At 63.2% G+C, this 112,555-nt stretch carries 102 protein-coding genes and 9 pseudogenes (1 of these 111 running past the window's edge); 63 read left to right on the forward strand and 48 right to left on the reverse strand.

Annotation, left to right across the window (positions count from 1 at the left end; translation table 11 throughout):
- Together P6U28_RS21330 and P6U28_RS21335 are read right to left on the reverse strand one after the other, a co-directional pair.
- A protein-coding gene (locus P6U28_RS21330; RefSeq protein WP_174221566.1) for an L-fuculose-phosphate aldolase crosses the window boundary here: on the reverse strand, positions 1 to 129 show its 5' end (the start). Its footprint begins 525 nt before the window's first position; 129 of the gene's 654 nt are visible here — the first part of the coding sequence; its start codon is at positions 127 to 129; the stop codon falls past the left edge of the window.
- 164 nt (positions 130 to 293) lie between these two features.
- The gene (locus P6U28_RS21335; RefSeq protein WP_407119788.1) at positions 294 to 920 is read right to left on the reverse strand and encodes a MarC family protein; all 627 of its coding nucleotides are present in this window, start codon (positions 918 to 920) and stop codon (positions 294 to 296) included.
- An 89-nt stretch (positions 921 to 1,009) separates the two neighbouring features.
- On the opposite strand from P6U28_RS21335, the gene P6U28_RS21340 reads away from it, so the two are divergent.
- The 5 genes from P6U28_RS21340 to P6U28_RS21360 all read left to right on the forward strand — a co-directional run bounded on the left by P6U28_RS21340 (position 1,010) and on the right by P6U28_RS21360 (position 4,977).
- Positions 1,010 to 1,216: a hypothetical protein gene (locus tag P6U28_RS21340; RefSeq protein ID WP_122402209.1), complete on the forward strand. Its 207-nt coding sequence runs from the start codon at positions 1,010 to 1,012 to the stop codon at positions 1,214 to 1,216.
- 110 nt (positions 1,217 to 1,326) lie between these two features.
- Positions 1,327 to 1,893 carry a ferritin-like domain-containing protein gene (locus P6U28_RS21345; protein ID WP_129144488.1) on the forward strand — a complete coding sequence of 189 codons (567 nt, stop codon included), beginning with the start codon at positions 1,327 to 1,329 and terminating at the stop codon, positions 1,891 to 1,893.
- A gap of 152 nt (positions 1,894 to 2,045) precedes the next feature.
- Positions 2,046 to 2,429 (forward strand): Hsp20/alpha crystallin family protein, encoded by a 384-nt coding sequence (locus P6U28_RS21350; protein WP_027574581.1) that lies wholly within the window; start codon positions 2,046 to 2,048, stop codon positions 2,427 to 2,429.
- A gap of 8 nt (positions 2,430 to 2,437) precedes the next feature.
- Positions 2,438 to 4,816 carry an endopeptidase La gene (gene lon, locus P6U28_RS21355; protein ID WP_407119789.1) on the forward strand — a complete coding sequence of 793 codons (2,379 nt, stop codon included), beginning with the start codon at positions 2,438 to 2,440 and terminating at the stop codon, positions 4,814 to 4,816.
- Positions 4,813 to 4,977 (forward strand): hypothetical protein, encoded by a 165-nt coding sequence (locus P6U28_RS21360; RefSeq protein WP_160118809.1) that lies wholly within the window; start codon positions 4,813 to 4,815, stop codon positions 4,975 to 4,977. Before lon ends, P6U28_RS21360 begins: the two co-directional genes overlap by 4 nt.
- A 70-nt stretch (positions 4,978 to 5,047) precedes the next feature.
- Here P6U28_RS21360 and P6U28_RS21365 read toward each other — a convergent pair whose 3' ends face one another.
- From P6U28_RS21365 to P6U28_RS21385, 5 genes are all read right to left on the reverse strand, one after another.
- Complete coding sequence (locus P6U28_RS21365) at positions 5,048 to 5,350, reverse strand: HU family DNA-binding protein (protein WP_027574583.1); 303 nt, start codon at positions 5,348 to 5,350, stop codon at positions 5,048 to 5,050.
- A 338-nt stretch (positions 5,351 to 5,688) separates the two neighbouring features.
- A complete protein-coding gene (locus P6U28_RS21370) occupies positions 5,689 to 6,921 on the reverse strand; it encodes an acetyl-CoA C-acetyltransferase (RefSeq protein ID WP_407119790.1) in 1,233 nt (410 codons plus the stop codon).
- 113 nt (positions 6,922 to 7,034) lie between these two features.
- Entirely contained in the window at positions 7,035 to 8,498 is a 1,464-nt protein-coding gene (locus tag P6U28_RS21375) for a GH1 family beta-glucosidase (RefSeq protein ID WP_407119791.1), read from the reverse strand.
- Between the two features lie 150 nt (positions 8,499 to 8,648).
- Positions 8,649 to 9,056, reverse strand: coding sequence for a hypothetical protein (locus P6U28_RS21380; RefSeq protein ID WP_407123092.1), 408 nt, complete (start codon positions 9,054 to 9,056; stop codon positions 8,649 to 8,651).
- Positions 9,057 to 9,116: 60 nt separating this feature from the next.
- A complete protein-coding gene (locus P6U28_RS21385) occupies positions 9,117 to 9,284 on the reverse strand; it encodes a hypothetical protein (protein ID WP_164937028.1) in 168 nt (55 codons plus the stop codon).
- Between the two features lie 125 nt (positions 9,285 to 9,409).
- Here P6U28_RS21385 and P6U28_RS21390 point away from each other — a divergent pair, with 125 nt between their 5' ends.
- On the forward strand, positions 9,410 to 9,619 hold the full coding sequence (locus P6U28_RS21390) for an SDR family oxidoreductase (RefSeq protein ID WP_407119792.1): 210 nt from the start codon (positions 9,410 to 9,412) through the stop codon (positions 9,617 to 9,619).
- Positions 9,620 to 9,712: 93 nt separating this feature from the next.
- Here the strand turns inward: P6U28_RS21390 and P6U28_RS21395 are convergent, their stop codons facing one another.
- The 4 genes and pseudogenes from P6U28_RS21395 to P6U28_RS21410 form a co-directional block, all read right to left on the reverse strand.
- Positions 9,713 to 11,005 carry an IS701 family transposase gene (locus tag P6U28_RS21395; RefSeq protein ID WP_407119793.1) on the reverse strand — a complete coding sequence of 431 codons (1,293 nt, stop codon included), beginning with the start codon at positions 11,003 to 11,005 and terminating at the stop codon, positions 9,713 to 9,715.
- A 74-nt stretch (positions 11,006 to 11,079) separates the two neighbouring features.
- Positions 11,080 to 11,839 (reverse strand): annotated as a pseudogene (locus P6U28_RS21400) (IS5 family transposase).
- A 178-nt stretch (positions 11,840 to 12,017) separates the two neighbouring features.
- Positions 12,018 to 14,474 carry a TonB-dependent receptor gene (locus tag P6U28_RS21405; RefSeq protein WP_407119794.1) on the reverse strand — a complete coding sequence of 819 codons (2,457 nt, stop codon included), beginning with the start codon at positions 14,472 to 14,474 and terminating at the stop codon, positions 12,018 to 12,020.
- Between the two features lie 163 nt (positions 14,475 to 14,637).
- The gene (locus P6U28_RS21410) at positions 14,638 to 15,990 is read right to left on the reverse strand and encodes a histidine kinase (RefSeq protein ID WP_122402200.1); all 1,353 of its coding nucleotides are present in this window, start codon (positions 15,988 to 15,990) and stop codon (positions 14,638 to 14,640) included.
- 207 nt (positions 15,991 to 16,197) lie between these two features.
- On the opposite strand from P6U28_RS21410, the gene P6U28_RS21415 reads away from it, so the two are divergent.
- Entirely contained in the window at positions 16,198 to 16,818 is a 621-nt protein-coding gene (locus P6U28_RS21415; RefSeq protein ID WP_407119795.1) for a response regulator, read from the forward strand.
- A 76-nt stretch (positions 16,819 to 16,894) separates the two neighbouring features.
- Positions 16,895 to 17,740, forward strand: a complete 846-nt coding sequence (gene fghA / locus P6U28_RS21420) for an S-formylglutathione hydrolase (RefSeq protein ID WP_407119796.1) — start codon at positions 16,895 to 16,897, stop codon at positions 17,738 to 17,740.
- 42 nt (positions 17,741 to 17,782) lie between these two features.
- Here the strand turns inward: fghA and P6U28_RS21425 are convergent, their stop codons facing one another.
- Complete coding sequence (locus tag P6U28_RS21425) at positions 17,783 to 18,352, reverse strand: DUF3280 domain-containing protein (RefSeq protein WP_407119797.1); 570 nt, start codon at positions 18,350 to 18,352, stop codon at positions 17,783 to 17,785.
- 60 nt (positions 18,353 to 18,412) lie between these two features.
- Here P6U28_RS21425 and P6U28_RS21430 point away from each other — a divergent pair, with 60 nt between their 5' ends.
- From P6U28_RS21430 to P6U28_RS21455, 6 genes are all read left to right on the forward strand, one after another.
- Positions 18,413 to 19,594: an ABC transporter substrate-binding protein gene (locus P6U28_RS21430; RefSeq protein WP_407119798.1), complete on the forward strand. Its 1,182-nt coding sequence runs from the start codon at positions 18,413 to 18,415 to the stop codon at positions 19,592 to 19,594.
- A 136-nt stretch (positions 19,595 to 19,730) separates the two neighbouring features.
- Entirely contained in the window at positions 19,731 to 20,675 is a 945-nt protein-coding gene (locus tag P6U28_RS21435; RefSeq protein WP_164937034.1) for a YVTN family beta-propeller repeat protein, read from the forward strand.
- Positions 20,672 to 21,478: an ABC transporter ATP-binding protein gene (locus tag P6U28_RS21440; protein WP_407119799.1), complete on the forward strand. Its 807-nt coding sequence runs from the start codon at positions 20,672 to 20,674 to the stop codon at positions 21,476 to 21,478. The genes P6U28_RS21435 and P6U28_RS21440 overlap by 4 nt, the downstream gene beginning before the upstream one ends.
- Positions 21,475 to 22,323, forward strand: a complete 849-nt coding sequence (locus P6U28_RS21445) for an ABC transporter permease (RefSeq protein WP_407119800.1) — start codon at positions 21,475 to 21,477, stop codon at positions 22,321 to 22,323. The genes P6U28_RS21440 and P6U28_RS21445 overlap by 4 nt, the downstream gene beginning before the upstream one ends.
- Positions 22,320 to 22,934 carry a hypothetical protein gene (locus P6U28_RS21450; RefSeq protein WP_407119801.1) on the forward strand — a complete coding sequence of 205 codons (615 nt, stop codon included), beginning with the start codon at positions 22,320 to 22,322 and terminating at the stop codon, positions 22,932 to 22,934. Before P6U28_RS21445 ends, P6U28_RS21450 begins: the two co-directional genes overlap by 4 nt.
- A 137-nt stretch (positions 22,935 to 23,071) precedes the next feature.
- Positions 23,072 to 23,377 (forward strand): copper-binding protein, encoded by a 306-nt coding sequence (locus P6U28_RS21455; protein WP_129144501.1) that lies wholly within the window; start codon positions 23,072 to 23,074, stop codon positions 23,375 to 23,377.
- 55 nt (positions 23,378 to 23,432) lie between these two features.
- Here P6U28_RS21455 and P6U28_RS21460 read toward each other — a convergent pair whose 3' ends face one another.
- A complete protein-coding gene (locus P6U28_RS21460; RefSeq protein WP_407119802.1) occupies positions 23,433 to 23,990 on the reverse strand; it encodes a PQQ-dependent catabolism-associated CXXCW motif protein in 558 nt (185 codons plus the stop codon).
- A complete protein-coding gene (locus P6U28_RS21465; RefSeq protein WP_122402190.1) occupies positions 23,987 to 24,871 on the reverse strand; it encodes a substrate-binding domain-containing protein in 885 nt (294 codons plus the stop codon). The genes P6U28_RS21460 and P6U28_RS21465 overlap by 4 nt, the downstream gene beginning before the upstream one ends.
- A gap of 127 nt (positions 24,872 to 24,998) precedes the next feature.
- Between P6U28_RS21465 and P6U28_RS21470 the strand changes: the two genes are divergently transcribed.
- Positions 24,999 to 25,922 (forward strand): quinoprotein relay system zinc metallohydrolase 2, encoded by a 924-nt coding sequence (locus tag P6U28_RS21470; protein WP_407119804.1) that lies wholly within the window; start codon positions 24,999 to 25,001, stop codon positions 25,920 to 25,922.
- Positions 25,923 to 25,972: 50 nt separating this feature from the next.
- Positions 25,973 to 26,791, forward strand: coding sequence for a quinoprotein dehydrogenase-associated SoxYZ-like carrier (locus P6U28_RS21475; protein WP_407119805.1), 819 nt, complete (start codon positions 25,973 to 25,975; stop codon positions 26,789 to 26,791).
- 271 nt (positions 26,792 to 27,062) lie between these two features.
- Here the strand turns inward: P6U28_RS21475 and P6U28_RS21480 are convergent, their stop codons facing one another.
- Positions 27,063 to 27,422, reverse strand: a complete 360-nt coding sequence (locus tag P6U28_RS21480; protein WP_122402187.1) for a hypothetical protein — start codon at positions 27,420 to 27,422, stop codon at positions 27,063 to 27,065.
- Positions 27,423 to 27,509: 87 nt separating this feature from the next.
- Between P6U28_RS21480 and P6U28_RS21485 the strand changes: the two genes are divergently transcribed.
- From P6U28_RS21485 to P6U28_RS21505, 5 genes are read left to right on the forward strand one after another with little or no spacing between them, the layout of a single operon-like run.
- Entirely contained in the window at positions 27,510 to 28,490 is a 981-nt protein-coding gene (locus tag P6U28_RS21485; RefSeq protein ID WP_407123093.1) for an ABC transporter substrate-binding protein, read from the forward strand.
- 1 nt (position 28,491) lies between these two features.
- The gene (locus tag P6U28_RS21490) at positions 28,492 to 29,229 is read left to right on the forward strand and encodes an ABC transporter permease (RefSeq protein ID WP_122402185.1); all 738 of its coding nucleotides are present in this window, start codon (positions 28,492 to 28,494) and stop codon (positions 29,227 to 29,229) included.
- Complete coding sequence (locus tag P6U28_RS21495; RefSeq protein WP_407119806.1) at positions 29,219 to 29,947, forward strand: ABC transporter ATP-binding protein; 729 nt, start codon at positions 29,219 to 29,221, stop codon at positions 29,945 to 29,947. The genes P6U28_RS21490 and P6U28_RS21495 overlap by 11 nt, the downstream gene beginning before the upstream one ends.
- A gap of 48 nt (positions 29,948 to 29,995) precedes the next feature.
- The gene (locus tag P6U28_RS21500; protein ID WP_164937031.1) at positions 29,996 to 30,790 is read left to right on the forward strand and encodes a pentapeptide repeat-containing protein; all 795 of its coding nucleotides are present in this window, start codon (positions 29,996 to 29,998) and stop codon (positions 30,788 to 30,790) included.
- A gap of 26 nt (positions 30,791 to 30,816) precedes the next feature.
- The gene (locus P6U28_RS21505) at positions 30,817 to 31,164 is read left to right on the forward strand and encodes a hypothetical protein (protein ID WP_122406537.1); all 348 of its coding nucleotides are present in this window, start codon (positions 30,817 to 30,819) and stop codon (positions 31,162 to 31,164) included.
- Between the two features lie 9 nt (positions 31,165 to 31,173).
- On the opposite strand, the gene P6U28_RS21510 is transcribed toward P6U28_RS21505, so the two are convergent.
- Positions 31,174 to 31,383, reverse strand: a complete 210-nt coding sequence (locus tag P6U28_RS21510) for a hypothetical protein (protein ID WP_122406536.1) — start codon at positions 31,381 to 31,383, stop codon at positions 31,174 to 31,176.
- 196 nt (positions 31,384 to 31,579) lie between these two features.
- Here P6U28_RS21510 and P6U28_RS21515 point away from each other — a divergent pair, with 196 nt between their 5' ends.
- The 3 genes from P6U28_RS21515 to P6U28_RS21525 are packed head-to-tail and all read left to right on the forward strand — an operon-like array spanning position 31,580 to position 36,013.
- Positions 31,580 to 32,647: an efflux RND transporter periplasmic adaptor subunit gene (locus tag P6U28_RS21515; RefSeq protein ID WP_407119807.1), complete on the forward strand. Its 1,068-nt coding sequence runs from the start codon at positions 31,580 to 31,582 to the stop codon at positions 32,645 to 32,647.
- Positions 32,637 to 35,771 carry an efflux RND transporter permease subunit gene (locus tag P6U28_RS21520; RefSeq protein WP_407119808.1) on the forward strand — a complete coding sequence of 1,045 codons (3,135 nt, stop codon included), beginning with the start codon at positions 32,637 to 32,639 and terminating at the stop codon, positions 35,769 to 35,771. Before P6U28_RS21515 ends, P6U28_RS21520 begins: the two co-directional genes overlap by 11 nt.
- Complete coding sequence (locus P6U28_RS21525) at positions 35,768 to 36,013, forward strand: hypothetical protein (protein WP_407123207.1); 246 nt, start codon at positions 35,768 to 35,770, stop codon at positions 36,011 to 36,013. The genes P6U28_RS21520 and P6U28_RS21525 overlap by 4 nt, the downstream gene beginning before the upstream one ends.
- On the opposite strand, the gene pqqA is transcribed toward P6U28_RS21525, so the two are convergent.
- Positions 35,982 to 36,062: a pyrroloquinoline quinone precursor peptide PqqA gene (gene pqqA, locus P6U28_RS21530; RefSeq protein ID WP_008562446.1), complete on the reverse strand. Its 81-nt coding sequence runs from the start codon at positions 36,060 to 36,062 to the stop codon at positions 35,982 to 35,984. The two genes, P6U28_RS21525 and pqqA, sit on opposite strands and share 32 nt — an antisense overlap.
- A 552-nt stretch (positions 36,063 to 36,614) precedes the next feature.
- Positions 36,615 to 37,007, reverse strand: coding sequence for an EF-hand domain-containing protein (locus tag P6U28_RS21535; RefSeq protein ID WP_122402182.1), 393 nt, complete (start codon positions 37,005 to 37,007; stop codon positions 36,615 to 36,617).
- A 342-nt stretch (positions 37,008 to 37,349) separates the two neighbouring features.
- On the opposite strand from P6U28_RS21535, the gene P6U28_RS21540 reads away from it, so the two are divergent.
- From P6U28_RS21540 to P6U28_RS21555, 4 genes are all read left to right on the forward strand, one after another.
- Complete coding sequence (locus P6U28_RS21540) at positions 37,350 to 39,014, forward strand: methanol/ethanol family PQQ-dependent dehydrogenase (protein WP_407119809.1); 1,665 nt, start codon at positions 37,350 to 37,352, stop codon at positions 39,012 to 39,014.
- A gap of 10 nt (positions 39,015 to 39,024) precedes the next feature.
- Positions 39,025 to 39,381, forward strand: coding sequence for a cytochrome c (locus tag P6U28_RS21545; protein ID WP_122402180.1), 357 nt, complete (start codon positions 39,025 to 39,027; stop codon positions 39,379 to 39,381).
- Complete coding sequence (locus P6U28_RS21550) at positions 39,378 to 40,307, forward strand: substrate-binding periplasmic protein (protein ID WP_407119810.1); 930 nt, start codon at positions 39,378 to 39,380, stop codon at positions 40,305 to 40,307. Before P6U28_RS21545 ends, P6U28_RS21550 begins: the two co-directional genes overlap by 4 nt.
- Before the next feature lie 163 nt (positions 40,308 to 40,470).
- Positions 40,471 to 40,893: a hypothetical protein gene (locus P6U28_RS21555; RefSeq protein ID WP_407119811.1), complete on the forward strand. Its 423-nt coding sequence runs from the start codon at positions 40,471 to 40,473 to the stop codon at positions 40,891 to 40,893.
- Positions 40,894 to 40,920: 27 nt separating this feature from the next.
- Here P6U28_RS21555 and P6U28_RS21560 read toward each other — a convergent pair whose 3' ends face one another.
- Positions 40,921 to 41,889, reverse strand: coding sequence for a helix-turn-helix domain-containing protein (locus P6U28_RS21560; protein WP_122402177.1), 969 nt, complete (start codon positions 41,887 to 41,889; stop codon positions 40,921 to 40,923).
- A gap of 513 nt (positions 41,890 to 42,402) precedes the next feature.
- On the opposite strand from P6U28_RS21560, the gene xoxF5 reads away from it, so the two are divergent.
- The 7 genes from xoxF5 to P6U28_RS21595 all read left to right on the forward strand — a co-directional run bounded on the left by xoxF5 (position 42,403) and on the right by P6U28_RS21595 (position 50,372).
- Complete coding sequence (xoxF5, locus tag P6U28_RS21565) at positions 42,403 to 44,208, forward strand: lanthanide-dependent methanol dehydrogenase XoxF5 (RefSeq protein WP_407119812.1); 1,806 nt, start codon at positions 42,403 to 42,405, stop codon at positions 44,206 to 44,208.
- Positions 44,209 to 44,324: 116 nt separating this feature from the next.
- Positions 44,325 to 44,816, forward strand: coding sequence for a c-type cytochrome, methanol metabolism-related (locus P6U28_RS21570; RefSeq protein ID WP_122406534.1), 492 nt, complete (start codon positions 44,325 to 44,327; stop codon positions 44,814 to 44,816).
- 61 nt (positions 44,817 to 44,877) lie between these two features.
- Complete coding sequence (locus P6U28_RS21575) at positions 44,878 to 45,987, forward strand: S-(hydroxymethyl)glutathione dehydrogenase/class III alcohol dehydrogenase (protein ID WP_209296135.1); 1,110 nt, start codon at positions 44,878 to 44,880, stop codon at positions 45,985 to 45,987.
- Positions 45,988 to 46,020: 33 nt separating this feature from the next.
- Entirely contained in the window at positions 46,021 to 46,584 is a 564-nt protein-coding gene (gene gfa / locus P6U28_RS21580) for an S-(hydroxymethyl)glutathione synthase (RefSeq protein ID WP_122402174.1), read from the forward strand.
- 629 nt (positions 46,585 to 47,213) lie between these two features.
- A complete protein-coding gene (locus tag P6U28_RS21585) occupies positions 47,214 to 47,666 on the forward strand; it encodes a (2Fe-2S)-binding protein (RefSeq protein WP_129144513.1) in 453 nt (150 codons plus the stop codon).
- Between the two features lies 1 nt (position 47,667).
- Complete coding sequence (locus P6U28_RS21590; RefSeq protein WP_407119813.1) at positions 47,668 to 49,980, forward strand: molybdopterin cofactor-binding domain-containing protein; 2,313 nt, start codon at positions 47,668 to 47,670, stop codon at positions 49,978 to 49,980.
- A gap of 134 nt (positions 49,981 to 50,114) precedes the next feature.
- A complete protein-coding gene (locus P6U28_RS21595) occupies positions 50,115 to 50,372 on the forward strand; it encodes a hypothetical protein (RefSeq protein WP_129144514.1) in 258 nt (85 codons plus the stop codon).
- Positions 50,373 to 50,721: 349 nt separating this feature from the next.
- On the opposite strand, the gene P6U28_RS21600 is transcribed toward P6U28_RS21595, so the two are convergent.
- The 4 genes from P6U28_RS21600 to P6U28_RS21615 form a co-directional block, all read right to left on the reverse strand.
- Complete coding sequence (locus P6U28_RS21600; RefSeq protein ID WP_122402170.1) at positions 50,722 to 52,449, reverse strand: methanol/ethanol family PQQ-dependent dehydrogenase; 1,728 nt, start codon at positions 52,447 to 52,449, stop codon at positions 50,722 to 50,724.
- Between the two features lie 115 nt (positions 52,450 to 52,564).
- Positions 52,565 to 53,215, reverse strand: a complete 651-nt coding sequence (locus tag P6U28_RS21605) for a ubiquinol-cytochrome c reductase iron-sulfur subunit (protein ID WP_407119814.1) — start codon at positions 53,213 to 53,215, stop codon at positions 52,565 to 52,567.
- 248 nt (positions 53,216 to 53,463) lie between these two features.
- Entirely contained in the window at positions 53,464 to 53,928 is a 465-nt protein-coding gene (locus tag P6U28_RS21610; RefSeq protein WP_407119815.1) for a group III truncated hemoglobin, read from the reverse strand.
- 133 nt (positions 53,929 to 54,061) lie between these two features.
- Positions 54,062 to 54,913 carry a 3-hydroxybutyryl-CoA dehydrogenase gene (locus P6U28_RS21615; protein ID WP_407119816.1) on the reverse strand — a complete coding sequence of 284 codons (852 nt, stop codon included), beginning with the start codon at positions 54,911 to 54,913 and terminating at the stop codon, positions 54,062 to 54,064.
- Between the two features lie 472 nt (positions 54,914 to 55,385).
- Here P6U28_RS21615 and P6U28_RS21620 point away from each other — a divergent pair, with 472 nt between their 5' ends.
- Positions 55,386 to 56,084, forward strand: coding sequence for an ABC transporter permease (locus tag P6U28_RS21620; RefSeq protein WP_407123094.1), 699 nt, complete (start codon positions 55,386 to 55,388; stop codon positions 56,082 to 56,084).
- Here P6U28_RS21620 and P6U28_RS21625 read toward each other — a convergent pair.
- Complete coding sequence (locus P6U28_RS21625; protein ID WP_129144517.1) at positions 56,058 to 56,867, reverse strand: substrate-binding domain-containing protein; 810 nt, start codon at positions 56,865 to 56,867, stop codon at positions 56,058 to 56,060. The two genes, P6U28_RS21620 and P6U28_RS21625, sit on opposite strands and share 27 nt — an antisense overlap.
- A 300-nt stretch (positions 56,868 to 57,167) precedes the next feature.
- Here P6U28_RS21625 and P6U28_RS21630 point away from each other — a divergent pair, with 300 nt between their 5' ends.
- The 5 genes and pseudogenes from P6U28_RS21630 to P6U28_RS21650 form a co-directional block, all read left to right on the forward strand.
- Positions 57,168 to 58,301: a hypothetical protein gene (locus P6U28_RS21630; RefSeq protein WP_407119817.1), complete on the forward strand. Its 1,134-nt coding sequence runs from the start codon at positions 57,168 to 57,170 to the stop codon at positions 58,299 to 58,301.
- Positions 58,302 to 58,364: 63 nt separating this feature from the next.
- Positions 58,365 to 58,640, forward strand: a pseudogene (locus P6U28_RS21635) (Plug domain-containing protein); the annotation flags it as partial.
- Between the two features lie 152 nt (positions 58,641 to 58,792).
- Positions 58,793 to 59,680: a BJP family subclass B3 metallo-beta-lactamase gene (blaBJP, locus tag P6U28_RS21640; RefSeq protein WP_407119818.1), complete on the forward strand. Its 888-nt coding sequence runs from the start codon at positions 58,793 to 58,795 to the stop codon at positions 59,678 to 59,680.
- Positions 59,681 to 59,987: 307 nt separating this feature from the next.
- Positions 59,988 to 61,997, forward strand: coding sequence for a putative bifunctional diguanylate cyclase/phosphodiesterase (locus tag P6U28_RS21645; protein WP_407119820.1), 2,010 nt, complete (start codon positions 59,988 to 59,990; stop codon positions 61,995 to 61,997).
- Positions 61,998 to 62,047: 50 nt separating this feature from the next.
- Positions 62,048 to 62,170, forward strand: a pseudogene (locus P6U28_RS21650) (TetR/AcrR family transcriptional regulator); the annotation flags it as partial.
- Positions 62,171 to 62,175: 5 nt separating this feature from the next.
- Here the strand turns inward: P6U28_RS21650 and hutU are convergent.
- The 3 genes from hutU to hutI are packed head-to-tail and all read right to left on the reverse strand — an operon-like array spanning position 62,176 to position 66,645.
- Complete coding sequence (gene hutU / locus P6U28_RS21655; RefSeq protein WP_407119821.1) at positions 62,176 to 63,846, reverse strand: urocanate hydratase; 1,671 nt, start codon at positions 63,844 to 63,846, stop codon at positions 62,176 to 62,178.
- 13 nt (positions 63,847 to 63,859) lie between these two features.
- Positions 63,860 to 65,434, reverse strand: a complete 1,575-nt coding sequence (hutH, locus tag P6U28_RS21660) for a histidine ammonia-lyase (protein ID WP_407119822.1) — start codon at positions 65,432 to 65,434, stop codon at positions 63,860 to 63,862.
- The gene (hutI, locus tag P6U28_RS21665) at positions 65,431 to 66,645 is read right to left on the reverse strand and encodes an imidazolonepropionase (RefSeq protein WP_407119823.1); all 1,215 of its coding nucleotides are present in this window, start codon (positions 66,643 to 66,645) and stop codon (positions 65,431 to 65,433) included. The genes hutH and hutI overlap by 4 nt, the downstream gene beginning before the upstream one ends.
- Before the next feature lie 85 nt (positions 66,646 to 66,730).
- Between hutI and P6U28_RS21670 the strand changes: the two genes are divergently transcribed.
- The 8 genes from P6U28_RS21670 to P6U28_RS21705 all read left to right on the forward strand — a co-directional run bounded on the left by P6U28_RS21670 (position 66,731) and on the right by P6U28_RS21705 (position 77,711).
- Positions 66,731 to 68,086 (forward strand): formimidoylglutamate deiminase, encoded by a 1,356-nt coding sequence (locus P6U28_RS21670; RefSeq protein WP_407119824.1) that lies wholly within the window; start codon positions 66,731 to 66,733, stop codon positions 68,084 to 68,086.
- Positions 68,083 to 68,811: a histidine utilization repressor gene (gene hutC, locus P6U28_RS21675; protein WP_407119825.1), complete on the forward strand. Its 729-nt coding sequence runs from the start codon at positions 68,083 to 68,085 to the stop codon at positions 68,809 to 68,811. The genes P6U28_RS21670 and hutC overlap by 4 nt, the downstream gene beginning before the upstream one ends.
- A 105-nt stretch (positions 68,812 to 68,916) precedes the next feature.
- Positions 68,917 to 69,861 carry an ABC transporter substrate-binding protein gene (locus P6U28_RS21680; protein ID WP_122406530.1) on the forward strand — a complete coding sequence of 315 codons (945 nt, stop codon included), beginning with the start codon at positions 68,917 to 68,919 and terminating at the stop codon, positions 69,859 to 69,861.
- Positions 69,862 to 69,924: 63 nt separating this feature from the next.
- Positions 69,925 to 70,698, forward strand: coding sequence for an ABC transporter permease (locus P6U28_RS21685; protein WP_122402158.1), 774 nt, complete (start codon positions 69,925 to 69,927; stop codon positions 70,696 to 70,698).
- Complete coding sequence (locus tag P6U28_RS21690) at positions 70,695 to 71,480, forward strand: ABC transporter ATP-binding protein (protein WP_162500180.1); 786 nt, start codon at positions 70,695 to 70,697, stop codon at positions 71,478 to 71,480. Before P6U28_RS21685 ends, P6U28_RS21690 begins: the two co-directional genes overlap by 4 nt.
- Positions 71,473 to 72,705, forward strand: coding sequence for a Zn-dependent hydrolase (locus P6U28_RS21695; RefSeq protein WP_122402156.1), 1,233 nt, complete (start codon positions 71,473 to 71,475; stop codon positions 72,703 to 72,705). The genes P6U28_RS21690 and P6U28_RS21695 overlap by 8 nt, the downstream gene beginning before the upstream one ends.
- Positions 72,706 to 73,450: 745 nt before the next feature.
- Positions 73,451 to 74,611 carry an MFS transporter gene (locus P6U28_RS21700; protein ID WP_407119826.1) on the forward strand — a complete coding sequence of 387 codons (1,161 nt, stop codon included), beginning with the start codon at positions 73,451 to 73,453 and terminating at the stop codon, positions 74,609 to 74,611.
- Positions 74,612 to 74,867: 256 nt separating this feature from the next.
- Positions 74,868 to 77,711 (forward strand): ATP-binding protein, encoded by a 2,844-nt coding sequence (locus P6U28_RS21705; RefSeq protein ID WP_407119827.1) that lies wholly within the window; start codon positions 74,868 to 74,870, stop codon positions 77,709 to 77,711.
- Positions 77,712 to 77,886: 175 nt separating this feature from the next.
- On the opposite strand, the gene msrA is transcribed toward P6U28_RS21705, so the two are convergent.
- The 4 genes from msrA to P6U28_RS21725 all read right to left on the reverse strand — a co-directional run bounded on the left by msrA (position 77,887) and on the right by P6U28_RS21725 (position 80,481).
- The gene (msrA, locus tag P6U28_RS21710; RefSeq protein WP_407119828.1) at positions 77,887 to 78,402 is read right to left on the reverse strand and encodes a peptide-methionine (S)-S-oxide reductase MsrA; all 516 of its coding nucleotides are present in this window, start codon (positions 78,400 to 78,402) and stop codon (positions 77,887 to 77,889) included.
- Positions 78,403 to 78,539: 137 nt separating this feature from the next.
- Positions 78,540 to 78,962 carry an OsmC family protein gene (locus P6U28_RS21715; RefSeq protein ID WP_129144529.1) on the reverse strand — a complete coding sequence of 141 codons (423 nt, stop codon included), beginning with the start codon at positions 78,960 to 78,962 and terminating at the stop codon, positions 78,540 to 78,542.
- A 126-nt stretch (positions 78,963 to 79,088) separates the two neighbouring features.
- Positions 79,089 to 79,778: a VOC family protein gene (locus tag P6U28_RS21720; protein WP_407119829.1), complete on the reverse strand. Its 690-nt coding sequence runs from the start codon at positions 79,776 to 79,778 to the stop codon at positions 79,089 to 79,091.
- Between the two features lie 34 nt (positions 79,779 to 79,812).
- On the reverse strand, positions 79,813 to 80,481 hold the full coding sequence (locus tag P6U28_RS21725) for a sensor histidine kinase (protein WP_129144544.1): 669 nt from the start codon (positions 80,479 to 80,481) through the stop codon (positions 79,813 to 79,815).
- Between the two features lie 326 nt (positions 80,482 to 80,807).
- Between P6U28_RS21725 and P6U28_RS21730 the strand changes: the two genes are divergently transcribed.
- The 3 genes from P6U28_RS21730 (at position 80,808) to P6U28_RS21740 (ending at position 85,741) form a co-directional block, all read left to right on the forward strand.
- Positions 80,808 to 83,651 (forward strand): ATP-binding protein, encoded by a 2,844-nt coding sequence (locus P6U28_RS21730; RefSeq protein WP_407119830.1) that lies wholly within the window; start codon positions 80,808 to 80,810, stop codon positions 83,649 to 83,651.
- A gap of 118 nt (positions 83,652 to 83,769) precedes the next feature.
- Complete coding sequence (locus tag P6U28_RS21735; protein WP_122402149.1) at positions 83,770 to 84,477, forward strand: hypothetical protein; 708 nt, start codon at positions 83,770 to 83,772, stop codon at positions 84,475 to 84,477.
- Between the two features lie 289 nt (positions 84,478 to 84,766).
- Positions 84,767 to 85,741 (forward strand): helix-turn-helix domain-containing protein, encoded by a 975-nt coding sequence (locus P6U28_RS21740; RefSeq protein WP_122402148.1) that lies wholly within the window; start codon positions 84,767 to 84,769, stop codon positions 85,739 to 85,741.
- Positions 85,742 to 85,793: 52 nt separating this feature from the next.
- On the opposite strand, the gene P6U28_RS21745 is transcribed toward P6U28_RS21740, so the two are convergent.
- The 4 genes from P6U28_RS21745 to P6U28_RS21760 form a co-directional block, all read right to left on the reverse strand.
- Positions 85,794 to 88,115, reverse strand: a complete 2,322-nt coding sequence (locus P6U28_RS21745) for a molybdopterin guanine dinucleotide-containing S/N-oxide reductase (protein ID WP_407119831.1) — start codon at positions 88,113 to 88,115, stop codon at positions 85,794 to 85,796.
- A 161-nt stretch (positions 88,116 to 88,276) separates the two neighbouring features.
- Positions 88,277 to 88,459, reverse strand: coding sequence for a hypothetical protein (locus P6U28_RS21750; RefSeq protein WP_407123208.1), 183 nt, complete (start codon positions 88,457 to 88,459; stop codon positions 88,277 to 88,279).
- A gap of 126 nt (positions 88,460 to 88,585) precedes the next feature.
- Entirely contained in the window at positions 88,586 to 88,780 is a 195-nt protein-coding gene (locus P6U28_RS21755; RefSeq protein ID WP_122406527.1) for a hypothetical protein, read from the reverse strand.
- Positions 88,781 to 88,885: 105 nt separating this feature from the next.
- The gene (locus P6U28_RS21760; protein ID WP_407119832.1) at positions 88,886 to 89,743 is read right to left on the reverse strand and encodes an SDR family oxidoreductase; all 858 of its coding nucleotides are present in this window, start codon (positions 89,741 to 89,743) and stop codon (positions 88,886 to 88,888) included.
- A gap of 555 nt (positions 89,744 to 90,298) precedes the next feature.
- Between P6U28_RS21760 and P6U28_RS21765 the strand changes: the two genes are divergently transcribed.
- Positions 90,299 to 91,090: a Crp/Fnr family transcriptional regulator gene (locus P6U28_RS21765; RefSeq protein ID WP_129144535.1), complete on the forward strand. Its 792-nt coding sequence runs from the start codon at positions 90,299 to 90,301 to the stop codon at positions 91,088 to 91,090.
- Between the two features lie 681 nt (positions 91,091 to 91,771).
- Here P6U28_RS21765 and P6U28_RS21770 read toward each other — a convergent pair.
- Together P6U28_RS21770 and P6U28_RS21775 are read right to left on the reverse strand one after the other, a co-directional pair.
- A pseudogene (locus tag P6U28_RS21770) lies at positions 91,772 to 92,113 on the reverse strand (hypothetical protein); the annotation flags it as partial.
- Positions 92,114 to 92,653: 540 nt separating this feature from the next.
- Entirely contained in the window at positions 92,654 to 93,343 is a 690-nt protein-coding gene (locus P6U28_RS21775; protein WP_407123095.1) for a LuxR C-terminal-related transcriptional regulator, read from the reverse strand.
- 935 nt (positions 93,344 to 94,278) lie between these two features.
- On the opposite strand from P6U28_RS21775, the gene P6U28_RS21780 reads away from it, so the two are divergent.
- Positions 94,279 to 94,623, forward strand: a complete 345-nt coding sequence (locus P6U28_RS21780; protein WP_407119833.1) for an H-NS family nucleoid-associated regulatory protein — start codon at positions 94,279 to 94,281, stop codon at positions 94,621 to 94,623.
- Between the two features lie 62 nt (positions 94,624 to 94,685).
- Here the strand turns inward: P6U28_RS21780 and P6U28_RS21785 are convergent, their stop codons facing one another.
- A complete protein-coding gene (locus tag P6U28_RS21785) occupies positions 94,686 to 94,904 on the reverse strand; it encodes a hypothetical protein (RefSeq protein ID WP_407119834.1) in 219 nt (72 codons plus the stop codon).
- Between the two features lie 519 nt (positions 94,905 to 95,423).
- Between P6U28_RS21785 and P6U28_RS21790 the strand changes: the two genes are divergently transcribed.
- On the forward strand, positions 95,424 to 95,999 hold the full coding sequence (locus tag P6U28_RS21790; RefSeq protein ID WP_407119835.1) for an acyltransferase: 576 nt from the start codon (positions 95,424 to 95,426) through the stop codon (positions 95,997 to 95,999).
- Between the two features lie 593 nt (positions 96,000 to 96,592).
- Here the strand turns inward: P6U28_RS21790 and P6U28_RS21795 are convergent.
- Positions 96,593 to 97,798, reverse strand: a complete 1,206-nt coding sequence (locus P6U28_RS21795) for an integrase core domain-containing protein (RefSeq protein ID WP_122400437.1) — start codon at positions 97,796 to 97,798, stop codon at positions 96,593 to 96,595.
- A gap of 96 nt (positions 97,799 to 97,894) precedes the next feature.
- On the opposite strand from P6U28_RS21795, the gene P6U28_RS21800 reads away from it, so the two are divergent.
- Complete coding sequence (locus tag P6U28_RS21800) at positions 97,895 to 98,341, forward strand: hypothetical protein (protein WP_407119836.1); 447 nt, start codon at positions 97,895 to 97,897, stop codon at positions 98,339 to 98,341.
- A 4-nt stretch (positions 98,342 to 98,345) separates the two neighbouring features.
- Here P6U28_RS21800 and P6U28_RS21805 read toward each other — a convergent pair whose 3' ends face one another.
- The 3 genes and pseudogenes from P6U28_RS21805 to P6U28_RS21815 form a co-directional block, all read right to left on the reverse strand.
- On the reverse strand, positions 98,346 to 99,413 hold the full coding sequence (locus tag P6U28_RS21805; RefSeq protein WP_407119837.1) for an IS3 family transposase: 1,068 nt from the start codon (positions 99,411 to 99,413) through the stop codon (positions 98,346 to 98,348).
- Positions 99,380 to 99,568: pseudogene (locus P6U28_RS21810) on the reverse strand (transposase); the annotation flags it as partial. The gene P6U28_RS21805 and the pseudogene P6U28_RS21810, both read right to left, overlap by 34 nt.
- A 255-nt stretch (positions 99,569 to 99,823) precedes the next feature.
- Entirely contained in the window at positions 99,824 to 100,402 is a 579-nt protein-coding gene (locus tag P6U28_RS21815) for a transglutaminase-like cysteine peptidase (protein ID WP_407119838.1), read from the reverse strand.
- A gap of 379 nt (positions 100,403 to 100,781) precedes the next feature.
- On the opposite strand from P6U28_RS21815, the gene P6U28_RS21820 reads away from it, so the two are divergent.
- The 3 genes from P6U28_RS21820 to P6U28_RS21830 all read left to right on the forward strand — a co-directional run bounded on the left by P6U28_RS21820 (position 100,782) and on the right by P6U28_RS21830 (position 104,044).
- Complete coding sequence (locus P6U28_RS21820) at positions 100,782 to 101,030, forward strand: hypothetical protein (RefSeq protein WP_407119839.1); 249 nt, start codon at positions 100,782 to 100,784, stop codon at positions 101,028 to 101,030.
- A gap of 576 nt (positions 101,031 to 101,606) precedes the next feature.
- A complete protein-coding gene (locus P6U28_RS21825; protein WP_407119840.1) occupies positions 101,607 to 102,704 on the forward strand; it encodes an NAD-dependent epimerase/dehydratase family protein in 1,098 nt (365 codons plus the stop codon).
- Positions 102,701 to 104,044 (forward strand): UDP-glucose/GDP-mannose dehydrogenase family protein, encoded by a 1,344-nt coding sequence (locus tag P6U28_RS21830; RefSeq protein WP_122402139.1) that lies wholly within the window; start codon positions 102,701 to 102,703, stop codon positions 104,042 to 104,044. Before P6U28_RS21825 ends, P6U28_RS21830 begins: the two co-directional genes overlap by 4 nt.
- Positions 104,045 to 104,488: 444 nt before the next feature.
- On the opposite strand, the gene istB is transcribed toward P6U28_RS21830, so the two are convergent.
- On the reverse strand, positions 104,489 to 105,265 hold the full coding sequence (gene istB, locus P6U28_RS21835; RefSeq protein WP_026192580.1) for an IS21-like element helper ATPase IstB: 777 nt from the start codon (positions 105,263 to 105,265) through the stop codon (positions 104,489 to 104,491).
- A 17-nt stretch (positions 105,266 to 105,282) separates the two neighbouring features.
- The gene (istA, locus tag P6U28_RS21840; RefSeq protein WP_407119841.1) at positions 105,283 to 106,833 is read right to left on the reverse strand and encodes an IS21 family transposase; all 1,551 of its coding nucleotides are present in this window, start codon (positions 106,831 to 106,833) and stop codon (positions 105,283 to 105,285) included.
- A gap of 233 nt (positions 106,834 to 107,066) precedes the next feature.
- Between istA (P6U28_RS21840) and P6U28_RS21845 the strand changes: the two are divergent.
- The 3 pseudogenes from P6U28_RS21845 to P6U28_RS21855 form a co-directional block, all read left to right on the forward strand.
- A pseudogene (locus P6U28_RS21845) lies at positions 107,067 to 107,443 on the forward strand (transposase); the annotation flags it as partial.
- 149 nt (positions 107,444 to 107,592) lie between these two features.
- Positions 107,593 to 108,149 (forward strand): annotated as a pseudogene (istA, locus tag P6U28_RS21850) (IS21 family transposase); the annotation flags it as partial.
- A pseudogene (locus tag P6U28_RS21855) lies at positions 108,142 to 108,348 on the forward strand (integrase core domain-containing protein); the annotation flags it as partial. The pseudogenes istA (P6U28_RS21850) and P6U28_RS21855, both read left to right, overlap by 8 nt.
- Before the next feature lie 15 nt (positions 108,349 to 108,363).
- On the opposite strand, the gene P6U28_RS21860 reads toward P6U28_RS21855, so the two are convergent.
- Positions 108,364 to 108,582: a hypothetical protein gene (locus P6U28_RS21860; protein WP_407119842.1), complete on the reverse strand. Its 219-nt coding sequence runs from the start codon at positions 108,580 to 108,582 to the stop codon at positions 108,364 to 108,366.
- 245 nt (positions 108,583 to 108,827) lie between these two features.
- On the opposite strand from P6U28_RS21860, the pseudogene P6U28_RS21865 reads away from it, so the two are divergent.
- Positions 108,828 to 109,042, forward strand: a pseudogene (locus P6U28_RS21865) (transposase); the annotation flags it as partial.
- 129 nt (positions 109,043 to 109,171) lie between these two features.
- Here the strand turns inward: P6U28_RS21865 and P6U28_RS21870 are convergent.
- From P6U28_RS21870 to rfbF, 3 genes are all read right to left on the reverse strand, one after another.
- Entirely contained in the window at positions 109,172 to 110,095 is a 924-nt protein-coding gene (locus tag P6U28_RS21870) for an NAD-dependent epimerase/dehydratase family protein (RefSeq protein ID WP_407119843.1), read from the reverse strand.
- A 167-nt stretch (positions 110,096 to 110,262) separates the two neighbouring features.
- Complete coding sequence (gene rfbC, locus P6U28_RS21875; RefSeq protein ID WP_122402133.1) at positions 110,263 to 110,829, reverse strand: dTDP-4-dehydrorhamnose 3,5-epimerase; 567 nt, start codon at positions 110,827 to 110,829, stop codon at positions 110,263 to 110,265.
- A 128-nt stretch (positions 110,830 to 110,957) separates the two neighbouring features.
- Positions 110,958 to 111,728, reverse strand: a complete 771-nt coding sequence (gene rfbF / locus P6U28_RS21880) for a glucose-1-phosphate cytidylyltransferase (RefSeq protein ID WP_122402132.1) — start codon at positions 111,726 to 111,728, stop codon at positions 110,958 to 110,960.
- Positions 111,729 to 112,555 lie beyond the last annotated feature (827 nt).

Here is a 112,555-nt window from a genome sequence, read left to right on the forward strand (position 1 = left end):
CAGGAGTCCATCCACATGCCGGACGCTGATATTCCCTGACGTGCCCTGGTTGATGCCGAGCGCATTCATGCGGCGGCAGGCGTCGATGATGGCTTGCCTCTTGTCGAGTTCGTCCGCAGTCATCGACATCTCGGTTTCTTCTCGGTTTCTTGGCGATGGACGTTAGATGGAAGTACGTCAAAGCCGTGCGGCAGTGCAAGCGAAAGCGACCGGATCGCGCCCCGCCTCGTCGACGGATTCCCCGCTTCCCGAAACAGACCGCAAAATCAACAGATTAGCAGATTGCCGCAGCCTTACGACAGGCTTGCCCGGACCGCCGCGATCCCGTTGATGACGAACTGCACCGAATAGGCGGCGAGCAGCATGCCGAGCACGCGCGAGAGCACGGCATTTCCAGTGCGCCCGAGCGTGCGCGCGATCAGGCCCGCAGAGACGAAGCACAGCATGCAAAGCAGGCAAACCGCGAGCACCACCGCGATGATGATCGCGAGCTTCGCCCCGTAGCCGGCATCGCCCGACAGCAGCAGCGTGGTCGCGATCGCGCCGGGGCCGGCCATCATCGGAATGGCCAAGGGAAATACCGCGACGTCCGAGGCATGCTCCGCGGTCGCCTTGTCGGCTTCGCGGGCCTCGCGATGCGGACGATCGCCGAAGATCATCTGATAGGAGACGCCGAACAGCAGCAGCCCGCCGGCGATCTGGAAAGCTGGAATGCCGATCCCGAGCTGGCGCAGCAGCCAGTTGCCGACCAGCGCGATCACCACCAGGATCGAGGTGGCGATCAGCGGCGCGCGCAGCGCGATCGTTCGCTTGACCGGGTCGGGCATGCTCCCGGTCGCGGCGAGGAAGGCCGGTGCAAGACCGACCGGATCGACCACCAGGAGCAGCGTCACGAAGGCTGACAGGGCGAAGTCGAGCATGCGTCGGCGAGGCCCCCCGGGAGCTGGAACGATGGCTGCCGGGCAGACTTAGCCCAGCAAAGCCGCTTTGGAAATCACTGGAGGCGACAATGAGCGACAGTGGAATCGGAATGCTCCTCGGCCACCTCTCGGCCAACCTGCTCTGGCTCTGGTTCATCGGCGCGTTCGTGCTCGGCGGGGTTCTCGTTTACGGGGTGATGAAGGCCGGCCACCTGCGCCGCAGCGAGCGGGCGCGCCTCGACCGCGCGACGGACGAGCGTCAGCGCCAGGAAGACCCCTACAAGCGCCCGACCTGAGCGAGCCGCGAGCGCCGGTTGCAGTTTGGAACTTTCGTTCTCCAACGGGTTTTATCGCCCGAGGATTGAGGAAGGCGAGGCCTTCCCGCATCGCCTCACGAGGAGGACGTATGGCTAAACGAGCGAAGAAACGCACAAGCAAGAAGACCGCGGCGCGCCGGCCGCGCCGGCCGCCGAAGATGCTCAGCGATCTGTTTCTGGCGACGCTGAAGGACATCTATTTCGCCGAGAACAAGATCATCAAGACCTTGCCCAAAATGGCGAAGGCAGCGCAGTCGAAAGAGCTGGTGGCCGCCTTCGACAAGCATCTGCGCGAGACCCAGGGGCAGGTCAAGCGGCTGGATCAGATCTTCAAGATGCTGGACAAGCCTGCACGCGGCAAGCCCTGCGAGGCCATCAACGGCATTGCCGACGAGGGCGCCGAGATCATGAAGGAGTTCAAGGGAGCGCCGGCGCTCGATGCGGGACTGCTCGCGGCCGCCCAGGCGGTCGAGCATTACGAGATCTCCCGCTACGGCACGCTGCGCACCTGGGCCGAGGAGCTCGGCATGCAGGAGGCAGCAAGGCTGCTCCAGGAGACGCTGGACGAGGAAGAGGCGACCGATCGCACCCTGACGGAGCTCGCCACCTCCGTGATCAATCTTGAAGCGGAAGAAGAGTACCGCGCTGCGGCCTGACCCGCGCCCCTGGCAATGACGGAACGTCGCGGCCCATGCCGCGGCGTTCGCTTGTTTTGATCGCACGGCGGCGCATGGCACACCGGCGCCACCGCACTGGATTTCCCGGGAACCAGCCCCATATGCAGGCTTTCCCACCCCGAGCCCGCATCATGCAACCCAAAAATCCTCTCGACTGGATGCTCTCCGAAGCCCTGGACTCGCTGACCCGCGCCGATCGGCTGCGTCAGCAGTTCGGCCGCCAGGAAGCCTGCTGGGAGCCGCCGATCGACGTGCTCGAGACCGAGCGTGAGCTCCTGATCCTGGTCGCGCTTCCCGGCGTCAATCCGGACAATGTCGAGACCGTCATCCATGACGGCGTTCTCATCATCTCCGGTCAGCGCACCCTCCCGCCGGAGCTTCGCAACGCCCGCATCCACCGGCTCGAGCTGCCGCAGGGCCGCTTCGAGCGGCGCATCGCGCTGCCCCTTGGCCGCTACGCCATCAGCCGCTTCGTGATGGACGGCTGCGTCGCACTGCGCCTCGCCAAATCCTGAGGTCGATCATGGCCACCGAACAGATGAACAACGAACAGACCAATAACGACGTGAAGATCCCCGACGACGCGCTGATCATCGTCCCCGTGCGCGAGATGGTGCTGTTCCCCGGCGCCATCGCGCCGATCACGATCGGCCGGGCGAAGTCCATCGCCGCCGCGCAGCAGGCGCTGCGCGAACAGCGGCCGATCGGCATTGTCCTGCAACGCAGCCCCGAGACCAATGACCCCGGGGCGGACGACCTCTATCGGGTCGCGACCATCGCCAACATCGTGCGGTACATCACCGCGCCCGACGGTACCCACCACATCGTCTGCCAGGGCGTGCAGCGCGCGCGCATCCTCGACTTCCTGCCGGGGACGCCGTTCCCGGCCGCGCGTTTCCAGCAGATCCCCGAGCCGACCACGACCTCGCCCGAGATCGAGGCGCGCGCGCTGAACCTGCAGCGCCAGGCCATCGAGGCGATCGAGCTGTTGCCGCAGGCGCCGCCCGAGCTGGCGGCGATGTTCCAAGGCACCAGCGCGCCCGGCGCGCTGGCGGATCTCGCAACCTCGTTCATGGACATCAAGCCGCAGGACAAGCAGGAGGTGCTGGAGACCATCGACCTCGCTCTGCGCGTCGAGAAGGTCTCGAAGCACCTGGCCGAGCGGCTGGAAGTGCTGCGCATCAGCAAGGAGATCGGCCAGCAGACCCGCGCCAGCTTCGACGAGCGGCAGCGCGAGGCGATCCTGCGCGAGCAGATGGCGACCATCCAGCGCCAGCTCGGCGAAGGCGACGGCAAGGCGGCGGAGGTCACCGAGCTGACGGCTGCGATCGCCAAGGCCAAGATGCCGCCGGAGGCGGAGGCGCATGCCAAGAAGGAGCTGCGCCGCTACGAGCGCATGCCGGAAGCCGCCGGCGAAGCCGGCATGGTCCGCACCTATCTGGACTGGCTGATCGAATTGCCCTGGGCGCTGCCCGAGGAGAAGCCGATCGACATCAAGGAGGCGCGCGCCATCCTGGATGCCGACCATTTTGGCCTGGAGAAGATCAAGAGCCGGATCATCGAATATCTGGCGGTGCGCAAGCTCGCCCCGCAGGGCAAGGCCCCGATCCTGTGCTTCGTCGGCCCGCCCGGCGTCGGCAAGACCTCGCTCGGCCAGTCCATCGCGCGCGCGATGGGGCGCCCGTTCGTGCGCGTCAGCCTCGGCGGCGTGCATGATGAGGCCGAGATCCGCGGCCATCGGCGCACCTATATCGGCGCGCTGCCCGGCAACATCATCCAGGGCATCAAGAAGGCGGGTGCCCGGAACTGCGTCATGATGCTGGACGAGATCGACAAGATGGGCCGTGGCGTGCAGGGCGATCCCTCTGCCGCCATGCTGGAGGTGCTCGACCCCGAGCAGAACGGGACGTTCCGGGACAATTACCTCGGCGTGCCCTTCGACCTGTCGCGCGTGGTGTTCATCGCGACCGCGAACATGCTGGACCAGATCCCGGGTCCGCTCTTGGACCGCATGGAGCTGATCAGCCTCGCCGGCTACACCGAGGACGAGAAGCTGGAGATCGCGCGGCGCTATCTGGTGCGGCGGCAGCTCGAGGCCAATGGCCTGACCGCCGAGCAGGCCGAGATCGAGCCGGAGGCGCTGAAGCTGATCGTCAAGGGCTACACCCGCGAGGCCGGCGTGCGTAACCTCGAGCGCGAGATCGGCAAGGTGTTCCGCCATGCCGCGGTGCAGGTCGCCGAAGGCACTGCCACGAAGGTCGTGGTGACGCCGAAGGACATCGCCACCGTCCTCGGGCAGCCGCGCTTCGAAGGCGAGATCGCACTGCGCACCAGCGTTCCCGGGGTCGCCACCGGCCTTGCCTGGACGCCGGTCGGCGGCGACATCCTGTTCATCGAGGCAACGCGCGTGCCCGGCAAGGGCGGTCTGATCCTGACCGGTCAGCTCGGCGACGTCATGCGCGAGAGCGTGCAGGCTGCGATGACGCTGGTGAAGAGCAAAGCCACGCAGCTCGGCATCGATCCGCAAGCGTTCGAGAAGAGCGACATCCACGTTCACGTCCCCGCGGGCGCGACCCCGAAGGACGGGCCGAGCGCGGGCGTCGCGATGTTCACGGCGCTGACCTCCCTGCTCACCAATCGCACGGTGCGCAGCGACACCGCCATGACCGGCGAGATCTCGCTGCGCGGCCTGGTGCTGCCCGTCGGCGGCATCAAGGAGAAGGTGGTGGCTGCGGCGGCTGCCGGCTTGAAGCGGGTGATGCTGCCGGCGCGCAACAAGCGGGACTATGACGACATCCCGAAGAGCGCGCGGGACGAGCTCGAATTCATCTGGCTGGAGCGCGTCGACGAGGCGATCGCCTCGGCGCTCGAGGCTGAAGCCAAGATCGAAGCGGCGGAGTGAAGGCGATGAAGAAACTGCTGGAGAAAGCGAAGAGATCGCGGAGGACGCAGCGGCTGCGCCAGTTGCTCGATCGCGCGATCGACCGGGTTCGCGACACGCTCGCGGCGCCTGAGCCGCGGCTTCAGCCGGTCCCGGTCCGCGTGAAGCGCCGCAAGGGTTGAGCCCTCCGTCTCAGGCCCTCGCGGCTGCCCCAAACAAAAGGCTCCCTCCTTCGAGGGAGCCTTTGCGTTGTCAGGACACGGCGTCCTTGGCGGCCTTGACCGGGCGGGCGCGGACGATCTTCCGGGCCGGCTTGGCCTTGAACATCATCTCTTCACCCGTGAACGGGTTGGTGCCCTTGCGCGCCTTGGTCGCGGGCTTCTTGATGACCACGAACTTGGCGAAGCCCGGCACCAGGAACAGGCCGTTCTTCTTGAGCTCCTTGTGGCCGACGTCGGTCAGCGTCTCCATGACGTTCTTGACGTCACGCTTGGAAAGCTCGGTGGCGGTCGCAATCTTCTCGATCAACTGCGATTTGGACATTTGGGTTGGCATCGTGTCTCCTCTGATTCGTTGCCGGTTGCATATTAGACCAACCGTTGAAGGCCTATAGCCTTCTGCACAGTTTTGTCGCGATTTTACGGGCTTTTCTGGCCCCCTGTGGCAAAAAACCCTGCTTTTTAGCGACTTTCGGAGCGAAAGAAGCCTCGGGCAGCGGTTTTTGCCTTGTTTCAAAGGCCCGCACGCCATCTTGCTAAAGCTGATTCGCTGCTTTCGACAAGCGACGACCGGCTCCTTTGGACAGGGAGGGGGCCGTTTCACCCTGGAAAACAAGGGTTGGATCGCACCGCAGCTGCGACCTCTCCCCGCAAGCGGGAAGAGGTGAGGACGAGCTAGACGCGCTCGATGATGATGGCCGGCGCCATGCCGCCGGCGGCGCACATGGTGACGAGACCACGCTTCAGGTCGCGCCGTTCGAGCTCGTCGAGCACGGTGCCGATCAGGATCGAGCCGGTGGCGCCGATGGGATGGCCAAGCGCGATCGAGCCGCCATTGACGTTGACCCTGGCGCGGTCGAGCTTGAGGTCTCGGATATATTTTTCCGCCACCACCGCAAAGGCCTCGTTGATCTCGAACAGGTCGATGTCATCGATGGTGAGACCCGCCTTCGCCAGCACCTTGCGCGTCGCCGGCACCGGCGCGTTCAGCATCAAGGTCGGCGAATCCCCCATGTTGGCCATCGCGACCACGCGAGCGCGCGGCTTCAGGCCATGCGCCCTGGCGTAAGCGGGCGAGGCCAGCAGGATCGCGGCGGCGCCGTCGACGACGCCTGACGAGTTGCCGGCGTGATGCACGAAGTCGATCTTCAGGTCGGGGTATTTCTGCAGGATCAGGCCGCGATAAGTCGTGCCCTTGTCGTCGAGCGCGTAGTCGGCGATGGCCGGAAACGCCGGCTTCAGGCTGCTGAGGCCTTCCATCGTGGTTTGCGGCCGCGGATACTCCTCGTGATCGAGCGCCAGGCTGCCGTCCTCGCGGTGGACCGGCACGAGGCTCTTCTTGAAGTGGCCGTTCGCGATCGCATGCGCCGCGCGCTTCTGGCTCTCCAGCCCGAGCGCGTCGACGTCCTGCCGGGTGATGCCTTCCAGCGTCGCGATCGCGTCGGCGCAGACGCCCTGATGCGACTGCGGATGCTTGGCCCGCAGGCGCAGATTGCCGCCGTCCATCATCATCGGACCGCCGCCGCGGCGTCCCTCCATAGACATCATCTCGCAGCCGCCGGCGATGACGAGGTCTTCGGCGCCCGCCATGATCGAGCTTGCGGCCATGTTGACGCTGGTGATGCCGCTGCCGCAGAAGCGGTCGAGCGTCACCGCGCTGGCGCGCACGTCGTAGCCGGCATCGAGCGCCGACATGCGGCCGAGATCGCCGCTTTGCGTTGCGACCTGCGCGCTGCAGCCCCAGACGATGTCGTCGACATCGGCGGTGTCGATGCCGGTGCGATCGGCGAGCGCGCGCAGCACGGTTGCCCCGAGCTGCTGCGGATGAATGCCCGAGAGGGCTCCCTTGCCGGCCTTGCCGATGCCCCGCGGGGTCCGGCAGGCATCGATGATCAGTGCGTCAGGCATGGGCGTCGTCCTCTTGTGATGAGCGTTGCGGGCGGTTTTGAATCAGGGGGACAGGCGAGTCAATGCGCAGCGCCTCCTTCGCCTCTCCCCGCAAGCGGGAGGGGCGAAGGCAATCACACCCCCGCCGCGTTGTTCGCGATCACGTTGCGGTAGAAGCTGGCGCTGAGCTTTGGCGTGCGGACCTGGGTGTCGAAATTGACGTGGTACAGCCCAAAACGCTTGTTGAGGCCATACACCCACTCGAAATTGTCCATCAGGCTCCAGAGAAAATAGCCGCGCACCGGCACGCCCTCACTTGTGGCACGCTGGAGCTGGGCGAGATAGTTGCGCAAATACATGATGCGGTCGGTGTCGTAGATCCTGCCGTCGGGTCTCACCACGTCGTCGCCGGATGCTCCGTTCTCGCTGATATAGATCGCATCCGTCTTCCAGATCTTTGCCGCCAGCTTCGGCACCCAGTAGATCGTCTCGGGCCCGACACGCAGCCAGTCCGAATTCATGTGCGGGAACGATTTCGGGATCGGCAGCGGCATGAAGCCCGCGCCCTGGTCGGAGGCCACCACATAGTTCTGCGGCGAGTAGATGTTGAGGCCGAGGAAATCGATCGGCGAGGAAATGATCTTGAGCTCCGCATCGGTGAATTTCGGCGCGTTGGGCCCGGCATATTTCAGGAAGGCGTCGGTATAGCCGCCGGTCATGATGACGTTGAGATAGCCGGCATTCATCTCGCGCAGCGCGATCTCCGCGGCGCGAACGTTTTCCGGGGTGTCGATCGCGGGCGCGCAGGCGTCGATGTTCTCGGCCGGCCCCACCCTGGTGCCGCGGCCGCCATGGGCGCGCACCGCCTGCACCGCGAGCCCATGCGCCAGCGCGCTGTTGTGCCTGATCTGGTTGACCTCGGCCTGCGGCAGCGTCAGGCCCGGCGCGTCGATGCCGATGCCGTAGCCGAAATAGACGAAGCGGCCGCTCTCGTTCAACGTGAACACGTTTTTGACGCGGTCGGTCAGATGCTCGGCGACATAGGCCGCATAGTCACCGAAGATCTTGCAGGTCTCCGTCGAACGCCAACCGCCGAAGCGATCCTCAAGCGATTGCGGCAGGTCCCAATGATAGAGCGTCAGCCACGGCTCGATGCCGTTCTTCAGGAGTTCGTCGACGAGACGATTGTAGAAGTCGAGCCCCTTCGGGTTGGGCTTGCCGTCGCCGTCCGGAAACACCCGCGGCCAGGCCACCGAGAAGCGATAGGCCCTGCAGCCGAGTTCCTTGACGAGCGCGATGTCCTCCTTGTAGCGGTGATAGTGCTCATTGGCGCGGTCGCCGGTGGTGCCGTCCTCGATCTTGCCGGGAATGCGCACGAACTTGTCCCAGATCGACGCCCCTCGCCCGTCCTCGTTGACCGCGCCCTCCACCTGATAGGACGAGGTCGCGGTGCCCCAGACAAAGCCCGCCGGAAAGCCGCCTCCATTGCGCGGCGGGGCTGCCGGCTTGGCTTCGGCAGCCTCGAGCGCACCAGCCATCGCAGCTGCGGACAACCCCGCGATTTTCGCAAGCTGGCGACGCGAGACCTTGTCCGACATTGATGCTGCCTCCGAAACGATCGTTGCGGCGGCACAATGGCGGGTCGCGGACCATTTGAGAAGCGGCCTTTGGGGATGCCGCATGCAGAATTGCGGGACCCGAGGGCGCGACATATGCGAGCGGCCCCCAGGGGAGTGCCGGCCTCGCGCTCAGCGCGAGCGCTTCGGCAATTTCGGCAGCTTGCGGGGATTGAACGCTGGCACCGGCTCGGTTCGCTCACGTGCCGGCGGCTGCTGTTCCGTCAGAATGAGCGTGCCATGGAGGATCATTCCCGGCACCTGTAGTGCCGTCGCGGTGTAGCTCGCGATCTTGCCGGGGCAGTACCCTTCGATGTCGAGCGTGAGCTCATCTTCAACGCCGAAGACCGTTGCCCGCCCATCGGTATGACGCTTCGTCGATACGGTCGCCGTGAAGCGGTCGCCATCGACCTTGCAGACGCCGTGATAGGTCATCAGGCTGTCGCGGCCCCAAATCTGGCCGTCTGCGACATGGACGATCCCGGTACCCTGGTCGAGCGGCGTCTTGTACCACGCCGCGTAGGTGCCGTCCTTCAGTATGGGAGCAGTCTCCCCTGGTATTGCGACGCCGATAATTGGCATCTTAGCGCCAAGAAACGGTTAATGACCCGCCCCGTGCCAATCCGCTCTTTCCTTGCGCAGCTCGGCCTCGAGCTCCTCGATGATGCTGTGAAGCAGATGCGCGGCAAGCGGGTCGGTCACTTCGCGTTCCAAATGCCGGTAACGCGCGATCAGGAATTCCTGCTCTCTCAACTGGCGTTCTGTCATCAGACGGCCCTCCGACACATCGACGCGGAGAGGACCGAGCAGTTTCGTTAAACTTTTCAGATCATTTGCTATGGTTTCTGATTGGTTAAGAGGGCCGCGCGCGCTTCGCTCGCGGGGCCGGGACGATGGCTCATCATCCCTCGTTGACCGGGATGATGGGGCTGTCCACCGAGCAGGCTGAAGCCGTCAAGCAGGAGGAGCGCGGAAAAATCCCGCTCGCCCGACGCGGCGATCCCGACGAGATCGCGGATTGGATCGTGCAGTTCGCGAGCCCTGTCTCTCGATGGGTAACGGGACAGGTTCTCGCAGTGGATGGCGGCCTCGGACTGATCTAGCACTACTTTGGCAGATTGTGTTTTCGCCGCTGTTTTTCACGGATTTGCCTTCGGCAATATGGGCAATGCTGAGACGGCGGCCGAAGGATAAGATCAACGATGGCGTGACGTACGGCTGGCATGGTTGGCTGAGGCGGAGGCCCGTAGATTCTTTTTTTTCCGCCCCGCGTGTGCGAGGCGACGATGTTGCAGGAAGGCGTAGGCAATCATTGTCATCAGGGCGTGGCGATGAAGACCTTGCCATGATCGCCCTTCGAAGTGATCAAGTCCAAGTTCCTCCTTCAACTGCTGATGCGCCTGCTCACAAATCCACCGTGCCTTGATGGTGGCGGCCAGCGTGCGCAGATCCGTCGCCGCCGGAAGATTGGCCAGATAGTATTTCTTCTCCCCGGACGCACGTTGCTCGCCAATGAGCCAGGCTTCGTCGCCTGGGAGATGCTGCTGACCTTTATCCCATATCCGCTGCGGAGGGCCGTCGGCGGTCCGGACACGGACCGCAGCAAATTGGGCTTTAAGCCGACCTTTCGTCCCGCTACGCCAACTCACGGTTTTCCATTTGGCGCCGGCCAGCATTTGCTCGGCCGCAATTGATAAGATATCGGGCACGTGGTGCTTTCGTGGTTTGCCGCGGGCTTTGGTAATCGGCCAAATGAGCTTCACATCGACCGGATACACTTTCAGGTGCCGCGGGATGCCGACAGCCCAGACCAGCCCGCGCTCTGTTAGCCCTTGTCGAAACGGTGCGCTGAGGCCGTATCCTGCATCCGCCAGCACATATCCAAAGCGCACGTTGGCTGCTATCGCGCGGTCAATCTCGGCCAAAGCAATCTCCGGCTTGGACCGTGGCGTTCGATGTTCGACTGGCACGCGAGCGCGCTTCAAACGAGATTCGTCGCTTGTCCAACTGTCAGGCAGAAAGAGACGTAACGCGACCATCACGGGTACTTCGCCGCGCGCAAGCGTCAAAGACACCAGTGTTTGGCAATTTGCCGTTTTACCGAGAGCCGAGGCGTATTGAGCCGCAACACCGACCGAGCGCTCACCCTTCTTGGGAAGTGAGGTGTCATCAATAACCAGCACCGCATCCCTGCCGCCGACAAGTCGGTCCGCCTGGTTGAGCAACTCTGTCTCCAGCGGCGTCGCGTCCCAGACACCGTCCGCAATGAAATGGTGCAACTGGTCGTAGGTGCTGGTGGCAAGGCGTTCCGCCATCGGCTGAACGCTCTTACGATCGCCGGGACCGATCAATCCCGCACCATACAGAGGACACATCCGCTGCCGGGTCTTATGACCCAGTCGGTCCAAGAACGGCATCAGCCAGCGTTCGAGTTCGTCTTCCCATCCCGGCATGGTCAGCCCTCCAAGAGCCGACCACCCATGAATCATTGAAAAATTGATTCGGGAATCCTATAAAACGCGCCAAAATCAACAATCTGCCAAAGTAGTGCTAGGGTCCGGACTCAATTGATCCACCAAGTAACGGCGGCGACCAAGAGGATGGCCGAGAGGAAGTTGTCGGCTCGCTTGTCGTAGCGGGTCGCAATCCGCCTGAAGTCCTTGAGGCGGCAAAACATGCGTTCGATGAGATTGCGTCCTTTGTAGGCCTTCACGTCGTACCGGTGCGGATGCTTGCGAGTTGGGTTGGGCGGAATTACTGCCTTTGTTCCGCGCTCGGCCAACCACTCACGCAGGCTATTGGCGTCATAGGCCCTGTCAGCAAGCAATCGTCGAGCAGGTGAGACGGCAGGCAGCAGATCGCGCGCCGCCGTGAGGTCATGGCAGTTGCCAGGCGTGATCACGAAGGCGATCGGACGTCCATAATCCTCGGTCAGCGCGTGGATTTTGGTGGTGCGTCCGCCTCGCGAGCGGCCGACCGCCTGCTGGAAGTCCCCCCTTTTGCGCCCGCCGCCGAGGGGTGGGCTTTGATGTGGGTCGCGTCGATGGACATTGTCCCGACCCGGCCGGTTGAGCCAGTCAAGGCGTAGAAAATATTGCCCACACGCCTTGGCGGCTCCAGCGATTGAAGCGGTTATAGATGGTCGTGTAGGGGCCGTAATCTGCCGGGCAGTCTCGCCAGCGTGCGCCCGATCGCAGCATGTGGAGGATCCCGCTGATCACGCGTCGGTCATCCACGCGATGGGCGCCGCGCCGCCCACGTGGCAACAGCGGTTCAATCCGCTTCCACTCCGCCTCACTCAGCCAATATAGCTTTTGCCCCATCAAGCCCCCCTTCGACTCGGAGGTCTTGAATCACAACTCCGCCTCAGCGGGAATCCCTATTGAGTACAGACCCTAGAGCGCGACGAGATCCAGATGAATCATCGTCCGCTTCAACTCGCTGTTTGAGCATGATCTCATGCTCAGCTTCCGTGCGAAGTGTTGACGCTTTCGAGCCGGTCTAGAACGTCACCCGCATCCCCGCATAGAACGCGCGCGGCCTTGCCGGGCTCAGCGAGCGCGGATCGGCGAAGTCATTGCCGCCGTTGGTGAAGTTGGGCAAGGCCTCGCGATCGAAGAACCGTCCGTAGGTCGCGTAGCGCTTATCGAAGACGTTGTCGACGCGGCCGTAGAGCTGGATGTTCTTCGTCACCTGATAGGAGGTGTGGAGATTGAACACCGTATAGGACGGTAGCTTCGCGAACTGGTTGGACTCGTCGCCGACGAGATATTGGCTGGAGACGAACAGCGCGTTGCCGCCGACCTTCCAGATGTCGGTCACGGCGTAGTCGATGCCGATCTTGACGCGGTGGCGGGGGATGGCCGGGAGCTGATTGCCGGGCGAGACGTGGATGTGACCGTTGGCGTCAGCAAACAGGCTGTCGGAGCCGATGGTCAGCGCGTCGAGAAAACGTGCGTCGAGGAAGGCGTAGCTCGCCTGGAACTGGAGCGTCGGCGACTTGATGCTGACCTCGGCTTCGAGCCCCTGCCGCCGCGTCCGGCCCACATTGGCGAAATAGCCAAATCCAGTCCGGTCCGGAACAGGAACGGCAGCGATGTCGTCGTAATTGGTGGCGCGGAAGCCGCCGACCTTCCAGCCGAGGGTGCCGATGTTCAGCTCCTTGGTGCCGCGCAGGCCCGCCTCCACGGTCTTGGATACGACCTGTTTCAGTGGTGGATCGGAGACGAGAAACGCTGCAATGAGGCAAGGACGGACCGGATCGGAGCACCCGAGCTCCAGCGGCGTCGGCACGCGATTGGCCTCGGAATAGCCGGCATAGGCGGTCAGCTCCGGCGTGATCTTGTAGGTGCCGCCGATGACCGGATTGAAGCGGGTGAAGGTGTGATCACCGTTGAGATCGGTGCCGAGCTGATCCTCGAGCGTGATGCGCGCTACGTTGAAGCGGCCGCCGCCGGTGATGGCGAAAGCATCCGTGACGTTGAACGTATCCATCGCATAGAGGCCGTTATACTGGTTGATGGTCCGCAGCGAGACAGGGCCGGCAACCTCTGGCGTGCCGGTCGCTCCTAGGAACACGCCGCTGCCGCTGACGACGTAATTTTCTCCGATCGAGCCGATTTCGGCGGTCGCGTCGTAGCGCGTGACGCTGGCATCATAGCTCGCGCCCATCACGAAGCGGTTGTCGTGCCCGAACAGTTGATCGGTGTTGGTGGCCTGCCCCGACACGCCGAAGCTGGTCGACCGTATCGAGCTGCGGTCGATCTCGCCGAGGATCGTTCCCGGCGCAAAGGGATTGGCGAGCTGCACGCCGTTCGTGCCGTTCGCGGGCGTGGTATCATTGCCGAAGCAGAGCAGCGTTGGATCCGCACCGCATTGCTGCACGTCGGTCGGATTGCCGTCGACCAGCTTCTGCTCGTATCTGCGCAGATGCGCAGTGCCTTCCAGCGTCCAGGTCGGCGTCGCATCGACCTTTCCGGTGAAATTGAGATAACCGACGCGGTTGCTCGTGGTCTGCGGCGTCGTGTAGGTCGCGCCCCAATATTTGTCGAGAAGCTCGGCCGGTACGGTAGCGCTGGCACCGAAATCGTTCTTGGCCACGCCCATATTGGCGTGGAATTCGCTGTCGCCGGCCTTGTAGGCGACATCGCCGTAGAAGCGCCGCACCGTCGATTGGGAAAAATTGCGGAAGCCGTCGTCGCGCAGTCCTTCGAGCGCGGCATAGACGCCGTAGTTCTTGTCGACCTGCTTGCCCCATTGCGCCGAGCCCTGGATGCGGCCGAACGAGCCGCCCATCACGTCGAGCTCCGCGCCCTGATAGGTGAAGCCGTCCTTCATTTGCAGGTTGAGGGCGCCACCGAGGGCGTTGAGGCCGAAGGCCGGGTTGTTGGTCACCAGCGTCACCGACCTGATCGCGGCGGTGGGGATCAGGTCCCAATTGACGGCGTCCGAGAAGGCTTCGTTGATGCGGACGCCGTTCTGGTACACGGCAAGGCCCTGCGGCGTGCCCGTCACGGGCGAGACGACGAAACCGCGGAATTCGACATTCGGCTGGAACGGATTGCCGGTGACTTCGCTGATGTTGACGCCGGCGATGTTGTCGCGCAGGGCATCTGTGACGTTCAGCGAACCGGTACGCTTGATCTGATTGGCATCGACCGCGTTGATCGCCGATGCGACCTTGTCGACATCGATACCCCTGCCCGTACCCGGCGAGGTCGGATAGACGTAGATACGTGTCCTCGGGCTGGCGGACGACGGCGCCCCGACGCGCGCGACCGGTCGCGGCGCCGCGGTACGCCTCGCTGGCGAAGGAGGCGGCGCAGTGACCTCGACCGGCGGCAGGTTCTGGACATTGGTCTCTTCATCCTGCGCGGCCTCGGCGGGACCGGCGAGAACCAGCCCGGTCGAAACCGAAGCGACCAACAAACGACGCTTGAACCGAAGACGCTCGCCCATCCTGCCTTCCCAACCCGTCACCACCGGCCGATTTGATTTTCCCCGTTTGGTCGAGAGGAGTGTAATCGGGGGCCGTTCGCGCGCCAGCCATAAAAGGTCGGGCAATATCCGCACCCGTTTTCCCGACCAAATCGGGAATTTTTCCCGATCGCTTCGGGCGCGGTCAGGGGGATGCCGTCGGAATCAGCGCCTCGACGGTCAGGCCCCCGTCACCGGAGACGACGTTGAGCGTGCCGCCCAGCGCCAGGATCCGCTCGCGCATCCCGACGAGGCCGAAGCCGAGCTTCTGGCCCGGCTCCATGCCGCGGCCATTGTCGCTGACCCGCACCCGGGCGCAGCCGCGGCCATCGTCCGATGCCTGCGCCACCGGCTCGATGACGACATTGACCGAGGTCGCGCCGGCGTGGCGGAATACATTGGTGAGCGCCTCCTGCACGATGCGATAGATGGTGAGATCGGCGGTCTCGCCGGTTGCGCCCAGCGCCGGCGAGATCACGGTCTCGATCGCGACGTCGGGGTGCGACTCCCGCCACAGCCGCGACAGCGATTCCAGCGCCTGGCGCAGCCCGAGCTCGGCAAGGCCCACGGGCCGAAGGCGCTCCAGCACGCGGCGATTGAACTGCTGGAGTGCATTGATCTGCTCCAGCATGGCGCTGCCATGTTTTCGCACGGCATCCGCACTCGGCGCGCGTCCGTCCGCCTGCTTCGCCAGCGCGCTCGCATGTGCGCGCAGCGAGAACAAGTAAGGCCCGAACTCGTCATGGAGCTCGCGTGCGATCTCCTTGCGCTCGATGTCCTGAAGCGACACCGCACGCTCGGCAAGGCGTCGCTTGTCCTCGACCGCCTCGTGAAGCGTCGCGGCAAGGTGGTTGAGCTTGGTGCAGATCGCGCCGAGTTCCGGCGCGCCGCCCGGCGCGACACGGGCCTCGTAATGTCCGCCTTCGAGCTTCCCCATTGCCTCCGCCAGCGACTGCAGCGGTGCCAGCGCCCGGCCGACCACTGTCATCATCAGGAAAAACAGCGCGAGCGCGATCACCGAGCCAACCTCGAGCTGGGTCACGATGCCGTCCCAGATCTCCGCGATCTCGTCATCGGGATGCGCGGTGATCACGAGCGAGCCGGGCTTGCCATGGATCGAGACGGGCACGCTGACCGCGGCCTGCTCGGGATGAACCAGGCTGACGAACCAGGCCGGCGGACCGCGCGTGTCGGCATCGGGCCGCGGCGGCGTCAGCGGGTTCCCGCCGGAATCGTGAAGCGCGATGCTGACATGGCGCAGGCGGCTGAGATCGCGCGCGATCTGGTTCAGCTTCGCATCGGGGTCGGGCGCCTCGTTCAGGTCCGCCACGATCATCTCGATGAACTCGCGCGCAAGGCGGATCACGCTCTGGTCCTCGGCCTGCACGCGGGGACCTGCTTCCGCGACCTGGCGGCCGATATTGACGGCGAGCCCCAGCGCCAGCAGCAGCGCCAGCAAGAGGTTGATGCGTCCGCGCAAGGATAGATTTTGCCACATTGGTATCGCCTGTGCCTCGCGAAGAATGCCCGCGCCTGTCCGATGACGTTGACAGAGACGAAGCGCCCGATATCTAATCGGAAGCGTACAGCAATCCCGGCCGGGTTGCATGAGGCCACATGAGACACGCGCATCTCACCTGGTAGCCTCATGCGGCGCAGAACAGGCCATCCTATCAGGGGAACGGGCTGTCGCGAGGAACGCCCTATGCGCATTCTGATCGTCGACGATCATCCCATCGTCGCCTCCGGCTGCCGTGCCGTGTTGGCCGACGAAGGCGAGATCGAGATCTTGGAGGCGGCCGACGCCGAAGACGGCGAGAGCGTCTTCATCGTCGAACGCCCCGACCTCTGCATCATCGACATCAACCTGCCGACCGTCTCCGGCTTCGAGCTCGCGCGCCGCATCCTCGAGCGCGCGCCCGAGGCCCGCATCATCATGTTCAGCATGAACGACGACCCCGCCTTCGCCGCGCGCGCGATCGAGTGCGGCGCAAAGGGGTATGTCTCCAAGACCGGCGATCCCGACGATCTCGTCGAGGCGATCCGCGCCGTCGGGGGCGGCGGGACTTACCTTCCCACCGCGATCGCGCGCAGCATCGCCTTTGCCGGACCCGCGCTGGCGCAAAGCCCGCTGTCGAAGCTGAACGCGCGCGAGATGGAGATCTTGCGGTTGCTGAGTGCCGGAAAGAGCCTGTCGGAGATCGCCTGGCTGGTGCAATCGTCCTACAAGACGGTGGCCAATACCTCGTCCATCATGCGCCAGAAGCTCGGGGTGAAGACTTCGGTCGAGCTGGTGCGGCTGGCGATCGACAGCGGCGTCGCCTGACGACACGAGCCGCCACGAATTCGGTCACACAAGAGTTGCAATCTTGATGTGGTGAGATGCCACGGAGTTTTCAGGCATGACGATCCAGACTGTCTCGACCAATAAATCCTATGGCGGCGTACAGGGCGTGTATCGCCATGCGAGCCAGGCGACCGGAACCGACATGGTGTTCTCGGTCTATGTCCCGCCGCATGCCGATGGCGCCAAGTTGCCCGTGGTCTGGTACCTCTCCGGGCTCACCTGCACGCATGCCAACGTCACCGAGAAGGGCGAATTCCGCAAAGCCTGCGCCGAGCTCGGCCTGATCTTCGTCGCGCCCGACACCTCACCGCGCGGGCCCAACGTGCCGGGCGATGCCAACAACGCCTATGATTTTGGTCTCGGCGCCGGCTTCTATGTCGACGCCACCCAGGAGCCTTTCGCGCGTAACTATCGCATGTGGAGCTACGTGACGGACGAATTGCCCAAGCTGGTGGCGGAGAATTTTCCGGTCGATGCCAAGCGACAATCGGTGATGGGGCACTCGATGGGCGGCCACGGCGCGCTGACCGTGGCACTGCGCAACCCGCATCGCTACCGCGCGGCCAGCGCGTTCGCGCCGATCGTGGCGCCCTCGCTCGTGCCGTGGGGCATCAAGGCGCTGACCGGCTATCTCGGGCCGAACAAGGACGCCTGGCGCAATCACGACACCGTGGCGCTGATCGAGGACGGCGCGAAATTCTCCGGCTTCCTGGTCGACGTCGGCGAGGCCGACAATTTCCTGAAGGAACAGCTCAAGCCGGAGCTGCTCGAAGCCGCCTGCGCAAAGGCGGGCATCCCGCTGACGCTGCGGCGGCAGGCCGGCTACGACCACAGCTACTATTTCATCTCGACGTTCATGAGCGATCACCTGCACTGGCACGCGGCAAGATTGACGGCGTGATTCTCTTCTTCCTCGCCCCGCTTGCGGGGAGAGGCGAAGACCTCACGGCTTGCCGTAGTTCGGCGCCAGCAAGCGGTTGCGGATGAGATAGCTCATCGTGCGTGACCAGGATTCATCGGTGTTGCCGCGCATGTCGGCGCTGGCGGCCGTGATCATGTTGCCGGTCTTCACGTCGCGCAAATAGACGTTGAGATTGATGATCAGGTTCGAGACTTTTTGCACGAGGCCGGTGATTTCCAAATCGGCGCCGAGCTGCCCGGCGAGCTTGAGGTCGCAGCCGCCGCAGGCCTGCAAGTTCGCGTGACGGGCGGCATCCCGTACCGGGGCGATGTCGAGTACCTGGAACCGGCCCGAATCTGCCAATTCCTTGCGCAGCTGCTCGCTGATGCGCTCGAGCCGCCCCTGCTCGGGCTTGGAGCCGTAGAACTCGCCGGGCAGGCTGGTGTCGATCAGCTCGAAATCGAACACCGCGAGTTTCGGCGGATCGGCGAGCGCGGCCGAGCGCATCCACAACAGAGCGGCGAGACATATCAATGCTCGCATGATCTTGATTCCCGGCCTCGCGCGCGCGGAGACGAAATGCGGGGTTGCATGCCCTGACAAATTGGTCATGCTTGAAGCAGAGACAATTCTTCACCGGCGGTCAAGCCGGGGAGATCGTCTGGAGGAAACATGATCCGATGGTTGGCCGGCCTGATCGGCTTTGGTCTTGCCGCGACGAGCGCGCTCGCGGCCGAGCCCGTCACGATCGGCGTCGGCTATCTCGGGGTCGCCGCTGCCCGATCGACGCTGTCGCTGGTCGAGCAGCCCGCGGAGAATGACGGCGTCGCCGGCGCGCGCCTCGCCATCGAGGACAACAACACCACCGGAAAATTCACAGACCAGCGGTTTACGCTGGAGGAACGCCGCATCAAGGAAGGTGAGGACGCGGTACAGGCAGCGACCGCGCTTGCCGAGAAAAACGGCTTCATCATCGCCGACCTGCCGGCCGATGCGCTGCTGAAGGTCTCGGATGCCCTGCGCGACCGCGGCACGCTGCTGTTCAACGTCGGCGCGATCGACGAACGGCTGCGCGAGACCGATTGCCGCGCCAACGTCATCCATACCGCCCCGACCCGCGCAATGCTGGCGGATGCGCTCGGCCAATACCTGGTGTGGAAGAAGTGGTCGCGCTGGCTGCTGGTGGTCGGCTCCCATGACGAGGACAAGCTGTTCGCCGATGCGCTGAGGCGCACCGCGACGCGGTTCGGCGCCAAGATCGTGCAGGAGCGCACGTTCGAAGATAAGGGCGGCGCTCGCCGCACCGACTCGGGCGTCACGCTGATCCAGCGCCAGATGCCGGTGTTCACGCAGCAGGCGCCGGCCTATGACGTGCTGGTCGTCGCCGACGAGAGCGAGGTATTCGGTGCGTACCTGCCCTATCGCACCTGGGATCCGCGCCCGGTCGCGGGCTCGGCCGGCCTGGTGCCGCGCAGCTGGGACGCATCTCAGGACCAGTGGGGCGCGATCCAGATGCAGAACCGCTTCATCAAGCTGAACTCGCGGCGCATGACCGCGCTCGACATGCAGGCCTGGACCGCGGTGCGCATGATCGGCGAAGCCACCTCGCGCACCAATTCCGGCGACGTGAAGAAGGTGGCCGACTTCGTCAAGGGCCCGGATTTCTCCGTCGCGGCCTTCAAGGGCACGCGGCTGACGCTGCGCGACTGGAATCTGCAGCTGCGCCAGCCCATCCTGCTGGTGGACGGCCGCATGGTCGTGTCGGTGTCGCCGCAGGAAGGATTCTTGCATCAGGTCTCCGAGCTCGACACGCTCGGCTACGATCGTCCGGAGAGCAAATGCAAGTTGAAGTGAGCGATTTGAGATGAGTTCGAGCTGGCACCGCGACGACGCTGCGCCCCCTCCCCCGCCTGCGGTGAAACAAGCCCGCGAGCAGTTTCAACGAATCGAAGAGCAAGCTCCCTTGCATACGCAGATATTGCGCCTATCACTGTTCGCTGCACTGGCACTGGCCGTGGCACCTGCACATGCGTTCATCGCCTATGTGTCGAACGAGAAGAGCAACACAGTGTCCGTGATCGATACCGACAGCTGGACCGTGACCAAGACCATCAAGGTCGGCCAGCGTCCGCGCGGCATCGAGTTCACGCGTGACGGCAAGTTCGTGATGGTGGCGGTCGGCGACGACGACACCATCCAGCTGATCGACGCCAAGACGCAAAGCGTGGTCGACAGTCTGCCCTCCGGGCCCGACCCCGAATTGTTCGCGCAAGATGCCGCCGGCAAGATCCTCTATGTCGCCAACGAGAACGACAACACGGTCACCGTGATCGACCTCGAGAAGCGCGCGCGCCTCGGCGACATCCAGGTCGGCGTCGAACCCGAGGGCATGACCATCAGCCCGGACGGCAAGACGCTGATCAACACGTCCGAAACCACCAACATGGCGCATTTCATCGATACCAGCTCGCGCCAGATCGTCGCCAACGTGCTGGTCGATGCGCGGCCGCGCTTTGCCGAGTTCAAGCACGACAGCTCGGAGCTCTGGGTGTCCTCGGAGATCGGCGGCACCGTCTCTATCATCGACCCCGGGAAGCACGAGGTGATCGGCAAGGTCACGTTCGAGATTCCGGGCCTGCGGAAAGAAGCGATCCAGCCGGTCGGCATCGGCATGACCAAGGACGACAAGACCGCTTTCATCGCGCTCGGCCCTGCCAACCGCATCGCCGTGGTCGACGTCGCGACGCGCAAGGTGACGAAATATCTCCTGGTCGGGCAGCGGGTCTGGCACATGGCGTTCACGCCCGATGAGAAATATCTGCTCACCACCAACGGCGTATCGAACGACGTGTCCGTGATCGACGTCGCCGCGCAAAAGGTGATCAAGACCATTCAGGTGGGCGAACTGCCCTGGGGGATCACGATCGCGCCATGACCAGCCCTGTCCCCATCACTGAGCCACGCGAGGCGCCAGGATCGCATCCGGCCACCGTGCCTGCACTGTCGATCGACGGCATCAGCCATTCTTACGGCCCGCGGCGCGCGTTGATGGAGGTGTCTTTCAATGTGCAGCCCGCAAGCTTCGCCGCGTTGCTCGGGCTCAACGGTGCCGGCAAGAGCACGCTGTTCTCGCTGATCACGCGCCTGTTCGGCATCCAGTCCGGCCGTGTTTCCATCTTCGGCCATGACGTCAGCAAGAGTCCCGGCGAAGCGCTGCGGCTGCTCGGGGTCGTGTTCCAGCCGCGCACGCTCGATCTCGATCTGTCGCTGACGCAGAACCTGCTCTATCACGCCGCGCTGCACGGCATCAGCCGCCGCGAGGCCGCCGCGCGCAGTGCCGAGCTGCTCGGCCGCATCGGCCTTTCCGAGCGCGCAGGCAGCAAGGTGCGCGACCTCTCGGGCGGGCAGATGCGGCGGCTGGAGATCGCCCGCGCGCTATTGCACCGGCCGCGGCTGCTGTTGCTCGACGAGCCGACCGTCGGCCTCGATGTCAAGGCGCGCGCCGACATCATCAGCCATGTCCGCCAGCTCGTGACCGAACAAGGCATCGGCGTGCTCTGGGCCACGCATCTGTTCGACGAGATCCTGCCCGGTGACGATCTCGTGGTGCTGCACCAGGGCAAGGTGCTGGCACAGGGGCCGATGAGCCGCGTCATCGCAGAGGCCGGCGCGCAGGACGTCAACACCGCCTTCATGCGTCTGACCGGCACGCAAACGATGCCGGGAGGTGGCGCATGAGCAGCATCACCACGCGCGAGGCGCCGCGCGGCTTCTCTGGCGCCGAGTACCTGACCTGCCTCATCGGCATCGTCTGGCGCGAGGGACTGCGCTTCCTGCATCAGCGCGAGCGCTTCGTCTCGGCGCTGGTGCGACCACTGGTGTGGCTGTTCATCTTCGCCGCCGGCTTCCGCCAGGTGCTAGGCATCTCCATCATCCCGCCCTACGAGACCTACATCCTCTACGAGGTCTACATCGCGCCCGGGCTGATGGCGATGATCCAGCTCTTCAACGGCATGCAGTCCTCGCTGTCGATGGTCTATGACCGCGAGATGGGCAATATGCGCACGCTGCTGGTGAGCCCGCTGCCGCGCGGTTTCCTCTTGTTCTGCAAGCTGCTTGCGGGAACCACGGTGTCGCTGCTCCAGGTCTATGCGTTCCTCTTCATCGCCTGGTTCTGGGACATCACCCCGCCGCCATCGGGCTATCTCACCGTGCTGCCGGCGCTGATCCTGTCGGGGTTGATGCTGGGCTCGCTCGGCATGCTGATCTCCTCCGGCATCAAGCAGCTGGAAAGCTTCGCCGGCGTGATGAACTTCGTGATCTTCCCGATGTTCTTCGCTTCCTCCGCGCTCTACCCGCTCTGGCGGGTGCAGGAGGGCAGCCCCTATCTCTACTATGTCTGCGAGGCCAATCCGTTCACCCATGCGGTCGAGCTGATCCGCTTCGCACTTTATGGGCAGATCAACTGGATCTCGCTGGCGGTGGTCGCGATCTGCACAATCGTCTTCATGATCGGCGCGATTTTGGCCTATGATCCCTCGCGCGGGCTGGCGCGACGCGGGCCTGCGGGAGGCGAAGGATGAAGGTTCGGGTTCTGGCGGCGGCTGTTCTGGCGTTCGCTGTTGCGAGCGCGGCGGCGCGCGCGGCCGACCCGCGCTACCCCGACTGGCCGTGCACACAGGCAAAAGTGCCGGAGATCTCGCTCGCGGCGGTCTGGGCCGGACCGCCGCTCGGCGACGCCGAGGCCAAGTGGAAAGACGACGCCAGGATCAGCGCGCTGGTGGCAAAACTGTCGGCACGCAAGACGCCCCTCGAGGAAGCCGAGAAATCGGTGAAGGAATTTCTGGCGGCTTCCGGCAGCGACAAGGCGATGAACGCAAAGCTCCTGTTCGCCGGCCTGTTCGACACGCTCAACGCCCAGCGCTCGCAGGTCATGAGCGGGCTCGAACGCGTCAGCCGCAAGCAACGCGATGCCGCCGACAAGATCCGCGAGGAGACGCTCGAGCTCCAAGCGCTCCAGGGCGCCACGCCACGCGACGACGCCAAGGTCGAGGCGCTCAGCAACGAGCTGATCTGGAAGACCCGAATTTTCGAGGACCGCCACAAAGTGGTGCGCTTCGTCTGCGAAGTTCCAACCGCGATCGACCAGCGGCTGTTCGCGCTCGGACGCGTGATCCAGCAGGAAATGGAATAGCGTCGGTCGCGCCGATGGCCCGCGGCGGGTTCCCGCGATCGCCACGGGATCGTTAGCTCTTTTGCGGCGCTATCTGCCGGAACCAAATCGATCCAGGATAGCTTGTCGAAATGAACTCCAGACGTCGGGAGGTCTCGATGGGAACAAAAATATTCGTCTTCGCGGGCGCTGCAGCGCTCAGCATGCTCGCAACGAGCGCCCTTGCTGACGATATGACCGGGATGATCACGCGGATCGATCGGCTCAACGGCACGATCTCGATCCAGCAGACACAGAAAGGCACGGTCGGCGCCAGCGCAGGCAGCGCCGGCGCGCTCCAGGAGTACAAGGCGAAGGATGCCGCGATGCTGGACGCCGTCCATGCCGGCGACAGCGTGACGTATTCGGCGACCGAGACCAACGGCACAGGGACGCTGACCAAGCTGCAGAAGCAGAAGCCGTAGCACTGTCTCTGCCTCTCCCGCTTGCAGGGACAGGCAGAGCACCTTCGCCCAATCGTTACTGGTCCGGGCGGGGCTCCGGGTGCGCTTCCTCGGTCGGAAGTTTTGCTTCCTCCCAGCCGTCGGTGCCATCACGATACCAGGCGACATTGGAATAGCCGGACGCCAATGCACGCTTGGCGGCGTTCCAGGACATCCAGCAGTCGGCCAGACAATAGATCACCAGCAGCGCGGCCTTGTCGCCGCGGGAGGCGCGCGCGAGGCCACGCTGGAGATAATCGTCCATGGCGGATGGCAGCGTGCCGTAGCCGGTGTCGGGCAGCCAGATGCTGCCCGGAATGTTCCTGCGCGGCGCGTCGCGCCACACCGTGCCGGCAGGAAGGTTCTTCGGTTTCGGCGGGCGCGGCATCACGTCGACGAAGGCGCCGCTGTTCGCGCGCCAGATCGTCTCCGCCTCCTCCGTCGTGAGCACGCGCGCGCCAGCGAGCGTCGCCGGCACTGGCGCGCGATAATTGTCGGTGCGATAGCCCTCGGGCTCGAACGGCTCCCGCTGCTGCCCAAATGCCGGCGCCGCCAGGATGGCGGCAGCCAGCGCAGCGGCAACAGGCCATCTCACGGCGTCTTCTTGGCCGTCTCCGCGCCGAGCGGCCGATCACTCTCATCCAGCAGCGGCACGCCGAAATCGAGCAGGATCTTGTTGATCTCGCCCTGGTTCTCCTGGATCAGCTTGTTCAATTGCCGCTTCCAGTTCTGGTCGGCAGGGCGCACGCCCATGCCGATGCGATAGACCAGCTTCGGGCCGGTGGTTTCTTTCACCAGCGGCGTGACGTGAAGCGAAGAACCGGCCTTCTTCGCATAGTAGCCGGCCATCGGTCCCCACAATACGCCGGCATCGATCTTTCCGGCGACGAGGTCATCGATCATCGCCTGCGCCGAATTGTCGAAGCGCGTGTCGATCATCAACGGATAGGGCTTGGCGTCGCCCATCAGGCCGGCCAACGCCATGTTGGTCGCCGGCGGCGTGCCGGCGACGATGCCGATGTGCCTGCCCTTCAGGCGCGCGTCCTCCAGCGTGTCGACATCCTCGAGCCCGCTGCCGACCTTCGCGACCAGCGCATAGGTCGTGCGGTAATAGGGATTGGTGCCCTGCACGAGATCGTCACCTTGCGGGAAGCCCATGATGACGTCGCAGCGATGGGCGCCCAGCGTCATCCGCACGAAACCGGTGGCCTGCGGAAAGAAGACGTAGTCGAGCTTCTTCTGCAGCTTGTCCGCCAGGAATTCGGCGAGCTTGTTCTCGAACCCCTCGCCCTTCTCGTTGGAGAACGGCAGGTTGCGCGGATCGGCGCAGACGCGCAGCACCTTGGGATCGACCAGCTCGAATGAGAGGTCGCCGGTTTCGTTGGTCTGCGCGCTGGCGACACCGCCGAACGCACAGGATGCAACCACGACCCACAGCGAAAACATCCAGCGACGATGTCGTCCGGCCTGCGTCATCGCGCTTCCTCCTCGTTTTGGTTGAATGTTATCCATGCAACGCATGACGCGCCATGTGTGCCATGTTTGTGCTGGCCTCGCTTTGTTGCAGTGCAATGAGACAAACCCTTTGAACTGAGGCGGAAAAGTGTCTCGCATCGCTCTCGTGATCGCAGCCTTGTCCCTGGGACTCGCGACGCTAGCACGCGCCGGGGCGGCCGAATTGCCTGTGAGCGAAGTCGCGCCTGGAATCTTCGTACACTCCGGGACCATCGCCCTGATGAACCGCGAGAACGAGGGCGACATTGCCAATGTCGGCTTCGTCGTGGGCGATGAGGCCGTAGCCGTGATCGACACCGGCGGCAGCCGTCGCGAAGGCGAGACGCTGCTGGCCGCCGTGCGGGCCCATACATCCAAGCCGATCCGCTATGTCATCAACACTCACGGTCATCCCGACCATGTCTTCGGCAATGCCGCCTTTGTTGCGGACGGAACCAGCTTCGTCGGCCACAGCAGGCTGCCGCAGGCACTGGCGACGCGCGGGCCATTCTATCTCGATAATTTCCGCCGCATCATGGGCAGCGAGCTGATCGATGCCGTCAAGATCATCGCCCCGAGCCTGCTGGTTTCGGACACGACGATCCTGGATCTGGGAGCGCGGCGCCTGACGTTGCGCGCCTGGCCGGCCGGACACAGCGACACCGACCTGACCGTGTACGACGAGACGACCAAGACCCTGTTTGCGGGCGACCTGGTCTTTCTCCGCCACATTCCGGTCATGGATGGGAGCATCCGCGGCTGGCTCGACACATTGAACCGGCTCGAGGCGATCCCGGCGCTGCGGGTCGTTCCCGGTCATGGCCCGGTGAGCGGCTGGCCTGCCGCACTGACCGATGAGCGGCGTTACCTGTCAACGCTGCTGTCCGACGTCCGCACGCTGAACAGGAACGGCGAGCCGATCCGCGCCGCCGCGGACAAGGCGGCCGCGTCGGAACGGCCGCATTGGCAGCTGTTCGACGACTACAACGCCCGCAACGCAACTGCAGCATTCTCGGAAATTGAATGGGAGTAGCTGGCGCGCTAGGCTGCAGCGAACGATGTATCGTCCGCAGGACCATGACCATGACGGGATTCACACGCCGCCTGACGCTCACCGGTCTCCTGCTCGGCCTCGCTTTCGCGACGCCCGCGCAGGCCGAAGAGGCCTACGATCCCTGGCCGGGCCTGGTGCAGGACATCTTCAGCAACCGTCCGATGAACGACGGCAGCGGCGTCATCGGCATCGAGATGCCCTATCGCGCCGAGGATGCCGCGATCGTGCCGGTCACCTTGCGCAGCAAGCTGTCGCCTGGCGACAGCAGGCGTATACGTTCGATCACACTGGTGATCGATCGCAATCCCGCGCCTATGGCGGCGAAGTTCGAGCTCGGGCCGGACGCCAATGTCACGGAGATCTCGACACGCGTGCGCGTCAACAATTACACCGACGTGCATGCGGTGGCCGAACTCAGCGACGGCCAGCTCTATGTCTCGAAAGTCTATGTGAAAGCCTCCGGCGGCTGCTCGGCGCCAGCGGCAAAGAATGTCGAGGAAGCCAGGAATCGGCTCGGCCAGATGCGCTACCGGCAGTTCGCACGCGAGGAGGCGCCGGCGAGCCGTGTGCGCGAGGCGCAGATCATGATCGGCCATCCCAACAATTCCGGGCTGCAGATGGACCAAGTCACGCAGCTCTATATCCCGGCCTTCTTCGTCAACCAGATCAAGCTGACGCAGGACGACAGCCCGGTGCTGTCGATGGAAGGCGGCATCTCGATCTCGGAAGATCCCAACCTGCGCTTCACCTATGTCTCCAACGGCGCCAAGCATTTCCGCGCCGAGGCAAAGGACACCGATGGGCACGTGTTTCGGAATGAATGGGACGTGGAGAAGCCCGGGACTTAGCGCGCGGCTTGCGCTGCCCTTCCCTCTCCCCTCGCGCTAAAGCGCAATGAGATTTGGATGAATCGTCATCGCGCTTTAGCTTGTTGTTTACGCATGATCTTTCCGGAAAACCGCTTCGCACTTTTTCGGATCATGCTTTAGCGGCGAGACGGGTGAGGGGTATGTCTCCACAGCTGAGCGCGCGGTGAGAACCCCTCATCCGGCGCTTCGCGCCACCTTCTCCCGCAAGGGGCCGCAAGGGAGAAGGGATGGCACCGCCTACGCGCGATAATCAAAAGCACCTCACCTCGGCTTCCGCCTGCGCGCGGCGCAAATCATTCACCGCCGCGTTCGCCTGCTCCGAGGTGCGGAACTGGACGCCGAGATTGCCGCGTACTTGCGACATGCTGAGCGCGGTCTCTGCGGTAACATAGCGCTCGTAGGGCACGATCGAGGCAACCACGTCGATCGAGCAGGAACATTGCTCGATGGACTGTCGGCTCTCGCCATTGGCTTTCATGCAGCCATAGACATATTCCGCGCGCGCCGCGGTCGGATAGTCATTGGCCTCCTCGGCCCGCGCCACGCATGCGGAAGCGGCCAGTACCGCCAATGCGGCGACAATCCGTCCTAGCTGCCCGGCCAGTTTCATGCGCGTCCTCCCGCTGGTTGCGACCAAAGCTATGCTATGCCTATTGTCCTGAAAAGCACTCGGTCAGAGGAAGCGGCTCACAAGGTGATGAGAGTTTGGGGACGAATATTGGCGTTCGCGGTGCCGCTGGCGCTGACGCTAGCCGTGCCGGCCCGCGCTGCGGATACCATCCGCTTGGCGGTGCAGAAGACCGGAACATTCTCCTGGGAGCTGGCCGCGATCCGCAGCGCCGGCCTCGACAAGGAGGCCGGCCTGTCGCTGCAGGTCACCGAGCTCGCGAGCACCGAGGCCGGCAAGATCGCGATGCGCGCCGGCAGCGCCGACATCATCCTGTCCGACTGGCTGTGGGTGTCGCGCGAGCGTGCGCTCGGAGCCAAGCTCACCTTCTATCCCTATTCCAGCGCGCTCGGCGCGGTGATGGTGCCGGCTTCTTCGCCGATCAAGTCGCTCGCGGATCTGAAGGGCCGCAAGCTCGCGGTCGCCGGCGGGGCGATCGACAAGAGCTGGCTGCTGCTCCAGGCGCGGATGAAGCAGGACGGCATCGACCTGAAATCGGAAGCAACCGTTGTCTACGGCGCGCCGCCCCTGATCGCTGCCAAGGCGCTCGATGGCGAGATGGATGCGAGCCTCAACTTCTGGAACTTCTGCGCCCAGCTCGAAGCCAAGGGTTTTAGACGCCTCACCGGGATCGAGGACATTTTGCCGACGCTGGGCGCCAAGGGCGCCGTCGCCGCGGTCGGCTATGTCTTCGACGAGAACTGGGCCGCGAGCCATCGCGACGCCGTGGCGCGCTTCATCGCGATGGCCCGCAAGGCCAAGGAGCTGCTGGCGACTTCGGATGCAGCCTGGGACAAGGTCGGGCCGCTCACCGGCGCTACCGACCCGGCCGTGCTCAAGACCTACCGCGATCGCTATCGCGACGGCATTCCGCGCCGGAGCATCGACGACGAGGAGAACGATGCACGCGTGCTCTACCGCGTGCTGGCCGAGATCGGCGGCCGCGACCTCGTCGGCCCCGCAGCCGAGCTCGACCCCGGCACCTTCTATCACGCAGGCCCCGGAGATTGAGGTGCTGCGTCTTCTCTCGTTCGCCCTGTTCCTCGCAATCTGGTGGATCGCCGCGTTGTTCGTCGGGGGCGCAAAGCTGCCCTCCCCGCCGGCCGTGCTCCAGGTCATGATCGCGGAGGCCTCATCCGGCGCGCTGTTCCTGCATCTCGGCGCCACGCTGGCACGCGTCGCGCTCGCCTTCGTGCTGGCGATGTCGCTCGGCAGCGCGATGGGCTACCTGATGGGCCGGGTCAAGCTCGCCGATCGGCTCGGCGATCCCTGGCTGATCCTGCTGCTCAATCTGCCTGCATTGGTCGTGATCGTGCTGGCCTATATCTGGGCGGGCCTCTCCGAGGCTGCCGCAATTGCAGCGATCGCCATCAACAAGCTGCCGACCGCCATCGTCACCTTGCGCGAGGGCACCCGCGCGCTCGACCGCTCGCTCGACGAGATGGCGAGCGTGTTCGCGATGCCGCGCTGGCGCGCCTTCCGCCACGTCGTGCTGCCGCAGCTCGCGCCCTATATCGCAGCCTCCGCGCGCTCCGGGCTGTCGCTGGTGTGGAAGATCGTGCTGGTCGCCGAGCTGCTCGGACGGCCGAACGGCGTCGGCTTCGAGATCGGCGTCGCCTTCCAGCTGTTCGACACGCCGCGGCTGCTGGCCTATTCGCTGACCTTCGCCGCCGTCGTGCTCGTCATCGAAACCTTGCTGGTGCAGCCGTTCGAAGCCCGCGCAAACAGGTGGCGGCCCCGTGCGGCTTGAGGTCGAGATATCAGGCAAGACCTTCAGGAGTGCCGCGGGCGGAACGCACGAGGTGCTGGCGCCGGTCAAGTTCGCGCTTCGGTCCGGCGAGGTCGGCGTGCTGATCGGCCCATCCGGCTGCGGCAAGAGCACCATGCTGCGCATCATCCTGGGATTGGACCACGACTTTGCAGGCCGCATCGCGCGGCCGCCGGAGGCGCGGATCGGCATGGTGTTCCAGGAGCCGCGACTGCTGCCGTGGCGCTCGGTCGATCAGAATGTGCGGCTGGCTGCCCCCGACATCGCTGATGCCAGGCTCGCCGAGCTGTTCAAAATCCTCGAGCTGGAAGCGCACCGCGACCACTATCCCGGTGAGCTCTCGCTGGGTTTGGCCCGGCGCGTGGCGCTCGCCCGCGCCTTTGCCGTCGAGCCGGATATCCTGGTGCTCGACGAACCGCTGGCGTCGCTCGATGACGCTCTCGCCGGACGCCTGCGCGATGAGATTGCAACGCTCGTCGCGAGCCGTCCGGTGATGACGCTTTTGGTGACACACAGCCTGGACGATGCGGTGCGGCTGGGCGATCGGCTGTTCTTCCTGTCGCCCCGGCCAGCGCGAATCGTGGCCGAGGTGCCTATCGGTATGCCGCGCGACACACGCGGCGAGGCCGAGATTGCGGCGATCAAGACCAGCCTCGCCCAACGAATTCAAGGCGACCGCACTGAGCGAGATGTCTCGTAGCCGGTCGCCTGGCGAACGTGCTAGACTGGGCCGGCGGCGGAGATGGTGATGACGCGGACGGTCGCCTTCGCGACGCTTGGTCTTGCACTCGTGGCGATGACCGCGAGCGCGCAGGACATGATGCGTGGCGTCGACCTCACCTCGCCCGCGATGGTCTCGGCCGAAATGACGAGGCCCGAGGTCGAGGCCGTGCTGGCCGAAGCCAGCGCTGCGCGGCCTGCCGATTTCACCGGCAAACGCCTGTCGGGCCTCGATCTCTCGGGCCTGGACCTGTCCAACGCGGTTCTCCGCGCCGCGCGGCTCAACAGGACGATACTCCGGGACGCCAAGCTTGACGGTGCAATCCTCGATCAGGCGTGGCTGCTGGATGCAGATCTTACCGGCGCAAGCCTGAAGGCCGCCCATCTGTTCGCCTCGCAAATGGCCCGCGCACGTCTCGACGGGGCGAACCTGTCGGGAGCGCGCATCGCTGCCGATCTCACCGGCGCAAGCATGATTGGCGCCTCGATCGCGGACGCGAAGCTTGGCGCCGATATGCGCAACCAGTCGATGGGGCTGATGCGCGCGGTGCTGAGATCCGCCAATCTGGAACGGCTGAACGCGCGCAACGCCGATTTGTCGCGCGTCGACCTCGAATTCGCGACCCTCAGGGGTGCCGACCTGAGCGGGGCATCACTGAAAAACGCCGAACTCGGCGGCGCCGATCTGACCGGCGCCATCGTCATCGATGCCGATTTCGACGGCGCCGATCTCGTCTCGGCGAAGCTGATCGCTCCGAACGGCCTTGACCGCGCCAAGAATTTCGACAAGGCAAGGAACCGCGAGCGCCTGATCAGGGAATGACGGCCCGCCATTGGGAGGACTGGCTGATGCGTTGGATTCTGGCTTTGATCGCGTTGTTGACGCTTGCCGGCGAAGCCGCCGCGCAGGCCAAGGGCAAAGGAATCCGGCTCTGGAATCTGACGACTGAGACGATCTCCGGCTTCCAACTCGCTCCCGCCGGCAGGACCGATTGGGGTCCGAACCAATGCTTGAACGACAAGGACAAGGAGGTCGACCACGACGAGCGGCTGCGCATCATCGGCGTCGAGCCGGGCCATTACGATGCCAAAGTAAGCTATCCCAACGGCCGGCAGTGCATCGTCCGCGGCATCGAGATCAGGGCCGACGCGGTGTTCTCAATCGCCGATAAGGATCTGAAGGATTGCACCAAGTAGCGCCGCCGCTCATGCCTTGTCATGCGTGTGCGGATATTCGCAGCGCCACCGCACCGCCTGCCATTTCGGATGCTCGCCGACCCATTGCGCGATATAAGGCGGCGCGGCCATCACGCATTGGCGGGGCGACCCGAAATAGTTGAACACCAGATGCTGCTCCTCGCAAGTCGCAGGCGAGAGCACCGCACACACAGTCACCACCAGGTCAATCGGGTTCATGCCGGGATCCTCAGGGATCATGAAGAAATTACCATAGAACCTACGGCTGAGGCAGCCGGAAGTTTCAAACGGGCGTGAGCCATGCGGGAATGGTCACTCGCGCCCACACGCTTCGACCGTCACCGGACGTGCAACCGGCGCCTTGCCGCCCGCCAATTTCGTCAATAAGCTCGTTCCTGAAACTGCTAACAGGCTGATGGCTCTTACGGAAACCTCCCGGCGCGGCGTCGCGCCCGCAGTCTGCGTGCTGATGCTCATCGCCAGCACCTGGGCTGTCACGGGTTACGCCCGGCGAGCTGCCGCGGCGGAGATGCAGCCGGACAAATCGAATTCGGGCCGCACTGAGCCTTCCCGCACCGCAGAAAGCGACCAGCCGGTGGTCAAGCTGACGCCGAGCCAGCAGGCACAGGTCGGGCTCGAAACCGCGGCGCTGGAGGCAGCTCCACATCCCGAGAAATTCCGCGCCTATGGCGCCGTGCTCGATATCTCCCGCATCACGGAGCTCACAAACAGCTACGCCAATGCGCAAGCCCAACTCCAGACGGCGCAGGCGAAGCTCGAAGTCGCCAAGAGCGCATACGACCGGATCAAGAATCTCGTCGACTCCGCCGCCCTCCCGAAGAAGGAAGCCGAGACCGCAGAGGGAACGTTGCGGATCGACAAGGCGGCGCTGACCGCGGCGGAATCGCAGCTCAGGACTCTCGTCGCAACGGCCCGGCAGGAATGGGGCCCGGTCATCGGCCGCGGAATCGTCGAGCGCTCGCCTGCCGTTGTCAGGCTGATCGAACGCGACCAGTTTCTGGTTCAGGTGACGCTGCCGCCCGGCGTGACCGTCGACGGCACTCCAGCCACGGCACTGGCGCAGGCGCCGACGCGGAATGCAAATATCGATCTCCACTACATCTCTCCGGCAACGCGCACCGACCCGCGTATTCAGGGATTGAGCTTCTTCTTCTCCGTGCCGGGCGATAGCGGCTTGCTGCCCGGCATGAACACCACGGTCTATGTGCCTTCGGGCAACACCTACGAGGGCGTGTTCATCGAGGACACCGCGATCGTGCGGTGGCAGGGTCGATCATGGGTCTACCTGCGTGTAGGTCCCGACAGCTTCCGACGGCATCCGATCAGCATGGATCAGCCGGTCTCCGATGACGACTACGTCGTCCGGGACATCCCATCCGGGTCCGAAATCGTCATGCGGGGCGCGCAGGTCCTGTTGTCCGAGGAGGCCAAGAGCGAGCTTCGGGGTCGCGATGACGACTGATGACACCGGCTCCGGCAGGTCAGGGCCGCAAGCCGCCGTCGTCGCATTCGCCATCCGCTTCCGCGGCATCGTGCTCGCGCTTTCGTTTGCCCTCCTGGGCTATGGCCTGTTCGCCCTTGGTGAAGCCAAATACGGCGTCTTCCCTGAATTCGCACCGCCGCAGGTGACGATCCAGACCGAAGCCCCCGGCCTCAGCCCGGAGCATGTCGAGATCCTGGTCACGCAACCGATCGAAACGTCGATCAACGGCCTGGCCGGCGTCGAGAGCCTGCGCTCGTCATCGATCCAGGGCCTCTCGGTCGTGACCGTCGTCTTCCAGCCGCGCAGCGATATCTATCGGGCGCGCCAATTGGTGACCGAACGTCTAACCGTCGCGGCCGCGCGGCTGCCGCAGGGCGTTCAGCCGCCGTCGATGACACCATTGACCCCGCTGGCCGGCACCGTGCTGGTGATTGGCCTCACGTCCGACCAGCGTTCGCTGATGGATTTGCGCACCATTGCCGACTGGACCGTGGCAAGACGGCTTCTGGCGGTGCAAGGCGTGGCCCAAGTCTCGACTTACGGCAAAGACGTCAGGTCTCTCCAAGTGCAGGTCCGCCCGGACGATCTGATCCGCTTCCGGGTCGGTCTGAATGACGTGCTGGCTGCCGCGCGCAAGGCGACCGGCGTTCGCGGCGCCGGCTTCATCGATACCGCCAATCAGCGCATCACGCTGCAAACCCAGGGACAGTCGTTGACGCCCGACCAGCTGGCCCGCACCGTGCTTCTGCACGAAGGCGGCGCCAGCGTGGTTCTCGGCGACGTCGCCACCGTCGTGACCGCTCCCGAGCCGCCGATCGGCGCCGCTCTCATCGACGGCGTGCCTGGCATCATGCTCATGGTCAGCCAGCAATATGGCGCGAATACGCGAGAGGTCACCGCACGCGCGGAAGCTGCACTGCAGGAGCTGCGGCCTGGCCTCGAAGCCGACGGCGTCAGGCTCCATGCGGACATATTTCGTCCGGCCGATTTCATCGATGCGGCGACCGAGAGCGTCCTCAACGCGCTGTTGATCGGCGGAGCACTCGTGGTCGTCGTTCTCTTTCTATTTCTGTTCGACTGGCGCACCTCGATCATCAGTTGCACGGCAATTCCCCTGTCGTTGATAGCTGCAGTGCTCGCACTGCAATGGATGGGCGAAACTCTCAACACGATGACGCTGGGCGGCCTCGCAATCGCGATCGGCGAAGTCGTCGATGACGCCGTGATCGGCGTCGAGAACGTCGTACGCCGGTTACGCGAAAATCGCCGAACGACGGCGCCGAAAGCCGAAGCCCGCGTGGTGCTGGACGCTTTCCTCGAGGTGCGCACCGCAGTTGCCTATGCGACGTTTGCGGTCCTGCTGGTGTTCTTTCCGATCCTGGCGCTTTCCGGCATTGCCGGCCGTCTGTTCGGCCCCCTCGGCATCGCCTACGTCTTCGCGGTGATCGCATCGCTCGCGGTCGCTCTGACGGTGACACCGGCGCTCTCCATGCTGCTCCTCGTCGGCAGAAGCGGCGAACGGCGCCTGCATGAACCCCCGGCAGTGCGCTGGTCCCGCCGCTATTACCAGGCCTTGCTGCGCCGTATCGGCCGCTTCCCGAAGCTGGTGATGACGGCAACCGCGGCCGTCACGATCGCGGGAGCGGCGATGCTGCCCTTCTTCGGCGGAACCTTCCTGCCGGATCTGCGGGAAGGTCATCTGATCCTGCACGTCTCCGCGATCCCAGGCACCTCGCTCGACGAATCTCTTCGCATCGGCAAATTGATGACCGATACGCTCGGGCACATCCAGGGCATTCGCAGGGTGGCGCAGCACGTAGGCCGGGCCGAGGCCGGCATCGACACGGTTGGTCCGCATTCCAGCGAGTTCGAGGTCGATCTGGAGCCCGGGCTCTCCGGTCGGGCACAATCCGAAGCAGAAGCGCGCATCAGGGCGGCCTTCGCCGACTTTCCCGGGGTTTCCTTCTCGAGCAAGACCTACCTGACCGAGCGCGTCGAGGAAACCGTCTCCGGATTCTCCGCAGCGGTGGTCATCAACATCTACGGGCCTGATCTCGACTCACTTGATCGCGCTGCACGCGACGTCGCACGAGAGCTCGACGAAGTCGGGGGTGCCGCCGACGTGCAGCGACGCACGCCTCCGGGCATGCCGCAGGTCAATGTGACGCTTCGGCCGACCGATCTGCAACGCTGGGGACTCGATGCGGTCGAAGTGCTCGAGCTGGTGCGTACCGCCTATCAGGGCGACATCGTCGGCCAGGGATATGAAGGCAATGCCGTCTTCAATATCATCGTCATCCTCGATGCACCCGCCCGCGCGCGGCTCACCCAGATCGGCGACCTGCCGGTGCGCACACCGAGCGGCGCCTACATTCTGCTCAAGCAGATCGCCGACGTCTATGAAACGTCGGGCCGCTATCAGATCCAGCACCAGAATGCGCAGCGCGTACAGACAGTAACGGCGAACGTCAGTGGACGCGATCTCGAATCCTTCGTGGCCGCCGCCAAACGCAAGCTTGCCCGCGAAGTCAAACTCCCGCCCGGCGCCCGCATTGAATTTGCCGGAGCGGCCGAGGCTCAAGCCCGGTCGCGGCGCGATCTCATCGTCAATTCTTTACTGGCAGGGACGGGCATCGTCGTTCTGCTCTCGATGGTCACCGGCCATTGGCGAAATCTGTTGCTGGTGATGATCAATCTACCGTTTGCATTGGTCGGTGGCGTGCTCGCGCTCGCGTTGACGGGCGGCCTGCTTTCGCTCGGGTCGATGGTCGGCTTCGTCACGCTGTTCGGAATCACCTTGCGGAACTCGATCCTCATGATTTCCCACTACGAACATCTCGTCCTGATCGATGGTCGTGTATGGGGACCTGAAACCGCGATCGAGGGGGCGGCGGATCGTCTTGTCCCGATCCTGATGACGTCTCTCGTCACCGGCTTGGGATTGCTGCCGCTCGCCATAGGCGCAGGGGAACCAGGTCGTGAAATCGAAGGCCCGATGGCGATCGTCATCCTTGGCGGTCTCATGACCTCGATGGCACTTAGTCTGCTGGTCCTGCCTACCCTTGCGCTTCGCTACGCACGTTTCAAGGTTCGTGCTGGATGAACGCCGATCCGCGTTACGGTCTCGACCACATCGTCAGGAAAGCGGCAGCAACGCTGGGCAGGATGCCGCACTGGCGGTTGAGGCTTTCGAGCGCGCTCATCGACCGCCATCGCGGCACGACGTTACGAAGCCAGATGAACTGCTTTGACGCCAAGACACTGCCACGGCTGCGACGGCGTTCGCCATCGAAGCCGCGGCAGATCGTCGGTCTTATTTGCGCGAAGCGCAGGCGTACATGTTGATTTCCATGCCGACCGGCACTTCCACGATCTTCGGAGCTTTCCAAGCCATTCGGGTCTCCCGAGGTATTGAGCGCGACATCGCGCGGCGCAAAACCTAGGGCTGCGTCAGGTGCAGTTCAAGCCTCGATTCGACCGTCGAGCGCGTCTGTGTCGATTCTTCGTGGCTGCATTTCTCTCTCGGACAAAGCCAGTTCCCTCTTGGTCAAAAGCGACCCGCGAGACATCACCTTGTGCAACGCACCGCACGCCGAATCGACAATGGCGCGGTCAGCAGCCCTTGTCGGCCATTTCCGCGTTCGGCTTGGCGCCTTCGGCACGCTGAGCCGCCGTCGGCTCACTCTGCATTTGCCGCTGCGCATCCTCGGACGAAGTCGCCGTTTCACCGCTTGCACGATTCATCGTGCTGGTCGGCGGGTGCTGATTGGTATCAGTCGCTGAACTGGGCGAGTGCGACTGCGCGGAGCCCACGGTGACCGGACCAGAACCAGCATCCTTGTCGGTGCTGGCGCTGCCGGTGTTACAGAGAAGCCCGATGTTCCCGCGCGTCAGACCGGAACGATCGCGAATGTTGCGCTCGTCATGTCCGTTCCGATTGCAGCGCTCACCGCAGCAATCGCAACAGCGCGCGGCCGGCGCGCGAGTTCAGCTCCTTCGCATCCAGCGTTCCGTCCTTGTCGGGATTCGCTGCGTTGAAGCGCTGCTCGACCACGGACAGATATTCGTCGAGCGTAAGGGTCCCGTCGCGGTCGGGATCGGCGGCAGCGAGTTCTTTCGCCGTCAACCGTCCACGCAATTCGCGCGCATCGAGCGTGCCGTCATGATCGCGATCGAGCTTTGCGAACAATGCGGCGGCCGCCTTCTTCACCTCGGCAAGATCGAGCGTGCCGTCATTGTCGGTGTCGAGCAACTTGACCGCATTGCCCGAGGCCGACCACGCCGGACCGGCTGACAATGCAATCGTAAGCGCAAGGGCAATTGAACGACGCGAAATCATCAAAACCTCCCTGACGAAGAGTCCCGGATCGATGGGGACAGAAGCGACATAAATCCACAAGCGGACCCCGGTTCAAGTCCCGAAACGCCAACTTGCGCGCGTCACCGCCCGGGAGCCCGGCCGAGCGTCCGGCGATCGGGCACCCGAGACTGCTTCGTACCGCGGAATTATCTCAGCGTGTCCGCACAAGTGGGAGTTGCTCGCGTAAGGTTTCCCTGAGGTGACCGGACCAGCCTCCAGCGATATCGGCACGACACTTGCGACTTTCGTATTGACGCGTTTTGCTTTCCGACGGAGTGTTGCTGCCGCAGCGTCAAAAGGCGCGCAAATTGGGAGGAACGGATGAAACGCTTTGCGATGGCCGCAGGCCTCGTCATGCTTGCGTCAACCTGTGCAAATGCACAAACCAGCGAGCAGCTGGTCAAGGGGGCGACCGACACGTCGAACGTTCTCAATTACGGAATGGGCTACAATCTCCAGCGCTTCTCGACGCTGAACCAGATCAACAAGGACACTGTCAAGAACCTCGTCCCGGTCTGGAACTACTCCTTTAACGACGATCGCAGCGAGGAATCGCAGCCGCTGGTGTACCAGGGCGTGATCTACGTGACCTCGCACAACGCGACCATGGCGGTCGACGCCAAGACCGGCAAGCAGATCTGGAAGACCAAGGTCGAGTATCCCGCCGAGACCCCGCGCATCGTCTGCTGCGGCATCATCAATCGCGGCGCGGCGCTCTACGACGGCAAGGTGTTCCGCACCACGCTCGACGCCCACGTGATCGCGCTCGACGCCAAGAATGGCAAGGAGCTGTGGCGGCAGAAGGCGGCCGACATCAAGGAAGGCTATTCGATGACGGTCGCCCCGCTGGTTGCCGACGGCGTCGTCATCACCGGAATCTCCGGCGCCGAATTCGGCACAAGAGGCTTCATCGACGGCTGGGATCCGGCGACGGGCAAGCACCTCTGGCGCACCTACTCGATCCCCTCGCCGGACGAACCCGGCGGCGACACCTGGAAGGGCGATACCTGGAAGCTCGGCGGCGGTTCGACCTGGATCACGGGTTCTTATGACCCGGAGCTGAACACGGTGTATTGGGGCATCGGCAATCCCGGCCCGTTCAATTCGTCGGTGCGCCCCGGTGACAATCTCTACACCTGCTCCGTGCTGGCGATGGATCCCAAGACCGGCAAGATCAAGTGGCACTATCAGTTCTCGCCGAACAATCCGTTCGACTATGACTCGGTGGCCGAGATGGTGCTCGCCGACATGAACGTCGAGGGCAAGCCGACCAAGGTGCTGATGGACGCCAACCGCAATGGCTTCTTCTACGTGCTCGATCGCACCAACGGCAAGCTGCTCGCGGCCAATCCTTACGTGAAGGTCAATTGGGCGACCGGGATCGACATGAAGACCGGACGTCCGATCGAGACCGACGTTTCCAAGGACGCGCGCGAGGGCAAGAAGGTCACGGTCTATCCGTCCATCCTCGGGGGCAAGAACTGGGAGCCGATGTCGTTCAACCCGCAGACCGGCCTCGCCTATGCCAACACGCTCAACTTCGGCGGCAAATACAAGGCGGAGCCCGTCACCTTCAAGCAGGGTGAATGGTATCTCGGCATGGATCTGACCGATCCCTGGGAGTTCGGAGACGGACCGCGCGGTCACCTCAAGGCCATCGACCCCCTGACCGGCAAGTCGAAGTGGGAAGCGCCGAGCGATATTCCGCGCTTCTCGGGCGTGCTGTCGACGGCCGGAGGCGTGGTGTTCTCAGGTCAGCTGACCGGCGAGTTCGAGGCCTTCGATGCCGACACCGGCAAGAAGCTCTGGCACTTCCAGACCGGGTCCGGCATCGAGGGACAGCCGGTGACCTGGCAGCAGGACGGCGTGCAATATGTTGCGGTGACGAGCGGCTATGGCGGCGTCTACTCGTTGTTCTCCGGCGACGAGCGGCTTGCCAAAGTGCCGCCCGGCGGCTCGCTGTGGGTCTTTGCGGTCAAGCAGTAGCCACGGCACGATGCTGAGAGAAGTATCACACAGGACGGTGGCGAGCCTCGCCACCGCCGCGATGCTGACGGTCGCGCTTGCGGCGACCGTTCGCGCCGCGGATGACTCAACCGGCAATCCACTGCAGGCGCAGATCGACCACGGCAAGTCGACCTATGCCGAGAAATGCTCACACTGCCACGGTCCCAACCTGATGAACTCCGGCACCATCACGCCGGACCTGCGCGTCTTCCCGGACGACAAGACGCGCTTCGTCACCACGGTCAAGAACGGCAAGAACAACAAGATGCCGCCCTGGGGCGACATCCTCAGCGACGACCAGATCGGGGATCTCTGGGCCTTCATCTCCAGCCGGAGAAAGCCATGAGGGGCAGGCGCCTTGCCTGGAGCGTTGCGGCCGTTCTTTCCGTGATGACGTCGGTCGCTCCTGCGGCCGACGATGCTCTGAAGATCTGTCTCGACGAGGACCGGCCGCCGCTCTCGGTGCATCACCGCGGCAAGCCGGATGCCGGCTTCGACCTGCTGCTGGGCAAGGCGGTTGCGGAGCGGCTCGGACGACCGCTGGCGATCCAGTGGTTCGAGAGCAAACTGGACGAGGATTCGAGCCCGCAGCTCGAAGCCAACGCGCTGCTCTCGGATGGGCGCTGCTCGCTCGTCGGCGGCTACGCGCTGACGCAGGATTCGCTCGTCGTGCCCGGGATGAAGACAGCGCGCTTGCCGGATTTCGCCGGCGCCACACGCGACGATCGGCGCCGCCGCGTCCCGCTGGGCGTGCTCGCGCCGAGCCAGCCTTACATCTATTCGCCGATGACGGTGGTGCTCGGACCGAAGGCCCGCGGCCGCAAGATCGGCGACATCAGCGATCTCGCCGGCCTTCGTCTCGTCATCGAAAGCGGATCGCTTGGCGACGCCATCCTGATGACCTTCGACAAGGGACGCCTGATCGACAACATCACCCATCTCGTCCCCGGTCGCGACGATCTCCTCGGCGCGCTCCAGCGCGGCGACCATGATGCGACGCTGATCGATCTTGCCCGCTTCGATGCCCATCGCGCCGCGCACCCCGACACGGCGGTCACGGCGTCCGGATACTACTACCCGATCGGAGCCAATCGCGGCTATGTCGGACTCGCCAGCGAAGGCGCACTGATCGAGGCCGTCAACAAGGCGCTGACGGAGCTTGCAGCCGAGGGCAAGATCGCCGAATTCGGCAAGCAGGCTGGCCTCACCTATCTGCCACCGCGCGAGCCCGCGATCCTCGGCGATGTCTGGACCAGGATCATTCAGCGGTGATTGCCTGTCATTCCGGGGCGCCCGCAGGGCGACCCCGGAAATCATTCGCCGCAGCGCATGTAGCCAATGACGCGCACCGGCCTGCAGTCCAACCAAAGCCTAGCGTCGGTCGCGGATTTTCCCCTATGATTGCGCGCCTCTGCGGACAAGAAGGGCCGATCGCATGACACCGGATGCAGTCGCCGTCGCCGTTCTGATCATCCTGCTTTTTCCGATGGGCTATTTCACGCTGGCATCGCCCGCCTTCCTGCTGGTGAGGCTCGACATCCAGCCCGTCGCCCAGCTGCTGCGCGGAATGTTCAACGCTCATTTCCTGGTGATGCGCGTCGCCGCTGCCATCGGAACGATGGCTCTCCTCCTCAACGGTCGCCTGCTTGCCGGGCTCGGCGTCGGGACTATCGCAGCCCTGGCGATCTGGGGACGTCGCTGGTTCATGCAAAGGGTCGATGACCAGCTCAGCGCGACGGAGGCCGGCGATGCCGACGCCCCACGTCGGTTGCGCCGGCTGCATTGGAGCGGAATGCTGGTGAACGCGATGCTGCTCGTCGCTCTCCTGGCCGGCATTCCCTATGTTGCGACGACGTAAGCGCGCCGGAAATTCTCAGGCGTGCGCCTAATGCTCGCCCGAGCTGGCCGCGCCCTGCTGCGCCTTGTGGATCGAGGACGGCACCACGCCGAAATATTTTCGGAACACCCGGCTGAAATGCGATGAGCTGGAGAAGCCCCAGGAGAAGGCGACGTCGGTGATGGTCTTGCCGGCATGGGCCTCGAGCTCCTGGCGGCAGTTCTGCAACCGCGCCTGCCAGATGTAGTCGCTCACCGTGGTGCCGCGCTCCGAGAACAGCATGTGCAGATAGCGCTTGGAGCAGCCGAGCTCGGCCGAGATCTGGTCGATGCACAGGTCAGGATCGCGCAAGTGCTCGCGGATGAAGAACTGCGCGCGCACATACGTCGCTTCGGGTCCGACACGATCGAACATCGTGTCGGCTTCGCGCAGCGGCAGCAGCAACAGATCGATCAGCGAATCGGCGACGCCGACCGCGCTGTTCGCCGAGAGCTTCGCGGCCTCGTCAAAGGTGGCATGGACGAAATCGTGGGCGATCCGTCCGGTGCCCGTCTTCGCCGTCAGCTTATAGGCAGGCATCCGCTGCGACGGGAATCCGCGGTCGCGCAGCAGCGCTTTCGGCACGATCACCACGTCGTGACGGGTAAAGGCGGGGCTGATGATCGAATGCGGGCAGGAGACGTCGTAGGCGATGATGTCGCCGGGATTGATTTCGATGTGGCGGCCTTCCTGCTCGAAATAGGACACGCCGTAGGTCTGGAAGTGGATTTTTATGTACGGGTGCTCGTTGCCCTTGGCGCGCGCAAGCGTGTGCGCGATGCGATGCTGGCTGACCTCGATCTGGCAGAGCTTCAGACGCGAGACCGTGGTGTAATCGATGCGACCTTCGAGCGAGGACGCCTCCAGTGGATCGACGTCGAAATAACCGCACAGGCTCGTCAGCCCGTCGATCCAGCTCTGGATCTGCCGCTTCGGCGTCATTCCCATCGTCGAGAGCGTGTGAATGGTGTCGGACATTAATCCAGCCACTGATTTGATCCGGAGATTCGGCGCGAATCGCAACCAGCGCTGCCGGAGCCCTCAGCCATGATTGCGTGACGTTTACCTCGAATTTGAGCGGTCTCTTGCAACGAGCATCATCGTTCCATTGCCACTCCTGAAACTTAATCCTCCGCCTTAGTTGCAGCGCCGTCAAGGGGAACCTGCGCGCAGACGGGGTCTCAAAGGCGCACCGAAGCCGCTGAATTCGCTACTGCAAAATCAAAATCTTCGCCTCCGTGCGCTGTCGAGCAAAACGGCTTCCCTCTTGGGCAAGTTTCCCTATGACGAAGTCGTTAGTGATTGCGGCAGGAACAACAAGAACGGGCCGCTCCCGCACGTGGACCCGTGGCTCTCATCAGGAGGAGGAAACAGCACAGCATCGTTTCTGGTCCCAATCGTGACCGCCCTGCACGAGCAGACGCCGGACGAGAAGCCCGGCGATTCAGCAATGCTTCGGAAACAATAAACGAGACCAACGGAGGAATAACTATGCGCAAGGTGCTACTGGCGACCTATCTCGGCTCTGCGGCGGCTCTCGCCGTCGGCAGCGCTTCAGCCAATGACGAGCTGATAAAGATGCAGCAGAACCCGAAGGACTGGGTGATGCCGGCAGGTGACTATGCCAACACCCGCTATTCCAAGCTGAACCAGATCAACGCTCAGAACGTCGGCAAGCTCCAGGTCGCGTGGACGTTCTCGACGGGCGTGCTGCGCGGCCATGAAGGCGGCCCGCTGATCATCGGCAACGTCATGTACGTCCACACGCCGTTCCCGAACAAGGTCTACGCTATTGACCTTTCCAACGAGAACAAGATCATCTGGAAGTACGAACCGAAGCAGGATCCGAACGTCATTCCGGTGATGTGCTGCGACACGGTCAACCGCGGCCTCTCCTACGGCGACGGCAAGATCATCCTGCATCAGGCCGACACCAACCTCGTCGCGCTCGACGCCAAGACCGGCCAGGTGGCCTGGTCGGTGACCAACGGCAATCCGGCGAAGGGCGAGACCGGCACATCGGCTCCGCTGGTCGTGAAGGACAAGGTCCTGGTCGGCATCTCCGGCGGTGAGTTCGGCGTGCAGTGCCACGTCACCGCATACGACCTCAAGAGCGGCAAGCAGGTCTGGCGCGCCTATTCCGAAGGTCCGGATGACCAGATCAAGTTCGATCCGGCCAAGACGATGTCGCTCGGCAAGCCGGTCGGAGCCGACTCCAGCTTGAAGACCTGGCAGGGCGATCAGTGGAAGATCGGCGGCGGCTGCACCTGGGGCTGGATGTCCTTCGATCCCGCTCTGAACACGGTGTACTACGGATCGGGCAACCCCTCGACCTGGAATCCGAAGCAGCGTCCGGGTGACAACAAATGGTCGATGACCATCTTCGCGCGCGACGCGGACACCGGCACGGCCAAGTGGGTCTACCAGATGACGCCGCACGACGAGTGGGACTATGACGGCGTCAACGAGATGATCCTCACGGATCAGCAGATCAACGGCCAGCCGCGCAAGCTGCTGACTCATTTCGACCGCAACGGACTCGCCTACACCATGGACCGCGAGAACGGTGAACTGCTGGTCGCCGAGAAATACGATCCGAAGGTGAATTGGACCTCCGGCGTCGACATGAACAAGAGCTCTCCGACCTATGGCCGCCCGAAGGTGCTCGACGCAGCTTCGACGGACAAGGCGGGCGAGGACGTCAACGTGAAGGGCATCTGCCCGGCCGCGCTCGGCACCAAGGACGAGCAGCCGGCAGCCTACTCGCCGGATACGCAGCTGTTCTACGTTCCGACCAACCACGTCTGCATGGACTACGAACCGTTCAAGGTGAGCTACACCGCGGGCCAGCCCTATGTGGGCGCGACGCTCTCGATGTATCCGCCGCAGGGTGAAAGCCACATGGGCAACTTCATCGCCTGGGACGGCAAGACCGGCAAGATCGTCTGGTCGAACAAGGAGCAGTTCTCGGTCTGGTCGGGTGCGCTCGCAACGGCCGGCGGCGTGGTGTTCTACGGCACGCTCGAAGGCTACCTGAAGGCGGTCGATGCCAAGTCCGGCAAGGAGCTCTACAAGTTCAAGACTCCCTCCGGCATCATCGGCAACGTCACCACCTATGAGAACAATGGCAAGCAGTACGTTGCCGTGCTCTCCGGCGTGGGCGGCTGGGCCGGCATCGGTCTGGCGGCGGGTCTGACCGATCCGACCGCAGGTCTCGGCGCCGTCGGCGGCTACGCGGCCCTCAGCAACTACACGGCGCTCGGCGGCACGCTGACCGTGTTCTCGTTGCCGAACTAGGCCTCGCTCAGCATCGCTCCGGCGCGTGGAATCACCTCCACGCGCCGGGTCGTCTCCACCGAACGCCTTCGAGGAAAACTCTCTTGCGTAAAATCTGCTCTGTCGTTGCTGTGATGATGATCTTCGTTGCGTCCGGAGGCGTAGCGGTCGCGGAGGGTCCGGGCGACCCGACCGCGGTGAAGAAGGAAGATGACGGGAAGTGGCTCGATAAGGAGGGAAATCCCACCTACAAGATTTCGGCCGACGGCACCGTGGACTGGTTCACCTATTCCGGATACCGCCGCTATCACTCGGACTGCCATGTCTGTCATGGCCCCGACGGTATGGGCTCGACCTATGCCCCGGCGCTGAAGGATTCGCTGAAGACGATGAGCTATGGCGACTTCCTCGGCGTCGTCGCCTCCGGCCGCAAGAACATCTCGACGGCCTCCGAGAACGTGATGCCGGCCTTCGGCGATAATCCGAACGTCGCATGCTACATGGACGATCTCTACGTCTATCTGCGCGCCCGCTCCACCGAAGCATGGGGCCGGCAGCGTCCCTCCAAGAAGGAGGAGAAAACGGAGGCCTACACCAAGGCGGAAGACGCCTGCATGGGCAAGAAATGAACGCTACGAGGACTGCCGAGACTACCTCTTGGCGCCCTGCGAGAATCTGAGGAGTTCTAAGATGAAGACACGTGCCGCCGTTGCTTTCGAAGCCAAGAAGCCGCTCGAGATCGTCGAGGTCGATCTGGAAGGCCCGAAGGCCGGCGAAGTCCTGGTCGAGATCAAGGCGACGGGCATCTGCCATACCGACGCCTATACGCTCGACGGCTTCGACAGCGAGGGAATCTTTCCGTCGATCCTGGGACATGAGGGAGCGGGCATCATCCGCGAGATCGGCCCGGGCGTGACCTCGGTTAAGCCGGGCGATCACGTCATCCCGCTTTACACGCCCGAATGCCGGCAGTGCAAAAGCTGCCTCAGCCAGAAGACCAATCTCTGCACCGCGATCCGCGCGACGCAGGGCAAGGGCGTGATGCCTGACGGCACCAGCCGCTTCTCCTACAAGGGCAAGCCGATCTACCACTACATGGGCTGCTCGACCTTCTCGAACTTCACCGTGCTGCCCGAGATCGCGGTTGCCAAGATCCGCGAGGACGCACCGTTCGACAAGAGCTGCTACATCGGCTGTGGTGTCACCACCGGGGTCGGTGCCGTGGTCAACACTGCCAAGGTCACGCCGGGCTCCAACGTGGTCGTGTTCGGCCTCGGTGGCATCGGCCTTAACGTCATCCAGGGCGCGAAGATGGCCGGCGCCGACAAGATCATCGGTGTCGACATCAACGACTCCAAGGAGGAATGGGGCCGCAGGTTCGGCATGACCGACTTCGTCAACCCGAAGAAGATCACCGGCGACATCGTTCAGCACCTCGTCGGCCTAACCGATGGCGGTGCCGACTACACCTTCGACTGCACCGGCAACACCACCGTGATGCGCCAGGCGCTGGAAGCCTGCCATCGCGGCTGGGGCACTTCGATCATCATCGGCGTCGCCGAAGCCGGCAAGGAGATCGCCACCCGCCCGTTCCAGCTCGTCACCGGGCGCAACTGGCGCGGCACGGCCTTCGGCGGCGCGCGCGGGCGCACCGACGTGCCGAAGATCGTCGACTGGTACATGAACGGAAAGATCCAGATCGATCCGATGATCACCCACGTGCTCAAGCTCGAAGAGATCAACAAGGGTTTTGACCTCATGCATGAGGGCAAATCCATTCGTTCAGTCGTCGTGTACTAGCTCGAAAGCCATCACACCAAGGAGGATCGACCCATGACTGTTGCACTCCATCCCTCGATTGACAACGGCATCAAACAAGGCACCGGCAGCTTTGCCGGCGGCACGCTGGTCTGCAAATGCAACGACCATCCGGTCAAGGTCGGCATCAAGGGCGACGTCGCGCACAATCACGCCTGTGGCTGCACCAAATGCTGGAAACCGCAGGGCGCGATCTTCTCCGTCGTCGCCGTGGTCCCGCGCCAGAACGTCACCGTGCTCGAGAACGGCGATAAGCTCCAGATCGTCGATCCCTCCGCGGTGATCCAGCGCTACGCCTGCAAGGCCTGCGGCACGCACATGTACGGCCGGATCGAGAACAAGAACCATCCGTTCTATGGCCTCGATTTCATCCATCCCGAATTGTTCCAGGAGCAGGGCTCGCAGGCGCCGCAATTCGCCGCCTTCGTCTCCTCGGTGATCGAATCGGGCGTGAAGCCCGAGCAGATGGCCGGCATCCGCTCGCGGCTCAAGGAGATCGGCCTCGAGCCTTATGACTGCCTGTCGCCGGCGCTGATGGACGCGATCGCGACGCATGTCGCGAAAGCCAAAGCCGCCTAGGCAGGCTGCCTGAGCTGGCTGGGCGGCCCGAGCCCTTGGCCAGACCTTCTGCGGCTCGCTGGCGCCTATTGCCACCCGCGAGCCGCACGGGTCCCCGGTCCGGGACCACCGCGGCGATGCCGCCGTTTCTGCACCACGCATATGTGAGGGCCATCAGCTCCTCAGTCCTGGTCTCTGAATGACTGCGCAGGGCCGTCTGCTTCCGGCTTGAAGTTCGCGGTGCTTGCGTTCTCCCTCCCTCGACTGAGGCATCCTGCTTCGTCCGCAGTCTTCCTGGCGGACGAAGCCTTTTTCGCGCCGGTTTCGTAAGCACGCGGCATGAAGCCGCGCCCAGCTTTTGACAAACCATCGATGCAATGTTTTCCCGGTGAGAACACTCGGCTGTGAACGCCGGGCCGGAGCGGTCTCTGCTACGATCGCGCCGTCACGATGCCGCGCGAACTACAATCAATTAAGAACAAAACGGGAGGTATCGAGCATATCCAGACATCGCCATTGGTGTTCCTGCCACGGTTCGGGATTTGCCCGCGCGGGATGACGGCAGGATGTGGCGAGACGATGCAAGAACCGTCGCCGACCGGCGACGAGGACTTTGAATTTGGCATGCTTATGAAGAGCGAGGGACGATCATGATCAAGGTAAAGATCAACGGCCAGGAACAGAGCTGGGACGGCGACCCGGATCTCCCGCTACTCTGGTTCCTGCGTGACGAGGCCGGGCTGACCGGCACCAAATACGGCTGCGGCCAGGCCCTGTGCGGTGCCTGCACCGTCATCGTCGACAAGGAAGCGGTTCGCGCCTGCGTCACGTCGGTCAACGACGTTGCCGGACGCGAGGTCACCACGATCGAGGGATTGCACCCCAACGGCGATCATCCGGTGCAGAAGGCTTGGCGCCAGGTCAACGTGCCCCAATGCGGCTTCTGCCAGACCGGCCAGATCATGCAGGCCGCAGCCCTCTTGATGGACAACCCAAAACCCTCGCATGACCAGATCCGCGAGGCGATGTCCGGCAACATCTGCCGCTGCGGCTGCTACCAGCGCATCGAGAACGCCGTCCATCTCGCATCGACGGGAGTGTGACATGAATTTCATCGACAATCCCCGCAAGCTTCGCGGCTTCGAAAAGCATATCGGGATCCAGAAGGTCTCGCGCCGCAGCATCCTGAAGGGGCTCGGCGTCACCGGCGGCTTCGTGCTCGCCGCCCCCGTGATGTCGCGCCAAGCGCTCGCCTATGAAACCGGTGCCGGCAAGATGCCTCACGGCGTCGTGGTCGATCCGCGCGTGTTCGTTTCGGTCGGCCAGGACGGCATCGTCACCATCATCGCGCACCGTTCGGAAATGGGCACCGGCGTGCGCACCAGCCTGCCGCTGATCGTCGCCGAGGAGATGGAAGCCGACTGGTCCAGGGTCAAGGTGCAGCAGGCCCATGGCGACGAGGTCAGGTTCGGCAACCAGGACACCGATGGCTCACGCAGCACGCGGCACTATTTGATCCCGATGCGCCAGATCGGCGCCTCCGCCCGCACCATGCTGGAGCAGGCCGCTGCAAAGCGCTGGGGCGTGCCGGCGACCGAGGTCAAAGCCGTCAATCACGAGGTCGTTCACAGCGCCAGCGGACGCAAGCTCGGCTTCGGCGAGCTCGCCGCCGATGCCGCCAAGGAATCGGTGCCGAGCATTGAAAGCCTCAAGCTGAAGGATCCCAAGGACTTCCGTTATCTCGGCAAGGGACAGGTCGGCATCGTCGATCTTCACGACATCACCACCGGCAAGGCGCGTTATGGCGCGGATGTTCGCTTGCCTGGCATGAAATATGCCGTGATCGCGCGCCCGCCGGTGACGGGCGGCAAGCTGGTCTCGTTCGATCCGGACGCGGCGCTGAAAGTCCCCGGCGTCGAGAAGGTGATGCAGGTGCGCGGCTGGCCATGGCCGTCGAAGTTCCAGCCGCTCGGCGGCGTTGCCGTGATCGCGCGCAACACTGGCGCGGCGATCAAGGGACGCGACGCGCTGAAGCTGGTCTGGGACGACGGTCCGAACGGCAAATACGACTCGGTCGCCTACCGCAAGGAGCTCGAAGAGGCCTCGCGCAAGCCTGGCCTCGTGCTGCGCCAGGAGGGCGATGCGGAGGCTGCCCTCAAGAGCGCCGACAAAGTGATCATCGGCGAGTACTACATCCCGCATCTCGCCCATGTCGCCATGGAGCCGCCGGTGGCGGTTGCTGACGTCAAGGGCGACAAGGCGGAGATCTGGGCGCCGGTGCAGAGCCCCGGCGGCACGCGCGAGGACGTCGCCAAGACGCTCGGCATTCCCGAGGACAACGTCACCGTCAATGTGACGCTGCTCGGCGGTGGGTTCGGCCGCAAGTCCAAATGCGATTTTGCGCTCGAAGCCGCGCTCTTGTCGAAGGAGCTCGGTGCGCCGGTGAAGGTGCAGTGGACGCGGGAGGACGACATCCACAACGGCTTCCTGCACACCGTCTCGGTCGAGCGGATCGAAGCCGGTCTCGACAAGAACGGCAAGGTGATCGCTTGGCGCCACCGCAGCGTGGCTCCCAGCATCGCCTCGACCTTTGCCGCCGGCACGGTGCATCAGGCACCGTTCGAGATCGGCATGGGTCTCGTCGATATGCCCTTCGAGATCGCCAACATCTCCTGCGAGAATCCGGAAGCAGCCGCACATACCCGCATCGGCTGGTTCCGCTCGGTCTCGAACATCCCGCGTGCCTTCGCCGTGCAGTCGATGGTCGCCGAGATCGCGCAAGCCACCGGCCGCGACCAGAAGGACATGCTGCTCGAGCTGATCGGCTCGCCGCGCATCGTCAAGCCCAACGTGAAGGACCTGTGGAACTACGGCGAACCCCAGGACAGCTACCCGATCGACACCGCGCGCCTGCGCAAGGTGGTCGAACTGGTCGCCGAGAAGGGCGAATGGGGCCGTCAGGTGCCGAAGGGCCACGGCCTCGGCATCGCCGTGCACCGCAGCTTCGTCAGCTACATCGCAACCATCATCGAGGTTGCCGTCGACGACAAGGGCAAGCTGACGGTGCCTCGGGTCGACACCGCGATCGACTGCGGCACCTATGTCAACCCCGAGCGCATCGCTTCGCAGATCGAGGGCGCGGCGATCATGGGGCTCAGTCTCGCCAAGTACGGCGAGATCACGTTCAAGGACGGCAAGGTGCAGCAGAAGAATTTTGACGACTTCCAGGTCATCCGAATGGACGAGTCCCCACTGGTGACCAACGTCTACATCGTGCCGCCCGGACCCGACACGCCGCCGAGCGGCGTCGGCGAGCCCGGTGTTCCCCCGTTCGCACCGGCCCTGATCAATGCGATCTTCGCCGCGACGGGAAAACGCATCCGCTCGCTTCCGATCGGCAAGCAATTGGAGGCATAGGGCATGATCCGGAAAAGTGGACACCGGTTTTCCGGATAGATCATGCCCAACCAAGGGAGCGCGATAGATGTCTATCGCGCTTCGGAACACAAGCGGCCTCGCGCCGTTTGCATCGATCTGACAGGAGCAGATCGATGACCAACATCTCCAAGGCGCTCGCAGTCTCGCTGTCGAGCGCCTTTCTTTTGACCACCACTGGTGCGTTTGCCCAGACCAACACGACGCCGCCGACGACCGCCACGCGGCCGACAGCGCCCGATCAGAACTCGCTTCCCAACGCCAATGCCCCGCCCGCTTCGACCACCCAGACCACGGGGCAGCACAATCCGGACCCGAAGGTTCGCGAAATGAACCAGAAAGAGAAGGGCAAGGTGGAGCGCGAGGGGAAGTAGGCTTTGCAGGCAGCGCCCTTCAGCGCCGTTATGGCCACGGTCCACATCCTCGCCGGTGCCAATTGATGTACCCTCTCCCCCTGTGGGAGAGGGCCGCGAGGCTGGGTGCCACGATCTCGCTTGGGTGAGGGGTTTGCCTCCGCAACAACGGGTCGCACTCGTTACTCGCGGAGAAAACCCCTCATCCGGCGCTTCGCGCCACCTTCTCCCACATCCGCCTTCGCCAGGGCTTCGGCGGACATGAGGGGAGAAGGAAGACAGCGCGCCACAGCAAAAATGCGGCGGACGTTGCCGTCCGCCGCATTCGCCACCCCCCGGCTGCTCCGCATCTTTCGATCCGCCCGCGGAGCTATTTCTTCAGTGCGAAGACCCAGATGACGCCGCCCTGCGGCACATTGGCTTCGATGCCGATATTGTTGGTCACGAGCGCATCCTGGATCCGCTGCGCATCCACGCCCCATCCCGACTGGATCGCGATGTACTGCGTGCCGTCGATCTCGTAGGACACCGGCATGCCCATGATGCCGGAGTTCGTCTTCTGCTCCCACAGCAGCTCGCCGGTCTTGGCGTTGAAGGCGCGGAAGTTGCGGTCGTTGGTTCCGCCGGCGAAGACGAGATCGCCCGCAGTCGCCGTTACCGAGCCAAACAGCTGCGATTTCGGGAAGTTGTGCTGCCACACCTTCTTGCCGGTGGCGGGATCCCAGGCCTGAAGCTCACCGAAATGATCCGCGCCAGGCTTCGCCTTGAGGCCGATGTCCTCCGGCTTGGTGCCGAGCCAGAGCTCGCCAGGCTTCAGCGCGACCTTCTCACCGGTGAAGCCGCCGCAGAAATTCTCGTTGGCGGGTACGTAGACGAGACCGGTTTTCTGGCTGTAAGCCGCTGACGGCCAGTCCTTGCCGCCCCAAAGCGAGGGGCAGAACTCCACGCGTTTACCGAGGACCGGCTTGTGCGCGGGATCGACGATCGGCTTGCCGGTCTCGGGTTCGATGCCCTTCCAGACGTCGGTGGAGACGAACGGCCAGCCGGCGACGTAGTTGATCTTGGTCGGTGTCCGCTCGAGCACCCAGAAAATCGCGTCGCGTCCCGGATGGACCAGACTCTTGATGTTGCGGCCATCGCGCTGCAGGTCGATCAGCATTGGCGCTTCGACCTCGTCCCAGTCCCAGGAATCGTTTTGGTGATACTGGTGATGGGTCTTGATCTTGCCGGTGTTGGGATCGAGCGCGAGCACCGATGATGTGTAGAGATTGTCGCCGGGATGCGAGTCGCCGGGCCAGGGCGCGGCGTTGCCGACGCCCCAATAGATCGTCTTGGTCTCCTTGTCGTAATTGCCGGTCATCCAGGCCGAGCCGCCGCCGTTCTTCCAGTCGTCGCCCTGCCAGGTGTCATGGCCGGGCTCGCCTTCGCCCGGAATGGTGAAGGTGCGCCACAGCTCCTTGCCATCCTTGGCATCGTAGGCGGCGACATAGCCGCGCACGCCGAACTCGCCGCCGGAGCCGCCGACGATGACCTTGCCGTCGACGATGAGCGGCATCAGGGTCATGTACTGGCCCTTCTTGTAGTCCTGCACCTTGGTGTCCCACACCACCTTGCCGGTCTTGGCATCCAGTGCGACGACGTGATCATCCGTCGTGGCAAGGTAGAGCTTGTCCTCCCAGAGGCCGACGCCGCGGCTGGTCGGATGCAGCTGGAACAGATCATCGGGGAGCTGCCGCTTGTAGCGCCAATATTCGTCGCCGGTCTTGGCGTTCAACGCGATCACCTGCCCCATCGGGGTCGCCACGAACATCACGCCGTTGTTGACGATCGGCGGCGCCTCGTGGCCTTCGATGACGCCTGTGGCAAAGGTCCAGACCGGTGTGAGGTTTTTCACGTTGGAGGTGTTGATCTGGTCGAGCGGGCTATAGCCGTGCCCGTCATAGGTGCGCCGGTAGAGCATCCAATTGCTTGGCTCCGGATTTTCCAGCCGCTGCGCGGTGACCGGAGAATAATTCTCGATCGGGCCCGACACGGCGGCCGTCGAGGCGAGGCAGGTGAAGGCGACGAAGCCGGACAGGTACCATTGCTTCCTGGTCATGGACGTTCCCCTTTTTCATCCGTTTGAATTCTTGTGAATTCTTGTCGTTCGTCCCGTCGTCCGCCCATCGGCGGAGGCGGCCTCTCGTGACGCGGGCAATGGCCCGTACCATCCATCATCCTGACTGCGCGGCACCTACCTTTCCGATGAAGTTGCCGGCGACGCTCAGCGAACCGTCAGCGAGCGCCAACGGCAGCGCTGCAAGCCGTCGCGGCGCCGGCCCGAACACGACCTGCGCGCCCGCGCGGGGATCGTATTCGGAGTTGTGGCACATGCACTTGAGCACCTCCTTGTCACCGACATCGCTCTTCACCCAAGCGGTGACGGGGCAGCCCGCATGCGAGCAGATCGCGGAATAGGCGATGATGCCGTCGACGGCCCGCGCGCGGGTCTTCTCGTCGAGCTCGGCGGGATCGAGCTTGATGATCAGGATCTCGTTGAGCCGTGAGGCACTGCGCACTACCGCTGTGTTGGGATCCTTCGGCCAGGCATGAACCGGCGGTCCGCCCGCCGTCAGATCGGCCGCAGTGATGAGTTTCCCTTCCTTGTCGCCTTCGGAAAAGACGAGCAGATCGCCTTTCTGCGGCCGCTCGTCGGAGCCGGGCGGATCATCTGCACGCGCGTGGGTGGAACAGCCGAGACATGCGGTGGTCGCAAGCGCACCCAGCAGCAGGATTCGTCGCGTCTGCCTCGTGCCTGCGTCAACGTCGGGTTCCGCAGGACCCTCGGAGAACGAGGAATTGGGATCGAACGATGCACAAACCATACGCGCTAGCAGGCGCTGGAACTCTGCCGAAAAGAAGGCGAAGAATTGGCGCCGCAATGCATCAATATGGCTTTGCTCGCGTGGATTGAACGAGAACGACCGCAAGCGAGCGCGTTTTCGCGAATTCCATATCGGAATGCGCGGACGGCATGATGATTTTGCAGATCAGCCCGACGATGTAGGAATTGGTGCAACGCGCCTATCACCGGCGACGCGAGCCGCGCGTTTTTCAGCAGGCATTCTGTATGTCACGACCTGAGCACGTGACGCGGCGAAGCGATGCGGCCCGCAACAGTTGCCGATGCCATTTCAAAACTGTCGGTGATACGACGCGCCTTGTCGATGAACAGCGCAGCCGCCGCCGGCGGACAGACTTCGCGCGCGGTCTGTTCGAACAGGTCAAGCCAGCGGTCGAAATGGCCGCCAGCCAGGCTCAGCGGCAGGTGCGTCCGCATCGGCGAGCCGTGATAGCGACCGCTCATCAGCACGACCGACGACCAGAAATCCCGGAGCTTGGCGAGATGCTCGTCCCAGTTCTGGACGATCGCAAAAACCGGACCAAGCAGCGCGTCCTCGCGCACGCGCCCGTAGAAGCGCGTGACCAGTTCCCCGATCATTTCCTCGGTGATCCCGGTGCGCTCGATCGCGTCCTGAGTCAGCAGGTTCCGCCGCGCAGCCGCCGCCTCGCGTTCGGCCTTCAATCGATCCGACATGTCCTCTCTTGTCCGTCTGTTGTTCCCGCGAGCCGTCCATTCGTTGTCGGGCCGATTGCACGCGGCGTCTTTGTCGCAGCGCAAATTGCGGTATGTGGCGGCGGACGCAGAGTGCCCGCCGCCAGTGCCTTCATCAGGCGCTATAGATGTAGAAGCCCTGCCCGGTCTTGCGGCCGAGATGGCCGGCATCGACCATCTCTTTCAGCAGCGGCGCTGGCCGATATTTAGGATCGTTGAAGCCCTTGTAAAAGACCTCCATCACCGAGAGCATGGTGTCGAGCCCGACGAGATCGGCAAGCGCCAGCGGCCCGATCGGATGGTTGCAGCCGAGCTTCATGCCGGCATCGATCTCCTCCGCCGTCGCGATCCCCTCCTGGAGCGCGAAGATCGCTTCGTTGATCATCGGGCAGAGGATGCGGTTGACGGCAAAGCCCGGGCTGTTCTTCGCCGTGATCGCCACCTTGCCGACGCGCTTGGCGAAATCCAGCGCCTCGGCGTGGGTTTCGTCGGAGGTCTGCAAGCCGCGGATCAGTTCCAGCAACGCCATCACCGGCACCGGGTTGAAGAAGTGCATGCCGATGAAGCGGTCGGGACGATCGGTTGCCGCTGCGAGCTTGGTGATCGAAATCGACGAGGTGTTGGTCGCGATCAGCGTACGCGGCGACAGCGTGGCACAGAGATCCTTCAGGATCTTGACCTTGAGCTCCTCGTTCTCGGTGGCAGCCTCGATGACGAGGTCACAATCCGACAGCTTCGCCCGATCGGTCGTGCCGGTGATGCGCTTCAGCGTCGCCTCGCGATCGGCCGCCGCCATCTTCTCTTTCTTGACCAGGCGGTCGAGGCTGCCGCCGACGGTCGAAAGCCCACGGTTCACGGCCGCATCGGAAATGTCGACCATCACGACTGAGAGTCCGGCCGCGGCGCAAACCTGCGCGATGCCGTTTCCCATGGTCCCTGCCCCGATGATGCCAACGGTTTGGATCATTGCGTCACATCCTTCATCTTTGCGGGCGAGCCAGTAGCAGCCGGCCCCATTGTTCCTGCATCAGGGTCTAGCACCGTCACCGGGCGGGTGCGACCTGATCCTGTCCCTTCCTAAGTGCATCCACGGGCGGAATAAAGCCGTCCACGGCCGCACCGCGCCAGGATTTGGGCTCCTCCCTGCCCGAAATGGCCGGATCTTGTGCCCTGCGGCCCCTGCACAGCTGGATGAAGGCCCGGCGTCGGGCGCCCGATCCATATGGACCAAAGCTCACCTGAGCACCCCGAATTGTGACCCCTTGATTGTGGCGGCCGCAGCGGCCAGAACCGGTGCAGTTGCCATCCGAGGATGTGCATGGGGGGGGACCCGGCTCGCCATCGACGCCGGCCGAAGCTGTCAGGGGGCTGCCAAGGATGAAGGAGTGCGCGACAGACGTGGTCACCGGCATCGAGCCGGCGCAACAGCGTCAGGCCGGATGAACGATTTCGCGCGATCCGTCGGTGCCGCCTTCACGCTAATCGGCGAAGCCGACGCCGAGCTGCTGGGCATCGTCGCATTGTCCGTACGGGTCAGCCTGAGCGCCAGCATCATCGCGCTCCTGATCGGCGCGCCGTTCGGGGCCCTGCTTGCGATCACTCGTTTCCGGGGGCGTCAGGTCATCGTCATTCTGACCAATGCGCTGCTCGGCCTTCCGCCCGTCGTGGTCGGGCTTGCTCTCTATCTGCTGCTGTCGCGGTCCGGCCCGCTCGGAGCTGCGGGCTTGTTGTTCACGCCGGCCGCCATGGTGATTGCGCAGACGCTGCTGGCCACGCCGATCGTGGTGGCGCTGGTGCACCGGCCGGCAAGCCTGCTGTGGGCGGAATACGGCGACCTGGCGCGGATCGATGGGCTGTCGGCGCTGCGCAGCATGGCCCTCCTGTTCGCGCTCGGCCGGACCTCGTTGCTGACGGCCTTTCTCGCGGCGTTCGGGCGCGCCATTGCGGAAGTCGGTGCCATCATCATCGTCGGAGGCAACATCCGCGGCTTCACCCGCACGATGACGACAGCGATCGCGCTGGAAACCAGCAAAGGCGATCTGCCGCTGGCGCTCGGGCTCGGACTGATCCTGCTCGCCCTGAGCGTCGCGGTGTCGACCGTCGCCTTCGTGTTAGTGGGACGCGTTGGGGAAAAATAGCTGCTCGCCGCCGACCTTGTATCCGGCTATCGCTTCCTGCCCCTTCGACGAGATCAGCCAATCGATGAAGGCCTGCCCGTCCTTCGCCTTCACATTCGGATGCTTTTCAGGATTCACCAGCATGACGCCGTACTGGTTGAAGAGCCGCTTGTCACCCTCGGTCAGGATGGCGAGTTCGCCACGGTTCTTGAACGACAGCCAGGTGCCGCGGTCCGACAGGAGATAGGCGTTCGACGATGAGGCCATGTTCAGCGCCGGGCCCATGCCCTGACCAATCTCCCGGTACCAATTGTCTTTGCCGGCACTGAGGTCGACACCCGCCTCTTTCCATAATCGCAGCTCGGCCGCGTGCGTGCCGGACTTGTCGCCGCGCGAGATGAACGGCGCCTTGGCCGCGGCGATCTTGCGCAGCGCATCGGTGACGTCCTTGCTGCCGGCGATCTTCGCGGGGTCGCTCTTCGGGCCGACGATGACGAAGTCGTTGTACATCACGTCGAAGCGCTTCACGCCCTGCCCTTCGGACATGAATTTGTCTTCGGCCGCCCGGTCGTGGACGAAAACGACGTCTGCGTCCCCGCGCCGTCCGATGTCCAGTGCCTGACCGGTGCCCACGGCGACGACCTTCACGCTGATGCCCTCAGCCTTCGCAAACAGCGGCAGCAAATGGCCAAACAGCCCAGACTGTTCCGTCGAGGTGGTCGAGGCCACGGTGATGGTGCGGTCCTGTGCGAATGCGATGGTGGACCAGAGCAGAACCGCTCCGATCGTGACAAGCTTCCTCATGCGCCGTCCTTGACCCGACAATGACGGTCCTGAATAGCCGCTGGCGATGACGGCGGGAAGCCCACCTTAGGTCGCAACGACAATTGATGCGCGCGCATGTGGAGGAAGCGCGAACTCCAATTCGCTAAGCGGGATGAAATTCGCCACGCACAGTGGACGCGTGGATGTTCTGCAATTGGTCCTCCCTACATTGACACGGATGTGACGGCCGGGGCAGGTTTTTACATTGCTCGCGAATCAGCGATAGCCTCACGCCGAGTACCTCTTGGACAACTCCCAGTGCTTTCGAGACTGATATCGTTGCTGCGCCGCATCCCTGCGGTGAACTGGGCGTTTACCCGACTTCGGCCCTCGCCGCACAGCGGCAACATTGAGGCCACGCCGATCGCCACAGATGCTTCGCCCGCCGTGGTCGAAGACGTCGCGGCCACTGCTCAAGCGCCAATCGCCGAGATCGGCACCGACCTGGTACATGGCGACGCTGACCTCGCCACCCAGGCTCCGGTCGCGGAGAACAACGCGGCTGTGTCTGGCATCGCGGAGAATCCGTCCGACGATATCTGCATCAGCGAGGACTCATCGCCGGAAAGCGTAACGGAAATCGAGGCACCCGCGACGGCACCCGTCGCCGAGGAGGTGTTGGTTTCATCGGCCGATGCGGAGAACGAGCCAGTTGCGGGTTCTGATCTCGCCAGCATTGGCGAAGCATCGCCCGCTGAAGTCGATTCCGTCGTTGCAGAAGAGGTTGTGGTTTCATCATCAGACGTCGCGACCGCTTTGACTGATGCTTCGGATGCCGTCGTCGAGGCTGCTCCCTCGCCCGAGGTTTCCGCCGGGATCGAAATGGTCGCCGTCGAAGCAATCCCGGTCCTCCTCGGCGAGGCCGATAGCGTTCCGGCTAATGTCTCTGAAACCCCTGCCGACAGCGGCGGCCCAGCGCCCCCCGTCGAGATCGCGCCGGCCCCCGGAAACGATCTTCCGCTCGCCACAGCCATTGCGACGGCAGCGGACGAACCATCCAGCGACGTCACCGACATCGAACCGACTCCGGCTCTCGCGTGTCCTTCTCCAGAGATCGGCAGCGCACCGAAAGTTCGCGCGAGAGCCGCGGAGCCCGCCGATCGCACCGCGTTGATCCGGCAGCGCTGGGCGGAGAGCGGAATCAGGATGTGGAATCCGCGGCTTCACGGCACCGGCGAGGCCGCGCTGAACATCCAGGGGAGCGTCGGGCTGCTGCCGCCGGCGCCCGGCGAGACAATGCCGCGCTACGACAAGCTGGAATTCAAGATGCTCGGCGGACAGATCGTCTGTGAGGGCGTCATCGTCGAGGCGCCCGTACAGGCGAGCCATCGCAGTTTCACGCGGCTCGCCGAGCCGCGGACGGTCGAGCGGATCCGCGAACCGGCGCGGGAGCGCCGGGCCGTTCCCGCCTGATCCTTTCTTCTGCGACCACAGTCACGATGTGCTAGGCTGATGTCCCGATATGGGAGGTCGCATATGCGCGCAAGGCCGTTGCTTCTAGTCGTGATCGCCTTTGCGATCTCACAGCCGGCACTCGCCGCGGGCAAACGGCCACGTCCTGCAGCCACGGCTGCTCCCGCCACCGATCCGGCAGCGCCCTACAAGGCCGATCGACTCTCTTCCTCACGCGGAGAGACGATCCTGAACACGCCCGGCCAGACCACCGTGCTGACGCGACAGGTCCTCGACGACATGAACGCGACGAGCCTGAGAGGCGCGATGCGCTCGACCGCCGGGGTGACGATCGGACGCCTAGCGTTGTGCACGCCTTTCGGCCGAAATGCCGCCATTCCGACCCGGAGTCTCCGACATGAAACAGTTGCCCCGGAAGCCGGCCGCAACGTAACCTCGGCGCCGGTCGAGCCCCGGCAACCGCCCGATCAAAAAACTGTGGGAGGCAAATCATGAGAAGACTCGCGGCCGCGCTTTGCGCACTGGCTCTGTTCGCAACGGGCGCGCAAGCGCAGACCATCAAGGATTTCCTCGGAGCGGTGATGCAGAAATGGACGGCGCCGTTCGAGCCGTTCCAGCTCATCGGCAACATCTACTATGTCGGGACCGAAGGCATTGCCGTCTACGTCATCAGGACATCGCAGGGCCTGATCCTGATGGACACGGCGATGCCGCAGTCGACCGGCATGATCAAGGACAATATCGCAAAGCTCGGCTTCAAGGTCGCCGACATCAAGGTAATCCTCAACACGCATGCGCATCTCGACCACACCGGTGGCTTCGCCGAGATCAAGAAGGAGACCGGCGCGCAGCTCGTGGCCGGCGAGCGCGACAAGCCGCTGCTCGAAGGCGGCTACTATCCCGGCGACGAGAAGAACGAGGCTCTCGCCTTCCCGCCGGTGAAGGTCGATCGTGTCGTGAGGGAAGGCGACAAGATCACGCTCGGCGACACCACGCTGACGGCGCATGCGACGCCCGGCCACTCGCCGGGTTGCACGAGCTGGCAGATGACCGCCAAGGACGGCAAGGAAGACCGCGAGGTGCTGTTCTTCTGCAGCGGCACGGTTGCGCTGAACCGGCTGGTCGGCCGGCCGACCTATCCCGGCATCGTCGACGATTACCGCGCGAGCTTCGCCAAGGCCAAGGCGATGAAGATCGACGTGCTGCTCGGGCCGCATCCGGAGGTCTATGGCATGCAGGCCAAGCGCGCGCAGATGAAGGAGGGCGCGCCGAACCCGTTCGTCAGACCGGGAGAGCTTGCAACCTACGTCACCGGCCTGTCGGAAGACTTCGACAAGCAGCTCGCCAAGCAGACCGCAGCGCTCCAGCCTGCGAAATAGCCCTCATCTGGCCTCTGCATCGATGGTGCTCCTCACCTCTCGCCGACGGTGAGGGGGACCGAGCCCACCGGCTGCCACGATGGTTGGCAGGCCGTAGCTGCGGTGAATACGGGCGACTTGTGTCTGAGACACAGGCCCCTTGCCGGCGGACATCCTTAACGAGACCTCACCAATGCACGCGACCGGAACCTCCTGAGGTAGCGTGCAACCGGTGCTGGCCTTCCGCGCACGCCCCGGTCTAACGCGCCCTTTACCCGGACCGTGCAAGATCGCCCGCGTTTTCAGGGACTCCGGGGCTCGTATTTCAATGCCTATTGCCGATTTGAAGTCTCACCTTGCCGCCGCGACGCGGTTGTTTCGCGTTCCCGCCGACAATCCGGATCTGGCACGCGCGCAGTTCGACGCGTTCTCCAAGCTGATCCCGCTGCTCTATTTCATCCTCATCAGCAACACGATCGCAGTCGCCTACACCTATCTGAACGTGGCGCCGGACTGGTTGACGATGATCGTGCCGAGCGTGCTGACAGTGCTCGCAGGCTTGCGGACCTTCTGGTGGCTACGCCAGCGTCACCTCGTGCGCAGCGATGCCGACATCCTGCGCAATCTGCGCGCCACCAACTGGCTGACCCTGCCGATCGGCGCCGGCTTCACCGCCTGGTCCTTCGCGCTCTATGCCTACGGCGATCCCTTCGCCAAGAGCCAAGTCGCCTTCTACATGGCGGTCACCGTGATCGGCTGCAGCTTCTCGTTGATGCATTTGCGCTCGGCCGCGTTGATCGTGACGCTGATCGTCGACGTGCCCTATGTGCTGTTCTTCTTCGCCACAGGCGAGCCGACGCTGAAGGCGATCGCGGTCAACAATCTCCTGGTTTCCGGCGCGATGGTGACGGTGCTGTTCATCTACTATCGCGATTTCGCCGATCTCGTCGCCAGCCGCAAGTCGCTGCTCGCGCAACAGGGGGCGACGCAGGCGCTCTCGGACGAGAACTTCCGCCTCGCCAATCTGGATTCCCTCACTGAACTGCCGAACCGCCGCCGCTTCTTCGCCGAGCTCTCGAGCGCCTTCAACGATGCCGAACGCAGAAACGTTCGCGTCGCGGTCGGCATCATCGATCTCGACGGCTTCAAGCCGATCAACGACAATTACGACCACTCGGTCGGCGATCGCGTCCTGATCGAGGCGGGCCGGCGTATCCGCGAGGTCTGCGAAGGCTTCGGCCCGCAGCGGGTCGAATTCGCCCGCCTCGGCGGCGACGAGTTCGGCCTCGTCGTGTGCGGCGACCCCGACGATGCGGATCTGCTCCGGCTCGGCCAGCGCATTGGCGACCAGGTCAAGCTTCCCTACCAGCTCGACACCGGCCATACCGGGCCGTCGTGCTCGATCGGATTCGCATCGTTTCCGGACTCCGCGACGACGCCGGAAGCGCTCTACGAGTGCGCCGACTACTCGCTCTATCATGCCAAGCGCCATCTGCGCGGCCGCACCGTGATCTTCTCGAGCGAGCTCGAGGCCGAGATCCGCAGTCGCGGGGTCATCGAGAATTTGCTGCGCACCGCCGATTTCAGCACCGAGATGGGCCTGGTCTTCCAGCCGATCGTCGACGCCATGAGCGAGCACACCGCCGGCTTCGAGGTCCTGGCGCGCTGGCGCAGCGCCCGCCTTGGCCTGGTTTCGCCGGCCGATTTCATTCCGGCCGCCGAGCGCATCGGGCTGATCCGGCCGCTGACCCGGGCGCTGCTGGTGCGCGCACTCGCCATCGCCAAGACATGGCCCGATCACATCCGCCTCTCGTTCAACCTTTCTGCGCACGACGTTTGCGCGGCGGAGGGTATTTTGCCGCTGATCTCCATCATCGAGAAGAGCGGGCTAGCGCCACACCGGATCGACTTCGAGATTACCGAGACCGCCGTCACCTTCGACTTCGTGCGCGCGCAACAGTCGATCGCGACGCTGAAGGCGATGGGTTGCGGCATTTCGCTGGACGATTTCGGCACCGGCTATTCGTCGCTGAGCCACGTCCACCGCCTGCCGCTGGACAAGATCAAGATCGACCGCAGCTTCGTTTCCGACATCAACGAGAATCCCGTCAGCCACAAGATCATCAAATCGCTCACGGGCCTCTGCGACGACATGGAGATCGCCTGTGTCGTCGAGGGCGTCGAGACCCGCGCCCAGCTCGACAGCCTGCGCCGCCTGGGATGCGACTTCATCCAGGGTTACTATTTCGCCAAGCCCATGCCGGGCGATGCGATTGGAGACTATCTGGTGAAGGAACAGCTGCGCCTCGAAGGCACTAAGGCCAAGGTCATTGCGTAAAGTCAGGCCGCGCAGTAGCTCACAGCCTTCATAGCGCAAGAAGCCGGCAGATCCGCAAGTTCATCTACGCGACGCCGATTCCGCCCGATCTCGCCGCCATCGTCCGCGACGCCGTCCAGACCTTCATGGACGGTGCCAGGACGACGATGCCAAGGCTGCTGCAAAGCGACTGACGGCGCTACTTCGACAGGCTCGGCAGATCGAGCCCCTTGTCGCGGGCGCAGTCGATCGCGATCGCATAGCCAGCATCGGCGTGGCGCATGACGCCGCTCGCAGGATCGTTCCACAGCACGCGCTCGATGCGCTTCGCCGCCTCCGGCGTGCCGTCGGCGACGATGACCATGCCGGCGTGCTGCGAATAGCCGATGCCGACGCCACCGCCATGATGCAGCGACACCCACGTCGCGCCGCTGGCGCAATTGAGCAGCGCATTGAGCAGCGGCCAATCGGACACCGCATCCGATCCATCCTTCATCGCCTCGGTCTCGCGGTTGGGACTCGCCACCGAGCCGCTGTCGAGATGATCGCGGCCGATCACGATCGGCGCCTTCAATTCACCACGCGCCACCATCTCGTTGAAGGCAAGGCCGAGGCGATGACGATCGCCAAGGCCAACCCAGCAAATCCGCGCCGGCAGGCCCTGGAATTTGATGCGCGCCTTCGCCATGTCTAGCCAATTGTGCAGATGCTCGTCATCAGGCATCAGCTCTTTCACCTTGGCGTCAGTCTTGAAAATGTCCTCGGGATCGCCCGACAGCGCGGCCCAGCGGAACGGCCCGATGCCCCGGCAGAACAAGGGACGAATATAAGCGGGAACGAAGCCGGGGAAATCGAACGCGTTCTTCAGGCCCATGTCCTGCGCCATCTGGCGAATGTTGTTGCCGTAGTCGAGCGTCGGAATGCCCTGCGCATGGAAATCCAGCATGGCCTGGACGTGCTCGACCATCGACGTCTTCGAGGCGCGCTCGACCGCCTTCGGATCGGCGGCGCGCCTGGCCTCCCATTCCGCGAGCGTCCAGCCCTTCGGCAAGTAGCCGTTGATCGGATCATGCGCGCTGGTCTGGTCGGTGACGATGTCGGGCTTGACGCCGCGACGCACCAGCTCCGGGAAAATCTCTGCGGCATTGCCGAGCAGGCCCACCGAGACCGCCTTCTTCGTCTTCGCGGCCTCCGTCATGACCGCGAGCGCTTCGTCGAGCGTTGCAGCTTGGCGATCGAGATAGCCGGTACGCAGGCGCATCTCGATGCGGCTCGGCTGGCATTCGACCGCGAGCATCGACGCACCGGCCATGGTCGCCGCCAGCGGCTGCGCCCCGCCCATGCCGCCGAGGCCAGCGGTGAGAATCCATTTTCCGGCAAGGCTGCCGCCGTAGTGGCGACGGCCGACCTCGACGAAGGTTTCATAGGTGCCCTGCACGATGCCCTGGCTGCCGATATAGATCCAGGAGCCCGCCGTCATCTGGCCGTACATCATCAGGCCCTGACGATCGAGCTCGTTGAAATGATCGAGCGTCGCCCAGTGCGGCACGATGTTCGAGTTTGCGATCAGGACGCGCGGAGCATCGGCATGGGTGCGGAAGACGCCGACCGGCTTACCGGACTGCACCAGCAGCGTCTGGTCGCCTTCGAGCTTGCGCAAGGCCGCAACGATCCGGTCAAAGCTCTCCCAGTCACGCGCGGCGCGGCCGATGCCGCCGTAGACGACGAGCTCGCTCGGGCGCTCGGCCACTTCAGGGTCGAGGTTGTTCATGAGCATGCGCAGCGGCGCTTCCGTCAACCAGCTCTTGGCGCTGATGTCGCTGCCGCGGGGCGCGCGGATGGTGCGGTCGTTGTCCAGTCGGCGGTTCATGCGGAAGACCTCTTCAGTCAAGTCTCGTTTCATCAAGTCTTGGAAACGGATCGGTTGGAAGCGCCGTGAGCGCGATGGTCGGCAGCGCATCGGCTTCGATCAGCGCGGCGGCCTTGGCGAGATCGCCCGCCATGTAGCGGTCGGCGCCAAGCGCGGGCACCTGCTCGCGCAGCTCGGAAATGACGGCGGCCAGCGGCGCGCTGGTCGCATGCGGCGCGCGCAGCGTGATGCCTTGCGCGGCGACCAGAAGCTCGATGCCGAGAATTGCGGCGAGATTGTCGGCCATATCGGACAGGCGCCGCGCCGCATGTGCGGCCATCGACACATGATCCTCCTGGTTGGCACTGGTCGGCGTCGAATCGATCGAGCAGGCGAGCGCGCGCTGCTTGTTCTCGGCATAGAGCGCGGCCGCCGTCACCTCGGCGATCATGAAGCCGGAGTTGATGCCGGGATCGGGGGTGAGGAACGGCGGCAGGCCGAAATTCAGCGCGGGATCCACCAGCGTCGCGATGCGTCTCTCGCTGATCGCGCCGATCTCCGACAGCGCCAACGCGATGGTGTCGGCGGCGAAGGCGACCGGCTCAGCATGGAAATTGCCACCGGAGACGATCTCGCCGGTCTCGGCCAGCACCAGCGGATTGTCCGTGACGGCATTGGCCTCGACGATCAACGTATGCGTGGCCTGCGTGATCAGGTCGAGCGCTGCGCCCGCGACCTGTGGCTGGCAGCGCAGGCAATAGGGATCCTGCACGCGCTCGTCGCCTTCGAGGTGAGAGAGGCGGATGTCGCTGCCGTCGAGCAAGGCCATGAGTGTTTCAGCCGCCGCGATCTGCCCGGCATGGCCACGCAGCGCCTGGATTTCGGGACGGAACGGCGCCGTCGAGGCCATCGCCGCATCCACCGACAATGCGCCGGTCACGAGCGCGGCACGGGCGAGGCGAAATGCACGCAGCACGCCTGATATGGCATAGGCGGTCGAGAATTGCGTGCCGTTGATCAGCGCAAGACCTTCCTTGGGCCCGAGGGTCAGCGGCGCGAGACCGACGGCCTTGAGGGCCTCGGCGCCCGACACCGTTTTTCCGTCAACGATCGCCTGTCCTTCGCCGATCATCACGGCCGTCATATGTGCAAGCGGTGCAAGGTCGCCGGAGGCGCCTACGGAGCCCTGCTGTGCCACCAGCGGATAGACATTCCGCGCCAGCATGTCCTGCAGCTGCTCGATCACCTCGCGGCGCACGCCGGAGGCGCCACGCCCGAGCGAGATGATCTTCAGCGCCATCATCAAGCGGATGATCGGCTCGGGCGTCGCCGGGCCGACGCCGCAGCAGTGCGAGACGATGAGATTGCGCTGGAGCAGCACGGTCTGGTCCGGCGGGATGCGCTTCGATGCGAGCTTCCCGAAGCCGGTGTTGATGCCGTAGACGGGGACATCCGCGCGCGCCGCCCTTGCGACGATCTCCGCCGCTGCCTCGATGCGCGGCCAGAATGAGGGATCGAGCACGACGGGCGCACCGTCGAGCACGCGCGCGAGATCATCGAGACTCACCGCCCCCGGCTTGACGACGATCGAGGTGTCCTGCTCCATCATTGCCCCCTCCAAACCCGGCGGTGCAGCGGATTGAAGCCGATGCGGTAGACCAGCTCGGCCGGGCGCTCGATGTCCCAGATCGCAAGGTCGCACCACTTGCCGGCCTCTAACGTGCCGGCCTCGTCGAGCACACCGAGCGCCCGCGCACCTTCGCGGGTGACGCCGGCGAGGCACTCGGCCACATTCATCCGGAACAGTGTCGCGCCCATGTTCATGGCGAGCAGCAGCGAGGTCAGCGGCGAGCTGCCGGGATTGCAGTCGGTCGCCAGCGCCATGGGAACACCATACTTGCGGAACGCCTCGACCGGCGGCTTCTGCGTCTCGCGGATGAAGTAGAACGCACCGGGCAGCAGCACCGCCACCGTGCCGGACTTCGCCATTGCGGCAGCGCCGGCTTCGTCGGTGTGCTCCAAATGATCGGCCGACAGTGCGGCGTATTTTGCGGCAAGCGCGGCGCCGCCGAGGTTCGACAGCTGGTCGGCATGGAGCTTCACGGGCAGCCCAAGCCCTCTCGCGGACTCGAACACAAGTACGGTCTGCTCGGCCGAGAACGCGATCCCTTCCATGAAGGCATCGACGGCATCGGCAAGGCCGGCCTTGGCGACCGCGGGCAGCATCTCCTTGCAGACGAGATCGATGTAGCGATCCTTGTCGCCATCGGCCTCCACCGGCAGCGCATGCGCGCCGAGAAAGGATGTTCGGATCGCAACGGGCCGCTGGCGACCGAGAATTCGCGCGGCGGAGAGTTGCCGCATCTCGGTTTCAACATTGAGGCCATAGCCGGACTTGATCTCGACGGTGGTCGCGCCCTCGCCGATCAGCGCATCGAGCCGCGGCAGCGCACTTGCGACGAGCCCGGCTTCGCTCGCCTTGCGCGTCGCCGCCACCGTCGAGACGATGCCGCCGCCGGCGCGCGCGATCTCTTCGTAGCTTGCGCCCTTCAGACGCAGCTCGAATTCATGCGCACGGTTGCCGCCGTAGACCAGATGGGTGTGGCAGTCGACGAGCCCGGGCGTGATCCAGCGCCCCTCGCAATCGATCCGCTCGATCGCATCCGCATCAACAGGAAAATCCGCCTGAGCACCCGCGTAGACGATACGGCCGCCGCGCGCGGCGATCACACCATGCTCGATCTCCCCGAGATCGGGACGGTCGGCCCGCATCGTCGCGAGGCGGGCATTGTGCCAGATCCGGTCGAAGCGCTCTGCCATGAGGATATCCATTCGCCGTCGGATGCTTGACTTATATGTCTAGACATATAATCGTAAGCCGGTTCTGTCCAGCCGGCGTGTAATCATGACCCGACTGCATTTCGCTTCCGCGCTCCTGCCTTCGGGCTGGGCCAATGACGTGCAGGTGGTCGTCGCCGGCGCGATCGCGGCGGTGACGCCGGGCGTGGCGGCGGCCGCCGGCGACGAGCGCCACGCGATCGCGCTTCCTGGACTGGCGAGCCTGCACAGCCACGCGTTCCAGCGCGGCATGGCGGGGCTTGCCGAATTGCGCGGCGATTCCACCGACACGTTCTGGACCTGGCGCGAGACGATGTATCGCTTTGCGCTGGCAATGACCCCCGACGACGTCGCGGCGGTCGCGACGCTGCTCTATGTGGAGATGCTCGAGCAAGGTTTTACCCGCGTCGGCGAATTCCACTATCTGCACCACGACCCGGATGGCTCGCCCTATACTGATCTCGCCGAGATGGCCGCGCGGATCGCGCAAGCCGCCGAGGCCTCCGGCATTGCGCTCACGCTGCTGCCGAGTTTTTATGCGCATAGCTCTTTTGGGGGCGCGGCGCCGCATGCCGGGCAGCGCCGCTTCATCTGCTCGGTCGATCAGTTCGCTGAATTGATGACTGCCTCGCGCAAGACCATAGCAAATCTGCCGGACGCCAACATCGGCATCGCCCCGCACAGCTTGCGCGCAGTGACGCCGGACGAACTTCGCGCGATCATGCCGCTTGCTGACGGCGGGCCGGTGCACATTCACGCCGCCGAGCAGGTGAAGGAAGTCGAGGACTGCCTGGCCTGGTCGGGAAGACGCCCGGTGCAATGGCTGCTGGAGCACGCGCCCGTCGATCGGCGCTGGTGCCTCATTCACGCGACGCACATGACAGACGCGGAGATCGCTGCATTCGCAGGGACCGGCGCTGTCGCGGGTCTCTGCCCCATCACCGAGGCGAGCCTAGGTGATGGTATCTTTCCAGCGCGTGAATTCCTCGATGCCGGCGGCACATTCGGCGTAGGCACCGATTCCAACGTGCTCGTCGGAATCGCGGATGAACTGCGACAGCTCGAATACGGCCAGCGCCTGAAGCATCGCCAACGCAATGTCCTCTCCGGCGGCGCAGGCCGCTCGACGGGACGCACGCTGTTCGACAACGCGCTCGCGGGTGGCGCACGAGCGCTTGCACAGCCGATAGTCGGCCTCGCGCCCGGCGCGCGTGCCGACATCGTCACGCTGGACAGCGCCCATCCGTCGCTGGCGGGACGCAGCGGCGACGACGCTATCGACGGCTGGATCTTTGCCGCAGACAACGGCGCAATCGATTGCGTCTGGGCCGGCGGCCATAAGGTGGTCGAAGGTGGTGGGCATAAGCTGCGCCGGGTTGCCCGCGAGCGCTTCAACACGGTGGTACGGAGGCTCGTCGGATGAGCCTCGCCACCCATGCTGCGGACCAGCCGACGCTCTACAAACGCATCCGCGCCGACATCGAGAAGCGCATCCTGACCGGCGAGTGGCCGCCCGGGCATCGCATTCCGTTCGAGCACGAACTGGTCGCTCGCTACGGCTGCTCGCGCATGACCGTGAACAAGGCGCTGTCGGAGCTCGCGCAGGCCGACCTGATCGAACGGCGGCGGCGCGCCGGCTCGTTCGTGCGCCGGCCGCAACATCAGTCGGCGGTGCTCAAGATCGCCGACATCCGCGCCGAGATCACCGCGCTCGGCCGCACTTACGGCTATGAGCTGATCCATCGCAAGCTGCGCAGTGCGACCACCGCCGACCGTGACCGTCTCGGCGTCAAGAAAGCCGGCAAGGTGGTTGCCATCACCTGCCGGCACAGCGCCGACAACGTACCGTTCGCCGTGGAGGACAGGCTGATCGACCTGTCATCCGTGCCGAATGCCGCCACGGCGGATTTCTCGCGCGAGCCGCCCGGCTCGTGGCTGCTTCACCATGTCCCATGGACAGAGGCCGAGCACACGATCAGCGCCATCGTTGCGGACGAGCGCACAGCGGAGACGCTCGACATCGCCGTCGGCGCGCCCTGCCTCGTGATCGACCGCTACACCTGGCGCAGCGCAAGGACCATCACCGCCGTGCGCCTGCTCTATCCCGGTGACTCTCACCGCCTTGTCGCCCGATTCAAAGGAGGCTGAGAGGATATGTCGGCACAAATCGTGCAACGCTTCGGGCAACGGTCCATGCGGGACCACAATGATCATCAGGACGTCAATCCATCGATCGGCAAGAGGACGACAATCATGCGTAGTTCGACAATATTTGCGACAATCATTGCTCTTGCGGCCGCCACTCCGGCGCTCGCCGACGACGTCAAGGTCGGCGTCGGCATCTCCGGATGGACCGGCTTCGCGCCGCTGACGCTGGCGAAGGAGGCGGGCATCTTCAAGAAGAACGGTCTCGACGTCACCATCAAGAAGATTCCGCAGAAGGACCGCCACCTCGCGATTGCTTCCGGCGACATCCAGTGCGCGGCGACCACGGTCGAGACCTGGATTTCCTGGAACGCCAATGGCGTTGCCACCAAGCAGATCTTCCAGCTCGACAAGAGCTATGGCGCCGACGGCATGGCCGTGCGCAACGACGTCGCCGCGATCAAGGACCTGAAGGGCAAGACGGTCGCCGCCTCCGCGCCCGGCACCTCTCCCTATTTCGCGCTGGCCTGGATGCTGAAGAAGAACGGTCTCACCACGAAGGACGTGACCGTGGTGAACCTCGAGCCGGCTGCGGCCGCGCAGGCCTTCGTCTCCGGCCAGAACGATGCCGCCATGACCTATGAGCCGTATCTGTCGACCGTGCGCGCCGCACCGGATAAGGGCAAGATCATCGCGACCACCCTGGACTACCCGATCGTGATGGACACGTTCGGCTGCACGCCGAAATTCCTGACGGAAAATCCCAAGGCCGCCAAGGCCCTCGCCGACAGCTATTTCGAGGCGCTCGACATGATCGGCAAGGACCAGGCCAAGGCTTACGAGATCATGGGCGCCGACGTGAAGCAGACCGGGGAGCAGTTCGGCAACTCGGCAAAGTACCTGCGCTGGCAGGATAAGGCCGCCAACCAGAAATTCTTCGCCGGCGACTTCCTGACCTTCAACAAGGAGGCCGCCGAGCTCCTGCTCGAGATCGGCATCATCAAGTCCGCGCCGAAGGTCGAAGACCTCTACGACGCCAGCTTCATCAAGTAAGATTTCCGCAAACTGCCGGTTCCGCCGAGAGGCGGAGCCGGCACACCATTCGGATACGGTTTGATGCGTCCTCTGGATCCCGTGACATCGAGGCAGCGCGCGGCCTATGGCCTTGCGTTCTTCGTGCTGTTCGTTGCCCTCTGGTCCTGGGCGACGTTCGGCGGCCATGTGTCGAAGACCTTTCTCGCCAACCCGCTGACCATGGTGCAGGAAGGTTTTGAGCTGCTGACGAAGCAGGGCTTCGTGCTCGATATCGGCATGACGATCTGGCGCGTCGTCGGCGGCTTTGTGCTCGCGGCGATCATCGCGGTGCCACTCGGCGTGCTGATGGGCGCCTACAAGCCGGTGGAAGCATTCCTCGAGCCATTCGTGTCTTTTGCGCGCTATTTGCCCGCGTCCGCCTTCATTCCGCTCCTGATCCTGTGGGCCGGCATCGGGGAGTTGCAAAAGCTGCTCGTCATCTTCATCGGCTCGGTATTCCAGGTCATCCTGATGGTCGCGGTGACCGTTGGTGCCACACGACGCGATCTGGTCGAGGCCGCCTACACGCTGGGCGCCAGCGACCGCGGCATCATCCGCCGCGTGCTGCTGCCCTCCTCGGCGCCGGAGATCGCAGAGATCCTGCGGCTGGTGCTGGGCTGGGCCTGGACCTACGTCATCGTCGCCGAACTGATCGGCTCGTCCTCGGGCATCGGTCATATGATCACCGACAGCCAGGCGTTGCTCAACACCGGCCAGATCATCTTCGGCATCATCGTGATCGGATTGATCGGACTGATCTCGGATTTCCTGTTCAAGGCGTTCAACGCCTGGCTGTTTCCGTGGAAGCTCGCATGACGACGCTCAGGATCGAACAGGTTTCGCGCACATTCCCCGCGCGCCACGGCAACGCGCCGACCAGGGCGCTGGAGCCGACCGACCTCACCATCGGCAACAACGACTTCGTCACCATCCTCGGTCCCTCCGGCTGCGGCAAGTCCACGCTGCTGCGCATCGTTGCGGGCCTCGATCGCCCGACCAGCGGCCGCGTCACGCTCGACGGGCGCGAGGTGACCGGGCCCGGCGCCGATCGCGGCATGGTGTTCCAATCCTACACGCTGTTCCCCTGGTTGACGGTGCGCGAGAACATCGCCTTTGGCCTGCGCGAGCGCGGCGTGGCCGAGGCGGCGCGAAACAAGATCGCCGATGCCTTCATCCGCCAGGTCGGATTGTCGGGCTTCGAGAACCACTGGCCGAAGCAGCTCTCCGGCGGCATGCAGCAGCGCACGGCGATTGCGCGTGCGCTCGCCAATGATCCGAAGATCCTGCTGCTGGACGAGCCGTTCGGCGCGCTCGACAACCAGACCCGCGCCTTGATGCAGGAAATGCTGCTCGGCATTTGGGAGCGCGACCAGAAGACCGTGCTGTTCGTGACCCACGATATCGAGGAAGCCATCTTCCTCGGCAGCCGCGTCATCGTCATGAGCGCACGCCCTGGCCGCATCAAGGCCGAAATCAATGTGGACCTGCCGCATCCGCGCTCCTACAAGATCAAGACCACGCCGGAATTCGTCCAGCTGAAGGAACGGCTGGTCGAGGAGATCCGCACCGAGGCGCTGAAGGTTGCCGAACATGCCTGACACTCAGCTCCGCGCCGACGGCAATCGCGTCCTTGCCGATCTCAATGCGCTGCGCGCCATCGGCGCCCATAAGACCGGCGTGCACAAGCCGACCTTCTCCGAGCCGCACAAACAGTCGCTCGACTGGCTGATGCGCAAGCTGCCCGAGGCGGGTCTCTCCGCCACAATCGATGGCATCGGCAACGTGTTCGGCACCAGCGCGAAGCCCGGGCCGAAGCTGCTGGCGGGATCGCATCTGGAAAGCCAGAACTACGCCGGCTGGCTCGATGGCCCGCTCGGCGTCGTCTACGCGCTCGAAGCCGCGCGGGTTCTCAATGCCGATCCTTCCGTGAAAGGCGCGGTCGAAGTCGCGGCCTGGTGCGACGAGGAGGGACATTTCGGTCATTTCCTTGGCTCGCGCTCCTATGTCGGGCAGGTGACCGAGGCCGACATCGATGCCGCACGCGACCGCACCAGCGGCCGCACCATGCGCGATGCACTCGCCGAAATGGGCCTCGCCGGGCGCCCGCGCCTCACCGCCGAGCCGGGGCGCCACGTCGGATATCTGGAAGCGCATATCGAGCAGGGCGACACGCTCGAAAGCAGCCGCCTCGCGATCGGCGTCGTGACCTCCATCGTCGGCATCTGGCAGTACCAGATCAATTTTACCGGCGAGCAGAACCACGCCGGCACCACGCGCATGGCGGTACGGAAGGATGCCGGCCTTGCGCTGGCGAAGTTCTGCGTCGCCATCGACGAGCGCTTTCCGGCTGCCTGCGGCCCGCGCACGGTCTGGACCACCGGGCGCATCACACTCGATCCGGGCGCGCCGAGCATCATCCCCGGTGGCGCAGAGATGCTGTTCCAGATCCGCGACGACGATCCGGCCGTGATCGCGCGGCTGGAGCAATTGTTGCGGGCCATGGCGGAGGAGGTCAGCGCCAAAGGCCCCTGCACCGTCACCGTCACGAAGCTGCGCACCGGCGCACCCGCGAGGATGAGCGCGGGCTTTCAGGATGCGATCGAAGCCGCGAGCAAAGCCTTCGCCGGCGGCCGCTCGATCCGCATGCCCAGCGGCGCCGGGCACGATGCGCAGATGCTGGCGACCGTCATGCCCGCAGGCATGCTGTTCGTGCCCTCGATCGGCGGCATCAGCCATCACTGGACCGAGAACACGGCGGATGCCGATATCGTCACCGGCGCAGAGGTGTTCGTCGACGCTTGCCGCCGCATCCTCGGAGGTTAGCGCTGGATGCGGCTGCCGACCCGTGGCGGTCGATCGCACGCGGCACAAGCGCATCCGTGTCCCGGACAGGCTGCAACGCGCGAAGTGTTGCGGCGCAGAGCCGGGACCCAGGGCGGCACGGCGCGACGATATGGGCCCCGGCTTGATCGTAGCAACGACGGCCAGGACCACACGGTTTTGCTGTACGCGCGGTTCGCTTGTTCGCCACAGGGTCCGATGGCGTTGTGCACGTTGCCATCGAAGTATGACGAGACGAACCTGACAGCGCCGTTCGTCCGCACGATGCCTTAGGGCTCACGGAGAGCAATCCGCCCTGCCCCTGGCTGTTCGCGCCCGACGCTGCTGCGTCCACCGCAAGCCCGGCTCGCGACAATGACGACCTCATGATCGCCCCTCGAGAATGAGCCGGGATGCGCGATACATACGACAAATCCGAATTTCGGTAATGTGGAATATTTTCGCGCCGGTGGGTTGACAGCCGGGCGACACACCCCGGTCCCGCGGGTCAGCGACTTGACCGCCGTAGCTCGAAGAGCGAGAGGCGGAAGCAACATCCGGGATCTTTGCTGGTGCCGTCCCGGGTCTCGCTACGCTCACCCGCGCTACGGGAGCTTGCTGCAATCGCGACGAGCTGCCCGCGCCTGAGGCGATCTGCGACAATATGAGCGCGCTGCCGACATAAAGTCGCGGCAATCCGAGGGTTCATCGGCCGCACCCGCCCCTCCCCTGCTTCCCCGGAGTACTCATGTCTTCTGCCGACCGGCCGGCGACCCGCCTTGCGACCCGGCTTGCCTTCCTCGTTGCGGGCTTCGGCATCGCGTGCTGGGCGCCGCTGGTGCCGTTCGCGAAAGCGCGGCTCGCCGTCGACGACGGAGTCCTCGGGCTGCTCCTGCTCAGCCTCGGGATCGGCTCGGTCGTCGCGATGCTGCTGACCGGCGTTCTCAGCGCGCGCTATGGCAGCAGGCCGATCATCATCGCAGGCGGGCTCGGTCTCACGCTGGTCCTGCCGCTGCTCGCGATCGCAAGCTCGCCCCTATCGCTGGCGCTGGCGCTCCTTGCGTTCGGCGCCGCGCTCGGCTCGATCGACGTCGCCATGAACATTCACGCCGTGGAAGTGGAGCGCGCCGCGGCACGCCCGCTGATGTCCGGCTTCCACGCCCTGTTCAGCATCGGCGGCTTCGCCGGATCCGCGCTGATGACGGCGCTGCTCTCGTTGCAGCTCGGTGCCCTCGCCTGCACGCTGATTTGCTCCATGCTGATGCTGATCGCGATGCTCGTGACCTGGCCGCGCCTGCTTCGCTCGGTGCAGGTGCAGGAGGGTCCACTGTTCGTGCTACCGCACGGATCGGTGCTGCTGCTTGCACTGCTCGGCGCCATCACCTTCCTGGTCGAAGGCGCAATGCTCGATTGGGGCGCGCTGCTCGTGATCGGCGCCGGTCTCGTCACCGAGGCGCAAGGCGGAGCCGGCTACATCGTATTCTCGATCGCGATGACGATAGGCCGGCTCGGCGGCGACGCGATCGTTGCGTGTATCGGGGATCGCGCGACATTGCTCTGGGGCAGCCTGATAGCGATCGCGGGTTTCGTGGTCCTGCTCACAGCGCCCATTGCAGCGATCGCCATCGGCGGATTCCTGCTGATCGGGCTCGGCGCGTCAAATCTCGTGCCGGTGCTGTTTCGGCGGGCGGCACGGCAAACGGTGATGCCCACCGGGCTTGCGGTCGCGGCGATCACGACCGCGGGCTACGCAGGGGTCCTGATCGGCCCTGCCGGCGTAGGCTTCGTCGCACATCTTGGCGGATTGCCGATGGCGTTTTGGCTGCTGGCCGCATTGATGGGTCTCGTCACACTGTCGGCGTGGATCGTCACGGCGAAGCAGCGCCAGACATCGCACGTCGATGCGTGAGCAGCCTTGCGGCGAATTTACGGACGGAAGGGCGAGGAGCCGCAATGGTCCCATGCGGGCGCGCGAGTGGAGGCCGCCGTCCTGGCATGCCGACCCAAACCCTTCTTTCACAGGCACTATTTTGGCAGGCCGAAGCAAGCCCAATCCATCTGCGCCGGTCTGTCTGCCATGCGGCTTTCGGCCAGTTTACTGGACGCGTCGTTCTGCTAGACCACAACGACATACCTTTTGACTCCCGTCGAGGGGGCAATGGCACGTGCCAGCTCAAAGTAATCACGACTCGCAGATTTCATTCGGGCCATTTCGGCTGTTTCCAAAGTCCCGGCTCCTGGAGAAGGAGGGGGCGCCGCTTCATATCGGCGGCCGCGCGCTCGATATTCTGATCTTGCTTGCCGAGCGCCCCGGTGAGGTCATCGACAAGAGGGAGCTGGTCAAGCGTATCTGGGCCGACGTAAATGTCGACGAGGGCAGTCTACGCTTCCACGTCGCAGCGCTGCGCAAGGCGCTCGGCGATACCGGCAAATCGGCCCGTTATGTTCTCAATGTCCCCGGCCGCGGCTATTGCTTTGTCGCGCCGTTCGCTCAAGCGGCTCCGCCGGTCCCCTCAACCTCAGCCGAAATCGTCACGCCTCGCTCGCTGCCTGCTCAGCTCGCAAAGATGATCGGACGAGAGGAGGTCATCGAGAAGATTTCGACCGGATTGACGCTGCATCGCTTCATGACGGTGGTCGGCCCGGGCGGCATCGGCAAGACGGCCGTCGCCGTCACGGTCGGGCATCGCCGCTCCGCGGATTTCGGCGGGCGCATCTTCTTCGTCGACTTCGGTCCGCTGCGGGATGCCGGTCACGTCACGACCACCATCGCCTCGGTCCTCGGACTGACCGTCAGCGCGGAGGATCCGACGCCGGCCATTCTGACATTTCTGAGGAGCGGACCGGCCCTGCTGATCTTCGACAGCTGCGAGCATGTGCTGGACGCGCTGGCTCCGCTCGTCGAGCGCATCGTTCGCGAAGCGCCGCAGCTTCGCGTTCTCGCGACCAGCCGCGAGTCGTTCCGCAGCGAGGGCGAGCGGATCTTTCGGCTGTTTCCGCTGGATTGTCCGCCGGAGCGCGAGGGCCTCGATGTCGCCGAGGTCCTCGCCTACCCCGCAGCTCAGCTGTTCGTCGAGCGCATCGCGCAGAGCTCGGGTCCGTTCCAGCTCAGCGCTGAAGAAGCGCCGCTGGTCGCGAGCATCTGCCGGCGCCTCGACGGCATTGCGCTGGCGATCGAGCTCGCGGCGGGCCGTGTCAATGCATACGGCATCGCCGGCACGGCCTCCCTGCTCGACAGCCGCTTTTCGTTGCAATGGCGGGGGCGGCGCACGGCCGTGCCGCGGCACCAGACGCTCGCCGCGGCTCTGGACTGGAGCTACGATCTCCTGCCTCCTGCGGAAAGCGCCACCTTGCGGCGACTGTCGGTGTTCGCAGGTCCATTCGCGCCGGAGGCGGCCGCCGCTGTGGCATCCGGCGAGGGTCTCAGCACCTCGGAGACGTTGGAGGCGATCGACAGCCTGGTCAGCAAATCGCTGATCTCGCCATCCGGTTCGCGGACGCTGCGCTATCGCCTGCTCGACACCACGCGCACCTACGCGCTCGGGAAGCTGAACGAGCTCGGTGAACTCAGGCAGTTCGCGCGGCGCCATGCCGAGCATTTTCGAGATTTTTTCGAGCAGGCGGAGGCCGATACATCGACACCGCTGCCCGAATGGCTGAGCATCTATGCGGGCGAGCTGGATAATGTGCGCGCGGCGCTGGATTGGGCCTTCGCACCCGACGGCGATACAAGGCTCGGCATCGCGCTCACGGCGGCCGCGGTCACGCTGTGGGTGCGCCTCTCGTTGTTCGCCGAATGCCGCGAACGCACCAGAACGGCGCTTGCAGCGCTCGGAGACACCGAAGGCGACGATCGCATCCGCATGCAGCTGCTGTCGGCGCTCGGCTGGTCACTGATGTATGGCGAGGGCCGCGCGCGCGAGGCGCGCCCGATCCTGGAGACGACGCTCGAGCTTGCCGACAGGCTCGACGACAAGGATTTCCGGCTGCGCGCGCTGTGGGGCCTGTGCATCGACCAGTTCAACAACGGGCAATTCGGCAAGGCCCGCGCATTCGCCGATCGTTTTGCGAGCGCGGCGGCGAACTCCCCTGATAAGACCGACCTCATGCTGGGCGACCGGCTGATGGCCGTCGCGCTGCACTATCTCGGCAACCAGAACGACGCCCGGCGGCGCATCGACCGGGTCAACGCATCGCTGCACGTGCTGGTGGGGAGGCCGAAGATCTTCCCGCTCGATCTCAGGATCTCCACGCAATATTTCCGCGCGCGCATCCTGTGGCTGCAGGGTCTCGCCGACCAGGCCCAGGCGCTGGCGGCAAGAAACATCGAGGAGGGCCGGGCCAACGGCCACGCCCTGACCTTCTGCAGCGTGCTGGGGCAGGCTGCCTGCCCGATCGCCTTCTGGGCCGGCGATCTCGACACCGCGGAACGCCACGGCAGCGAGCTGCTCGAGCACACCGAGCGGCACGCGATCCGACTGTGGGGACTGTGGGCACGCGCCTTCAATGCGGCGGTCATCGCCAGGCGCGGCGACGTCGCGACCGGCCTGCCGCTGCTGCGCGAAGAACTCAATCGTGCCGGCGATGCGCGCTACCTGCCGCGCTTTCTTCCGCTCCTCGGCGAGCTTGCGGCCTGCTTTGGCGAGGCCGACCAGGTCGACCGCGGCCTCGACGTGATCGAGGACGTCCTGACCCGCTGCCACGATCGCCAGGAGCTCTGGTATCTGCCGGAGCTGACCCGCATCAAGGGAGAGTTGATGCTCAGGAGCGCGCGGCATTGCGAGGACGCCGAGGCACGCTTTCGCGAGGCCATGGAGATTGCCGGCCAGCAGGGCGCGCGCTTCTGGGAGTTGCGCTGCGCGATCAGCCTCGCGCGGCTCAAGGTGGGGGCCGGCCAGAACACGGACGCTCTGACCGTTCTGGAGAATGTCTCGGGGTCGTTCAGGGAGGGCGCAGAGATCGCGGATATGCGCACTGCACACGAACTGATGGCGCAACTGCGCACCTGACGCCGCGCGCAGACCGCGCGATCTGGAGCGGGATGAGTTTGGTTGAATGAGTGCGCGCTCGGGGCTCGGTTCACCTCTCCCATGGGGAGAGGTCTGAGCGCGTCGAAGACGCGATCCGGGTGAGCCCCTCGGGGAGTGAGCCACGCACAGCCCGGCGAATCAATTTCATCATGCTCTACCCGCCCACCGCTGCCGCGCGCCGCGGCAGCTTCCAGCCGGGCCGGATGAAGTGGCAGGTGTAGCCGTCGGGATAGCGCTCGAGATAATCCTGATGCTCGGGCTCGGCTTCCCAGAACTCGCCCGCAGGCGCGACCTCGGTGACCACCTTGCCCGGCCACAGGCCGGACGCCTCGACGTCGGCGATGGTGTCTTCGGCAATCCGTTTCTGCTCCTCGCTCGTGTAGAAGATCGCCGAACGGTAGCTCGTGCCGATATCATTGCCCTGGCGATTGAGCGTGGTCGGGTCGTGGATCTGGAAGAAGAACTCCAGCATGGTCCGGAAGCTGGTCTTCGCCGGATTGAAGATGATCTCGATCGCTTCGGCATGGCCTTCGTGATTGCGGTAGGTGGCGTTCTTGACGTGTCCACCGGTGTAGCCGACGCGGGTGGAGATCACGCCCGGCTGCTTGCGGATGAGATCCTGCATGCCCCAGAAGCAGCCTCCGGCCAAAACTGCGCGTTCTGTCGTCATCTGTCCGCTCCCAATGATCGTTCTGCCCATTCTGCAGCCATCGCATCATATAGGCTTTCGGCTGCCCGGCCGAAAGCCACGCATTGCACGTGCGTCCATCCGGTTCCTGTGAGCGGATGGACCCAAAGCGATCACCTCTAAATCAGCTTGGCGTCGAGTGTGATCGCGGCGTTGAGTACCTTCGAAACCGGACAGTTCTTCTCGGCCTCGCCGGCGAAGCGGGCGAAGCCGGCGTCGTCGAGATTCGGCACTTTCGCCCGCAGGGTCAGCGCGGATTTGCTGATCTTGAATCCCTTGCCTTCGGGCTCGAGCGTGACGGCTGCTTCCGTCGAGAGCTCATCCGGCGTGAATCCTGCCATCTGAAGGCCGAAGGCCAACGCCATGGTGAAGCAGCCGGCGTGCGCCGCCGCGATCAACTCCTCGGGATTGGTCCCCTTCTCGTTCTCGAAGCGCGTCTTGAACGAATAGGGCGTCTGCGCGAGCACGCCGGATTCGCTCGAGAGATGACCGGTCCCATCGCGACCGGTGCCTTTCCAGACTGCCGTTGCCTTGCGGATCATCTCAATTCTCCTTTTGAATTCAGCACCGGCCCACCGTACCGGTGGAAGGCGGCATCGGCGTGACCGCCTGTCGCCGGCGCGCGACGACCATATCGTCGCGCGGCGTGGGCCAGGGATGCAGCTGCGTCAAGTTGGCAGCTCCTGGCCGGCCTGCTCGCGGACGATATAGTCGGCGTACCAATCCGGCCAGTTCTCGTCGTGTCCGCCGGTCCGCGTCTCGTGCTCGCCATGCGCGATCGCGGCACGGCGCAGCGCCGCCGCCAGATCGGTCGCCGACGCGAATGTCGCGCCGTCGCCGGCGATGCGCCCGGGCAGCCGGGTCGTGACCTCCTGGAACAGCCAACCATTGCCGTCGGGGTCGCTGAACGATGCGAATGAGCTGTAGCTGCCGCGTTTCGGGTCGATACCGCCGGCCCGAACGCTGCCGAACAGATACGGCTCGTCGGGGCCGGCATGAAGGTCGCCGGCACCGTGGAATGGCGCGCTGACCTCGATGCTGCGGTCGAGCAGGTCCTGCCGGGCCGCTTCCAGATCGGAGACGATCAGGTACAGGCCTCGCGCCGAGCCGGGCGCTGCGGCGGTCACGTTCCTGCCGAAGATCACCGAGCAGGCCGAGCCGGGCGGCGTGAACTGGATCACGCGCCAGTCGTCGCCCGAGGCGAAATCGGCGTCCAGCCGCCAGCCGAGGCGCGCGTAGAACGCCTTGGCACGATCGACGTCGGATACGGGGATCACGACAACCTCGAGCTTCATATCGATGCTGCCCGATGCCGAGGGCCCTATTCCGGTTTCGCGTTCGGTTTCGATTGTCGTCATGGCGAACTCCCGTGGTGTGAGTTGAGGCTGTCCTTCATGCAATGGCCGGCATCACGATGGTCACGCGCGTGCCGCCCTGGCCCACCTCGCCGTGCAACCGCGCATCGATGCTGCGTGCGATCCCTTCGAGGATACGGCTGCCGGTGCCCTGAAGCGGACCGGTTGCACCAACGCCGTTGTCCGCGACCGTGCAGATCCAGGCGCCGTCGCGGCTCGTCAATTCGATGCGGATCAGCGCACCGCTCTTGTTGGGGAAGGCGTGCTTTGCCGCGTTCGTGACCAGCTCCGTCAGCATCAGCGCGAGGCGATGACATTGCGCAGCCGGCAGCCTGCCGCTCTCGATCGCGGCTTCACAGCGAATCCCTGCCGGCTCCAGCACCGCTTCGGAGAGGGCCCCGCATAGATTTTCGAAGAACGGCTCCACGGCGACCGCCGATGGATCGTGGCTGTCCGACAGGAGCTGATAGAGCCTGCCGAAGGCGACGATGCGCCGCTCGAGCCGGTCCACCGCCAGCGACATGTCCCGTGTAGCCGCGCACGTGAAGTCGCGGCGGACCGACGCACCCAGCATCGTCAGCGTGTTCTTCATGCGGTGGTGGGACTCCCGCAGCACGAGCTCCCAATCATGCGACTGATCATCGATACTGGCAACGAACTGAAGTCGAGCCACATGGTCGTTCGGCCGAGCGCCGATACCGGACATCATAGCCTCCCCGTTGGAATAGATTGAACTCGAAGGCCATACTGGATGCGGCGCGCGCGTTTTGCCCGTTAGACGTTGCGAGATTCTGTTATGATCGGCAGCATCCGCAATCTCGCGGCGGACGACCCGCGCCTCGACGGTCAGGCACGCTGACGGATTGTCGCGGTCGCCTGTAGACCGCTCGCGTTTAAACCAAATTTGCGGCGGGCTTGCCGGCGCGCGCGGGCGTCGCCACGCGATTTCGCCACTTTCGGCCAGTTTACTGAAGGTCTTGATCTGGTAAATCAAACTGCAGACTTCAGCTCGTTCACTGGAATCATTGGCCCGTGCCGGACACTAGCGAGCAGGATTCGGTCATTGCCTTCGGGCCGTTCCGCTTGTTCGCGAGATCGCGACTGCTCGAGAAGGACGGCGCCCCGCTTCACCTCGGCGGCCGTGCGCTCGACATCCTGATTTTTCTCGCCGAGCGCGCCGGGGAGGTCGTTGACAAGCGGGAGCTGATCAAGCGCATCTGGGCCGACGTGAACGTCGACGAAGGCAGCCTGCGCTTCCACATCACGGCGCTGCGCAAGGCTTTGGGCGATGCCGGCGAAGGCTCCCGCTACGTCGTCAACGTCCCGGGACGCGGCTATTGTTTCGCGGCTCCGCTGCTCCAGCCTGCCGCATCGGAGAGCCGGAGCAGCCCGCCCGCCGCTTCGCCACCCTCCCTGCCTTTGCCGCTCGCGAAGATGATCGGCCGGGACGGTGCGGTCGAGAGGATTTCCACTGAACTTGCCGAACATCGCTTCGTCACGATCGTCGGCCCCGGCGGGATCGGAAAGACGTCGGTCGCGCTCGCCGTCGCGCAGGGCGAGCTCGCGGCGTTCGACGGCCAGGTGTGTTTCGTCGATTTCGGCGCGCTGACCGATGCCCGGCTCGTCCCCGGAACGATTGCAGCCGCGCTGGGCCAGACCGTCAATTCCGAGGACCCGATACCAGGCCTGCTGACGGTCCTGCGCAGCCGGCGCATGCTGCTGGTGTTCGACAGCTGCGAGCACATGCTCGACGAACTCGCTCCTCTGGCCGAGCGCCTCGTCCGCGAGGCGCCGCAACTGCATATTTTGGCCACCAGCCGCGAATCCTTTCGCGCCGAAGGTGAGCGCGTCCATCGGCTGTTTCCGCTGGACTGCCCACCGGAGCGCGAAGGCCTCGGCATCGCCGACATCCTTGCCTATCCGGCAAGCCGGCTCTTCGTTGAACGCATTGCCGAAACTTTGAGCGAATTCGAGCTTCGCGAAGAGGATGCCCCGCTCGTCGCCGAGATCTGCCGGCGGCTGGATGGCATTGCGCTCGCGATCGAACTCGCGGCCGGACGCGTCAACGCCTATGGCATTGCCGGGACCGCCTCGCTGCTGGACAGCCGTTTCTCGCTGCTGTGGCGGGGGCGGCGCACCGCGATTCCGCGGCACCAGACCTTGAGCGCGGCGCTGGCCTGGAGTTACGACCTGCTGCCGCCGGCCGAAAGCGCGACGCTGCGCGGCTTGTCGGTGTTCGTCGGGCCATTCACGCTGGAGGCCGCGTTGGCCGTCGCGTCCAGCCAGGGAATCAGCGCGCCCGAAGCGGTCGAGGCGATCTCGAACCTGCTCTCCAAATCCCTGATTGCGACCTCGCCGGCGGAGCGGCGGCTGCGCTATCGCCTGCTCGATACCACCCGCGCTTTCGTTGCGGACAAGCTCGTCGAGAACGGGGAAGCGGACCGCGTCGCGCGCGCCCACGCCGAATATTTCCGCGACTTCCTGCACGACATCGCGCTCAAATCCACGGGCATGCAAGGCGCTGGCGGCTTCCTTCCCTATGCCGACCATTTGCCGAATGTCAGGGCCGCGCTGACCTTCAGCTTTTCGGAGCGCGGCGATCGGACTGTCGGCGCGGACCTGGCAGCCTCGGCGGCGCAGTTCTTCCTGGAATTGACCTTGCTGATGGAATGCTGCCGCTGGACCCAGCAAGCGCTGGCGTCACTCGATACGAGCGCCGTGGACAGCCGGAAGGAGATGACCTTGCAGGCCGCGCTCGGCGTCTCCTTGATGTTCACGCAGGGCAATACCGAAGCGGTCCGGTCGGCGTTCACGCGCGGTCTCCAGCTGGCCCGGGAACTCGAGGACCTGCACTGGCAGCTCTGGCTGCTGCGCGGATTGCACATCTATCTGACCAGGGTCGGAGATTTTCACGGGGCGCTCGGGACCGGCGAACAGGGCGAGAGCGTCGCGCGAAAGCTGAACGATCCCGCCGCCACGCTAAACGTCGAATGGATGCTTGGCGTCGCGCATCATTTGATCGGCAACCAGGACAAGGCGGTTCGGTTCTGCGAGAGCGCGATGGTGCACAATCCCGACTCGCAACGGTTGAACATCGGTCATCTCGGGTATGACGACCGCATCGTCGCGCTGGTGGCGCTGGCGCGGGGACTCTGGCTCACCGGCCGGCCCGAGCGGGCGATCGAGGCGGCGAAATACACGGTTCGCGAGGCTGAGCTGCTCGAACAGCCGCTCACCCTCGGCATCTCCCTGATCTGGACGATCCACGTGTTTCTCTGGGTCGGCGACTGGGACAATGCCGAACTTCTGATCGAGCGGCTGATCGATCATTCGGCGCGGCACTTCCTCGGCCCCTATCACGCGATCGGCATCGGCCAGAAGGGCGAGCTCCTGCTGCGCCGTGGTGACGTTGCCGGGGGCATCGAGCACCTTCGCCGCAGTCGGGCCACGTTATACGCGACACGGCACCGGATCATGACGACCGTATTTGCGACGGCGCTCGCGGAGGGTCTCGTTTCCCAGAATCAGCCCGATGAGGCCTTGCAGACCATCAACGAGGCGATTGCCGAGATTCCCGGTCACGGGGAGTCCTTTGACATGCCGGAGATGCTGAGGGTCAAGGGCGACATCCTCGTATGGGCAGGCCATCTCGCGGAGGCCGAGAACGTCCTGCGGCAATCGCTCGATCTGTCGCAGCGACAAAGCGCGGTCGGCTGGGAGCTCCGCGGCGCGATCAGCCTTGGCCGCATCTGGCGCCAGGCCGGAAAAGCCGGCGACGCACGCGACCTGCTCGCTCCACTCGTCGCGCGCTACCAAGAGGGGCTCCAGACGCGCGATCTGATTGCTGCAAGGGAGCTGCTGGGTACCCTGAATTGACAGCATCTTCAACGGGATGCCGCCTAGGTGCCCGCTCGCAACTCCTAACAACTTCTAACACGCCAAGCCGCATACGCCCCGCCATGGTGGCGGCACTTCATGGTGGACGTGGCGGAATATGGCGCTTCTTGACGATGTAATCGATGCCAGCGGCGGCTTGGCCCGCTGGAACAGCTTGGACCGGTTTACGCTCCACCTGTCCGTCGGCGGATCGCTGTTCTCCAGCGCCGGACACGCCCGGGAATTCAAGGACGTAACCGCGGAAGGCTCGACCCGCACGCAGTCGCTCCGTTTCACCGGCATCACCGGAGGCGAACATTCCGGCTCCTTTCAACCCGACGCGATCACGATCGAGGGCCTGGACGGCGAAGTCCTGCGGACCTGGCGCAACCCGAGCCTCGCGTTCCCCGAGATCGGCTTGCCCGCGCTTGCGGACGAACTCCACCTCGTCTTCTTCTGCGGCGTCGCGATCTGGAACTATCTGACCAACCCATTCCTGCTCGCCCATCCCGATGTCGTGGTGGAGGAGCTGCCGCCCTGGCGTGAGGGCGCCGAAACGTGGCGGCGGCTGCGGGCGCAATTCCCCTCGGACCTGATCACGCTCGCACCCGAACAGATCTTCTATTTCGACGAGAGCGCCCTGCAACGGCGGACGGACCACGATCTCTTCGGGATCAAGGTCGCACACCACTCCTGGGCTCATGACAGCTTCGGCGGCATCGTTGTGCCGACACTTCGACGCGCGCAAACGCTGCAGCCTGACGGAAGCGTGATCGCCAAGCCCGTCTTGATGGATGTCGAGATCTTCGACGCCGTCTTCGAGTAGGGACGAGGACCCGCGAAAACGGCAGCCACGGCCCCTCAACGCCTAGCAATACTACCGAACCAGCAGACGGCCTCGCTGCACACTCGCGCGCAACGAACGACGCTTGCTCGAATCAGAGCGTCTGCGACGAGTTGCCGCACCCGATGCACGCGCACAAAATCTAACAGATCCTAATCACCACTAACGGGCGTCCTGGCCAGCTCACGTCTATCCTCTCAGCATGGAGAGCATTCGGTTTGCGCGTTTGCCGGTCGCTGCAAACGGCAGCGAATCCCGGAGAGGACCAACGATGTCGAGCAACTTGCACGCGGCGCACGCCTGGATTGATTTTCCGGTAACGGCGCGGAATCATGAGATTCGCGCAACTCAGGCGATTCCCCGGGAGAGCCAATGGCGTCGGATCGACCGCACGCCGGAGCAGGCGAGTGAGGGCATCACGATCTCGCGATGGGATGATCCGCGGAGCACCTCGTCGCACGAGACGACCACGCCGGAGGATCGCTATTTCGTCGGCATTGCCCTGAAGACCACGCGCGCGAAGCTGACACGGAACGGCCGGATCATCTTCGAAGGCACCATGCCCGCGGGGTCGCTGTATGTCACGGCGCCGTCGCAGCCTCTCGGCGCACAATTCCAGTCGCCGTCCGCCTTCCTTCACGTCCACATCTCCACGGATCATCTTCCGGCCCATGCCGACGGACTGAATGACCTCGTGCTGTTGCGCGATCCGCTCGCTGCGGAGCTCGCCAAGGCGCTGATCGAACATGGTGACGCCGCGGACCTGCAGTTCACCCGCTGCATCGGCCAGACCCTGGCGATGCATCTCACCCGCATCGAGCTGCCGCGCGTCAAGGTCAATGCCTTGCCGAAATGGCGGCTGCGGCGCGTCGAGCAGTACATCGCCGAACATTTCGACCGCTGCATCAGCCTCTCCGAGCTCGCCAATGTCGCCGGCCTGTCCAGGATGCACTTTGCTGCACAATTCCGCGCTGCGACCGGCTACCGTCCGCGCGAATATCTCCTCACGCAGCGGGTCGAGCATGCGAAGGCGCTGCTCGCGACCACCGAGCGGCCATTGGCGGAGATCGCGCTTGTCGTCGGCTTCAGCACGCAGGCGCATTTTTCCACCGTCTTCAAGCGCATCAGCGGTCAATCTCCGGCGCGCTGGCGCCTCGCCAACGCCGGCGAACGGCTCGAGGCCGAAGCGCGGCCGAAGCGGCGCGCGCTTCCGGAGCGCGATTGGATCGCCAGCGCAGCCGCGTAGCTGTGGGGCGAGCGCCGCCCCACACGCTCGATCCGGGCTGCGCTGAAAAGCCCTACACCGGATCGAACGCGCGGATCGGCGGCAGATTGCCGGTGAACTTCTCCACCTCGACCGTCGTCAACTGGCCGGTGCAGCCCTGCGCCAGGGATGAGGTGCCGACGTCGCGGGTAAGCACGTTCGGATTGCCGTGAACGCAGAGCGGCGCCTCCTCTTCGGGATCCATCGGATCGTACCAGGCGCCGGTCGGAAGCTGCACCACGCCCGGCGCGATGCCGTCGGTGACGTGGATCGCCGCCAGGCACGCGCCGCGCTCGTTGAACAGGCGAATGATGTCACCGTCCTTGATGCCACGCGCGTTCGCATCAGCCGGATTCATGCGCGCGACCTCGCGGCCGCGATGCTTCGAGCTAAGCGAATGTCCGCCGAAATCGAGCTGGCTGTGCAGGCGCGTCACCGGCTGGTTGGCGACGAGGAAGCACGGGGCCCCCGGCCTGGGCATGTCGGTCTTCTCCAGCCAGACCGGATGACCGGGACAATCCGCATCGCCGTGAGCCGCGATCTTAGCCGAGAAGATCTCGATCCGCCCGCTCGGCGTCGGCAGGGCGTGATTGACGGGATCCTCGCGGAAGCGTCGCAGCCGGCCGCCATCGTCCGCCTGTTGCGGCACGACCAGGCTGCCGCGCGCCCAGAACTCGTCGAAGCTCGGCGCCTCGAGGCCACGCTTGGCAAGCGAGGCGCGGGTCGGCTCGTAGAGATGCTTCAGCCACTCTCGCGACGTGCGCCCTTCAGTGAACGGTTCGCGCGCTCCGAGCCGTTCGGCGAGATCGGCGAAGATGTCGTAATCATCACGCGCGAGCCCGAATGGCTCGGCAATCTGATGCATCGCGACCATCAGGGGATCGTTGGTGGAATAGCCGATGTCCTCCCGCTCCAGCGTCATCGTGGAGGGCAGCACGATGTCGGCGTGACGGGCAGTAGCCGTCCAGGCGAGCTCGTGCACGACCAGCGTGTCCACCTGCGCGAATGCCTTGCGCAGGCGGTTGATGTCCTGGTGGTGATGGAAGGGATTGCCGCCCGCCCAGTAGACCAGACGAATGTCGGGATAGGTACGCGTCTCGCCGCTATAGCGATACGTGCTGCCGGGCTTGAGCAGCATGTCGGCGATGCGCGCCACCGGGATGAAATCGGCAACACCGTTGCGGCCTTGGCCCAGCGTCGGGCCCGGCACGTCGTTGACACGACGTCCGTAATAGCCGATCGCCCCCAACGAATAGGCGTAGCCGCCGCCGGGAAGACCGATCTGGCCGAGCGCCGCCGCGAGCACCATGCCCATCCACACCGGCTGCTCGCCATGCTCGGCGCGCTGAAGCGAATGGGAGACGGTTATGAGCGCGCGCTTTCCGGCAAGGCGCCGCGCCAGCTTGCGGATCACATCCGCCCCGACGCCGCAGATTGCTGCGGCCCATTCGGCGTGCTTGGCTTGCCCGTCGCTCTCGCCGGTGAGATAGCGCAGGAACACCGGCCAGCCCTCGGTGTAGCGGTCGAGGAAGGCCTGGTCGTGCAGGCCTTCGCTGACCAGCGTATGGACGATGCCAAGCATCAACGCAGTATCGGTGCCGGGGACGCAGGTCATCCATTCGGCGCCCGCCTCGACCGGCAGATCATCGCGCAGCGGGCTGACCAGGATGAACTCGCAGCCGCGCCGGTGCGCGGCTGCCATTGCGCCACGCTCGACATGCTTGCTGATCGAGCCGCCGGCCACCATGGAGTTCTTCAGCGCCATGCCGCCGAACGCCAGCACGATCTCGCTCTCAGCCGCGATCTGCTCCCAAGTGACGTTGCGCTTGGTGATGTCTTCGTAGCCGGCCAGAATCTGTGGCAGCAGCACCGAGGAAGCGCCCGAGGAATAGGTGTTGACCGAGCGCACATAGCCGCCCATCGCGATGTTGAGGAAGCGGTGCACCTGGCTCTGGGCGTGATGGAAGCGGCCGGCACTCGACCAGCCATAGGAGCCGCCGAACACAGCACCCGGCCCGCGCGTGTCACGGATGCGGGTCAGCTCGTCACCAAGAAGATCGAGCGCCTTCTCCCAGCTGACGGAGACGAACTCGTCGCGGCCGCGGCGATCATCGGGGCCTGGCCCGCGCTCGAGCCAGCCGCGGCGAACCGCCGGCTGGGCGATGCGCGCCTGGTGGCGGAGCGCGCCGGGAAAATTGTCGATGATGCCGTTCGGATCGGGATCACCCGCATAGGCCCTGACCTCGAGCCCAGCCGCGCCCTGACGCGCGGAGAACACGCCCCAATGCGAGGTGTGCGGCCTGAAGCCGTCCGACAGGTCGAGACCGGGGTCGGGAAAGCCAATCGTATCGTCCATCATCTGATCCTTGTTCCGCTCCGGCCTGCAAATCGGGGGGTAATATACCGATCCGCTCCGGACGTCGTCGAGATCAGCGTTGACGGAAACGCTTGCCTGCCCCGCGCAAAGCCAGCCTCAGGGCCACCGGACATCAAGTGTCGCAAGGACCTGCACCTCAATCATCCGCGTGCGCAGCAATCGACCAGCAGCTCCCAGATCCGCTGCGCCTCTTCCCTCTTGTTGGTCTCCGGCACCTTCTCCGCGCTTGACTGATCACACGCAGCGATGATGGGTGTTTCGCGAGGCACGATCCACCGCTCCGAGATCGGGTCGTACCATTCTCCGATATTCATCTCAGTCACGTCGGTCGGCTCACAAATTTGATCACGATTGGGCGATGCGCGTACTGCAGCCTCATTGGGCCGTTCGGCAGCGCCGGCAGACGATTCACCAATCAGGAGCTCGCGCGATCGTTCCCGCCGGCTGCGTCATCCCGGTCGAGCCGGATGCAGCGTGCGCGGATGCCGCTCGTGCAGCAACCGCGCGAGCTCCTCACGCTCCGTCGCGCGTCCCTTCATGGCGGTCTCGAACAGCGCTTCCTGAATGTCGCGAGGCATGTCGCCCCATACCTCCATCGCGGCACGTCCGAGCAGACCCGCAAGATGATCCACTCCATTGCTCATTCGGCTCTCCTGATCTGCATGGGAATGGAACAGCCGCGGCCGCACCGCGTTCCACTGCCGTCGCGGCGCCACCACGGTCCTCGGCAGCCGATAAGGAACACCCGATCACATGAACGGTTTGCCACCCGTGACGGGCAGCGTTGCCCCCGAGGTGTAGCTCGAAAGCGGATCGGCCAGCATGACATAGGCCGTCGCCAGCTCGGCCGGCTGGCCGGCGCGGTGCATCGGCACCTGCTTGCCGAAGTTCTTGACGGATTCCTCCGGCATGGTCGAGGGGATCAGCGGCGTCCAGATCGGACCGGGGGCGACTGCGTTGACCCGAATGCCCTTGCCGGCCAACATCTGGGCGAGCCCACCCGTAAAATTCTGAATGGCTCCCTTGGTCGTGGCGTACGCCAGCAGGATCGGGTTCGGCATGTCGGAGTTCACCGAGGCCGTGTTGATGATCGCAGCTCCCGGCCGCATGTGGGGGACGGCGGCCTTGGTCAGATAGAACATGGCGTGGATGTTGGTCTCGAACGTCCGCTGCCACTCTTGGTCGCTGATATCGGCGATGTCCGTGAACGTGGCCTGATGGGCCGCGTTGTTGACGAGGATGTCGATGCCGCCGAGCTCCTCGACGGTGCGACGCACGACGGCGCGGCAGTGCTCGGGATTGGCGATATCGCCGGGGATCAGGACGGCCTTGCGTCCCTCCCGCTCCACCAGCGCCTTGACCTCGGCCGCATCCTCGTCCTCGTTCAAATAGGAGATGGCGATATCAGCCCCTTCACGCGCATAGGCGATCGCCACTGCGCGGCCGATGCCGCTGTCGCCGCCCGTGATGATCGCCTTCTTTCCCGCCAAACGCCCGGCGCCTTTGTAGCTCTCCTCGCCATGATCCGGCCGAGGCTGCATCGCCCGCGTCGAGCCGGGCATCGGTTGCCGCTGCGCAGGATAAGGTGGCTTCGGATAGTCGATCATGGAGAACCTCCCGGCATTTGCTGCGCTAACGGAGCGCCGCCGAAAGTGTTCCTTACGACGCATCTGCACGTCTTTGGCGCTCAGGAAATCCTGCTGCTCCAGCGTGTTCAGGACATCCGGGTCCTTCTCCCAGCCGAAACGGCAATTCCCCATGGCGAGCTTGCGAAGGCCCGCCTGATCCCAACGGGCGGAGATGTGAGAGGCACCCCGCCGAAACGCATCAGAGCGCGTTTGCAGTCCGCACCTTGCGCTTCAGTAATCGCGACCGAAGAGCTTGTCCGGAGAGCGGTCCCTGGACGCTCTTCAGCCCTCGCGCGGCCTGCTCGCGACAACGTTGATGCGATCGGTCGCCATGCCCGCGGCGGTCCTGCCGCGCGCCAGCGGGAGCCGGAGGCCGCCGCAGCGTGCGGTTGTCGCGGCCCGGCATGCTCACCCATTGATCACGGGAACCATATCTGGGGTGGCCAGTTGGCTTGCTGTTGAGCTGTGATTCTGCAGAGCAGCTCGACACCGGCATGCGTTCGAGTGCCGGGCATCCGTCGGGGGGCCAATCCCATGATGGACCACGCGACCAGAGTTGGTAACCGATTGTTAGCAGCGTTGCCGCCAGCAGATTTTGCTTTGCTTGCACCTCATCTGCGGAAAGTCGTGATCGAACGCGATTCCGTGCTCGTCCGATCGGGCGATCGGATCGAGCATCTTCTCTTCCCCCTCACCGGCGCGATCGCCAGTATCATGGAGCTGCCGAACGGACAGACGGTCGCCACGGCGATCATCGGCCGTGAGGGGGCTGTGGGTCTGACGTCAGCGCTTGGCACATCCCACTCGCCGTCGACGGCGGTCGTTCGCATATCCGGGGCCGCGCTGCAGATCTCGCCCGCGCGATTCCTGGCAGCCCAACATCGCAGCACCCAAATCGCATCCATGGTGCAGGTCTTCACGAGATCGTTGTTGATGCAACTTCAGCACGTGGCAGCCTGCAATGCACTACATTCCGTCGAAGCCCGCCTAGCATGCTGGCTGCTTCACATTCACGATCGAGCAAATGGCAGCGATCTCCTCCCGCTGACCCAGGAAACATTGTCGGAATTGCTCGGCGTCCGCCGCACCACCGTCACTCACGTCGTGAGCACAATGCGCGCATCACGAGCGCTGAAATCCAATCGACGCGGCCAGCTTGAGATTGATCGGCCGCGGCTCGAGGCCGTGGCATGCGAGTGCTACAAGGTCATGAGCCGCAGAATCGATCGGATCGTCTCGCACGGCGCGGTCGGGCTCGTTCATGGGGCTCCTCCGCGGAGCGCCTCCCGCTCGGCTGGCAGCCGAATAGCCGGGACAGGCTCGTAGAGCAGGTTCGCTTTCGCGAACTCGTCATCCATTCGTGTTGGGTGCTCGTTACGACAGCCCCGACTTATGGCAAGCAAGCAGCACGGGCATGAGCTCTGCCGGTGCGAAGCTGGAACGGCCGCTCGCAGGTCCGAACTCGGCTTTGGCGACTGCCCGCCTTGCGCAGCTTGCGTTGACGACTCTCTTGTCGATCTACCCGCTCTCTGAGCTTCTCAAGCTCCACGAGCTGGGTGACCAGCGCGTCGAGACGTTCTTGAAGCACAGCCGCAGGATTCTCCGCTCGAACGCGGGTATTCATGACGCGCCTCCTGATCGAGGTCTTTGGGAGAAAGTCGCCTACTCTCGAGAGAAGGGAAAACTATGCAATCCTCGGACGATCGCACTAACATTTGGCATGTTGCGTCCACAAAAGCGTTGCGGCGGTGCATCAAGGGGGCGCTCGGCTGACGTTCAGGTGTCGAGCGAATGGTCTTGCCAAGCGGTACCGCGGCCCACAGACTGCGCATGGATCGAGGAAGGCTCCTATCGGCTGGTTTCGGTTGCGCTCGAAATCCGAGTGCTAGCTCCGGGGCAATCGGCCTTGCGCTTCTCCTCATTCTCTTCGTCCGCGCAATCGAGCCCACCATCTGCGCTTGGAATTCCAGCGCCGCCGCCGGTTGCGAAAGGCCCTTTGGCACTGCCTCCGCCACCAGCAGACCCGCCGCTACCGCCGGAGCCGCCGCCGGATGCTCCTCCGGGGCGAGATGATCCTGCAGAGAGACTGCCAGGTGCTCCCCCACCCCCCGATGACCCGCCGCTGGAGCTCCCCGGCCCGGCCGCGGACGACCGATCGTTGTCGAAGAACGACCGACCTCTGTCGTCCTGCTTCACGCCGTGCAGGCCGCCAGAACCTGCAATGGCCGTTGAGGTCAGGGAAGTGGATAGAAGCAGGGTCATCACTGGGGGGGTCACAGCCGCAAATCTTCCGCAGGTTCTCAAGAAAGCCCGCCGATCGTCGTCTTCGTTGCCGTCCCGGGTCACGATGCGCTCTCCTCGATTTAAAATTTTATTTACACATATATTAAATGGCCATTCAACCAAAAATTTTCTCTGCCGCCCTAGGGTTATTTAACGTGCACCGCCCGGCAGAACGCCGGCATTTTCCCTGCTCGCGCCTCGACTTCCTGGCACCCTCCTGCCGCTCGCGCGCTGTTTCGAGTTGCGCTCTCGATTTAATTATGCTTAATTTTCATTTAACGGGGTCGAGTGCAAAATCAGCTATAATGGATTGTTGCGATGCCACTACAATTCCATCGGTCCGTCCGGGACATGGAGATCTGGAGCGCGACCAGCGAAGGGTTCTCGTTCGTGATCAGTTTCGAAAGCCCCACAGGTCCAGGCTTTCACGGACGCTCCGGCTATCTGGCGAGTTGGCGTCCGCTCCACAAAAACCAGGCCGCAATCAAGATTGGCGGCTCGCCCTTTCGCACGTTAGCCGAGGCTGAAGGGGCCTGCCGCGACATGGCTGAGCATCTGGCGCCACAATAGCCCCGCATACGCTCCGAAAGACGCCAGACGTTCTCATCATTTCGCGCTGGTCGGATCCTGATGCAACAGATCAGGGGAATCCAGCCCGTGTGGCGCGGCATGCAGCTCGTTTCGCGAAATGGCCAACGCCGCGAGAACCGTACGATTGCTGATGTCGAGCTTCTGGAAGATATGATGCAGGTGGACCTTGATCGTGCCATCGGCAAGATTCAACCGACGCCCAATCTCCTTGTTCGATAGCCCCTCCGACACGAGCCGCATGATCTGCCGCTCCCGGTCCGTCAGTTGTGTCAGGGGCTTCTCATCGGCGCGGGGCTCCTCGTTGGCCTGCCCGTTGCTCGGCGAGGCCGCAGCTTGGCCCTGGGCGGCCTTCCGCAGGGTTGCGACCAGCATCTCGGCATCCGAATCCTTCGAGAGGACGACGCAGGCGCCGTCCAGAGCCAGCCTCTGCAACTCACCATCGGCCGCGATACCGGCGAAGAAGACCACCGCGGGAGCTGGGCCTGCAGCCTTTGCAACAGCGAGAATCTGCTGCCAGCCGACATCGGGCAGGGCAGCATCGACTAGCGCGACATCCGGCACTAGAAATCGGATTGCCTCAATGCAGCTTGCAGCATCGCTGCAAGACGCAGCGATCGCAAAATCACGCTGCGTCGCAAGAACGCTCCTGATCCCTTGCAAGACGATCGGGTGTCGATCCGCGATGACAATTCTGATGCGGCGCATGCTTCCCCTGCCTATTGCTGACAACCCCTCGTGCAGCCGTTTAATCCAGCAATCTCCTTCAAACGCGAGGATAACCGCTCCGCTCGGCCCCGACTCGCACCGTCTCAAGTGTCGGACCGCCGGGCAGCGTTCGATGGCTGCGCCACGCTAACTTGAGCAGCAAATATGCGCAGCACCGTAAGAATGCGGTGCTCCACAGAATTCAAGACTGCAGAACCTCGACGGAAACAGCGTCTTTTTCGGCAACGCCTGATAGATTCGATCGGCACATTCTCTCGGAGAATGTGAGCGGCGGCACGGCTTGGCCGCCTTGGTTATTATGGTCAACATCCAATTAACTTCGTTGGTGCGGTTATTACGAAGGATATATTGGGACATTCACGATTCAAATCTAACATTCGACGAAGTTTCGGCGAAGGCGAGGCCATTCGACAGCCTCGCCTCTGAAAGGGAGGGAAAAGTAATACTATTCACCAACTGAAACTGCGTAACCAAGCACGGAAACGGCTGCAATCTGATCGCAGCCCGTGTAGCACCGATGACGACCGATCACCCAAGTTGGAGCTGCATCTTCGTCAATTCAGCAACTTCAATGAGCGGTTACGGGGAGCATCGTGGGCAATGAGTAGGTGGTCCCATGTATTCTTCAGCTGTTTTGCGTCAAACTCATCAGGCTCTTATCGTTCAATTCACCGAATTGCAGAACCTACGTAATCGCGTGTCGAAGGCCGAGCAGCGATTGCTTGCGCCGATGCGACGAGCCCACGGGCGGAGGGCGAAGCGAGCACTCGTTCGGAGGCCAGGGCCCGGCCGGTAACTCCGACCACCGCATTGCACAACTGGCGCAGCGGCACGAGTGGATCGTGCTTGCCGGACCCCGGTTTGACCTGATAATCCCCCTCCTGTTTCGGTTCGGAGCTAGTGGGACGGCTTCCATGGAGAACGATGACTGGGCAGCCATGACCACAGCCGAGCTGTGGCGGCTCTACGATGAGGTCACTGCTGTTCTTAGTCGCAGAATGACCGCGGAAAAAGCCAAGCTCGAAGAGCGGCTTCGCAAGATCGAGGGGACGGCCGCTCCGGCCCAGAACGGGGAACGTCCTCGCCGGCCCTACCCCCCAGTGCTACCGAAATACCGGAACCCGAAGAATCCGTCCGAAACATGGTCCGGTCGCGGCAAGCAGCCCCGATGGCTGAAAGCCCAGCTTCGCGCTGGTAAGAAGCTAAACGATCTGCTGATCGATCGCTCGTCCGCGCAAAGGCGCCGCCGGACCGGCTGAGCCTCCGGTCCGCCGGTGAGCTCTCTACAATACCTGGCCGCAGCAGCCCGTGGGACCGGATCTTACCGATAGGTATCATCTTTCCCGTTAGGACTGCCATCACCGCCGCCATTGCCGAAGCCATTGTTGCCATGCACAGGGCGACCGGCTGAGCCGGCTATCGCGGCTGACGTCAGGGACGTCGAGAGCAACAGCGTCAGAGTGGGAGGAGTAACGGCGGCAAATCTTCCGCAGTTCTTGAGGAATTCGCGGCGATCATCGCCTGCGTCGAGTTGGGTCATCGGCTCATTCCTGCTCCAATCCAGCCCGCGCCCAACATAGACCTCGATTATCTCACCTCAAGTTAAATATGTTAGTTCCTTCCAATTTTAATTGCCGCCTTCCGCATCGGCCCACGCCACTAGCGTTGCGTTTGCGAAAAGCACGCGGCCCAAATTCGCTGCGAACAGGGAATTCTACAGGGAAATCCTATATCACGGGGCTATTTGGCCAAGGAATATACGAAAAACGCTTGCGCCTCCAAGCTGTTGTCCCACTGGATGCGCAGATCCATAACAGGGAAATCTCTGATGTGATGAGGGAATGGGCGCACCCTGAACAGGGAATCTGGCGCCGCCGGACGCGGCCGATCGTTGGAATTCGGACAAACGCTAACCGTGCCCCATTATTAAATAATTGAACGCTACAAAATATAACCCTAGGTTTGGTTCGCCGGGGCCAGCACCTCGTTTCGGCCTCCAGAGGCGCGTCGATTTTAGAGATGGATGCCATCGGTGCAAATCCGATCCACGATGGTGCAAATGGGTTTTGTGATGCATTCAAAGCTCGATCCCCGCATGTCTGAGCACAATTTGGACCAATGGCTTGCCTTTACGCGCAAATTCTTGCGGGCTCTCGCAGTTCGCAAGAAGAAGCAGTTCGATCGGAGGGTGTCGATCGGAGACCTTCTCACCGAGCGCGACGATAACGCCGCAGCATATGGCTTTGGAGAGGGCACCACGATGTACGACAACGTGCTCGTTCTGGGGCGCGTCAAGGTCGGACGACATACCTGGATTGGGCCCGGATGTATTCTTGATGGTTCAGGTGGAGATTTGCAGATCGGGGATTGGTGCTCCATCTCTGCTGGCGTTCAGATCTACACGCATCACACTGTAAACCGCTCAATTTCGCTCGGCCGGGACCCGATCGACCACGCGCCCACCTGGATCGGCAATGGGGTCTATATTGGCCCGAATTCGGTGATTCAGATGGGTACAACTGTCGGCGACCGCGCCGTTATAGGCGCGAACTCGTTCGTCAATAGGGATATTCCCGCGGGTGCCAAGGCGTTTGGCTGTCCAGCGAGAGTTCACCCTGCCTCTAAAGCCACATGATGCAAGCCGCATCATTTATGCACTAGCGATCAGAACTCGAAGCTGCCGCCATAGGCCTCGGGCAAGATCTCATCAGAGATCGCAGTGATCATTCAAGATTCGCCGAGAAACCGAAGAAACGAAAGACTTTCCGCATTTCGGCATAAAAGCCCGCCGGTTTTGTCCAACGACGGTCAAGAACAACGCAATGCTGTTAAGGGCGCTTTCGCACGCCCGCGTGTTGCGCTAATTTCCCAAGACGCTCGGGGCGAATGTGCAGGTGTTCGAATCCCATGTCGCGCACCGGCTTTTTGCTATGTCCGGCCCGGAGACATGGGTAACGAAACGTACCTAAGAGATGGGTGACAACCTCGTGCCGATCGGGTTGTCGCGGGGTTTCAAAGTCATCTGCTCCAAGTTCGCTTCAAATTGAGATGGCCTGCAATCTGCTGCATTTCAGCGTGACGCATTCATGGCACGGCTATTTTTGCTCGGCTCGCGCTATCGCCGTCAACCCCGCGCGTGCCGCGCCCCTTCGGGCTTCGGGGTTGACCGCGACAGCGGAGCCAAGCAAGTGGCCTTCCATGCCAAGAATGCACAAGAGCGCGTCTCCGTCAGGGCGCCGTGGTCGTGGCGGGGACATCGGTGATGGGCCTCGGACCGAACGGGTTGTCGAGAGGTTGCAAGGTCTTCTGTTCGAGATCGAAATAGCCGAGATCGTAATGCATGAAGCTGACGAGCCAGATGCCCTCGTCGACCTCCTTGATGCCGAGCTTCTGGCCAGCCAGGACGGTTGAGATGTTGATCCTCTTGCGATGCAGGCAGAGGCGGCCGCAGGCAGTGACGACGACGTCGCGGTCGTGGAAGGGATAGCTCAACTCCGGCAGGCCGGCATAGGCCCGCGCTGAGGCCGTGTAGACCTCGGCAGGGCACTTCATGCCGAGCGCCTCGTGGGGGCGCTCGGTATTGAACTCGTGCACGAAGGCATCGAAGCGCTCCTGCTGTTGCAGGCTGTTGAAGCCAGGCGGCCTGGTGGCCTCCTTCTTGAGGGTGAGGTGCATGCGCTCGTGCCGGCCATTTTGTTGCGGATGACCTGGCTTGATGCGCTCGATGGCGATACCGAGGCGGAGCCACCATACCGAGAGCTTGGAAAGATTGAACAAGGCATTGGGACTGGCAAACGGCACGCCATTGTCGGACCGAATGGCAAGCGGCAGGCCGCGCTCGCGGAACAGGCGCTCGAAGGCGGTCATGGCAGGCTCCTCGCGCGTGGAGTCGAGCGCCTCGCACAGCAGCAGGAAGCGCGCGGCATGATCGCTGACGGTCAGCGGGAAGCAGTAATGGCTGTTGCCAAGCTTGAACTCGCCTTTGAAGTCGGCGCACCAGACATCGTTCGGGGCAGTCCCTTGCGATAGCGACGTGCCGCGCGCGCGATGGCGCGGCCCGCCGCCCCGCCTGACCAGGCCGTGGCGATCGAGCACCGCATGAATGGTGCTTTTGGCCGGCACCCGGACATCGCCGTCGAGCCGTCGCACCAGGAGTTCGCGGATCTTGCGGGCCCCCCAATGCGGCTTCTCGGCCTTGAGCTGGACAATCAGCGTCTCGATCTGGGCCGGCAGTTGATTGGCGTAGCGAACCGGCCGCCTGGAGCGGTCGCTCAGCGCCTCCAGGCCATGTTCCTTGTAGCGATCGAAAATCTTGTAGCCGGTCTTACGGGAGATGCCGAACTCCCGGCAGACATCCGTCATGGCTTCCCCGTCCAACAGGCGGGCGACAAAGCGAAGGCGCTCCTCCATTACCGAACTCGCTTTCCACGGCATCCACACCTCCCGCAGAACAAAAGCGGAAAGTGTAACCCATGTGCCCGGTACGTTCTGTCACCTATGTCTCGGGCCGCTCAGCTAGCGGTCCTTGTCTTGGCCGCGACCTATTTGTTTGGAGCGTACAGCGCTCGCCATGAATTGTTTCCCTTTCGGTTTTTTCACGCGCTGAAAACGCGCGCGGGCGGAGCGGCTCCCGAGGACCTCTACACGTTTGATCGAGCGGGTCGGCTCGCATCGGGCGATCAGAAAAAAGCTGTCGCCTGCGCGCAGCAGACGGACCGTACGGCCGTGCTGCTGCTGATCGGCCAGTCGAACGCTGGAAATCACGGGGGGCAGCGCTTCCGCTCGGAACACGGAGGTGCGATTATCAACTTCTTCGATGGGCGGTGCTATGTGGCCGGGTCGCCTCTGCTGGGATCTGACGGCATTAGCGGTGAACATTGGACCGAACTCGGCAACCTTCTGCTAGGTCGCGGATCGTTCGACCAGATCATACTGGCGCCCGTGGCTATAAGCGGGGCGGAGATGACCTGCCACTGAATTTTCATCCGGCAGCGGTTAGAGTCTCGGAGCTTTGTACGCCAAGTGGCGCGGTTGGAGCAACGGACGATCGGCGGAGCTGGTCGGGGTTGCGTAGCCGATCGTCCGTTGCGGTGAGGTGGGCGGCATAAGCCGCGGGGGTCATGTATTTCAGCGACGAGTGAGGCCGCTGAAGATTGTAGTCGGCAACCCAATTGGCGATCTTGGCGCGGGCATGGTCGAGATCGAAGAAGAGAGTCTCGTTGAGCAGCTCGTCACGCATCCGGCCGTTGAAACTCTCGACGAAGCCGTTCTGCATCGGCTTTCCCGGTGCAATGAAGTGCCAGTCGATAGCTGCGTCCCTGCACCAGGCGAGCATGGCATTGCAGGTGAACTCGGTGCCGTGGTCGGACACGATCATTCCTGGCTTGCCGCGTCGTTGGACGACGGCCGTCAGTTCGCGAGCGACGCGTCGTCCTGAGATCGACGTATCCGGAATGGCGCCCAGACATTCCTTGGTGACGTCGTCGACGATGTTGAGGATGCGGAAGCGCCGACCGTTGGCGAATTGGTCGTGGACGAAATCCAGCGACCAGCGCGCGTTGGGCATCGCCTCGACTAGGATCGGGGCACGGGTCCCCACGGCCTTGCGGCGAGCCCGCCGCTTGCGGACGGTGAGCCCTTCTTCCCGATAAAGCCGGTAGATCCGGTTGATCCCCCATGGCTCACCCTCCCGCCGCAGCAGCACGAACAGCCGGCGGTAGCCGAAACGCCGCCGCTCGTTGGCAAGGTCACGCAGCCGGCCACGGAGAGTCGCGTCCGGAGGACGGCTGGAGCGATAGCGGATCATCTTCCGATCCGCTCCGACAATCGAACAGGCCCGCCGCTCCGACAGGCTCATGACGGCCTGCAGATGCGCGACCGCAGCGCGCTTGGCGGCGGGCCCTACCATTTTTTTGAAAGAAGCTCGCGAAGGGCGGCGGCGTCGAGCATCTGCTCGGCTAGAAGCTTCTTCAGCTTCGCGTTCTCGTCCTCCAGCGCCCTCAGCCGCTTCGCCTCTGAAACGTCCATGCCGCCGAATTTGGCCTTCCAATTGTAGATCGTTGCTTCCGAGACCCCGTGCTTGCGAGCCAGGTCGGCCGTCTTTGCCCCAGCCTCATGCTCCTTCAACACTGCGATAATCTGCTCTTCCGTGAACCTTGCTCGCTTCATCTGTCCGTCCTTCTTCGGGCCGGACTCTAACTCCATCTGGAGGAAATACGCAGGGGCAGGTCACTTGAAGCGTCTCACCACACCTTTGCGCGAAGACGGAACAATCCTCGTCGTTCGAAACTCCTCAGTTTCCATTCGAATACGCCCTGGAAGTCCATTCTCTGTTCTCACGTTCCTAGTTATTAGTTATATACCGCATTAAATTCTCGATATTTGTTTATAACTGGATTAATGCAGGCAAGAGGTTATTATGCACCACGCCTTGTGCAGACCGTGCCGGCGCCCACGCGCTCACGTCCCTTCCTGCCCAACCGCCGCCCAAAGCCCATCGCGGCCCGGTCTTTGCACGCGAACCCAGCGATAAGGCGTCCGCGACCACTGCTTGATCTCTGGCGTGAGATTGTCGAGGACGAGATCGCCGCTCCTGGTGCGCACGAGAAGCACCAGATGATGTTCACCGGAACTGACAGCGACTTCGCTCAACAGGAGGACGCGCGCCGGCCAGCCGCGCCGAAGCAGCGCGTGGCGCTTGCTCACCGCATAGTCGTTGCAGTCGCCACGCGCGGGGTTGATGGTCCACGCCTCGCCCGCGAGACCGAGCTCGTTGCGAACCGGTTCTATCGCCAGATTGACGGTACGATTGATCTCCCGCAGGTCCTCCCATCGCCTCTCAGTCAACCGCACCGGCCCGCCGCGGAAGGAGCGCCGCGGGCGACATTCGGCCTGATAGCTCAGGCAAAACATCGTGTAAGTGAGCGGCGGAAGAGCGGGGCGCCCCAGCTCGATGTGCGCCAGGTCCGCTCGGGGCGCCCTTGGCATGACCAGCAACGCCGCACGCGCCCACTGAACGCCCCCGATCACGATCGCCATGGCTGCCGCAATGATCGGGCCCGAGGTTCGCTGCATCTGCCGATCCCCCTCCGTACGCCAAACCATGTCGAGTCCAGCCGTCGCGCGCCTGGCCGCGCCGGCAATTTAATATATTATTTATATTTTGATTTTATTTAAATAGCAATAAATATTAGGCAAAGCGAGGTTGACGCCAAGGAGGGTGAGAATGAACAGAAGGGATGGAGCGAGATGGCCTCGATCGACGGCCGTTTGTCCGCGGTAGAAGCGGCCGTTTGTCCGCGGTAGAAGGCGTCGAAGCGGGCCGCGCTCTGCACCGCGGCGGCCAATTATTGGCCACCATACAATTTTATGGCTGATTTCAATATTTTCCGGAGCCAAACCGTCGGACTTATTTCACATGCCGGTCGAGCTACTCGTCATTCTGGGAGCTGAAGCTTCACTACTCGGCTTCGTGGCCGCAATGAGCCTGCATGCCAGGCGAATGGACGTGTTGAGCGGACGATCGTTCGAGCACCCCCTCGTGTTCCCCAGAGAAAACAGGCATCCAGCAGCCGGCCGCAACACCGACGCCCAGGGAAAGGGCGCCGGCCCCGAAGACATGCAGTCGAGCGCTGCCGCCATCTTGCACCAACTCAGCGCTCCTTGAACGTCCGCCCCGCTCGATCCTGCAGCGGCTTGAGCAGGTATGAAAGCGCGGTCCGACCTGCCGTCTTGAAAGACCTCGACCGGCATGCCGGGCACGAGCTTGGCCGAGCCGAGCTTCGCCAGCTAATCCGGCTTCAGTAGAGTAGCTCGTGCCGCCACGTTGATCCTGCGTGATGTCTGCCGAGACCATGCTGACCTCGCGGTCCATTTCGGGCGAGGTTTGGATATCAATCCGATAGAGCTGATCGACCGCGCTCGGAGAGCTTGGAGAGCTTCGAGCGTGTCTCGATCAGATCCTTCGACTTCCGTCGGAATGGCGATTTACCAACTGACTTCTCCGAAGAGCCCACAACAACGCGACTTGGATGAACGGCGGATCTCTCTTTCCCGGAGCAACCTCGTTAACTGCTTCAATAAAGATCCACGAGCGTGCCTCTCAGCACTTTTGGCCCGTGATCGCTGACTTAAGATTTTCCCCACCGCCGATTTTGGGCTAGCATGGACACTCAACGCGATCGCAATATCCCGAAGAGATGTACGCGACCGGCGAAGCCCACTGATTGCATAAGGGATCGCTATGAATCCGATTTTAAAAGAAGATCTGCACTACATACTGAGCAAGCTTTCACCGTCGAACAAAAGTTCCTTCAAAGATGGCACGATACTCATCACCGGCTGCGCGGGCTTCTTGGGTTTCTGTTTCATGCAGTTCTTCTCCGAGCACGCCTCGGCGTTGGGAATTCGTAAGATCATCGGGCTTGATACGTTTCTTCTTACAAAACCGAAGTTGATTTCGGACATCGCGAGCAGACATCCGGGTTTGGTCGACGTTCACCAGTTCGATATTTCAAAAGACGACATTTCAAGCATCGATGGAAGCGCCCAGGCGACTCATGTGATTCATGGCGCGTCCATTGCTTCTCCGATTTTTTATCGAAAGTTTCCGATCGTAACCCTGGATGCGAATATTTGGGGTTTAAGACGGTTACTGGATTTTCATACGTCAAAGAAAATCAAAGGTCTTTTGTTTTTCTCGAGTAGCGAAATCTACGGCGATCCCGATGCGGCCAACATTCCGACGGACGAGGAATACCGTGGCAACGTTTCCTGCATTGGCCCACGCGCCTGCTATGACGAATCCAAGAGGTTTGGCGAGACCATGTGCTACCTGTTTTCCAAGGAGCGTGGATTTCCGATCACAATCGCAAGACCATTCAACAATTACGGGCCGGGAATGAGAATCGATGATCGGCGCGTTCCCGCCGACTTCGCAAAGTGCGTCATCGAAAACAGGGACATCGAAATTCTGTCCTCTGGTTCACCTACGCGCACGTTCTGCTATGTGGCTGATGCGATCGCGGGCTATTTGAAGTGTCTCACCTACGGCGAATTCGACTACTTCAATATCGGCATTGAAAAGCCCGAGATTTCTGTTCGAGAACTTGCATCGATTTATCAAGAAGTCGGCTCCCGCTTCTCCGGCTACAACGGAAAGATCGTTCTTCGTCAATCCTCCGACAAGGAATATTTGACCAATAATCCGAATAGACGCTGCCCCATTATCAACAAGGCAAGAACGAAACTCGGGTACAATCCCGAGATCGACGTAAAAACCGGAGTTCAGAGGTTTGTTCAGTATCTCCTGCATGAGAAGGAGAAGGGGGCGCTAGCGTGAAGTTGTCTGTAATCGGAACCGGCTATGTCGGGCTTGTGAGCGGCGTTTGTCTTGCGTCCAAAGGACACGACGTCGTTTGTGTTGATGTAAACGAAGAAAAAGTCCGTTTGATCAATGACAAGATTCCGCCAATTCATGAGGAAGGCCTTCCAGAACTTCTTCGCAGCGTCCTGGACGAACGAAAATTCCGCGCCACCTCCAATTTGAATGAGGCCTTGGATTTTTGCGAGGCCGTGATCATCGCCGTCGGAACTCCGACCGTCGACGGAAAAATCGACCTCACCTATCTCGTTCAAGCAGCCCGTCAAATCGGCGCGTATCTGAAGTCGACGAACAAGTTTCTAAGCGTAATCGTCAAAAGCACAGTACTTCCGACCACAACGGATGTCGTCGTTCGCCAAGCGATTACGGACGCGTGCGGCGGAAATATTTCGCAATTTGGACTTGGAATGAATCCCGAATTTTTGCGTGAGGGAAACGCCATCTCCGACTTCAATTTCCCTGATCGCATTGTACTTGGGTTCGAAGACTCCAAAACTCGTGAGGTCCTCTCGAAGATTTACGAGCCTTGGCACGTCGACAAGGTGTATGTCAACACCCGGACAGCGGAGATGATCAAGTACGCGAACAACTGTTTGCTCGCGCTCCAAATTTCAGCCGCGAATGAATTGGCGAATCTGGCGGCCACACTCGGCGGCATCGATTTTATGGACGTCTTTAGAGGCGTTACTCTCGACAAACGATGGAATCCGGTTCGAACCGATGGATATCGTACAGAACCCGAAATTTTGACTTATTTGGTGCCTGGGCCCGGCTTTGGCGGCAGCTGTTTCCCGAAGGACGTTCAGGCGATCCGCACACAGGGACAAGACAATGGTCTTCCAATGGAAATATTGGAGGGTGTCTTGAGTGTGAATGAGAAACAGCCCGAACAAGTGACAAAAATCCTTGAGGCTCATTTTGGAAATCTAAAGGGCAAAAACATCTTGCTGCTGGGACTTGCGTTCAAGCCAGAAACTGACGACGTTCGTGAATCGGCCTCCATTCGAATTTCGGAAGGGCTGCTCGCGCAGAATACCAATCTTGTAGCGCACGATCCTATCGCAACGGAAAACTTCATTAAGTTCTCAGGCGTTCAAACCTCCGCAATCCGATTCATCCATGATTGGAGAGCGGAAGTTGCGAACGCGGACGCAATTGTCGTGGCTACTAGGTGGGAGGAATACAAAGCTCTTCCCGGCCTCAAGGTTGCTGGCAAAGTCGTGTTCGATACGCGACGGCTCCTTTCCCCAAGAGATTTCCCAAACTCCACTTACTTTTCGATTGGCCGAAGAGTTTAGACTTTTATAGTCGCGACAATTTGCTCCATCGTAGGCGCTGCAGCCATCTCTCGGTCGTGGTCGAGTAGCTCGGCCATTCGGCTTTGCCCTCACAGATCCGGGCAGGCGGCTTTCCCGCACCCGGCTATTCCCGAGAGTAACCCGCGTCATATCCGCGCCCGCGCCCATGTGCGAGTGATGCGTGGAGTTGGCAGGCGGAAGCGTACCGTCAGGGTCTCGAACTTCAGCCAGCCCACGCGCCGACTTTTCTGGCTACGCCGTCTCAGACAGCGCAGCCAGGTCCGACGCACTTGCCGGTAGAAGCCGTTGAGCGCTGGATAGTTGTGCGGCCTGTGTGCGCATTTCGCAAAAACGGGACAGCAGTTTCGCTAACTGACGGACAGCAGTTTCGCTAAATCGCGGACAGCGTAGCGGCGCTGGCTTTTGGTTGCCTGGTTGTTGAAGTCAGTTGGTATTCGTTTCGCTGTTTTCGACGTCGGTCAAGGGGCGTGCAGCTTTTTTCCTTCGCATGCTGTCGCCTTCGAGGGCGATACGGTGGGAGTTGTGGATGATCCGGTCGAGGATAGCATCTGCGATGGTTGGCTCGCCGATCATATCGTGCCATTGGGCAACGGGCAGCTGGGCGGTAATCAAGGTCGATTTGCGCCTGTAGCGCTCTTCGAAGATTTCGAGGAGATCGAGGCGCTGCTGGTCGTTGAGGGTGTGGGTGCCCCAGTCGTCGAGGATGAGTAACTGGACACGTGCGAGCTTATCGATGAGGCGCGGGAAGCGACCATCGAGACGGGCCATGGCGAGGTCTTCGAACAGGCGCGGCATCCGCAAATAAAGGACGGAATGATCGAGCCTGGCCGCCTGGCGTCCGAAGGCACACGCCAGCCAAGTCTTGCCAGTCCCGGTCAGGCCGGTGATGATGAAGTTCTCATGGGCTTTCAGCCAGGCGCCTTGCGCCAGCTGCAGGGTGTTGCGCCGGTCAAGGCCGCGGCGGGACGCGAAGTCGACGTCTTCGATACAGGCGTCGACGAAGCGCAGCTTGGCTGCGGCCAGGCGATTGGTCAGGCGCCGGTCGGCGCGCATGGCGGCTTCGCGATCAAGCATCAGGCCGAGCCACTCGTCGCGGCTGAGATCGGCGGCATTGTCCTGTTCGGCCAATTGCCGATAGGCGGCCGCCATTCCGGCAAGGCCGAGGGCCTGCATCTGGTCGAGGGTCGGGTGGGTCAGCATCACGATCTTCCTTTCCTTCATTGATAATAGGCGCCGCCACGGATGTTGGCGTGGGAGGGCGTGGCTTTGATGGGCTCGGCGGCAGGGCTCGCGCGGTCCAGCCCGGATTTGAGGATGGCGCTCACGGAGGAGTAATTGATCGCGTTGATGGCGAGCGCCCTCTCACAGGCCGCTTCCAGCCGATTGCGCTCGTAGCGCCGCGCCAGGGCGATGATCCCCATGGCGGAGCGATAACCCTGCTCGGGATGCGGGCGCTCACGCATCATCCGCTCGACCAGGGTGGCGGCGTTGACGCCGACCCGCGCTGCCATCTTGATCAAACTCGCCGGTGTCATATTGGCGTAACGCTGATGGGCTTTGGGCATGTGCTCGTTCACGGTGACATGGCCGCTGCGCTGAGAGCGGCGCACATGGCTGGCGACACGCGTGTGATCCTGGAAGATCTCGACGGCTCGATACGTGAGCCGGACGTCCACCCGACGGCCGATCAGTCGGTGCGGCACCGAGTAAAAGGTCTTCTCGACTTCGACGTGATAATCGGGATGGACCTTCGCCGTTTTCCACTCGGCGTATTCGAACGGTTCGCTCGGCAGCCGCGCCAGCGCCTCGCGCTCGATCTCCTCGAACAGCTGCCGGCGGGATTTGCCGATATGGCGCATCGGCCGATCGTTCAGCTCCTCCAGCAAACCGCCGATCGCGGCATTGAGATCGGTCAGGTTGAAGAACCGCCGATGGCGCAGCCGTGCCAGAATCCAGCGCTCAACAATTAGCACCGCGCCTTCAACCTTGCCCTTGTCGCGCGGCTTGCGGCTGCGGGTCGGCAAAATCGTCGTGTCGTAGTGCTCGGCCATGGCGGCAAAGGTTTGGTTGAGCGTCGGCTCGAACCACAACGCCTTGACGACCCCGGCCTTCAGATTGTCGCAGACGATCGCCTTGGGGACTCCGCCGAAGTACGACAGCGCCCGGGTCTGGCCTTCGATCCAATCTGGCAGTCGCTGACCGAAGCTCGCCATAGCGAAGGTCAGCGACGAGGCCCCGAGCACCGCGACAAATATCTGCGCCTGACGGATCTCGCCGGTTTGCGGATCGGTCACCTCCACCGTCGGGCCGGCATAGTCGGTCTGCATCACCGCACCCGCCGCGTGGCGGTGGCGGAAGGTTGGGTTCGCCCGCCGCCGATAGGCGTCAAACTTCTCGCAGAACCAAGTGTAACCGTAGCCGTCGGGATGAGCCGTCCGGTATTCCTGCCAAAGCAGCGTCAGCGTCACGCCCTTGCGCTTGAGTTCCTGCGCCACCCGTGGCCACTCAGGCTCGCTCAAGTCCTGCGGCGGTCGCCCGACCCGCCGGAACAAGGCCCGCTGTAACGCCGCCTCGCTCTCGCAAATCGGCGGCAGCGGCCAGCTCAAGCCCGCTTCGCGCGCCCGCAGCAGGTAGGTGGCAACCGAGGTCTTGCTGATCTGCAGCCGTTCCGAGATTGCCCGCACCGACAGGCCCTGCTCGTACGTCAGCCTCAGGATCGATCGTAGGTCCTTCACAGTGGTTCGTTTCGCTTGCTTCCGTCTCGGCATTGCCCCTCTCAAACTCAGCTTGAGAGAGAACATTGCCTGAACGGCGCTCCCGAAAACCAACCTCCCGCATCTGTCCGCGATTTAGCGGAATCCCTGTCCCGGAGTTACTGAAATCGCTGTCCGCGAATTACCGAAATCGCTGTCCGGGAATTGCCGAAACACGCAGCCTGTGACCTGCCCCTGCGTATTTCCTCCAGATGGAGTTAGAGTCCGGCCCGAAGAAGGACGGACAGATGAAGCGAGCAAGGTTCACGGAAGAGCAGATTATCGCAGTGTTGAAGGAGCATGAGGCTGGGGCAAAGACGGCCGACCTGGCTCGCAAGCACGGGGTCTCGGAAGCAACGATCTACAATTGGAAGGCCAAATTCGGCGGCATGGACGTTTCAGAGGCGAAGCGGCTGAGGGCGCTGGAGGACGAGAACGCGAAGCTGAAGAAGCTTCTAGCCGAGCAGATGCTCGACGCCGCCGCCCTTCGCGAGCTTCTTTCAAAAAAATGGTAGGGCCCGCCGCCAAGCGCGCTGCGGTCGCGCATCTGCAGGCCGTCATGAGCCTGTCGGAGCGGCGGGCCTGTTCGATTGTCGGAGCGGATCGGAAGATGATCCGCTATCGCTACTGTGAGTGGCGGAGTAATTCTCCCCACTTATGGCATTTGAAAATTCCCCAGTTTTCGCGACCGCCGACCGTCCAGGGCATGCCCTGGACGGTCGGCCGTCGCGTCGAATCGCCGACGTTCCTCCTGCAGGCGAAAGGGAGGGCGCGGTGCTCAAACTTGGGGAACTTGTCATGATCCTGGATTTGCATCGCCAAGGTCTGTCGGTCAGCGCTATCGCCCGGCAACTTGGTGTCGATCGAAAGACAGTCAGGGCCTACATCGCCAAAGGATTGGAGCCGCCGGTCTACAAAAAGCGAGCGGTGCAGCCCGGAATTGTCGACCACTTCGAAGCTTATTTGCGTGAGCGGCTGGCTGCCTATCCTGCGCTCACCGCCGTGCGGCTGTGGCGTGAGCTCAAGGAACGCGGCTTCGTCGGCGGCTACAGCATCGTACGCGATCGCGGCGCGAGCTGCGGCCTGCCCAGCCGGCAGCCTTCGAAGTGCGTTTTGAAACTCCAGCAGGTGAGCAGGCGCAAGTCGACTTCGCCAGGTTCGAGGTCGAGTTTGTCGATGAGCCAGGAGTCAAGCGCATCGTCTGGCTGTTCTCGATGGTACTCGGCTACTCACGACTGATCTGGGCGCGGTTCGTTGTCCATCAGGACCTGCAAACAGTGCTTCGCTGCCATATCGCCGCTCTGGAAGCGATCGGCGGCGCTCCGCGCCAAGATCGCCAATTGGGTTGCCGACTACAATCTTCAGCGGCCTCACTCGTCGCTGAAATACATGACCCCCGCGGCTTATGCCGCCCACCTCACCGCAACGGACGATCGGCTACGCAACCCCGACCAGCTCCGCCGATCGTCCGTTGCTCCAACCGCGCCACTTGGCGTACAAAGCTCCGAGACTCTAACCGCTGCCGGATGAAAATTCAGTGGCAGGTCACACCCGTGCCACGAACGGCGCCAGAACGCGCGACACCGCCATGCTGTTGGCAGTCGCTTCGACCACCACCTCATCACTGGCCAGCAGGGTCTTGCCAAATCCCTCCAGCGCAGTCCGCGTCATATCGATGCGGCCCGCATGTCGGAGCCTGCCGTCCTCCCAAAACACCACCTCGCCGAAAGTTCGGTGGACGTCGATGCCAATCACCCGTCGCATTCGCACCTCCTGCCAGACATATGACGGGAGCTGCGGGCGACACGACAACTACGGATTCGCGCTCCCAGCGCAACCGGGCGAGTCGCAGAGGCGGCCAGCTACTAACTCGAGCTCTCGGCTCATCGAATAACATCGGCCTGCCCGCACTTCGTGCTCCCGGTGCCTCTGTCCCGATGGTCGCACCATACGCCACGATGTAGAACACCGCAGCGGGAACGTTGGCACCGAGACATCTCATACCGGTTACCAATCCGCTCGAACGGGTCAATCGCGAAATCAAACGCCACACCGAAGTGGTCGGCATCTTCCCCAATGAAGACGCCATCGTCCGCCTCGTCGGTACGATCCTGCTCGAGCAGAACGATGAGTGGGCGGTTCAGCGCGGCCGCTACATGACATTGGAGACGATCGCCCGTTGGGTGATGATCCCGCCGTCAGCTTCCCGGCTATCGCCAGCTGACCGATCCGCCCCATACCGGCGAACGTGGTGACCCGCACTCAGCTACACCACGCCACGGGACACGATCCATCTCTCAACTTACCGCTTCGTTCGCCTGTTTCATGACGGTGGATGACGAAAACTGAAACTTCACCTCAGCTTCTCACGATAATACTCGAAGCATTCGTCCCAGGCTTTCGATTCCTCCCACCCGCCGACATACTCGACCGCGGAATCTGAGTTGTACCTTCGCATAGGTTCGCTAAAGTCCGATTGGCGATCGAGAATGACTTGAAGGTCTCTTCCCGCACGCTTCGAAAACTCCTTCGCGTATTTTTGCGCGAACTCACCCTGCTTACATACGTAACCGCTGGGATTCAGTTTCGTGAGAATTCGACCTTGCGAAGGAAGTGACTCGACAAATTTGCGATAACAACGAGAAAGCAGCGAGACGTGCGCATTGTCGCGCAAATACTCCGGAACCCTTACGTGCGGAGTCTGGGCACTCGCCCATGTTTTGACGAGATAGTGCGTAAAGCGTTCTTCTTCGTAAGGACCGAAAGGATTGGCAATCACGAATTTGCCTAGCTTCAACTTTCTTTGCTCACAAAAATACCGAAAGATCTCGTAAGTCATGGTCTTCGAAAGTCCGTAAGGATTGAAAGCTCCGGGATCTCCCAAACCTTCATTGGCTTCGAAGACAGAGCCGGTCAGAACAACGCCCTGACCACCGCCTCTTTGGAAAACATCCAATACACGGCTTAGATTGTTGGTGTTGCTTGCGGTTGCCGCCATGTGATCGAAATCGAGACTACGATAATCCTTCATTTCCGCTGCATGATGGCACATGAGCTCAAACTTGCCGGATTCTAAAATTTCCAAAAAGCTCTTCGAACCAAATGAGACATTCGGCTCCATCGAAGTCACTTTTTTGAGTGCCTTAAAGCGCTCCGCACGAACGCCTTCGTAGGATTCGCTCCGCACGGTCGCCACGACTTGGTGACCCGCCCCAGCAAGTTCTCGCGCGAACCATAAACCAGTAAATGATGTGGCGCCGGTCAAAAGAATTTTCACAACGATTCCTCATCACGCAGCCCGGGGAGTAACGTCGGGCCATTTCGCATCTTTCTCATGTGTGCCGGTGGAAACGGCCACTTGCGCGCCATTTCGGGGGAACCACCACATTGTGACCGAAGGCGGCGAGACTGCGGCCAAACCACTTCCTCCAATAAGAAGACTCTTCACCTTAGACCCCGAAGCAGCTCGACCCCGTGAAAATCGGGATTGAACTCGGGCCAGTTACGATCCTTTTCGGAGACTTCCAGAGGGACGCGAGGCCAGCTCACGTCGAAGCGTTGGTCATTGAAACGTACCCCGCGCTCTGCTTCGGGAGTGTAGAAGGCGTTGACGAGGTAGAACGCTTCCGTGTCGTCGGTCAACGTAAGGAACCCATGCGCAAAGCCGCGCGGAACATACATCATTAACCGGTTCTCGGCTGATAATTCCGCCCCAAACCACTGAGTATAGGTCGGGGAATCCGGGCGAAGGTCAATTATAACGTCATACAGCGCGCCACGGATGCAACGCACAACTTTGATTTCGGCCGCCGGCGGCAATTGGTAGTGCATACCGCGCAACGTGCCGGCCTTAGCAGTAAGAGAGTTGTTGATTTGGACGACCGGAGTGGGGATCCCGGCTGTTTCGAATTCCCGTTGGCAGTATAGGCGCCCGAAAAAGCCCCTATCATCGCCTCGCTTTTCCAGTTCGATTGTATATGCGCCATGAAGCGGCGTCTGATGAAATTTCATCGGCAAGTCCTTGGATCACGGCCAATGCAGGTCGCTCGAACGTTGGCCCGTGTCGCGAAGACGGCGAAGGAGCGTTGGGCCGGCGTAGCCCGCGACACCGGTGATGAGGATCCGCTTCGAACGTCCGTTTACCATTTTTTCCAGGGAGCTTTGTTGCTCAACCAGAGGTCTTCCAAATATCGCTTGTCGCGCAACGTATCCATTGGATGCCAGAACCCATCGTGAAAGAAAACGCTCATCTGGCCATCCTTTGCCAAATTAATCATGGGTTCTCTTTCCCAGATCGTTGCATCTCCCTCGACGTAATTTCCGATCTTGGGCGATAGAACAAAAAAACCGCCATTGATCCAACCGCCGTCGCCGCGCGGCTTTTCCTGAAAGCCGGTTACTCGGGTCCCAACGTAGTTGATTGCACCAAAGCGTCCGGGAGGCTGGGTCGCCGTCACGGTTGCAAGTCGTCCTTCGCGACGATGGAATGCGATACTCTCGGTGATGTTGATGTCCGACACACCATCGCCATAGGTGACGCAGAACGCCTCGTCTTGTCCGAGATAGGGCAGAATTCTCTTGATGCGGCCCCCGATCATCGTCTCCTCACCGGTGTCGATCAAGGTGACTTTCCAGGGCTCGGAGTGGTTTTCCAGAACTTCCATCTTGTGTTCCCGCATGTCGAAGGTAACGTTCGACTGATGCAGGAAGTAGTTGGAGAAATATTCCTTGATCACATACCCCTTATAACCAAGACAAATAATGAAATCATTGATGCCGTGGCTGCTGTAGATCTTCATGATGTGCCACAGGATCGGCTTGCCGCCGATCTCGATCATGGGCTTGGGTCGGATGTCAGTCTCTTCCGCAAAACGCGTTCCCAGACCGCCAGCCAATAGCACTGCCTTCATCGGTCGCCCTTGAAACACTGATTGTGTTCACGAAAATCGCCGCCTGTTGCGCCGCAGCGATAATCTCACCAGCATTTAAATACGATAATTAAATAAGATCAAGTTTAATTTCCCGCGCGAGATATTTAATTTCTCTTTCGCGACAAGCGGGCATGAGTTTCGCGCCGCTAACACCACTCACCACCGTGACGAAGAGCCAAAAGAGGGTCCGTTTTCCGCACATGTAGCTTTCGCGAGGAAACAGTCCTCCGCTCATCCCATCGCCCGAACCATTTCGCCAACCGACCGGGGTCGGAGACGTCGGGCACATAGGCTTCCTGCACCCGCATTCTCGGCCATGCGGCGGGGCGCCAGGAAGCCTGGAAATGAATTATTGCGCAGTTTGCGGACTCGACGATGCGATCATCTCCGCGCAATAGATCGGCATCTGGGGCCCAATCCACGAGCGCACGAAGGTTCAACATCTCGTCAATAGTCGGCGGTTCCTCGAATCAGGTTGGTCTCGCAACCGGAACCTTACCGGCCAATCGTCGATGACCGACCACCGCAGGGCGTGCGCCCACGACGGTACTTGAGCGCGCGCGTGCGGACGGCTTTGCTTTACCGAACTACACCATCGCTGCGGACGCGACCAAAGCTTATAGCGTTCGTCGCATGTTCACAGTCACGATGTCCGTGCGGGAAGGCAATTTTTCGTTCGGCCCCCACAACGGTGAAACGGCCATAATCTCTTCAGCTCGCCTGCCCCGCCGAACTGGGGTTCGAGGGCCCGCCCCCACGTCGCGCCGGACAAAGCTCGCCGACGCGCGACACGCGCTCGACCTATG

Source organism: Bradyrhizobium sp. STM 3561 (assembly GCF_045571455.1).
Lineage (GTDB): Bacteria > Pseudomonadota > Alphaproteobacteria > Rhizobiales > Xanthobacteraceae > Bradyrhizobium > Bradyrhizobium vignae.

What these genes read in the sequence shown, in the direction of transcription:
- P6U28_RS21345 (WP_129144488.1), top strand. Translation starts at nt 1,327, where the DNA reads ATGGCTAAACGAGCGAAGAAACGCACAAGCAAGAAGACCGCGGCGCGC.
- P6U28_RS21760 (WP_407119832.1), bottom strand. Translation starts at nt 89,743, where the DNA reads ATGATCGACTATCCGAAGCCACCTTATCCTGCGCAGCGGCAACCGATG.
- blaBJP (WP_407119818.1), top strand. Translation starts at nt 58,793, where the DNA reads ATGAGAAGACTCGCGGCCGCGCTTTGCGCACTGGCTCTGTTCGCAACG.
- P6U28_RS21350 (WP_027574581.1), top strand. Translation starts at nt 2,046, where the DNA reads ATGCAACCCAAAAATCCTCTCGACTGGATGCTCTCCGAAGCCCTGGAC.
- P6U28_RS21765 (WP_129144535.1), top strand. Translation starts at nt 90,299, where the DNA reads ATGATGGACCACGCGACCAGAGTTGGTAACCGATTGTTAGCAGCGTTG.
- P6U28_RS21340 (WP_122402209.1), top strand. Translation starts at nt 1,010, where the DNA reads ATGAGCGACAGTGGAATCGGAATGCTCCTCGGCCACCTCTCGGCCAAC.
- P6U28_RS21820 (WP_407119839.1), top strand. Translation starts at nt 100,782, where the DNA reads ATGCCGGTCGAGCTACTCGTCATTCTGGGAGCTGAAGCTTCACTACTC.
- P6U28_RS21505 (WP_122406537.1), top strand. Translation starts at nt 30,817, where the DNA reads ATGCGTTGGATTCTGGCTTTGATCGCGTTGTTGACGCTTGCCGGCGAA.
- P6U28_RS21445 (WP_407119800.1), top strand. Translation starts at nt 21,475, where the DNA reads ATGAGCAGCATCACCACGCGCGAGGCGCCGCGCGGCTTCTCTGGCGCC.
- P6U28_RS21410 (WP_122402200.1), bottom strand. Translation starts at nt 15,990, where the DNA reads ATGTGGCAAAATCTATCCTTGCGCGGACGCATCAACCTCTTGCTGGCG.
- P6U28_RS21745 (WP_407119831.1), bottom strand. Translation starts at nt 88,115, where the DNA reads ATGGACGATACGATTGGCTTTCCCGACCCCGGTCTCGACCTGTCGGAC.
- P6U28_RS21335 (WP_407119788.1), bottom strand. Translation starts at nt 920, where the DNA reads ATGCTCGACTTCGCCCTGTCAGCCTTCGTGACGCTGCTCCTGGTGGTC.
- P6U28_RS21525 (WP_407123207.1), top strand. Translation starts at nt 35,768, where the DNA reads ATGAACGCCGATCCGCGTTACGGTCTCGACCACATCGTCAGGAAAGCG.
- P6U28_RS21520 (WP_407119808.1), top strand. Translation starts at nt 32,637, where the DNA reads ATGACGACTGATGACACCGGCTCCGGCAGGTCAGGGCCGCAAGCCGCC.
- P6U28_RS21550 (WP_407119810.1), top strand. Translation starts at nt 39,378, where the DNA reads ATGAGGGGCAGGCGCCTTGCCTGGAGCGTTGCGGCCGTTCTTTCCGTG.
- P6U28_RS21615 (WP_407119816.1), bottom strand. Translation starts at nt 54,913, where the DNA reads ATGATCCAAACCGTTGGCATCATCGGGGCAGGGACCATGGGAAACGGC.
- xoxF5 (WP_407119812.1), top strand. Translation starts at nt 42,403, where the DNA reads ATGCGCAAGGTGCTACTGGCGACCTATCTCGGCTCTGCGGCGGCTCTC.
- P6U28_RS21450 (WP_407119801.1), top strand. Translation starts at nt 22,320, where the DNA reads ATGAAGGTTCGGGTTCTGGCGGCGGCTGTTCTGGCGTTCGCTGTTGCG.
- hutU (WP_407119821.1), bottom strand. Translation starts at nt 63,846, where the DNA reads ATGAACCGCCGACTGGACAACGACCGCACCATCCGCGCGCCCCGCGGC.
- P6U28_RS21405 (WP_407119794.1), bottom strand. Translation starts at nt 14,474, where the DNA reads ATGGGCGAGCGTCTTCGGTTCAAGCGTCGTTTGTTGGTCGCTTCGGTT.
- P6U28_RS21795 (WP_122400437.1), bottom strand. Translation starts at nt 97,798, where the DNA reads ATGCCGTGGAAAGCGAGTTCGGTAATGGAGGAGCGCCTTCGCTTTGTC.
- P6U28_RS21365 (WP_027574583.1), bottom strand. Translation starts at nt 5,350, where the DNA reads ATGCCAACCCAAATGTCCAAATCGCAGTTGATCGAGAAGATTGCGACC.
- istB (WP_026192580.1), bottom strand. Translation starts at nt 105,265, where the DNA reads ATGCTGACCCACCCGACCCTCGACCAGATGCAGGCCCTCGGCCTTGCC.
- P6U28_RS21370 (WP_407119790.1), bottom strand. Translation starts at nt 6,921, where the DNA reads ATGCCTGACGCACTGATCATCGATGCCTGCCGGACCCCGCGGGGCATC.
- P6U28_RS21755 (WP_122406527.1), bottom strand. Translation starts at nt 88,780, where the DNA reads ATGAGCAATGGAGTGGATCATCTTGCGGGTCTGCTCGGACGTGCCGCG.
- P6U28_RS21590 (WP_407119813.1), top strand. Translation starts at nt 47,668, where the DNA reads ATGAATTTCATCGACAATCCCCGCAAGCTTCGCGGCTTCGAAAAGCAT.
- P6U28_RS21605 (WP_407119814.1), bottom strand. Translation starts at nt 53,215, where the DNA reads ATGGTTTGTGCATCGTTCGATCCCAATTCCTCGTTCTCCGAGGGTCCT.
- P6U28_RS21455 (WP_129144501.1), top strand. Translation starts at nt 23,072, where the DNA reads ATGGGAACAAAAATATTCGTCTTCGCGGGCGCTGCAGCGCTCAGCATG.
- P6U28_RS21610 (WP_407119815.1), bottom strand. Translation starts at nt 53,928, where the DNA reads ATGTCGGATCGATTGAAGGCCGAACGCGAGGCGGCGGCTGCGCGGCGG.
- P6U28_RS21390 (WP_407119792.1), top strand. Translation starts at nt 9,410, where the DNA reads ATGGCTCATCATCCCTCGTTGACCGGGATGATGGGGCTGTCCACCGAG.
- P6U28_RS21860 (WP_407119842.1), bottom strand. Translation starts at nt 108,582, where the DNA reads ATGCGACGGGTGATTGGCATCGACGTCCACCGAACTTTCGGCGAGGTG.
- P6U28_RS21595 (WP_129144514.1), top strand. Translation starts at nt 50,115, where the DNA reads ATGACCAACATCTCCAAGGCGCTCGCAGTCTCGCTGTCGAGCGCCTTT.
- P6U28_RS21780 (WP_407119833.1), top strand. Translation starts at nt 94,279, where the DNA reads ATGGAGAACGATGACTGGGCAGCCATGACCACAGCCGAGCTGTGGCGG.
- P6U28_RS21510 (WP_122406536.1), bottom strand. Translation starts at nt 31,383, where the DNA reads ATGAACCCGATTGACCTGGTGGTGACTGTGTGTGCGGTGCTCTCGCCT.
- P6U28_RS21695 (WP_122402156.1), top strand. Translation starts at nt 71,473, where the DNA reads ATGCCTGACACTCAGCTCCGCGCCGACGGCAATCGCGTCCTTGCCGAT.
- lon (WP_407119789.1), top strand. Translation starts at nt 2,438, where the DNA reads ATGGCCACCGAACAGATGAACAACGAACAGACCAATAACGACGTGAAG.
- msrA (WP_407119828.1), bottom strand. Translation starts at nt 78,402, where the DNA reads ATGACGACAGAACGCGCAGTTTTGGCCGGAGGCTGCTTCTGGGGCATG.
- P6U28_RS21545 (WP_122402180.1), top strand. Translation starts at nt 39,025, where the DNA reads ATGCTGAGAGAAGTATCACACAGGACGGTGGCGAGCCTCGCCACCGCC.
- P6U28_RS21600 (WP_122402170.1), bottom strand. Translation starts at nt 52,449, where the DNA reads ATGACCAGGAAGCAATGGTACCTGTCCGGCTTCGTCGCCTTCACCTGC.
- P6U28_RS21685 (WP_122402158.1), top strand. Translation starts at nt 69,925, where the DNA reads ATGCGTCCTCTGGATCCCGTGACATCGAGGCAGCGCGCGGCCTATGGC.
- P6U28_RS21475 (WP_407119805.1), top strand. Translation starts at nt 25,973, where the DNA reads ATGACGGGATTCACACGCCGCCTGACGCTCACCGGTCTCCTGCTCGGC.
- P6U28_RS21715 (WP_129144529.1), bottom strand. Translation starts at nt 78,962, where the DNA reads ATGATCCGCAAGGCAACGGCAGTCTGGAAAGGCACCGGTCGCGATGGG.
- P6U28_RS21535 (WP_122402182.1), bottom strand. Translation starts at nt 37,007, where the DNA reads ATGATTTCGCGTCGTTCAATTGCCCTTGCGCTTACGATTGCATTGTCA.
- P6U28_RS21480 (WP_122402187.1), bottom strand. Translation starts at nt 27,422, where the DNA reads ATGAAACTGGCCGGGCAGCTAGGACGGATTGTCGCCGCATTGGCGGTA.
- P6U28_RS21785 (WP_407119834.1), bottom strand. Translation starts at nt 94,904, where the DNA reads ATGACCCAACTCGACGCAGGCGATGATCGCCGCGAATTCCTCAAGAAC.
- P6U28_RS21385 (WP_164937028.1), bottom strand. Translation starts at nt 9,284, where the DNA reads ATGACAGAACGCCAGTTGAGAGAGCAGGAATTCCTGATCGCGCGTTAC.
- pqqA (WP_008562446.1), bottom strand. Translation starts at nt 36,062, where the DNA reads ATGGCTTGGAAAGCTCCGAAGATCGTGGAAGTGCCGGTCGGCATGGAA.
- P6U28_RS21775 (WP_407123095.1), bottom strand. Translation starts at nt 93,343, where the DNA reads ATGCGCCGCATCAGAATTGTCATCGCGGATCGACACCCGATCGTCTTG.
- fghA (WP_407119796.1), top strand. Translation starts at nt 16,895, where the DNA reads ATGACGATCCAGACTGTCTCGACCAATAAATCCTATGGCGGCGTACAG.
- P6U28_RS21625 (WP_129144517.1), bottom strand. Translation starts at nt 56,867, where the DNA reads ATGAGGAAGCTTGTCACGATCGGAGCGGTTCTGCTCTGGTCCACCATC.
- P6U28_RS21740 (WP_122402148.1), top strand. Translation starts at nt 84,767, where the DNA reads ATGTCGAGCAACTTGCACGCGGCGCACGCCTGGATTGATTTTCCGGTA.
- hutH (WP_407119822.1), bottom strand. Translation starts at nt 65,434, where the DNA reads ATGATGGAGCAGGACACCTCGATCGTCGTCAAGCCGGGGGCGGTGAGT.
- P6U28_RS21790 (WP_407119835.1), top strand. Translation starts at nt 95,424, where the DNA reads ATGGGTTTTGTGATGCATTCAAAGCTCGATCCCCGCATGTCTGAGCAC.
- P6U28_RS21670 (WP_407119824.1), top strand. Translation starts at nt 66,731, where the DNA reads ATGACCCGACTGCATTTCGCTTCCGCGCTCCTGCCTTCGGGCTGGGCC.
- P6U28_RS21540 (WP_407119809.1), top strand. Translation starts at nt 37,350, where the DNA reads ATGAAACGCTTTGCGATGGCCGCAGGCCTCGTCATGCTTGCGTCAACC.
- P6U28_RS21690 (WP_162500180.1), top strand. Translation starts at nt 70,695, where the DNA reads ATGACGACGCTCAGGATCGAACAGGTTTCGCGCACATTCCCCGCGCGC.
- istA (WP_407119841.1), bottom strand. Translation starts at nt 106,833, where the DNA reads ATGCCGAGACGGAAGCAAGCGAAACGAACCACTGTGAAGGACCTACGA.
- P6U28_RS21395 (WP_407119793.1), bottom strand. Translation starts at nt 11,005, where the DNA reads ATGATTCATGGGTGGTCGGCTCTTGGAGGGCTGACCATGCCGGGATGG.
- P6U28_RS21465 (WP_122402190.1), bottom strand. Translation starts at nt 24,871, where the DNA reads ATGACGCAGGCCGGACGACATCGTCGCTGGATGTTTTCGCTGTGGGTC.
- P6U28_RS21735 (WP_122402149.1), top strand. Translation starts at nt 83,770, where the DNA reads ATGGCGCTTCTTGACGATGTAATCGATGCCAGCGGCGGCTTGGCCCGC.
- P6U28_RS21725 (WP_129144544.1), bottom strand. Translation starts at nt 80,481, where the DNA reads ATGTCCGGTATCGGCGCTCGGCCGAACGACCATGTGGCTCGACTTCAG.
- P6U28_RS21570 (WP_122406534.1), top strand. Translation starts at nt 44,325, where the DNA reads ATGATCTTCGTTGCGTCCGGAGGCGTAGCGGTCGCGGAGGGTCCGGGC.
- P6U28_RS21430 (WP_407119798.1), top strand. Translation starts at nt 18,413, where the DNA reads ATGATCCGATGGTTGGCCGGCCTGATCGGCTTTGGTCTTGCCGCGACG.
- P6U28_RS21575 (WP_209296135.1), top strand. Translation starts at nt 44,878, where the DNA reads ATGAAGACACGTGCCGCCGTTGCTTTCGAAGCCAAGAAGCCGCTCGAG.
- P6U28_RS21620 (WP_407123094.1), top strand. Translation starts at nt 55,386, where the DNA reads ATGAACGATTTCGCGCGATCCGTCGGTGCCGCCTTCACGCTAATCGGC.
- P6U28_RS21500 (WP_164937031.1), top strand. Translation starts at nt 29,996, where the DNA reads ATGACGCGGACGGTCGCCTTCGCGACGCTTGGTCTTGCACTCGTGGCG.
- P6U28_RS21425 (WP_407119797.1), bottom strand. Translation starts at nt 18,352, where the DNA reads ATGACCAATTTGTCAGGGCATGCAACCCCGCATTTCGTCTCCGCGCGC.
- P6U28_RS21680 (WP_122406530.1), top strand. Translation starts at nt 68,917, where the DNA reads ATGCGTAGTTCGACAATATTTGCGACAATCATTGCTCTTGCGGCCGCC.
- hutI (WP_407119823.1), bottom strand. Translation starts at nt 66,645, where the DNA reads ATGGCAGAGCGCTTCGACCGGATCTGGCACAATGCCCGCCTCGCGACG.
- P6U28_RS21825 (WP_407119840.1), top strand. Translation starts at nt 101,607, where the DNA reads ATGAATCCGATTTTAAAAGAAGATCTGCACTACATACTGAGCAAGCTT.
- rfbC (WP_122402133.1), bottom strand. Translation starts at nt 110,829, where the DNA reads ATGAAATTTCATCAGACGCCGCTTCATGGCGCATATACAATCGAACTG.
- P6U28_RS21645 (WP_407119820.1), top strand. Translation starts at nt 59,988, where the DNA reads ATGCCTATTGCCGATTTGAAGTCTCACCTTGCCGCCGCGACGCGGTTG.
- P6U28_RS21555 (WP_407119811.1), top strand. Translation starts at nt 40,471, where the DNA reads ATGACACCGGATGCAGTCGCCGTCGCCGTTCTGATCATCCTGCTTTTT.
- P6U28_RS21815 (WP_407119838.1), bottom strand. Translation starts at nt 100,402, where the DNA reads ATGGCGATCGTGATCGGGGGCGTTCAGTGGGCGCGTGCGGCGTTGCTG.
- P6U28_RS21375 (WP_407119791.1), bottom strand. Translation starts at nt 8,498, where the DNA reads ATGTCGGACAAGGTCTCGCGTCGCCAGCTTGCGAAAATCGCGGGGTTG.
- P6U28_RS21485 (WP_407123093.1), top strand. Translation starts at nt 27,510, where the DNA reads ATGAGAGTTTGGGGACGAATATTGGCGTTCGCGGTGCCGCTGGCGCTG.
- gfa (WP_122402174.1), top strand. Translation starts at nt 46,021, where the DNA reads ATGACTGTTGCACTCCATCCCTCGATTGACAACGGCATCAAACAAGGC.
- P6U28_RS21415 (WP_407119795.1), top strand. Translation starts at nt 16,198, where the DNA reads ATGCGCATTCTGATCGTCGACGATCATCCCATCGTCGCCTCCGGCTGC.
- P6U28_RS21440 (WP_407119799.1), top strand. Translation starts at nt 20,672, where the DNA reads ATGACCAGCCCTGTCCCCATCACTGAGCCACGCGAGGCGCCAGGATCG.
- P6U28_RS21720 (WP_407119829.1), bottom strand. Translation starts at nt 79,778, where the DNA reads ATGACGACAATCGAAACCGAACGCGAAACCGGAATAGGGCCCTCGGCA.
- P6U28_RS21560 (WP_122402177.1), bottom strand. Translation starts at nt 41,889, where the DNA reads ATGTCCGACACCATTCACACGCTCTCGACGATGGGAATGACGCCGAAG.
- P6U28_RS21700 (WP_407119826.1), top strand. Translation starts at nt 73,451, where the DNA reads ATGTCTTCTGCCGACCGGCCGGCGACCCGCCTTGCGACCCGGCTTGCC.
- hutC (WP_407119825.1), top strand. Translation starts at nt 68,083, where the DNA reads ATGAGCCTCGCCACCCATGCTGCGGACCAGCCGACGCTCTACAAACGC.
- P6U28_RS21515 (WP_407119807.1), top strand. Translation starts at nt 31,580, where the DNA reads ATGGCTCTTACGGAAACCTCCCGGCGCGGCGTCGCGCCCGCAGTCTGC.
- P6U28_RS21585 (WP_129144513.1), top strand. Translation starts at nt 47,214, where the DNA reads ATGATCAAGGTAAAGATCAACGGCCAGGAACAGAGCTGGGACGGCGAC.
- rfbF (WP_122402132.1), bottom strand. Translation starts at nt 111,728, where the DNA reads ATGAAGGCAGTGCTATTGGCTGGCGGTCTGGGAACGCGTTTTGCGGAA.